The organism is Salinifilum aidingensis, from assembly GCF_054782015.1.
This window is the reverse complement of the sequence record NZ_BAAGTH010000001.1, coordinates 564,918-662,502: the sequence shown is the minus strand read 5'-3', so window position 1 is coordinate 662,502 and position 97,585 is coordinate 564,918. Positions and strand designations below refer to the sequence as shown.

Below are 97,585 nucleotides of genomic sequence, written 5' to 3'. Positions count from 1 at the left end.
ATGAAGTCCAAGGTCAACGAGGAGATGAAGAAGCACTTCCGGCCGGAGTTCCTCAACCGCATCGACGACGTGATCGTGTTCCACCAGCTCACGCGCGACGAGATCGTGCAGATGGTGGACCTGCTGACCAGCCGGGTGGAGAAGGCGCTCAAGTCGAAGGACATGTCGCTGGAGCTGACCGACAAGGCCAAGAGCCTGCTGGGCCGCCGCGGGTTCGATCCGGTGCTGGGTGCGCGGCCGCTGCGGCGCACGATCCAGCGGGAGATCGAGGACAAGCTCTCCGAGAAGATCCTCTTCGGCGAGATCGACCCCGGCCAGATCGTCGTCATCGACGTGGACGGCTGGGACGGGGAAGGCTCCGACGAGGACGCCACCTTCACCTTCCGCGGCGAGAGCAAGCCCGCGGCCGTCCCGGACGCTCCGCCGGTGGGCGTCCGCTCCTCCTCGGACGAGCAGTCCGAGGGCACCACCTCCGACGAGGAGAACGAGGAGTGAGCTGCGGAGCGCACCTCCGCCGCTGACGGGCGGACGCGCGAGGCACCCCTGCTGACGGCCCCCGCACCTGCGCGGTGCGGGGGCCGCAGCGCGTTCGACGGGGTTTTCGGCACCGCGGCAGGAGCGCTGGGGCCGTGCAGCAGCGGTGAGCCGTCGCGGCCTCCGCGCCGCGGAACCGGCTGGTCGTGCGACGCGGGCGGCAGGTGCTGTGCGGCAACCCCGGTGCTCGCGCTGAACATCCCCGCAACACTGGTATCGCGAGTGATACCGTTGTGGCATGTCCATGACGCTGCGACTGTCGGACGAGGAAGCGCGAGCACTGCGCCAGCGCGCCGATCTCGAATCCCGCTCGATGCAGGAAGTGGCTCGGCAAGCCGTGCGGGAGTACGTCGAGAACCACAGCCGCGTGGATTTGCTGGACCAGGTCCTCGATGAAGAGCTGCCGCGGTACGCCGAGGCGTTGGAACGTCTCGCGCAGTGATCTACCTCGGCCTCGAGGACCTGTTCCACGTCGCCGAACGCACGCTGGGGGGCCGCCCCGCGGTGCGCGACGTCGGTCTGCTGCAAGCGGCAGTGACTCGACCGCAGGCCACCGCCTTCGGTGGGGAAGCGTATCCACGCGTCGTCGACAAGGCCGCGGCCTTGCTGCACTCGCTCGCGCGCAACCATGCCCTGGTCGACGGCAACAAGCGCCTCTCCCTGGCCGCGACACTGGCTTTTCTCGGTATCAACGGGTGGCGATTGACGTTCGACAACGATCAGGCCTATGACCTGGTCATCGCGGTCGCCTCAGGTGAGCTCGACGACGTGGCCGCACTGGCGGAACGCCTCGCCGGGGCCGTGCAGCAGCGGTGAGCCGCCGCGACCTCCGCGCCGCGGAACCCCGGCTGCTCGGGCGGTGCGGCGAACGCGCCGCGGGGCTGCTCAGCGGGGCCGCTCGTCCCGCTCGCCGCCCGCTTCGCCCGCCTCGCCGAGCGCGGGCAGCTGAGCGCTCGCCCCCGGCTGCCGCCGCGCCTGCGCCCCCTCCTCCGCGTGAGTCCGGTCCTCCGCCTGCGCCCGGTTGCGGCGCAGCCGCAGCACGACGAACGCGACGAGCGCGGCCGCGGCGGCGAGCACGACCGCGCGGGAGAACGCGCCGGCGTAGCGCTCGACCAGGTGCCAGCTCGCCCCGAGCCGGTAGCCGAGCAGGATGAACGCCGCGTTCCACGCGGCGCTGCCGCCGGCGGTGAACAGGACGAACAGCGGCAGCGGCATCCGCTCCACACCCGCGGGCACGGACACGAGGCTGCGGAACATCGGCAGCATCCGGCCGAAGAACACGGCTTTGCCGCCGTGGCGGTGGAACCACGCCTCCGTGCGGTCCACGTCGGACTCCTTCAGCAGCGGCAGGCGCAGCACCAGCGCCCGCGTGCGCTCCCGCCCGAGCTTCGCGCCGAGCCAGTACAGCGCGAGGGCGCCGACGACCGAGCCGACCGTGGTCCACACGATCGCCGCGAGCAGCGACATCCCGCCCCGGCTGGCGGCGAACCCGGCGAACGGCAGGACGAACTCGCTCGGCAGCGGCGGGAAGACGTTCTCGAGCGCGATGGCGGCTCCCGCGCCGGGCGCCCCCAGCGCGCTCATCGCGCCGTTGATCCGGTCGGCGATCCCGCCGGCGGAGCCGGCGGCGAGCGGAACGGTCGAGTCCATGGGTGCTCCGTGATCGGGGAACGGCGCAGCGGCCCGGGCGCGTGGCATCCGGCAGCACCCATCGTTCCAGCGGAGCGCGCCGCGATCGTCCGGATTGGTGCCGACCTGGGGATACCTCCCCGCCCCGGACGGCGTGATGCGCACCACGGCGGGCGCGCGCGGTGGTGTCGCCCGCCCCGGCCCGCACGGCGCGCAGCGGTTCCCGAGACCAGGCGGATCGGTTAACGTTTGCGGCCACGACGGGCGTGGCGGAAGATCGTCCGGTATCGCACGGTGGGCCACTGCGAGGGAGCGTCGATGAACGGACCAGGCGGGACCGGCGCGCAGTTCAGCCCGGAGATCGGGGAGACCTTCGAGCCGGCGAGGGTGTCGCGGCGGGCCTGGATCGGGCGGTTCCTCGGCCCCGCGCTGGCGCTCGCCGCGTACTTCCTGCTCCCGACCGGGCCGGACGGGCTCAGCGGCGACGCCCGCGGAGTGGCCGCGCTGGCCGTGCTCATGGCCGTGTGGTGGATGACCGAGGCGATGCCGCTGGCGGCGACCGCGCTGCTGCCCATCGCGCTGCTGCCGCCGCTGGCGGGCATGGACGTCGAGGACGCGACCTCGCCGTACGCCAGCGACACGATCTTCCTGTTCATGGGCGGGTTCATGCTCGCCCTGGCGATGCAGCGCTGGGGCCTGCACCGGCGGATCGCGCTGCGCACCGTCCTGGCGGTGGGGACGAAGCCGAACCGGGTGATCGGCGGGTTCATGCTCGCCACCGCGTTCCTGTCCATGTGGATCAGCAACACGGCCACCGCCGTGATGATGCTGCCGATCGGCCTGTCGGTGCTCCGGCTCGTCTTCGAGCGGGTGGAGGGCCACTCCGCGCCCCGCTTCGACCCGTCCGACCCGGGGGCGGGCCGGTTCGCCACCGCGCTGATGCTGGCGATCGCCTACTCCACGAGCATGGGCTCGCTGGCCACGCTGATCGGCACGCCGCCGAACCTGTTCATGGCCGGTTTCCTGTCCGACAACTACGGCATCGACATCGGCTTCGGCCAGTGGATGCTGTTCGGGCTGCCGCTGTCGGTGGTGCTGCTCCTGCTCGGGTGGTTGCTGCTCACCCGGGTGCTGTACCGGACGACGCTGCGCGAGATCCCCGGCGGGCGGGAACTGTTCCGCGAGCAGCTGCACACCATGGGGCCGATGACCCGCGGTGAGCGGATCGTCCTCGTCGTCTTCGCCTGTACCGCGCTGCTGTGGATCACGCGGGAACCGCTGGACGCGCTGCTGCCGTGGTTGAACATCTCGGACGCGGGCATCGGCATCACCGCGGCCGTGGTGCTGTTCCTGCTGCCCGTCGACCCCCGCTCCGGCGTGTTCGCCCTGGACTGGTCCTCGACGGCGCACCTGCCGTGGGGGGTGCTGCTGCTGTTCGGCGGCGGGCTGTCGCTGTCCGGCGGGATCTCCGACAGCGGGCTGGACTCGTTCATCGGCGACACGGTCGGCGCGTTCGGCGGAGTGCCGCTCGTGGTGCTCGTCGTGATCGCCGCGCTGGCCGTGCTCGTGCTCACGGAGATGACCAGCAACACGGCCACCGCGGCCACGTTCCTGCCGATCCTGGCGGGAGTGGCGCTGGGGTTGTCGCTGGACCCGCTGCTGCTGGTCATCCCGGCCGCGCTCGCGGCGAGCTGCGCGTTCATGCTGCCGGTGGCCACCCCGCCGAACGCGATCGTCTTCGGCTCCGGCTACGTGACCATCCCGCAGATGGTCCGCACCGGCGTCTGGCTGAACCTGGCCGCGATCGTGCTGATCCCCGCCGTGGTGTACACGCTGGGGCTGCTCGTCCTCGGCATCACCCTGTAGCCGAACCTTGTCAGGTCGTTTGCGCACGGACTTCCCGTAACAGGACCTCGCGCGCTCCTCTCGGAGCGAGACGCCGTTGGAGGTCCACCGCGTCGGCCGATCCGCGGAGGTCGCTCATGCCCGCTTGCGGTAGGCGTACATGGCCAGGGGGAGGAACACGGCCACGATGCCGAGCATCCACACCGCGGTCGCGCCGAGCGGGCCGGCCACGGGGCCGCCGATCATGAGCCCGCGGGCCGTGTCGGCCAGCTGCGTGACCGGGTTGACGTCGACCCACGCCTGCAGCCACCCGGGCATGGTTTCGGCGGGTACGAACACGTTGCTGGCCATGGTCAGCGGGAACATGAACGACATGGCCACGCCGGGCAGCGCCTGCTGGCTGCGGATCAGCATCCCCAGGAACACGGTGATCCAGCACATGGCCAGGGCGAAGGCGATGACCACGACCACGGCGCCGAGCACGGCCAGCGGCCCCGTCTGCACCCGGAAGCCCATGAGGGTGGCCACGGCGAGCAGTACCGCGATGGACAGCAGGTAGCGGAAGATGTCGCCGAGGACGGCTCCGACCAGCGGGGAGCTGCGCGCGATCGGCAGGCTGCGGAAGCGGTCGAACACGCCCTTGCTGATGTCGGTGTTCAGCTGCATGCCCGTGCCGAGGCTGGCGAAGACCATGTTCATCGCCAGCACGCCGGGCAGGGTGCGCTGCAGGTAGGCGCCCGTGTCCCCGGTGATCGCCCCGCCGAACAGGTACACGAACATCACGAGGAACAGGATCGGCTGGATCGTGACGTCGATGAGCGCTTCCGGGGACTTGCGGATCTTCAGGATGCTGCGCCACGACAGCGTGAACCCGTGCCGCAGTCCGCGGAGGAAGCCGACCCGGCGCGTGGACGGCATGTTCCCGGCCGCCGCGCGGGAATCGACTTGTAACGTGCTGGTCATGCCGCCTCTCCCGAATCCTCAGCGGAGTGCTCGTCGGTGCTCGGCCGGCCGGTGATCGACAGGAACACGTCGTCCAGACTGGGCAGTCGCAGCGCCAGTTCGCTCGCGGTGATCCCCTGGTCGTCGAGCCTTCGCACCACAGTGGACAGAACGGAGGAGTCGTCGACGGGCACCGCCAGCAGGCCGGTTTCCTCGTGCGCGGTCGGTTCGGAGCGCACCTCTTCGGCGAGGATCCGCCGCACGCGCGGCATGTCGGCCGGATCGGCGGGGCGCACCTGCAGCGTCTGACCGCCGACGCGTTGCTTGAGCTCGGGAGCGCGCCCGTCGGCGACGACGGAACCGTGGTCGATCACGCTGATGCGGTCGGCCAGCTGATCCGCCTCCTCCAGGTACTGCGTCGTCAGCAGCACCGTGACCCCGTCGGCGGTCAGCCCGCGCACGAGGTCCCACACCTGGTTGCGGCTGCGCGGGTCCAGCCCCGTGGTCGGCTCGTCCAGGAACAGCACCTCCGGTCGCGCCACGAGGCTCGCAGCCAGGTCCAGGCGGCGCCGCATGCCGCCCGAGTACGTCTTCAGCGCGCGGTCGCCCGCCTCGGCCAGCCCGAACCGGTCGAGCAGCTCGCGGGCGCGGGCCCGCGCGTCCCGGCGCCGCATCTCCAGCAGGCGCCCCAGCAGCACCAAGTTCTCGCGGCCGGTGAGCTCCTCGTCGACCGAGGCGTACTGGCCGGTGAGCCCGATGCGCGCGCGGACGGCGAACGGCTGCCGCGCCACGTCGAAGCCGGCGACCGAAGCGGAACCGCCGTCGGCCCGCAGCAGGGTCACCAGGATGCGCACCGCGGTGGTCTTGCCCGCGCCGTTCGGGCCGAGGACCCCGTGGACCGTGCCCGCGGGCACCTCCAGGTCCACACCCGACAGCGCGGTGTGCGCGCCGAAGCGCTTGATCAGCCCTCGGGCGCGAATCGCGTGGTCCATGCCCCTCTCCTCGTCGTGCTCCGCGGGCGTCCGCCCAACCGCCGAGTATCCACGGCGCCGGCGGTGAACGCCCGTGATTTTTCGGATCCGGCGCCCGAAGCGCACCCCGCTGCGGCGGGGGCGAGCGCGCCGGCGGAGCCGCGCGGAACGGGTGGTAGGGAGGTGGCATGCGAGCAACAGCGGGCGGGCGGACCACCACCGCGGTGCTGTGGACCGGTGCCGCGGCCCTGCTGGTGTGGCTGGGCGCGCCCCGCCTCGGGTGGGACGCGGCGAGCCGCTGGCTGGTGGCCGCGACCGCGCTGACCCAGTACGCGGTGCTGCTCGGCGCGGTGCTGCTGATCGTTGCGCTGCTGCTGCGGCGGTGGCCGTGCGCCGCGGCGCTCGGCGTGGTCACCGCGCTGCTGCTGGCCGCGGTGCTCCCGCGCGCGGTGCCCGACACCGCCGCGGCCGGCGACTCCACGCCCGACGCCGCCGCTGGCGAGGCCGCCTCCGGTGAACTGCGGGTGCTGACCGTCAACGCCTTCTTCGGCCGCGCCGAAGCCGAGCGGATCGTGCGCGCGGTGCGGGCCGGGGACGTCGACGTGCTCGCGGTGCAGGAGCTGACCCCGCGGCTGGCCGGGCGGTTGGACCGCGCGGGGCTGCGTTCGGCGCTGCCGCACCGCGTGTGGCACCCGGCCGCGGGTGCCGGCGGATCCGGCATCGCCGCGCGGTTCCCGCTGCGGGAGCGGGACCTCGCCGGCGCGACGACGATGGCGCACCCGGCCGCGCGGATCCGGATGCCCGGTGGGAGGCAGGTGGACCTCGTGTCGGTGCACCCGCTCTACCCGATGGGGGCGGGCACGGTCGCGCGCTGGAACCGCGACCTCGGCGCGCTGCCGCCGCCCGCGCGCGGACGGGTGCCGCTGGTCCTCGCCGGGGACTTCAACGCGACGCTGGACCACTCGCCGCTGCGCGAGCTGCTCGGCCGCGGCTACCGGGACGCCGGTGCCGCCACCGGCAACGGCCTCGTCCCGACCTGGCCGGTGGGGCGGCTCGCCCCGCCGGTGACGATCGACCACGTGCTCACCAGCGGGCCGGTCAGCGCGTCCGGTTACCGCGCGCAGCGCATCGCCGGTACGGACCACCGCGCGCTGCTGGTCGAGCTGTCCCTGACCCGGGAGCGGTCGGGCAGCGCCCCCGGGGCGCGCTCGGGCAGCGGTGGCTGAGCGGTCTCAGCCCTCGGCGCTCGCCCCCGGGCCGGAGGTGAGCACGACCTCGAACTCCAGCAGCGAGGCACCGCTCGAGACGGGGGACCGGTGCTCGGTCGCGTGGGCCTCCTTGCCCGGCCCGTTGAACCACTGCTGGAAGTGCTCCTCCGACTCCCACTTGGTGTAGACGAAGTAGCGGTTGTCGCCCTTGGTGGGACGCAGGAGTTCGAAGCCGAGGAAGCCGGGGGTGTTGTCCACGGCGCCCTGGCGCTCGCTGAAGCGCCGCTCCAGCTCGGCCTCGGATCCCTCGGGCACCTCGATCGCGTTGATCTTCACGACTGCCATGTCCCCAGACTACGCACCCGCGGCGGCACCTGCGCCGCCTAGACGTGATGTCCGGGGACGTTGTTCAGCCGGGTGACTGTGAGCTTCCTCGTGCCGGCGCGCCAGCACCGGAGGGCCGCACGCAGCCGAACCCGCTGCGGGAGGTCCCGCTGCGTAAACCCCCGTGCAAAACGACCCGACGATGTCCTGCTAGACCTCGATCTGCGGGTGCAGCCGCCCCGGCGTCCACATCCGGCGCCGCAGCATGGTCAGCGTCGTCAGCCCGAGGAAGACCACGAGCACGCAGCCGAGCACGACGAGATCGCGCACCAGGTGCTCGGTCAACCCGCCGGAGATCGTGACCCGCAGGCCGTCCACGAGGTAGGTCATCGGCAGGTACGGGTGGATCGCCTGGAACGGGGCCGGGGTGGTCTCCATCGGGTACAGGCCCCCGGAGGCGGTCAGCTGCAGGATGAGCAGCACCAGCGACAGCAGCTTGCCGACCGCGCCGAAGGCGGTGCGCAGGAAGTGGTCGATGGCGACGAACGCCAGCGCGGCCAGGCTCACCAGGCCGATCGTCCACCCCGCGTGCACGGGGTTCAGCCCGAGCCCGAAGTCCACCGCGGTGTAGAGGACCATCCCGCCGAGCACGCCCAGCGCCCCCGCGGGCAGGAAACCGCCCAGCGCCAGCGAGAGGACCGAGGCCCGCCCGGCCAGCGCGCGCGCGTTGAACGGTTGCAGCACCAGGTAGGCGAACAGGCCGAACACCCACAGCGCGATGCCGAAGAAGAACGGCGCGAGCCCGCGCCCGTACACGTGCGCCGGGTTCAGGTTCCGCTCCTCGATGGTGGTCGGCGAGCCCAGCACGTCCGCGGCCCGCGCCACCTGCGACGGGTCCGTCGGCGGGATGCGGTCGAGGCTGTCGGTGACCAGCTCGTGCAGCCGCTGCGCGCTCTCGCTCATCTGCTGGGCCCCGGTGTGCAGCGTCCGCGCCTGCGACTGCAGCGTCTGCAGACCGCTGACGATGCCGGGCATGCCTCCGGCCAGCTGCGACGTCCCGGTCGTCATCGTGTCGACGGGGGCGCGCACGGAGCGGACCTTCGCCTGCAGCTGGTCCATCCCGTTCTGCATGGCGACGGCGCGCTCGTTGGCCCCCCGCGCGGCGCGCAGCCCCTGCGCGGCCCGCTCGTCGGCGCGCGCCGCGGCCGCGGCGGCCTCGCGCGCCCGGTCGAGCGCCGCGGTGTAGGCGGAGTCCTCGCGCAGCTCCGGGTGGCGCTGGCCGAGGCGCTCCAACGCGTCCGCGGACTGCTGCGCCCGCGGCCGAACCGTTCCCGTCGCCTGCTTGACCGCCGACATGCCGCTGGCCGCGGTGTCGGTGGTGCGCGCCATCGCGTCCACCGCGCGGGGCAGCTCCCCGGCGGCCGCGTCGGTCAGCTCGGTCATCTGCTGGTCGAGCTGCCTGCTCGCCCGGGCCAGGGTGCTGACCCCGTCGGAGAGCCGTCCGGTGCCGTCCACGATGTCGCCGAGGCCCTCGCTGAGGTTGCTCGTGCCCTGCTCAGCCAGGTTCGTGCCGTCGACGAGCCCGCGCGTGGCCTCGGAAGCGGTGTTGAGCCGGTCGCGGATGCGGTCGAGCTCGCCGTACAGCGCCCGCGCGTAGCTGGTGTGCGCGGCCGCGTTGACCTGGTTCTGCAGTTCCGAGCGGACCGTGTCGGCCATGATCCCGGCGATGTAGCCGTTCGCGTCGTTCTTGGTGATGTGCAGCTGCGCCCGCTGCGGATCGGGTTCGCCGGCGGTGGCGAGCTTCGCGCTGAAATCGCGCGGCACCGAGATCGTGAAGTAGTACGTGCCGTCCCGGAGGCCCCGCTGCGCCCGGTCGCCGTCCACGAAGTGCCAGTCGAACGTGTCGCTGATCTTGAGCTGCTCCACGAACTGGTTGCCGGCGTCGATGACCTGGCCGCGGTACTCGACCGGGCGGTCGTTGTTGACCACCGCGACCGGGATGCGGTCCAACCGCCCGTACGGGTCCCAGTTCGACCACAGGTACAGCGCGCCGTACAGCAGCGGCACGAGGACCAGCACCACCGGGACGAGCCGCCGCAGCGGTCCCCGGAACCTGAGCAGCTCCAGCCGGGCGAGGGTGAACGCTTTCATCGGGGGTCCTCGACGGTCGGCAGCACCTCGGTGTCCCCCCGCCGGCCCCGCGGCCGGGCGTCCGGGACCGGCGCCTCGGTGCGCTCGTCCGCGCCGCCGGGGCCGAACACGTCGGCGGGAGGGGGGAGGCGGACCACGTCCACCGGCGTGGCGGGCGGGTCGGTGGCCGAGGCCACGACGGTCATGCCCGTGCGGGTCAGCGTGTGCAGCGCGCCCCACACCCGCGCCCGCTGCCCGAGCGGCAGTCCCGCTTCGACGTCGTCGAGGACGAGACCGGCGGGCCGGCGGGACGCGCACAGCGCGAGCGCGAGCAGCGTGCGCTCCACCGCGGGCAGCTCGCGGATGAGCGCCCGCGGGGTGAGCTCGAGCCCCACCAGCTCGCAGGCCCGGTCGAGGTCCGCGTCCGCGATCCGGTTGACCGAGCGGTGCTCGGCCACCGCCTCGCGGACGCGGTGGTTCGGCTCCAGCTCGAACCCGGGCGAGGCGCGCGCCGGGAGCACCAGGCGGCGCACCGCGCGCGCCCCGGAGGGCAGGATCTTCCCGGCGACCTCCAGGTGGCCGGCGAGGAGGCGCATCCGCCCGCACAGCGCGAGCAGCAGCGTGGTGCGGCCGGTGCCGCCCGGGCCGGTGATCACGGTGAGATCACCGGGCCGGACCTGCAGGTCGACGTTGGCGAACACGATGCCCTCCGGCCCCTTCGCGGTGAGCCCGCGTCCGAGGGCGGCGATCCCGTCGATCTCCATCGCGTTCCTCTCCCCGGGTGGCACCTGCGCGCCCGCGCCCGCCACCGCTGCGGGCGCGGTGCTCGGGACGCCGTCCGGAGGGGCGGCAGTGCCGGGCGGAGTCGGCAGTGCCCGGGCGCGGGCGGCAGCAGGCGCTCCGGGCGGCAACATTCCACAGTGGAGTATCGACCGCGCCGTGCGCAGCGGGGTGCAACCGGGGCCGGCGTGCTGCTGAAGGAACCCGAAAGGATGAGACCGGACGATCGGACCGCTGTCCGGGGCGGGAGGTCGGGGCAGCTGGAGCAGGTGGCTGCCCGATGTCGGGGATCCCGCAGCGAGGCCCCGTTCCCCCGCCCGCCCCGCTGCACCAGCCGGCCCGCGGACTCCCTAACCCCGCAGCGACTCGTGCTCCCCGGAGCGCGTGTCCACCACGGCGACGTCCCGGATGCCCGCGCGCACCGGCTCCACCGGGTGCAGCGCGGTGACACCGGCGGCCAGCTGCGCGCTCGTCAGCCCGCGGGCGAGCGTGCAGTGCGGGATCCACGCGCCCGGCAGGTAGTGCGCCGAGGGGGCGCGCACCCTGCCGGCGAGCACGTCGTGCACCGCCGAGTGCAGCGCGAGCACCTCGGTGTCCACCACCGCCGCCAGCAGCAGCACGTTGTCCGGATCGGGGAACGTGCCCAGCGTGTACAGCCACAGCTGCGGCACCGCCAGCACGGAGAGCTCGGAGCGCAGCGCGCGCCGCGCGGCCGCGGGGATCGACCCGGCCACGGCGAGCGTCACGTGCGGGCGCCCGCCGCCCGCCGGCACCCCCGCGTCCACGAGGCGTCCCCGCAGCGAGCGGACCGCCTCCTCCGCGGTCTCGTCGAGCAGCAGCTCCAGCGCGTCGGCCATCCCCGTCCTCGGTGCTCGCCGCGTCCTCAGCGCTCGCCGGGCAGGGCGAAGCGGCCGTCCTCGGTCTGCTCCACCAGACCGTCCACGAGCAGCGAGTGCAGGCAGCGGTCCCGCTGGCCCGGCTCGGACCACGCGGCGTCCAGGGCGGAGCGCTCGACCGGTCCGGGGGCGCCGCGCAGCACGTCGAGCAGCCTGCCGCGCACCTGCCGGTCCGTGCCGGCGAACTTCTGCACCTTCTTCGGCGGGCCCGCGTACTCCGGCTTGCCCGCGTGCACCCAGGCGCAGCCGTGCGCGACCGGGCAGATCTCGCACGCCGGCGAACGGGCGGTGCACACCGTCTGCCCCAGCTCCATCAGCGCCGCCGACATCCGCGCCGCCGTGCGGTCGTCGCGCGGCAGCAGCGCGTCCACGTCGTCCAGATCGCGCTTGCTCGCCGACGGAGCCGCGTCTCCCTCGCCGTGCACGGCGCGCGCGACGACGCGCCGCACGTTCGTGTCCACCACCGGCGCGCGGCGGCCGTAGGCGAACGCGGCCACGGCCCGCGCCGTGTACGTGCCGATGCCGGGCAGTGCCAGCAGCGCGTCCACATCGGCGGGAACCACGTCGCCGTGCTCGGCGGCGATCCGGCCCGCCGCCTCGTGCAGGCGCTGCGCGCGGCGGGGGTAGCCGAGCTTGCCCCAGGCGCGCAGCACCTCGCCCGGGCTCTCCGCGGCCAGGTCGGAGGGCTTCGGCCAGCGCCGCATCCACTCCTCCCAGATCGGCCGCACCCGGTTGACCGGCGTCTGCTGCAGCATGGTCTCGCTGACCAGCACGCCCCAGCCGGTCACGCCGGGCGCGCGCCACGGCAGGTGGCGGGCGTTGCGCTCGAACCAGTCGACGAGCTCGGTCGGTTCGAACGTCGGGTCCGTTGCGGGCGTCGCGGTCAACCTTCGGCTCCAGCCGTGGAGATCTCGGTCAGGCGCAGGCTCTCGATGTCCAGCACGAACCCGCGCACCGCGATCTCGGGCAGCAGGAACGGGCTCGTCCGCAGCTCGTGCACGCACCGGCGGACGTCCTCGGCGGTGTCGGTGTAGGTGCGCGCGCTCCACTGTGGACGGACTCCGGCGTCGGCGGCGAGCTCCGCGGCGAAGTCCTCGTCGGTGAAGCCGAGCATCCCGCACCCGGTGTGGTGCACGACCATGACCTCCCGGGTGCCGAGCTTGCGCTGGCTCACCGCCAGCGAGCGCACGACGTCGTCGGTGACGACGCCGCCCGCGTTGCGCAGCACGTGCGCCTCGCCCGGGCGCAGCCCGAACGTGGCGTAGCCGTCGATGCGGCAGTCCATGCAGGTCAGGATCGCCACGCGCAGCGAGGGCGGGGCGGGCAGCGTCGGATCCCCCGCGGGGGCGGAGGCGTTGCGGTGCAGCAGCTCGTCAGTGGTGCTCATCGGTGTTGCCCTCCTACTGTGATCACGATGCCCGGTCGGGCTCGGCCGCCTCCGCGCGGCGCAGGCGGCGCAGCGCGCCCCGGATGTCGTCGACTTCGGTGACCCGCATGCCCTCCGGCGGTTTGCCCGCTCCCGAAGGCACGAGGGCGTGCGTGAAGCCCATGCGCGCGGCCTCGGAGAGCCGGCGGCGCAGGGCGGTGACCTTGCGGATCTCGCCGGCGAGGCCGACCTCGCCGAGCGCCACGAGGTTCGACGGCAGCGGCACCCCGCGGCGCGAGGAGGCGATCGCCAGCGCCACGGCCAGGTCCGCTGCGGGCTCGAAGAGCTTGGTGCCGCCGACGGTCGCCGCGAACACGTCGTGGTTGCCCGTGTGCACGTTGCCGTGCTTGGTGAGCACGGCGAGCATCATCGACACGCGCGCCGAGTCGAGCCCGCTGACGTTGCGCCGCGGCATGCTCAGCTGGCTCTCCGTGGTCAGCGCCTGGACCTCGGCCAGCAGCGGGCGCTTGCCCTCGACCATGACGGTGATCGCGGTGCCCTCGACCTGCAGCTCCTGCCGGTTGAGGAACAGGCCCGACGGGTCGCGCACCTCGACGATGCCCTCGTCCTGCTGCTCGAAGCAGCCGATCTCGTCGGCCGGGCCGAAGCGGTTCTTCACCCCCCGCAGCATGCGCAGCGTCGAGTGCTCCTCGCCCTCGAACTGCAGCACCACGTCCACCAGGTGCTCGAGCGCGCGCGGGCCGGCGACCGCGCCCTCCTTGGTGACGTGCCCGACGAGGACCACGGGCAGGCCGCGCTCCTTCGCCAGCGCCACCAGCGCGGTGGTCACCGCGCGCACCTGGGTGACTCCGCCCGGTGTCCCGTCCGTCTCGGAGGACTGCACCGTCTGCACCGAGTCGACGATGAGCAGCCCGGGGGCGACGCCGTCGACGTGCCCGAGCACCCCGGACAGGTCGCTCTCGGCGCCGAGGAAGAGCTCGGGGTGCACCGAGCTGGTGCGCTCGGCGCGCAGCCGCACCTGGCCGGCCGATTCCTCGCCGGTGACGTACAGCGCGGGTGAGCTGCCCTGGGCCGCCCAGCGGTGCGCGACCTCGAGCAGCAGGGTGGACTTGCCCACGCCCGGCTCGCCGGCGAGCAGCACGACCGAACCGGGCACGATCCCGCCGCCGAGCACGCGGTCGAGCTCGTCGATGCCGCTGGCGACCGCGCGGGCCGACTCCAGGTCGACCTCGGCGATTGGGCGCGCCGGGGTGCTCGGCGCGCCCGCCGCGACCTGCTTGGTCTCCGCGCGGGCCGGGCGGGACTCGTCGATCGTCCCCCACGCCTGGCAGGACGGGCAGACGCCGACCCACTTCGCGACCTCGTGGCCGCAGTCCGCGCACCGGTACACGGGGCGCGCGGTGCGAGCGCTCTTCGGTGGCACGGCCCGAGACTAGTAGGCGGCACCGACGGTCCGGTCGGCGCCGGAGGGGATCACTCGGGCTGCGGGCTGCCGTGCTCGGGCCGCGGGCGGTGGTCCTGCCCGATCGGCACCTGCACCGTGATCTCCCCGGCCTCGGCGAACCGGAAGGTCACCGGGATGGTCACGCCGGGGCCGATCTCCTCGGTGAAGCCGTTGACGGTGATCGCGACCTCGCGCTGGTCGGGGTTCGACGTCGGCTGGACGTAGCCGGAGTCCTCGGTGCCCGGGGCCTGCTCGCCGTAGGCGTGCAGGGCGGTGTCGCCGGGCAGCTCGGTGGTGCCGCTGATGTCGACCGAGGCCGCGTACGGGCTGGAGGCCCCGACGAGGCGGTCGCTGGTCTCACCCGAATTGGCGATCATGAGCTGGACCGGCGCGGACGATCCCTGGGGGTAGGCGGTGCCGTCCTGCGGGAAGGTGAACTGCGCGTCCCGGACCGCGATGTCGCCGTTCTCCTTCGAGGCGCCGTTGACGGCCGCGACCTGGGTCTCCGTCTCCGTGGTCTGACCGGCGCTGCATCCTCCGAGGACGACGGCGGCGCCGAGTCCGAGTGCGGCCGGGACCAGTCGCAGGCGTGCGCTCTTGTGGTGCTGTGGGCGGATCACGGTTGCAGCGTCCCTCCCTGATAGCCGGACAACCCGGACCGAGCCTAGACCCCCGGTGCGGGCGTGGTGGTGCCAGGTCCCGAGGGCGGCGCGCAGGCGCCGGTGAGCGGGGGTGCTGCCCCGCCCGGGACGGCCGGGGCGTTCGGCACCGCCGCGGTTCCTCCCCGCCGCGCCCCCGGCCCGGGGTTCGCCCGGGAGGTGGCGATTTCCCGCAATGCGGACGGAGCGGGGGGCGGCGACCGGTTGCCGGCGCGCGTCCGGGCGGGCCGCGGCGTCTCCCGGACGCGGCCGCGGGGCCGGCGGCGACCGGGGTGCCCCCGGGGCGCTACCGCGGGGTGCTTCCGCGCGCTGATCAGCGCGTTCGCCGCCCGGAGCCGGGCGCGCGCGGAGGATCCGATGTGGGCAATCGTCCGGTTCACTCAATGTCTACTGTGGATTAAAACTGCCGCCGGATTCTCGTTGCTTGCACGATCACGAAGGGTTTGTCAACCCCTGTTCGCCTTCTGACCTGCGACGACGAACGCCGAGCCGCCGGTGGTGGAGTTGCTCGGCCGTGCTAGGCTGGACGAAGCGAAAGGGGCAGAGGACACATGGGTTTCAAGGTCGGAGAGACCGTCGTCTACCCGCACCACGGTGCCGCAACGATCGAAGCGATCGAGAACCGGGTGATCAAGGGTGAGGAAAAACAGTACCTCGTCCTCCGGGTCGCACAAGGTGACCTCACTGTCCGCGTCCCCGCTGACAATGCCGAAATTGTCGGCGTGCGGGACGTCGTCGGCCAGGAGGGTCTCGATCACGTCTTCGACGTGCTGCGCGCACCGCACACCGAGGAGCCCACGAACTGGTCTCGGCGGTACAAGGCCAACGTGGAGAAGCTCGCCTCCGGCGACGTGAACAAGGTGGCCGAGGTGGTGCGTGATCTGTGGCGACGCGAACAGGACCGCGGCTTGTCCGCGGGCGAGAAGCGCATGTTGGCCAAGGCCAGGCAGGTGCTCGTGAGCGAGCTGGCCCTGGCCGAGGGCACGGACGAGGACAAGGCCGAGAGCCTGCTCGACGAAGTCCTCGCCACCGCCGTGTGAGCACCGGGACCGGACGAGCGTGAGTGTTGTCGCGCTGGTCCCCGCGGCAGGCCGCGGGGTGCGCTTGGGCGCGGGCAAGCCCAAGGCGCTGGTACCGGTGAAAGGTGAGTCCTTGCTGTCCCGCTCGGTCCGGGGGCTGCTGGCCTCGGGCCGAGTGGGGCAGGTCATCGTCGCCGCTCCCGCCGAGCAGCGGGACGCGGTGCTGGCGGAACTGCCCGGTGCCGCCGGGGTGCACGCCGTGGTCGGCGGGGCCGAGCGCACCGACTCCGTGCGCCGCGCCCTCGCCAGCGTCGACGAGCTGGCCCCCGGCGCGCGCACCGTGCTCGTGCACGACGCCGCGCGCGCCTTCACCCCGCCCGGAGTGGTCCGCGACGTCGTGGACGCGGTCGAGCGCGGAGCTCCCGCGGTGGTCCCCGTGCTGCCCGTCGCGGACACCGTCAAGGAGATCGGCACCGACGGGGCGGTGCTGCGCACGGTCGACCGCTCCCAGCTGCGCGCGGTGCAGACGCCGCAGGGGTTCGCCCTGGACGTGCTGCGCCGCGCCTACGATGTCGCCGAGGACGTCGCCACGGACGACGCGGGGCTGGTCGAGCGCCTCGGGGAGCCCGTGGTGACCGTGCGGGGGAATCCCCGTGCGCTGAAGATCACCACGGAATTCGACCTCGCGGTCGCGGAAGCGGTCCTGGCGACCACGGACCACGGTGGGTGAGCACGTCGTGACGGACTACGCGGAAAGCCCGGTGCAGGAGGGGCGCGCCGCCGGGGCGAGCGTCCTCGTGCCGCGCGTCGGCCAGGGCGTCGACGTGCACCGGATCGAGCCCGGCAGGGAGTGCTGGCTGGCCGGGCTGCACTGGCCCGGGGCCGACGGGTGCGTCGGGCACTCCGACGGCGACGTCGCCGCGCACGCGCTGTGCGACGCCGTGCTCGCGGCCGCCGGGATCGGCGATCTCGGCGCGGTGTTCGGCACGGACGACGAGCGCTGGGGCGAGGCCCACGGGGTGGACTTCCTCGCCGAGGTCGGGGCGCGGCTGGCCGCGACCGGCTCCCGCGTGGGCAACGCCACGGTGCAGGTGGTCGGCAACGCGCCGCGGATCGGTGCGCGGCGCGAGGAGGCCCAGCGGGTGCTGTCCGGGGCGCTCGGCGGCTCCGTGTCCGTGTCCGGGACGACCTCCGACGGCCTGGGGCTGACCGGGCGCGGCGAGGGCATCGCGGCGATCGCGACGGCGCTGGTGATCGCAGCGGAGTGAGCGGCCCCGGGCCGCGGGGTGCAAGCTGGCGCACATTGGCGTGTGTCCGGCCCCGCGGTGCCCGTATCGTGGATCTCGTGACGATGCGCGCGGTGTTGTTCGACTTCTCCGGAACGCTGTTCCGCCTGGAGGAGGACGAGTCCTGGTCGGCCGATTTCACCGATGACTCCGGCCGGCCGCTGGACACCTCCGAGCAGGCCGAGATCATGCGGCGGCTGACCGCCCCGGCGGGGCAGGTGGTGCAGCTCGGCCAGGAGTTCGAGGACGCGTGGGAGAACCGCGACCTGGACCCGGTGCTGCACCGCAAGGTCTACATGGCGGTGCTGCAGCACTCGGGCCTCGACGAGGAGCAGGCCGCCTCGCTGTACAGCAGGCTGATCGACCCCGACCAGTGGACTCCGTACCCGGACGCGGTCGAGGTGCTGCGCCGCTGCCGGGAGGCCGGGCTGCGCGTGGCCGTGGTCAGCAACATCGCGTTCGACTTCCGCGCCGCCTTCGAGCGGACCGGTGCGGCCGAGTACGTGGACGAGTTCCTGCTCTCCTACGAGGAGGGCCTGGTCAAGCCGGACGCGAAGCTGTTCCTGCGGGCCTGCGAGCGGTTGGGCGTCGACCCGGTCGAGGCGGTCATGGTCGGGGACAGCGCCGAGGCGGACGGCGGTGCGACCGCGCTCGGGTGCCGTTTCGAGCTCGTCGAGTCCGCCCCGACCTCCGAGCGCCCCGACGCCCTGCGCACCGCCCTCGCCGATGTCCTCGCCTGAGCTCCCCGGCGGCTCCCGCCCCTGACGAGCCCCGCCGAGCCCGCCCCGCGTCGGGTGCCGGCCCGGCCCGCCGAGCTGAGCCGGCTCGCTGAATCGGGTCGGCCCGCCGAGTCGGGTCGGCCCGCTGGACCTCGAGGATCCGGCGAATCCGGACAGAAATCCGACAAGTTGACCTCGATCGTGTTGATTGATCTCGATCGTGTGGGGATAACTCGTGCTCCACTCGTGTGGGGACAGCTCACAATTTTGATGAAAATTGTGCTCTCTGGAACGGTTCCAGTTTGGGGTGAGCAGGTTCCCGCCGACGAGCAGGGGACGTTGTCCCCGCTGCCCGCCCCGCTGCTGGCCGTTGCCGGTGGGGCCGCGGTTTCCCGGCGAGGCCGTGGCTCGGGGCGGGGTCGTGGTTCCGAGTGGGGTCGTGGTCTCCCGACGGGGCCCGTGGTCGCGGGTGGGGCGCTGCCGCTGCCGGGCGGGCGCCGTGCGGTGGTGGGCGCCGATGCCCGCGTCCGCGCCCCGTACCATCGGGGTTGTGAGCCTGCACCTGCATGACACCGCGACGCGGACCACGCGCGAGTTCCAACCGCGCCAGGACTCAGTGGCGTCGATCTACCTGTGCGGTGCCACTGTGCAGGACATTCCGCATGTCGGCCACGTCCGCAGCGGGCTGAACTTCGACGTGCTGCGCCGGTGGATGCAGCACACCGGCTACGACGTGCGGCTGGTCCGCAACGTCACCGACATCGACGACAAGATCCTCACCAAGGCCGCCGACGCGGGCCGGCCGTGGTGGGAGTGGGCCGCCACGCACGAGCGCGCGTTCGAACGCGCCTACGACCAGCTCGGCTGCCTGCCGCCCTCCGCGCTGCCGCGGGCGACCGGGCACATCACGCAGATGGTCGAGCTCGTCCAGCGGCTGATCGACGCCGGGTACGCCTACGCGGCCGACGGCGACGTGTACTTCGCGGTGGAGACCTTCGCCGACCGCTACGGCAGCCTGTCCGGCCAGCGGCTCGAGGAGATGCAGCAGGGGGAGTCCGGCGGCGCCAAGCGCGATCCGCGGGACTTCACGCTGTGGAAGTCCGCCAAGCCGGGCGAACCGAGCTGGCCGACCCCGTGGGGTGCGGGCCGGCCCGGGTGGCACCTGGAGTGCTCGGCGATGGCCACGTACTACCTGGGCTCGGAGTTCGACATCCACGGCGGCGGGCTGGACCTGGTCTTCCCGCACCACGAGAACGAGCTGGCCCAGTCCAACGCCGCGGGCGACGGGTTCGCGCGCTACTGGATGCACAACGCCTGGGTCACGATGAGCGGCGAGAAGATGTCCAAGTCGCTCGGCAACACGTTGACGATCCCGGCGGTGCTGCAGCGCGTGCGCGCGTCGGAGCTGCGCTACTACCTCGTGACGCCGCACTACCGGTCGACCGTGGAGTTCTCCGAGGCCGGACTGGCCGAGGCGGTGTCCACGTACCGGCGGATCGAGTCGTTCGTGCGGCGCGTGGTGCAGCGCACCGGCGCTGTGGACTTCGGCCCGGTTCCGGACGAGTTCCGCGCGGCGATGGACGACGACCTCGGCACGCCGCAGGCGATCGCGGTGGTGCACAACGCGCTGCGCGACGGCAACGCGGCGCTCGACAGCGGTGACGAGGGCGCCGCCCGCGGGGCGGCCGCCTCGGTGCGGACCATGACCGACGTCTTCGGCCTGGACCCCCTCTCGCCGCAGTGGGCCGAGGCGCGCGCGGACGACGCCGCGCGCCGAGCGCTGGGCGAGCTCGTGGACGACCTGCTCCAGCAGCGCCAGCAGGCCCGGCAGAACAAGGACTTCGCCACGGCCGACGCGGTGCGGGACCGGTTGCAGGCGTGCGGAATCGCCGTCGAGGACACTCCTGACGGTCCGATGTGGACATTGAAGGACGGGTAGGACTTGGCAGGTAACGACAGGCGCCGCGGTGCCACGAGCAAGAAGAAGAAGGGGATGGTCGTCGGCTCCGGCGGCCAGAAGCGCAAGCAGATCAGCAAGGGGCGCAAGCCGGTCCCGAAGGCCGAGGACCGCGCCAACCACCCCGCGCACAAGCGCAAGCAGGCCAAGGTCGCGGCCGAGCGCGACAAGGAGCAGCGGCGCGAGAAGAAGGAGAACGCCCCCGAGATCGTCGCCGGCCGCAACCCGGTCGTGGAGTGCCTGCGCGCGGGAGTGCCCGCCACGGGCGTGTTCGTGGCCTACGGCATCGACACCGACGACCGCGTGACCGAAGCCGTGGAAACCGCGCGCACGCACGGCATCGCCGTCGTCGACGCGCCGCGGACCGAGATCGACAAGCTCACCGGCGGGGCGAACCACCAGGGCTTGGCGCTGAAGGTGCCGCCGTACAAGTACGGCGACCCGGAGGACGTGCTCGAAGCAGCGCAGAACTCGGGCATGGCCCCGCTGATCGTCGCGCTGGACGGCGTCACCGATCCGCGCAACCTCGGCGCCGTGGTGCGTTCCGCGGCCGCCTTCGGTGCGCACGGCGTGATCCTGCCGCAGCGGCGCAGCGCGGGCATGACCGCCGTGGCGTGGCGCGCCAGCGCGGGAACTGCGGCGCAGCTGCCGGTGGCGCGGTGCGTCAACCTCACGCGCACGCTGAAGGACCTGAAGAAGGCCGGGCTGATGTGCGTGGGCCTGGACGCCGACGCGGACATCAGCTCCGACGATCTGGAGCTGGCGACGGAACCGCTGGTCGTCGTCGTCGGTTCCGAGGGTCGGGGGCTGTCCCGCCTGGTCCGCGAGACCTGCGACCAGACCGTGTCCATCCCGATGGCCGGCAGCGTCGAATCGCTCAACGCCTCCGTGGCCTCCGGCGTGGTGCTGGCGGAAGTGGCGCGCCGCCGCCGCACCCGCTGAGCGGTGCGGGGCCGGGTCGGTGCGGGGCGGCCCCGTGCCGGGCGGCCCCGCGCGGCGTGACCGGCCCGGCGAGCGGTCGCGGATTCGGGAAGCGGCGCGGGTGCTGCCGCGCTCCGCGGGACCCCGGCGCAGCACCCCACCGGGGCGCGACACCGCCCGAGGGCGCCCCGCTCGGGCGGTGCACCCGCGCGACGTGCCGACTACGTGCCGCGCATGTCCCCGCGGAGGTCCAGGTCGCGACCTTCGCGCGTGGCCAGCACGCAGGCCCCGGCGGCGAGGAACGACAGCGCCCACGCGGTTCCCAGCAACCACAGCTGCCCGTCGGCCAGCAGGACCAGTGCGGTCGCGATCATCGGTGTGAAGCCACCATCCACCGTGGACGCGGTCTGGTACGTCAGCGACGCGCCCGTGTAGCGGACGCGGGTGGGGAACAGCTCGGCGGCGAACGCGCCGAAGGGCCCGAAGATCACGCCCTGGATCACGCTGTTGGCCAGGAACAAGGCGAGGGCGAAGCCCCACAGCGCCTCGGTCTGCAGCAGCCACAGGATCGGGAAGGCCAGTACCGCCCCGGCGAGCATGCCGCTGAACATCACCGGTCTGCGCCCGCGCCGGTCGCTGGCGCGGGAGGCGAACCACACCAGCACGGCGGTCAACGTCGCACCGACGGCCTTCACGTTCAGCACGGCGGTGCGGTCCAACCCCGCGTCGATGACGTAGGACACCGCCCACACCGTCATCAACCCCTGCACGGTGTAGGAGCTCATCCCGGCGATCACGCCCAGGGCCCAGTTGCGCGGGTAGGTCGTGACCACTTCGGTCAGCGGGATGCGGCGCTGCTCCGCGGTCTTCTCCAGCTCCGCGAACAGCGGGCTCTCGACGACCTTCAGGCGCACCACGAGCCCCGCGATGATGAGCAGGGCGCTCAGCAGGAACGGCATCCGCCAGCCCCACGCGAGGAACTGCTCGTCGGGCAGCGTGGAGAACGCCGACACCGCGAGGGTCGCCAGCACCGCACCGGCGGGACCACCCATGTTCGCGAAGCTCGCCGCGAAGCCGCGGCGCGAGTCCGGTGCGTGCTCCAGGGCGATGAGCATCGCTCCGCCCCACTCGCCGCCCACCGCGACTCCCTGGAGCATCCGCAGCAGCACCAGCAGCACGGGAGCGGCCATGCCGATCTGCGCGGTCGTCGGCAGCAGTCCGATCGCCATCGTCGCGGCGCCCATCAGCACCATGGACACCACCAGGACCGTCTTGCGGCCGGCGCGGTCACCGAAGTGCCCGAGGACGACGCCGCCGAGCGGGCGCGCCACGTACCCCACGGCGAGCGTCCCGAAGGAGGCGAACAACCCCACTCCCGGCGTCAGAGCCGTGAAGAACACCTGGTTGAACACGATGCTCGCGGCCATCGCGTACAGGATGAAGTCGTAGTACTCGATGGAACTGCCGATGAAGCTCGATGCCAGGATCCGCCGCAGCTGTCCGGTGTTGACGCTGTCCGGGCGCGTTCCCCTCGTTTCAACGGGATTCTGCGTCATGGTGCGGCCTCACTTCGGTGCCGGGGTCGTCGAGCCGATCGGGAGGACGTCCAGATCGGACGGAACGTGGAACGCTCCGTCGAAGTGCCCGGCCGCTTTCCACCACACGGCGCGGGAGGCGTTGCCCGGGACGAGGTGGTGCAGCGCCAGCCCCCTCGCACCGGCGCGCTTCGCCAGTGCTGCCGCGTCTTCGGGGCTCGTGTGCGAGCGGTGGTGGTGGTCGATCGACGCTTGGCTGAACTCGTCCGCGTGCGCGGCGTACGTGCGCCGCACCCAGTCGAAGTCGATGGCCTCGTGCAGCAGCAGATCGGTGTCCTCCGCGATCCGCACGAGGTTCTCGCACGGGGCGGTGTCGCCGGAGATCGTCACCGATCCCGCGTCCGTGTCGAAACGGAACGCGTACGCGGGCGCGACCGGCGGGTGGTGCACCAGGATCGCGGTGACCCGAACCCGCTCGTCCTGGTAGACCTCGAACGGTTCCATCGGCGGATCCGGGCGGTCATCGGGGTCGAAGTCGCACCCCTCCGGCAGCGCGATGTCCGCGCAGTCGAAGCACTGCAGCGGCGAGGGGCGCAGCGCGCCGAGCACGCGGTAGTTCAGGTCGGTCGCGTGCGCGGCCATCAAGTGGTGGAACATCGAAACCGTGCCGCCCGTGGGGTTCTCCGGGAACAGCGGTTCCGGAGGTGTTGCCGCGCGGGCGGAGACCGGTGGCAGGGCGCCCCGTTCGCCCGGCCCCAGGACGTGCACCGGTGGCAGTCCCCGGTCGGCCCGGTAGAACAGGCCGAACACGGCCAGCTCGTCGAGGTCCACGGTGTGGTCCGAGTGCAGGTGGGTCAGGAACACGGCGCGCAGCGCGGAGATCGGCAGTCCCGCCCTGACGAGCTGGTGCCCCGCGTTGCGCCCGCAGTCGACCAGGTACACCGCGTCTCCGACGACGACCGCCGTGGCGATCCCCGCCGAGTGGTGCTCTGTCATGCCTTCCCACCACCGCGGCCCCCCGACGGTGCCGAGGGTGACCACGTGGGGTGCGCGGGTTTCGCCGGTGAGCGCGGATGCCATGAATCCTCCCGGAGCAGCGGGGTGGCGCGGACCGCCGGCGCTGAGCGCGCGGCGCACGCTCCGGTGTCCGCACCACCGGACAGCGACGTGACCCATTGCACAGCCGGCGCTGCGGTGGCACAAAGACCGGTTCGGCGCCCCTCCGGATAGCAGTTCGCTATGGCGGGCGGGCACCGCGCGGCGCCGGGACCGCTACTCGCCGCGCAGCAGCAGCTCCCGGAACTCCCGGGCGGCCGGGGACAGCCGTCCGGCGCGGCGCAGCAACCGCAGCTCGCGGTGCAGCGGGGGCGAGGTGCGGGCCGTCACGGCGCCCTTCAGCGCGGCGATGTCCGCCAGCGGTGCGGGCAGCAGCGCACATCCGGCGCCGGCGACCACCAGGTGCAGCGCCGATTCCCGGTGGGAGACTTCGACGACGAGCCGCAGCGACGCGCCGCGCCGCCGGGCCTGCTCCTCGAGGATGTCCCGCCCCACGGTTCCGGGGACTCCGGTGACGAAATCGCGCGCCAGCAGCTCGTCCCAGGGCATCTCCCCGGTGGGCGGCGGGGGCGAACCGGGCGGCAGGACCGCGACGAAGTCCTGGTCGCCGATCCGTTCGGTGGCCAGTTCGGGGTCGGGTTCCCCGGCGGCGTCGGCGACGCCGAGCTCCGCCTGCCCGGAGGCCACGCTGTCCCGGACGGCGGCGCGCTCCTCCGGTTGCACCAGGCGCAGCGTGATGCCCGGTCGTGCGGTGCGGAACCGGCCGATCACCGGTGCCAGCGGGTCCAGCGCGAGCGTGGGCAGGCTCGCGATGTCCAACCGCCCGGACCGCACCCCGGCGACTTCGTGGACCAGCGCGCGGCCGACTTCGAACTCGCGCAGCGCGTGGCGGGCGGAGTCCAGCAACGCTTCCCCGGCCGCGGAGAGGCGGATGCCGCGGGGGAGGCGGTGGAACAGCTCGGTTCCGAGCTCGCGCTCCAGGGTCTTGATCGCCCGGGACAGGGATGGTTGGGCCACGTGCAGCGCGTGCGCCGCAGCGGTGAAGCTGCCGTGGTCCGCGACAGCGGTGAAGTACTCGATCTGACGGCGTTCCACTCGCGCCCCCGACGAACTGCTCGGCCCCGACGGCGGTGTCGGCATCGCGCGAACGTACCCGATCGCGGAGCGCCCCCGCTGCGTTCGGTTCCCGCGCGGCAGCTCACCTCGGAGCCGGCGGCAGGCGGGTCTGCGGCCGCGCGTCGAGCACCGCAGTGCTGAGCGGTGCGCGAGTCGGGATCAGGCGGACCGGCCCGGCCGGTTCGGGGTGGTCAGCTCCGCGCGGTGCGCCCGGCCCTGCGGCCGCGGCGGAAGATCAGGCCCCGCTGCACCGCGAAGTTGCACGAGGTGGCGAGCGCCTGCGCGAGGAACCAGCACAGGGTGATCTTCCACGGCATCTCCGGCAGGGAGTACCGCAGCGCGGCGTAGGCGCTGACGTTGAGGCAGAAGGCCAGGCCGTAGGCGCCGGTCACGCTGACCACTTCGCGCGCGTCGCGCCGGGCCGCGAACGTCCAGTTGCTGTTGATCGCGTAGCCGACCGTGCTGCCCAGGACGAAGCTGATCGCCTTCGCCAGTTCGGAGAGCAACCCGGCGCGGGTGAGCAGCTGGAGGCTGCTGTAGTCGGTGATGCCGGCGACGGCGCCGGCGAGGCCGAAGCGGAGCAGTTGGCGGACCAGCCCGAGCCGCGCGGTCGGAGCGGCGGCGGTGCCCGACGCCCCGGCGCGCGCCGGGGCCCTGGTGTCCGTTGTCAACCTCTCCTCCAGCTCACCCGTGCCGCCGCGACGGGCCGCGGTGCCGCGGTCGGCGTACCGGAAGGACGCGCTCCGGGTCAGGGTAAGGATTCCCCCCGCCTCGTGTCCTCCTCGTCCGGATTCCTCCTGTGACCGCCCCGGTGCGCACCGTGCCCGGAAGGCCCGGTCGCGCGGTGTTCCGGAGGTGCCCGCGCGTGTCCGGCCGGGTGCTGGATCTCGCGGAGTGGCGGGGAATTCTCCCGGCGCCGGCCGCTCGTGTGCGCGCCGTCCGTCGACGACCGGCGGTGCGCAGCGCCTCCGCGCACCGAGCCGGCTGCTGCGCCGGGGTGTGATCAGCATCGCCGCTGTGTCGCATCCCACGATCGGGTGGCAGCGGTCGACCGGAGGGCGGGGACCGACCAGGCATCAGCGACCCCGCCGGGCCTCAGCGGCGCGGGATCATCACCCACAGGACCAGGTAGATCACGAACTGCGGGCCAGGCAGCAGGCAGGAGAGCACGAATGCCAGGCGCACCAGTCCGCGCGGCAGGCCGAACCGGTCGGCCAGGCCGGCGCACACGCCGGCGATCCACGCTCCCGAGCGCGGGCGGATGAGTTCGTTCGCACGTGCCGTCATGCCCCCATCCTCCCGCGGCTGAGGGGCTCGGGGATCCGGGACGAACCCTGAGAACACCCCGGCGCAGCCCGCAGCCCGCAGCGCGCCGCGGCACCGGTGCACCCGGGGCCCCGGCACGCGCCGCGGCGCCCTCACGCCGCGCGGGACAGGCGCCGCAGCCGGTGCGTCCCGAGCCCGCGGCAGACCAGGTAGATGATGAACGAGATGCTCGTGACGAACGCGCTCACCGGCGCCCCCGGGGCCAGGGAGAGCACGATCCCGCCGAGCGCGGCCGCTTCGGCGAACACGACCGACAGCACCGTCGCCACCACCGGGTTGGCGGTCACGCGCGCGGCCGCCGCCCCCGGTGTCACCATCAGCGCCATCACGAGCAGCGCGCCGACGGTGTACACGCCGAGGGCCGTGGCCACGCCGACGAGCACGGCGAACACGGGGGTGAGCACCCGCGCGGGAACACCGCGCGCACCGGCCACGTCCGGGTCGACGCTGGTGAACAGCAGCGGCCGGTAGAGGCAGGCGAACACGACGAGCACGACCGCGGCGCTGGTGCTCAGCAGGGCCACGTCGAACGAGTTCACGCCGACGATCTGCCCGATGAGGATGCTGAACTTGTTGGCCGTGCGTTCGGAGTTGAGCCACAGCAGCAACACGCCCACGCCCATGCCGAAGGACAGGATCGCGCCGATCACCGAGTCGCGCTCCGTGCCGCGCTGCCCCAGCAGTCCCAGCAGCAGCGAGGCGATCACGGCACCGACCAGCGATCCCACGCCGACGCTGATCCCGAGCAGCAGCGCGGCCGCGGCCCCGGTGAAGGCGAGTTCCGCGGTGCCGTGCACGGCGAACGACATCTTGCGGGCCACCACGAGCGGGGCCAGGCAACCGGAGACGAGCCCCAGCGCGGCCGCGGCGAGCAGCGCCTGCTGCACGAACGGGTAGGCGAGCAGTTCGCCGGTCACCGCGAAGTCGAACATGCCGCCGAGGTCCTCACCCAGCGAGTTCACGCGTCCTCCTGCTGCACGTGGTGCGCGGCGCCGTGCGGTTCGGCCGCCGCGGTGTCCTCCGCACCGGCGATCACCAGCCGGTTGCCGACGCGGGCCACTTCCACGTCGGTTCCGTACAGCTCGGACAGCGTCGCCGAGTTCATCACCTCGTCGGGCGTGCCGAGCCGGAACCGGCCGTCGGCGAGGTAGAGCACGCGGTCCACCACCGGCAGCACCGGGTTGATCTCGTGGGTGACGAACAGGACCGCGGCTCCGGTCCCGCGGGCCTGCCGCGCGATGAGTTCGCTGACCTTGCGCTGGTGCGCCAGGTCCAGCGACAGCAGCGGCTCGTCGCACAGCAGCACGTCGGGATCGCCGACGAGGGACTGCGCCACGCGCAGCCGCTGCTGCTCCCCGCCGGAGAGCAGACCCAGCGGCACGTGGCCGTAGGCGGTGGCCTCCACCGCGCGCAGGGCCGCGTCGACGCGCTGCTTGCGCCGGCGCCGGTTGCGCCAGCCGAGGCCCCAGCTGTGCCCGTCCAGCCCGAGGCCGACGAGGTCGCGGCCGCGGATGGTCACCGTGGTGTCCACGGCCCGCTGCTGCGGGATGTAGCCGATGCGGTCGCCGCCGCGGCGCACCGGCCCGCCCGCGATCTCGGCGGTGCCGCTGCTCAGCCCGGTCAGCCCGAGCAGGACGCGCAGCAGGCTCGTCTTGCCGGTGCCGTTCGGGCCGAGGACGGCCACGAACTCGCCGGGATGCACGTCCAGGTCCAGGTCGTCCCAGAGGGTGCGGGCGCCGTAGCGCAGGCCCGCACCGCGGAGCCGGACGGCGGGCGCGGTGGTGCTCTCCGCGGGCGCGGTGGTCGCCAGTGGTCGGGAGCGTGTCACTCGGGTCCCTTCGGTGTGCGCGGGGTGTGCCGGTGCGGGGGTCACGCGTTCAGCGCGCGGGCGAGCGCGTCGACCTGCCCCCGCATCCACGGCACGTACTCGGACCGGTCCTGCGGCAGCGTTTCGGACATCTGCACCACCGGGATGCCGTTGTCCGCGGCCTTCTGCCGGACGTCGCGGGTCACGGGGGACTCGGTCTGCGGGTTGTGGATGACGGCGGAGGCGCGGCCGGAGGACACGGCGTCGTCGATGGCGGCGACGGCGGCCGCGGACGGGTCGTTGCCGGCTTCGACCGCGTTGACGAACTCCTGCGGCGTGGTGTCGCGCAGGCCGGCTTCCTCGACCAGGTGGTCGGCGATCGGTGCGGTGACGATGACCTGATCGCCCCGGTGCGCCTCGCGGATCTCGGCGACCCGCTCGTTGAGGCCGTCGATCTGCTGGCGGAACTGCTCGGCGTTGCGCCGGAACTGCTCGGCCGACCGCGGGCGCAGCTCGCCGAGCTTCGCGGCGACCTCGTTGCTCACGTCCGCGACCGCGTGCGGGTCGTACCAGATGTGCTCGTTCCCGCCGGCGTGGTCGTGGCCACCGTGCTCTTGGCTGCCGTGCTCGTGGGAACCGTGGCCCTGCTGCTCGGCGTGGCCCTGCTGCTCGGCGTGGCCCTGCTGCTCGGCGTGGCCCTGCTGCTCGGCGGAGCGCTCCCCGTGGCCGTCCCCTCCGTCGGGCTGGCCGTGCTCGTCCTGCTGCTCGGCGCCGTGGTCGTGGCCTCCGTGGTCGTGGCCGCTCCCGCCGTCGAACGCCTGGATGGTGGGTGTGCGCTCACCGGTGGAGGAGACGATCTGCGGCATGAACTCGTCGTAGCCGCCGCCGTTGAACAGGACGAGGTCGGCATCGCTGACCGCGGCAGCGTCCCGCGGGGTGCTCTCGTAGGAGTGCGGGTCGGTTCCCGGGTCGTCGATGATCGACTCGACGTCGACCTGCTCGCCGCCGACCGCCCGCACCACGCTGCCCCACACGTCGGTGGAGGTCACCACCGACGGCTTGCCGTCGGAGCCGCCGCCCTGCTCGCCGCTGCCGCAGGCGGTCAGGACCAGTGCGGTGGTGGTGACGCCGGCCAGGGCCGTGGTGGTGAGTCGGTACCTGCGGCGCGCCATGTGCGCACGGACGGTCATCACTGGGCTCCTCGATCGAATGAGATCGCCACGAATGGCTGAGCAACATGCCACGACACGACAAACGGAAATCGTTGTCATGTGCAGTTTAGGGCTCTGCTGGCCGCTGGCGCCATCCGATCGAGGTATTTCGTGTCACAACTCGCGGGGAAATGCCCGGTCAGCGCATTTCGCATGCGCACTTCGGCATGCGTTCCGCTTTTCGAGCGGCGGGACTCCGCGGGTCCGGCGCGATTCCCGCATTCCGCATGCGCGCATTCGCATATTTTCACGATCCGCCGGTTGGTGAATTCGGGCGGGATCCGGGCGGACGCGCACCGGCACCGCACCGGAGCGCCCGGTGCGGTGCCGGTGGGGCCGCGAGTGCGCCGGCGCTACGCGGCGGCGATCCGGTTGCCCGTCTCCGGGTGGAACACGTGGATCTCGTCGGAGTCGCGGAACGTGACGTGCACGCGGTCGCCCAGCGCCGGGGGCGTCCGCCCGTCGGCCCGCACCACGAACCGCTGCGGCGTGCCGCCCACGTCGATGCTGCCGTGGATGAGCGCATCGGCGCCGAGCTCCTCCACGAGCTCCACGGTCAGCGTCAGGCTGTCCGGGTCCTCGGAGGACGTCAGGCGCAGCGACTCGGGGCGCACGCCGAAGGTCACCTCCTGCAGGCTCCCGGCGGCCGAGATCGCCGTGCGCGGCAGCGGGACGGTGTGCCCGTCGAGCACCGCTCCGTCCGAGCTCAGCGGCACCGTCTTGAGGTTCATGGCGGGCGAACCGATGAACCCGGCCACGAACGCGTTCGCCGGGTTCTCGTAGAGCTCGCGCGGGGTGGCGACCTGCTGCAGCAGGCCGTCCTGGAGCACCGCGACCCGGTGGCCCATCGTCATCGCCTCGACCTGGTCGTGGGTGACGTAGACCGTCGTCGTGCCCAGGCTGCGCTGCAGCGCGGCGATGTTCGCGCGCGTCTCCACGCGCAGCTTGGCGTCCAGGTTGGACAGCGGTTCGTCCATGAGGAACGCGCTCGGTTCGCGCACGATCGCCCGTCCCATCGCGACCCGCTGCCGCTGCCCGCCGGACAGCGCCTTCGGCTTGCGGTCCAGGTACGGCTCCAGGTCCAGCATCCGCGCCGCCTCGGTCACCTTCTCGCGGATGAACTCCTTCGGCTTCTTGCGCAGCTTCAGCGCGAAACCCATGTTCTCGGCGACGGTCATGTGCGGGTACAGCGCGTAGGACTGGAACACCATCGCGATGTCCCGCGACTTCGGCGGAACGTCGGTCACGTCCGTTCCACCGATCGTGATCGCGCCCTCGTCCACGTCCTCCAGTCCCGCGAGCATGCGCAGCGCGGTGGACTTGCCGGACCCGGAGGGTCCCACGAGAACGAGGAACTCGCCGTCGGCGATGTCGAGGGAGAGCTGGTCCACGGCCCGGACCGGAGGGGTGCCGTGGTAAACTCGCGAAGCGTTCCGGAAAGCGACCTCGGCCATGTGTGACTCACCTTTCACCTGAACCGGCTCACACAAGCTAACCGCCGAACGCGACGTGAGATAGACCTCACCGGAGTGCGATTCACTCCGTGTTCATCGCGGTCGCGTACCGTGACCGGTTCGGCGCGGACGTGTCGTGCGCCTCACGCCCGCTTCACCACGCCGATCTGAACCGTTACGGTTCCCGCATGGCTCGGCCAACGAATGCCCGACGCCCTGCGACTCTGGCGTCCCTCGCCGCGGAGCTGGGCGTGTCGCGGACGACGGTCTCGAACGCGTACAACCGGCCCGACCAGCTCTCCCCGGAGCTGCGCAAGAGGGTGCTGGACACCGCGCGCCGGCTCGGCTACCCCGGGCCCGACCCGGTGGCGCGTTCGCTGCGCACGCGCAAGAGCGGCGCCGTCGGTCTGCTGCTCACCGAGAACCTCTCCTACGCCTTCCGCGACCCGGGGGCGCTCGGCTTCCTCGAAGGCCTCGCGCTGGCGTGCGAGGACGCCGGGCAGGGCCTCACGCTCATCCCGGCCAACCCGGAGCGCGAGGACATCGCCGCGGTGCACCGGGCCGGGGTGGACGGGTTCGTCGTGTACTCGGTGCCGGAGGACGACCCGCACTTGGCGGCCGTGCTCGAGCGGCCCCTGCCGGTGGTGATCTCCGACCAGCCGCGGCTCGACAACCTCGACTGGGTCGGCCCCGACGACGCCGCGGCCATGCGGGGCATGGCCCGGCACCTCATCGAGCTGGGGCACCGGCGCATCGGCGTGTGCTGCATGCGGCTGGCCCGCGGCCGCAACGACGGGTTCGCCGCACCGCACCGGCAGGCGCACGCCAGCTTCCACGTGCAGAAGGCCCGGCTGACCGCGCTCGCCGAGGTCTTCAGCGAAGCCGGGGTGGACTGGGCCCGGGTGCCCGTCGTGGAGCGGTTCGACCACAGCGTCGAATCGGGCGCCGCGGCCGCCGCGCAGGTGCTCGACCACGACCCGGAGGTCACGGCACTGGTGTGCACCTCCGACATCCTCGCGCTCGGCGCGCTCGACGAGGTGCGCAACCGCGGGCGCCGGGTGCCGGAGGACGTCACCGTCACCGGCTTCGACGGCATCGCCGAGGCCGAGCGGGCCGGGGTGACCACGGTGCGGCAGCCCGTGCTGGAGAAGGGGCGCGCCGCGGGGCGGCTGCTGCTCGAACAGGCCGAACCCGGGCGCCCGGGGCAGGTCACCCTGGAGACCGAGCTCCTCGAGGGGCAGACCGCGGCTTCGCCCCGGTCCCTCGAGGAGCGCTGGTTCGGGCCGTGACAACAGGATTTTTCTGATCCGCGCGGAGGGTCCCGTGGCGGAACCTCCTGCACGGCTCTCGCTCCGGGTGCTCGACATCGAGCAGCGACCTGCACAACGTCGAGCCTTCCTCGCGACGAGCCGCACAGGAGAACCCCCGGTGGGTCCAGTTGCCCGGGCGGTCCCTCGACGCTGCCGCGTCGAGGTGGAGGACGCGCGACCACCGCTGGTTCGGGCCGTGATGGTCAGTAGTTCTTCCAGGCGCCTTGGGAGTACTGCAGGATCCGCGGGTGCATGAGCGTGGAGGGCTGCACGTCCTCGACGCGCGCCCGGTCCGGCGGGAACGTCGCCGCGGCCTGCAGCGTCGGCTCGTCGAGCGACCGCAGCCGCGGCACGTCGTCCGGCAGGCCCAGCTCCGGGGTGCGCTCCGCGCTGGCCAGGTGGAACCCCCACTCGCCGAAGCTCGGCACCTGCACCCGGTACGGCACCGTGCGGAAGCCCGCCTCCCGCATGCTCGCCTCGATGCCCCAGTAGGCCTTCGGGGCGAAGTACGGCGATCCGGCCTGGACCGCCACCCGGGCGTGCGGCGCGGTCGCGTGCCGCACCAGCGCGTAGAACTCGGCGGAGTACAGCTTCGCCGTGGACTCCGAGTCCGGGTCGGGCATGTCCACGAACACGGTGTCGAACCGCTGCCCGCGGTGCTCCCGCAGCCAGCTGAACGCGTCGTCGGCGATCGCGGTGACGCGCGGATCGTCGAACGCGTGCTCGTTCACCGTGGACACCCGCGGGTCGTCGCGCCCCAGGCGCAGCACCGCCGGGTCCAGGTCCACCAGGGTCACGTGGCGCACGTCCGGGTAGCGCAGGATCTCGCGCAGCGCCAGTCCGTCCCCGCCGCCGAGGACGAGGACGTTGCCCCGCGGGCCGTCCATCGCCGGGTGCACCAGCGCCTCGTGGTAGCGGTACTCGTCCACGGTGCTGAACTGCAGGTCCCCGTTGAGGAACAGCCGCGTGTCGTTCGGTCCGGTCGGCGAGCGGGACTCCGTCAGCACGACCTCCTGGTGGCGCGAGCGCTCCGCGTGCACGATCGGATCGGAGTACAGCGCCTGCCGCGCGGTGACCTCGAAGCGGTCGGCGAAGGCGTAGGCCCCGCCGAGGACGCCGCCGACGAGCACGCAGCCCAGCGACAGCAGCACGACCGCGCGCCGCGGCAGGTCGCGGCGGAAGACGCCGAGCACGAGCCCCAGGCCGGCGGCCGCGTTGACCATGCCGACGACCAGCGCGCCCTGCAGCTGGCCGAACAGCGGCAGCAGCAGGAACGGGAACGCGAGCCCGCCGACGAGCCCGCCCACGTAGTCGGCGGCGAACAGGTCGGCCACCGCGCTGCCCGCGTCCTGCCTGCGGATGCGCTGCAGCAGCACCATGAGCAGCGGGATCTCGGCCCCGACGAGCGCGCCCAGCACGAGCGCGGTGACGATCAGCGCGGGCATGTACAGGCTCAGCCACGCGAACGCGGCGTAGAGCCCGAGCACGCTCAACCCGCCGAGCAGGGCCAGCGCGATCTCGATGCTCGCGAAGGCCGCGGCGGGGAAGCGCTGCAGCGGTTTCGCCGCGAGCGCGCCGACGCCCATCGCGAACACCATCAGCGACAGCACGATCGACGCCTGGCCGATCGTGTCGCCGATGAGGTAGCTGCCCAGGGCGACCAGCGCGAGTTCGTACACCAGTCCGCAGGCGGCGCAGACGAACACGGCCACGAGCACGGCGGTGCGCGCCAGCTTCCCGCGGTGACGCGCAGCACCGCCCGCGTCGTCCGACGTGGGCGGTTCGGTGCTCGGTGCGGTTTCCTGCTGTGCGCGGTCCGCGTCAGCGGGTGCTTCGGCGGACTCCTGCGAGACGGACATGAATCACCAGATCGCGGCGGCCATGATGGTTGCGATGACCACGTGCGCCGCGGCCGACACCCACGTGGCGGGGTGCAGGCGCGGCTGGGACAGCTCCTCACCGAGCCTGCCCGGGGTCATCACGTCGATGATCAGGAACGACAGGCTCATCATGAGCAGCCCCAGCAGACCGTAGGTCACGGTGCCGACCAGCCCGGCGGCGAGGTCGTGCGCGCTCGCCGCGATCGCCGTCGTCAGGATGATCCCGACGCTGAGCAGCCCGGAGACCAGCAGCAGCGCCGCGTTCGGGTTGGCGTCGCGCCAGATCAGGTTCCGCAGGCGGCCCGGGGTGCCGAGGTCGACGAGCACGTAGCCCAGGGCCATCATGGCGAGCCCGACCGCTCCGTAGAGGACTGCGGACAGCAGGCCGAAAAGCAGATCGTTCACGAGCACGGGGTGCGTGTCCTTTTCGTCGTCGTGGTCGCGGGTTCACCGCGGCGGGTCCGCGGTGTCGGGCGGGGGCGTGGACGGTCCCGCCGGGGGCCGCGGGACGGCGCCGTCTTGACCGGCCCGCGGTGGTTGCTGACCCGGGGCCGCGGGTGGCGCCGCCGGGTGCTGCGGAGCGGCGGCCTGCCCCGGCCACGGTTGTTGCTGACCCGGCCACGGCTGCTGACCCGAGGCCCCGGGGTGCGGCTGGCCGTGCGTGCCCGGCGGGGCCGGCTGGCCCGGCGTGAACTGCCCGGACGCGGGCCGTCCCTGACCGGGCATGGGCTGGTTCGGCATCGACGGGTCCGGGACCCCCGGAGGCGGCCCCGCCGGTCCGCCCGGCCCACCGGACGGACCGGGGCCGCCCGGACCGCTGGGCCCACCGGGACCACCGGGTCCACCCGGCTCACCAGGACCACCGGGGCCGTCCCCGCGCGACTCCCGCTTCATCCTGGCGCGCGTCAGGAACCCGCCGAGCAGCGCGCCGATCGTGATGAGCACCAGGACGCCCAGCCAGGCCACCACCATCCACGCGCCGTTGCCGCCGCCGGTGGGCGGGGCCGCCTCGTCCGGCGGCTCGGCTGCTGAGTCCGCGGGGGAGGCGGGCTCCAGCTCGCCCTGCTCGGTCAGCAGCAGCGGCAGCAGGAGCGCGGCCTGCCCCGTCGCGCCGACCGGCTCCGCGACGAGCGTGTCGGCCGTGATGCCGCTGCTGACGAAGTCGTCCTCGGTGATCAGCGCGTGCAGGTCGGGCGAGGTGTTCACCGCGATCTCCGCGGCGTCCCAGTCGTTGCTGTCCCCGTACGCCACGGTGACCACCACCTCGGCCCACCGCGAGCACCGGTCCGCCGGCACGTTCGGGCCCTCGCTGGAGCCGACGCCGCGCGGTTCCGGATCAGGCGTCCCGGTGCCGTCGAGCAGGCGCCACCCGAGGCAGAGGTCGCCGTGGGGACGGGCCGCCTCGGCGAGGGCGCGGGAGAGCTTCTCCGCGTCCTGCTGCGTGAAACCGGGGATCGACGCGCCGGTGTAGAGGTCGCTGTCGTTGTAGCGCTCGGTGTCGTCCGAGGTGAACGTGTCCTGGTCGGAGCTCGGCAGCATGCCGCTGGTGATGACCCAGATCAGCAGGCCGCCGCCGAGCACGGCCAGCAGGCCGAACAGGGTCCGCTTGTCGTTGGTGCTCAGCGAGCTCCGGTTCTGGGCTGAGTGCCGGTTCATTTGCCCACCCCCGGGCCGCGTCCGCGGAAGCTCTCCCCGTAGGTGCTGTTCCACCCCCAGGCGCCGCCGATGATCCCGTAGTAGTGGTGGTACGCGCGGCGCGCGTCCATGACATCGATGCGGGAGCCGCGGCCGCGCGGTTTCACCACGATCGCGTCATCGGGGTAGCGCAGGTAGATCCCGGAGCCGTCGGCGTAGCGGTTCTGCGGCCGCCAGTGGTCGCTGATGTCCGCGGCGACCTGCGTGGGCGGCTGCGGACTCGTGTACGCGCGGCTGTTGCGCCCCGGCGGGTCCATCCGCTCCGCGCGCGCGTAGTTGTGCTGCACGTAGGAACGCGGGCTCAGCCCGGTGGAGAACGCGGTGGTCAGTCCGAGGATCAGCGCGAAGACCCCGGCTATCCCGGCGATGGTGAACCAGCAACCCGGCTTCATGCGTCAGCTCGCAGCCGGGTAGACGCGGACCTCGTACCGGGTGAGCTCCTCCCCGGTGCTGGCCTCCCACTCGGCTCCGCCGGACCCCTCGGCTTCGCCGTAGGACTCGTAGCCGAGCATCGTGCCGTCGGAGGCCTCGTAGTCGTAGTAGCGGACCGTGCCGGCCTCGTCCAGACCGGTGGTCGCCTCGCTGCGGAACTCCGCGGACCCCGACTCCTCGCGGCGGAAGGTGCGGCCGGCGTGCTCGAGCTGGCGCGCACCCGGTTCCGGGGCGTCGGGGGCCTCGGTCCACAGCGACAGCTCCAGGTCCGGGTCCTCCTCGACCTCCAACCACACCTGGGTTCCCCTGGCGTCGTCGAGCAGGTGCGAGTCCCAGGTCCAGCCGCCTTCGGAGAACCGCAGGCTGCCGCGGACCGTGTAGGTGTGCTCGCGGATCTCCACGATGTCCCCGGCGCGCAGCTTGCGCGGGTCCCCGCGCAGCGCGTCCTGGTCACCGGTCCCGAACGGGTCGGTCGGGGCCGCCTGCGCGGGCGGCTGGGCGGCGGCTCTGCGCGCCCGAACGCCGAGCACGACCGCGACGACCGCCACGATCACCAGCACGGCGATGATGATGTACAGGAAGGTCACCCTGCTGCGCCTTTCGGTTCGGAAGTCGGCTCGCACCTGCCCGATGAGGGTACGGGGTGCGATCGGTTCCGTTGTGCGGGTTCGGGAAATTCGCCCGGCGCGGTGCTCCGACCGGTCCTGAGGAGTCGCGCGGATCGGCGGCCACGTGCTCGACCGCACCGGTCCGTCAGGCGGGCGGCGCAGCCGCTTCATCGCCACGTGCGCGGAGCGCCCCGCCGCGGGAGGTCCCTCCCAGCTACCCCCGTCCACCCGCCCTCAACAGCCGATCCGCGGACTCCCTAAGCGGACAGCAGCTGGGCGCAGCGGACGAGCCCCAGGTGCGAGTACGCCTGCGGGTGGTTGCCGAGCGAGCGCTCCGCGATCGGGTCGTACTCCTCGGAGAGCAGCCCGGTCGGGCCAGCCGTGTCCACGATCTGCTGGAACAGCTCCTCGGCTTCGGTGCGCCGCCCGGTCAGCAGGTAGGCCTCGATCAGCCAGGCCGCGCACAGGTGGAAACCGCCCTCGTCGCCGGGCAGCCCGTCGTCGCGCCGGTAGCGGTACACGGTGGAACCGCTGCGCAGCTCGGCCTCGATCGCGGTGACCGTCGCGCGGAACCGGTCGTCGGACGGGCTGATGAGCCCGGACAGGCCGACGTGCAGCGACGCGGCGTCCAGGTCGGAGCCCTCGTAGGCCGTGGTGAACGCCTGCACGTCCGGGTGCCAGCCGTTCTTGAGCACGTCCTGGGCGATCTCGTCGCGCAGCGCCGTCCACGAGGGATCGATCCTGCGGTCGTGCGCCTCGGCGAGCTTGAGCGCGCGGTCCACGGTCACCCAGCACATGACCTTGGAGTACACGTGGTGGCGCGGGACGTCGCGCTCCTCCCAGATCCCGTGGTCCGGTTCCTGCCAGCGCTCCGCCACGGCGCGGACCATCGCCGTGGCCAGCTCCCAGTCGCGGTCGCGCAGCCGTCCGGTGGTCTCGGCCAGGTGCGCGATGAGCTCCACGACCGGTCCGAACACGTCCAGCTGGACCTGCTGGTCGGCGAGGTTGCCCACGCGCACCGGCCGGGAACCGGCGTAACCGGGCAGGCTGTCGATCACCGCCTCCGGGCCGAGGCTGGTGCCCTGCAGCGAGTACAGCGGGTGCAGCCGCTCCGGACCGGGCAGGCCTTCGAGCACGCGGTGCAGCCAGTCCAGGAACGCCTCGGCCTCGGTGGGGGAGCCGAGCGTGGCCAGGGCCTGCGCGGTCATCGCACCGTCGCGCAGCCAGCAGTAGCGGTAGTCCCAGTTGCGGACACCGCCGATCTCCTCCGGCAGCGAGGTGGTGGCCGCGGCCATGATCCCCCCGGTGTCGGAGTTGCACAGCCCGCGCAGCGTCAGCGCCGAGCGGGCCGCGAGGTCCCGCTGCACCTCCGGCAGCTCCAGCGAATCCAACCACTCGGACCAGTACCGCTCGGCTTCGGCGCGGCGGTGCGCTTCCGGCGCGCCCGGGGTGGCGAGTTCCGCGGTGCCGCAGCGCAGTTCCAGCACGACCGGTTCGTCCTCGTTCGGGTGCACCACGGCGTGCGCCTGCTCGTGCATGCCGTCGGAGGTGATCGCCCACTCCACCCCCGGCGAGTACAGCACCATCGGTTCGGCGGTGCCCTGCACGCGCAGCCCGCCGTCCTCGGGGGTCATCCGCACGGGCACCTGCCCGAACTCGGGACGCGGGGCGAACTCGACGACAGCGGGCACGCTGCCGCTGAGCACCCGCACCAGCTCGGTGCGGTGCCCCTCGGTGCCGTGCGCCAGGTAGTCGGTGACCAGCAGCCGCGACCACCGGGTTTCCACGGTCATCGTGTTGGGCACGTAGCGCTGCCCCAGCGGCAGCGGGCTGCGCTGGGCGCCGGAACCGTCGCTGTCCGGGTGGACGCTGAAGTGGCCGGCGCCGGCCCCGCCGAGCAGGTCGGCGAACACGGAGGCCGCGTCCGGCCCGGGGTGGCACATCCACGCCACCCGCGCCTCCGGGGTGAGCAGGGCGACGGTGCGCTCGTTGGCCAGCATGGTGAGCCGTTCGATCGGCGGCGCCTGCTCGCCGTACAGCCAGGTGCGGCGCTCCTCCATCAGCAGCGCGAGCACGGTGGCCACGTCGGCGGTCTCGCCGATGCGGTGGTGCGCCAGCGTGTCCCCCTCGCCGACCTTGATGCCCAGATCGGGCCCGTGCAGCTGGGCGAACGCCTTCTCGTCGGTGACGTCGTCGCCGAGGAACAGCGCCGCGGTCGACCCGACCTGGTGGCGCACGGCGTCGAGCGCGCTGCCCTTGTCGGTCTGCACGACCGACAGCTCGACGACCGACTTGCCCTCGGTGACGTGGATGCCCTCCCAGCAGGCCGGCCCGGTGCGCAGTTCCGCGCGCACGGCCTGGGCCGTCTCCGGGTCGGCGCGGCGCAGGTGCACCGCGACGCTGGCGGGCTTCGCCTCGAGGGTCACCCCGGTCCTGCTGGAGGTGATCCCCTGCAGGCTGCGTTGCAGGTCGGTGCGCAGCTGCGTGGTCTCGGTGTCGAGCTCGTGGACGAATCCCACGTCGAACTCGGAACCGTGGCTGCCCACCAGGTGCACCTCCGCGGGCAGGCGCGACAGGGTCGCCAGGTCGCGCAGGGCCCGCCCCGAGATCACCGCTGCGGTGGTGGCCGGCAGCGCGGCCAGCGAGCGCAGCGCGTGCACCGATTCGGGAAGCGGTTTGGCCTGTGTGGGATCGGCCACGATCGGCGCGAGGGTGCCGTCGTAGTCGCAGGCGACCAGGAGACGCGGTGCGCGCGCGAGCTGCACGATCGCCCGGCGGAGGTCAGCGGGCAGGGCTTCGGCGGTCAACGCCACACTCCTCTGGGGCCGTGATCGGTCGGTACGGACGGAAGGCTTCGGCCGAACGCGCGGTCGACCGAACGTGTTGTGGCGGGCGTCGATTCGCGCTCGCGGTGCGGCCGCGGCCGCGCACGAGCTCCGACTCGACCAGTATGGACGCACGGCGGTTCGCCGCTGACGCCGGTTGTCCGGGTGCCCGCTCACTCCGCGAGGGACGTGCCCAGTGCTTCGAGGAACGACCGCGCCCAGCGGTCGACATCGTGCGTGAGCACTTGCCTACGCAGTGCGCGCATCCTACGGCGTCCCTCGTCCGGCGCCACGTCCAGGGCAGCGAGCAGGGCGTCCTTCACCCCGTCCAGGTTATGCGGGTTCACCAGGAACGCGCTCGTGAGCTCCGCGGCCGCACCGGCGAACTCGCTGAGCAGCAATGCCCCGCCGAGGTCGTGCCTGCAGGCCACGTACTCCTTGCACACCAGGTTCATCCCGTCGCGCACGGGCGTGACGACCATGGCGTCGGCGGCGCAGTACAGCGCCACGAGCTCCTTGCGGTCCACCGAGGTGTGCAGGTAGTGCACCGCCGGGTGGCCGACGCGCCCGAACTCCCCGTTGAGGTGGCCGACCTTGCGCTCGATGTCCTCGCGCATCTGCTGGTAGTGCTCGACGCGCTCCCGGCTGGGAGTGGCCACCTGCACCATCGTCACCTCTTCGGGTGTGATGCGCTCTTCGGCGAGCAGTTCGTGCATCGCCGACAGGCGGACGTCGATGCCCTTGGTGTAGTCGAGGCGGTCCACCCCGAGCACGATGCGGCGCGGGTTGCCGAGCTCCTGCCGGAGGGCGCGGGCCCGCTGCTGCACCTCCCTGGTGCGGGAGAGGCGGTCCAGGTCGGCCGAGGCGATGGAGATCGGGAACGCGCCCACGCGCACCGGCCGGTCGCCGACGCGCACCACGCCCGGCCGGGAGCGGACCCCGACCTGCGCGCGGCTGTGCTCGAACCCGCCGAGCCGGCGGGCCAGCCACAGGAAGTTCTGCGCACCGCCCGGGCGGTGGAAGCCGACGAGGTCGGCGCCCAGCAACCCCTGCACGATCTCCGTGCGCCACGGCAGCTGCATGAACAGCTCCACCGGCGGGAAGGGGATGTGCAGGAAGAACCCGATGCGCAGGTCGGGCCGCAGTTCCCGCAGCATCGCCGGGACGAGCTGCAGCTGGTAGTCCTGCACCCACACCGTCGCGCCCTCGGCGCTGACCTCGGCGGCGGATTCGGCGAAGCGCCGGTTCACCTGCCGGTAGGTCTGCCACCACGAGCGGTCGAACACGGGCGGCACCACCACGTCGTGGTACAGCGGCCAGAGGGTCGCGTTGGAGAACCCCTCGTAGTACTCGCGGTGCTCGGTGGCGCTCAGCTGCACCGGGCACAGCTGGAGCTCCCCGTCGCTGAAGGGGTCGACGGCGACGTCGGCGACGCCGGGCCAGCCGACCCAGGCGCCGCGCCGCGCGCGCAGGAACGGCTCGAGGGCGCTGACGAGTCCTCCGGGGCTGTGCCGCCACTGCTGCGTGCCGTCCTCGGCGCGCACCAGGTCCACCGGCAGCCGGTTCGCGACCACGACAAAGTCCGCTCGGACGGGTTGGTTGCCGTTGTTCACCCGTTCTCCTTCGCACGTGGGCACTACGCCGCAGGCTATCCGGAGCGCGCGGGACGTGCGTGCCGCGTGTGGCGGAAATCGATCTTGGCGGCGTGGGCCGAGCGGGTGCGCGCTCAGTCCAGGCGGCGGTTCGCGGGGCGCAGCGGTCCGGACATCCGCGGCCCGGCGAGCTTGCGCTCCAGGCGCCCCAGGCGGGTGCGCACCGGCTGGGCGAGGAACTCGCCGAGCACGATGCCGGCGCCGAGGGCGAGCCCGGTGGCGACCGCGAGCATGATCGTGGTCAACCCGGCGGGGTTGCCGAGCACGGACAGCTCGAACAGCCCGCGGTAGGTGGCCAGGCCCGGCAGCAGCGGCACGACGGCCGACACGGCGACGACCAGCGGCGGCACGCGCAGCCGCCGGGCGACGATGCCGCCGATGAAACCGACGACGGTGGTGGCCGCGGCGCTGGCGAGCACCGAGTCGACGTTGACCATGATCAGCAGCGCGTGCACCATCGCCGTGATGGCGCCACCGATCCCGGCGGCGATCCACGGCCGCGGTTGCGCGTAGCTGGCCAGGGCGAAGCACGTCGCGGTGGAGGCGCCCGCGAGCAGCTGCACGGGCAGGTGCACCGCTGGGGAGAGCATGGTGGCGCGCCCGATGTCGCGGACGTCGAGCCCGCCGACGAACCCGTTCTCGCCGAAGATCTGCAGCCCCCCGTACAGCGCGAGCACGACGCCGGCGATCAGCCCGGCCGACATGAGCGCGATCTCGGCGATGCGTCCGGCCGCGGTGACGTTGTAACCGGTGATCGCGTCCTGCATCGCGCCGACGACGGTCATGCCGGACAGCAGCACGATGATGCTGGAGGCCACGGCCAGCGCGGGGTTGCCGAGGATCCCGAGGCCGTGACTGACCAGCGCCACGGTCGTGGCGATGCCCCCGCCGATGATCTGCTGGTAGAAGAACGGCAGCCCGCGCCGGTTCACGTAGCGGCCGATGCGGTCGATGAGCGCGGTGGCGACCGCGGCGACGATCGGCAGCGCGCGGTCCTCCGAGCTGGTGAGGCTGCCGCCGGCGAGCAGCACGGCCAGCGAGGCGGCCATGCCGGCCCAGGCGAGGGTGGCGACCCAGCGCGGGAAAGGGTGCGGTGCGGTGGTGATCCGGTCGAGTTCGGCGTAGGCGTCGGCCGAGGTGATCTCGCCCGCCGTGATGCGCCGGACGAGGCTTTCCACGTCGGCCAGCCGCGTGTAGTCGGTCGACCGGTTGCGGACGACGCGCGCCGAGGTGATGGGCGACTGCTCCGTCCCCCGGTAGCACGACACGGTGATCGACGTGTAGATCACGTCGACCTCGCAGTGCGGCAGCCCGTAGGCGTTGGTGACCGCGATGATCGTCGCCGTCACGTCGGAGGCGCCGGCCCCGCTGGCCATCTGCACCTCACCGATGCGCAGGCCGAGGTCGAGGACGAGGTGGACCGTGGACTCGTCCGGGAGGTGCGGGCCGTAGACGACGTTGCGGATGCCGGCCGGATGGGTCGCTTCCGGGCCGCGGCGCCACAGCGCTCCCCGGGCACGCTGCGTGATGCCCACCGCTGGATTCCTCCAATGCTTGGCCGCCTTGTGGGCGTGCCGTGCGTGATCTCCCTCTCGATCATCGGCTGTCATAGAGCGACCGTTGCACCTCTCGGCTATGTCGTCGGTCACGTGGGCTCGGCGCACCGAGGATCGCCCGGCCGCGCGGGGTCCCGGGAGACCCGATCCCGCCTCCGGCGCGTGCCAACTGTGGGAGGAGCGGACCGTCCCCGCGAGTCGGGTGGCCCGCTGCGGCATCGGTGGTTCGGGCGCTTACGATGTCCGGTGCGCACCCGTTGCGGTGCGCAGGCCGCCGTAGCTCAGTTGGCAGAGCGCCCGCCTTGTAAGCGGAAGGTCAGGGGTTCGAGTCCCCTCGGCGGCTCCGAGCCTACCGAAGCCGCGTCGCGCGGTCCGCCGTTCGGGAGCGGGCGCTCCCGCCGAGCAGTTCTCACCTGGCCTCGCCGGACCTGTGCGCCGCCGCCCTCCGCGGCGGCTGTTGCGGCCGCTGGTGCCGGGGCAGGACCGAATCTGGTGCCGGGGCAGGACCGAATCCTCTGGGAAGTCGCCCCGCGAGTGCGCACGGTGGAAGCGGGCGGCGGGCGCCGCCCGCCCTGCTGGCCTCCGGGTCGGGAGCTGGTCAGTTGGTCCGGAGGTCGGCGCGGCGCGTTGAGAGGAGTTGACGTGTCCAGGAAAGTCGCGGACTGCCGCAAATCCCCGAGCGAGATGAACTGCACGCTGACCATCAGCGGTGAGCAGGAAGAAGTCGTCCGCGCCGCGGCCGAGCACGCGGCCTCGGTGCACGGGCACGAGGACACGGACGCGTTCCGGGCGGAGATCCGCGCGGGCCTCGAGGACGAGGCAGCGCTGTCGCACCAGTCCACCTGAGCCCGCGCTCGCCGGCGAGTCCGGTGCAGCGGCTCGCATCTGCGGTCGCCGATCAGCCCAGGACCGGGCCGATCAGCCCAGGACCGGGGCGCAGCTTCCCGTCGCCCCGGTCGTCGTCCTCCGCGCTGGAGCGCTTCGGGGGCAGCCGCCCGGGGAGAGGTTGACATCCGGTTCGCCCGGGTGTGCGCTGTGCTCGCGAGCGGTGCACGACCGCTGCGCGTGAGCGCGGCTCCCCGCGGCGGCCGGGTGAGGAGGTCGCCATGCGGCAGGCCCGGCGCGGAAAACCGGTGGTGATCACGGACGCGGCCCCGTCGCTGGCCGCGGAGCAGCGCGTGCGCAAGCGCGTGTACGCGGTGCTGATGGCGGTGCACCTGGCCGGTTTCGTCGCCGCCGCCCTGCTCGCGCACATCTGGTGGTTGGCCGTCGTGCTGATCCTGATCACCGTCCCGCTGCCGTGGATCGCGGTCGTGATCGCGAACAACCGGCTGATCGGCGGTGAGCTCGCCCGCCGCTGGCAGCGGGAGACCCGGGGCGGCGGTGAGCGCGGCCTCGAGCAGCGCGGTGGGCAGCCCCCGCTGCTGTGACCGGGAGCGCTTGTGACGGGGGCGCTTGTGGCCGGGTGCCTGCGACGGGCGCCGGCGGGCAGCCCTGCGTGCGCGGGAGGGAAGCGGCTGCGCCGCCCGCCTGACGGGCCGGTGCGGCCCGAGCGCACGGCCGCCGATCCGCGCGGTCACTGATTCCGCTGGGTTCCTCCGGCCCGGGTCGTCCCGCTGTCGTTCACCGCGGGGCCACCCCGTGTTCGCGCATGTAGTTGTGTGCTACAACTAAAAATGCGAATGCTGATCATGTTCGAGTGCGTCGGCTCGCCGAACGGCACCCCGCCGCGGGGTCGCTGCGCTCACGTCCCGCGCTCCGGCGGCAGCGGCCGGCGGTGCCCCCGGAGCGGGTTGACCGCGCGAGCGGTTCCGCTCCGCGGGGAGCCCCGCGGCCCGGGGAACCCGGGGTGCTGCTGGAGGTGGTGCGCGCCTCGGCGCACCGGTGCGTGGCGCGGTCGGGGGTCTCGGCGGGACGGCGCAGCTGGCCGGGGGTCGACGCGGCACCTCCCGGGAGGAAAGGAGCGGTATGTGCTGTGGCGTGCGTGACGCCGTGCAGGACGAGAGGGGCGTGCAGGACGGACGGGCGGGCCTCATCAGAACTCCCGAGGAGATCACCGCCGAGTGGCTGGGCGCGGTGCTGCGGCGCCCGGACCTGTCGCTGGTCTCGGCGCGGCCGATCGGGACCGGCCAAATGGGGCGGTGCTACCGCGCAACGCTGCGCACGGGATCCGGCGGGGCGGAGAGCGTCGTCGTGAAGTTCGCCTCCGACGACGAGTCCAGCCGCTCCCTGGGCGTGGACCTGAGCATCTACCACCGCGAGATCGCCTTCTACCGCGATCTCGGCGGTGAGCTGGAGGGGATCGCGCCCCGGTGCCACTTCGCCGAGTACGACGAGGGCGACGGCGCGTTCACGCTCGTGCTGGAGGACGTCGCCGGTGCCGGCCAGGGCGACCACATCGCGGGTTGTTCGGTCGGCGCGGCGCGGATGGTCCTGCGCACGCTCGCGCACCTGCAGGTGCCCGCGCTGCGCGACCCGTCCCTGCCCGAACGCGACTACCTCCGGCCGACCTCCCGGCAGGTCGATCCGGACAGGATGGACGCGCTGTTCCAGCGGTTCCGCGAGCGCTACCACGAGCGGGTCGCGCCCGAGCACCTCGAGGTGTGCGAGTTCGTCATGCGCGCCGCGCACGCGTGGACGCCCGAGGCGGACACGCCCATGGGGCTCGTGCACGGTGACTACCGGTTGGACAACCTCCTGCTGCGCGAGCACGACTGCCGCGTCGTCGACTGGCAGACGGTCGGCTGGGGGCCGTTGTTGTCCGACGCCGCGTTCTTCCTCGGCGGCTGCCTCGACGTCGACGAGCGGCGCGCGCACGAGGAGGAGCTGGTGCGCGCCTACCACGACGAGCTGGTGCGCTGCGGAGTGCGCGATCTCGACTGGGAGCGGTGCTGGCAGGAGTACCGCCGGTGGTGCTTTCGCGGCCTGATCTTCACGATCGGCGGCCCGCTCGCGGTCGAGCGCACCGAGCGCGGGGACGAGCTGTTCCGGGTGTGGCTCGAGCGCAACGCCCAGCAGCTGATCGACCTCGACGTGCCGGCGCTGCTCTCCCGGTGATCCCGCGGGCGCCGGGTGTGCATTTCGCGCGAAATGCACACCCGGCGGCGCGGTGTCGCGGTGCGGGCGCGCACTCGTGGTAGGGGCGGTCCGCAGTCGTGGTGGGGCCGGTGCGCCGACGTGAAAAGGGTCCGCCCGAAGCGCGTCGGGCGGACCCCATCACCCCTGGGAGGGAGGGTGCGTGCGCCGCGGAGCGGCGTCGTCGCGGAGATGCCGGCGTCGTGTCAGCGCTGCCGGCCCAGCACCACGCCTGTCGTGCCGAGGAGGAGCAGGACGAGGGCGGTGAGCGCCCACGGCCACAGGGTGCTACCGGTCTGCGCCAGTTCCTCCGGCTGCTGCTCGTGCGGCGGAGGCCCGTCCGAGGTCGGCACCCCCGGTTCCGCGGAGCCGGACTCCGTGGGTCCGGGCCCCGCCGGCTCGGTCGTGGTGCTCGGCGGCCGAGGTGTCGTGGTCGGTGGTTCGTGCGTTGTGCTCGTCGGTGGCGGGTGCGGCGTCAGGGTCGGTGGCTGAGTCGTCGTCGGACCCGGCGGTGGTTGGGTCGTGGTGGTCGGCGGCTCCTGGTCCGAGCAGTCCACCCGGACGTCCCCCGCCGCGATCGAACCGAGGGGGCCCTCGTGGAGGACTCCGCCGTCGGGTCCGCGCAGCACCCCCGCGAGTTCCACCACGACCGCAGCGCGGGCGCTCGTCCCGTCGTTCTCCGCCACGTGCCGCACGGTGATCGTCAGGTCCGCCGTGGACACACCGGGAAGGCCGAGCTCCTCGCCGGTGGCGGTGACCTCGTTGGGCCCCTCGGCGAGCGGGCGGGTGGGGTCGTCGAAGAGGTACACCGCGTTGCTGTCCGTGGCCGCGGACGCCTCCGCCGTCGGGGCCAGCGGGGAGTGCGTGCAGCGGGCCCAGGTGCTCAGCGCGCCGAAGCTGATCACGTTGCGCTCGGAGTCCGCGGACAGGCGCACGCCGAAACCGCTCCAGTTCGCGGAGGCCTGCCTGCTGCCCGCGGGATCGGTCACCTGCACCGTGGTGGTCCCCGGCGGAGCGGGCCCGCCGTGCCAACCGCCCACGTGGGACAGCACCCCCTCCGGGTCCTGCTGGTCCCAGGTCGCCACGTGGGTGCCGGGCTCCTCTTCGAGGTGGCCGAGGGAGCCGCTGAACCCGGGCATCCCGATCCCGGGGATGTCCGGCAGGCTCACCTGCAGCAGCGTGCTCTCGGCGACGACGTCCTCCTGCTGGGCCGCGGCCTGCCAGGACGCGCCCAGCGCCGCGCCGAGCAGAACCGTGCTGCCGAGCGCCGCGCCGAACACCGCCAATCGCTTCATGGCTCGGAGGTTAGGGAGGCGCGGCGGGCTGTTCGGGCACCGCCGCTCGGGTCTCGGAAGATCGTGTGATCACGGACCTTCCCGGCGTGCGGAAGTCCGCTGGCGGGTGTAAGGGACCGCGCGGGGTCTGCCGTCCGGCGGTCGTGGAGCTCGGCGGGTCAGCTCAGCGACAGGTAGCGGCGCTCGTTGAAGCCTTCCCCGGTGCAGGACTTGCCGAGGTCGTGCCCGATGCGCTCGATGACGTCGGCGAGCTCCAGCCGCGCGAGCCACTGCCGGGGCAGCACGTCGGTGCCGTGGCGCGCTCCGAGCAGGAAGCCGGTGATCGCGGCGGTGGAGTCGCTGTGGCCGGAGTGGTTGGCGGCCAGCCGCAGCGCGTCGGTGAACTGCTCGGGCTTGGGCAGCGCCAGCGCGCAGTACGCGCCGATGGCCAGCGCCTCGGGGCCGATCCACCCCTGGCCGAGCCGTTCGATGTGCCCGGTGCTCGCGCCGAGCCGGGCCAGCGTGGCGGCTTCGGCGAGCGCGTGCGCGGTGGGCTGGTCCTCGCGCAGCACCCGCCCCGCGGCCTGGTCGGCGGCGGCGGACAGGGAGCGCCCCTGCACGGCGAGCAGGTGCACGGTGAGCGCGAGCGCGCCCGCGGGGGCCCAGCCGCCGACGCCGCCGTGGGTGAGCGCGGCGAAGTGGGTGGCGAGCTGGTAGCAGAGCTCGGCGCTGGGGGCGAACCCGGCGGGCGCCGCGCGGTCGACCCCGCCGCAGCCCTGCGAGGTGTTCCGCGGCTGGTCGGGCGTGCCGAGCGTCGGCTCCTGCAGCGCGCGCAGGCTGGTCAGGCCGGGGGCGCGGTTGGCGTAGAGGGCGGACTCGGCGAGCAGGCCGGTGACCCCGGGCTGCGGCCGCTCGTCCTGCTGGGTGGTGAGCCACCGCCGGTAGGCGGCCGCGACGTGGTCCACCGGTTGCCAGCCGCCGCCGTTGTGCCCCAGCGTCCACGCGTGGAGGTAGCCCTCGCCGGTGAACAGCGTCATCTGCGCCGCGTCGCCGAGCAGGGCCTGCGCGGGTGGTTCGGTGACGCCCTGCGGGCCGTGCTCGTGGCGGATGTCGGCGAGCTGGGCGAACTCGACCGGCGTGCCGAGGGCGTCGCCGAGGGCGCCGCCGAGCAGGCACCCGACGGCGCGGTCGACCACTGCGGACGTCGTGGACACGGGGTGCGGTTCTCCTTCCACACTGCTCGAGGCGGCGCCCGGGGCGATCGACGCTCTCCGACTCTACTCGGATTCTTATCACCCTTTCGGGGAATGAGGGCGCGCGCCAGGGGCTGTCGCGGATGCGATGTATGCCAGATCCGCTCCTGGATGTCCGCTCCCGTGAGATCTGTTCGGGTGACACGCGCCGGGAGATCACGGGGTTCCCCGCGCGCAGTGGTTAACGTGTGACGGCCCCGCCGCCGTGCGCGGAGGCGGGTCGTGGGGGCGGCGGAGCGGCGCTCCGGGCGGACGCGGAACAGGGATCGGTTTTCGGCATGACGGCGCCACTGGACACCAGCAACCCGAGCGCGCGCAGCGGATTCGCATTCCGCCTGCTCGGACCGGTCGAAGTGCTCGTCGACGGCGCGGCGCAGACCGTCGGCAGCGCCAACCAGCGGCTCGTGCTGGCGGCGCTGCTGCTCGAACCCAACCAGGTGGTGCCCGTCGAACGCCTCATCAGCATGCTCTGGGGCGAGGAACCGCCCGCCACCGCGCGCACGATCGTGCAGGGCTGCGTCTCCCGCCTGCGCAGGCTGTTCAGCACCCCCGCCGCGGACGCCGACCCGCCGCGCCTGGCCACCCGCGCCCCCGGCTACGCGCTGCACGTCGACCCCGGACGCATCGACCTGCACCGCGCCCGCGCGCTCATCGACCAGGCGCACGGCCTGCAGCTGGAGGAGCGCTCGCGCTCGCTGGCGGCGGCGCTGCGGCTGTGGCGCGGGCCCGTGCTCGCCGACCTCGCCGAGACCCCCCTCGGGCGCACCACCGCCCCGCAGGCCGAGGAACTGCGGCTGGCCGCGCTGGAGGAGCGCGCCGCCGCCGACCTCGAACTGGGGCGCCACGCCCAGCTGGTGCGCGAACTGCCCGCCCTCGTCGCGCGGCACCCGCTGCGCGAGCGGCTCGCCACCCAGCTCATGCTCGCCCACTACCGCTGCGGCCAGCGCGCCCAGGCGCAGAACTGCTTCCACGCGCTGCGGATCCGGCTGTCCCAGGAACTGGGCATCGACCCCGGTCCGGAGGTGCGCGACCTCTACGAGCGCATGTTGCGCGACGACGCGGCGCTGCTCGGTCCGCGGCAGCGCGCGCAGACCGCGCACCGCAGGCCCGTGCCGGCGGAGCTCCCGCCCGCCCCGGCCGGCTTCGTCGGCCGCGACGAGGAGATCGCCGAGCTGGACGGCATGCTCGACGCCTCCGGGACGCGCGCGGTCAGCCCGATCGCCGTGATCACCGGAACCGCGGGCGTGGGCAAGAGCGCGCTGGCCGTGCACTGGGGGCGGCGCGCGGCGCACGCCTTCCCGGACGGCCAGCTGCACGTGCCGCTGCGCGGGTTCGACCCGGAGCGCCCGCCGCTGGCCGCGGGCGAAGCGCTGACGAGCGTGCTCAAGGCCCTGGGCATGGCTCCGGACGCGATCCCGGTGGACCTGGACGACCGCACCGCGCTGTACCGGTCGATGCTGGCCGAGCGGCAGGTGCTGCTCGTGCTGGACAACGCGCGCGACTCGGAGCAGGTGCGGCCGCTGCTGCCCGGGAACTCGGCCTCGGCCGTGGTGGTGACCAGCCGCCGCAGGCTCGACGGGCTCGTGGTGCGCGGCGGGGCGCGGGTGTTCCCCCTGGAGACGCTGCCCGCTCCCGCCGCGGTGGAGGTGCTCGCGCACGCCGGGGACGTGGCGGCGGACGCCGCTGCGACCCGGCTGGCCGAGCTGTGCGGTGGCCTGCCGCTGGCGCTGCGGATCGCGGCCGCGCGGGTGCAGGCCGACCCGGGTGGCGGCGCGGCCGGGGTCGTCGAGGAGCTCGCCGACGAGCGCAACCGGCTGCGCGTGCTCGACACCGATGACGGGGAGACGAGCGTGCGCGGCGCGTTCGACGTGTCCTACCGCAGCCTGCCCGCGCCGCTGGCGCGGACGTTCCGGTTGCTCGGCCAGGTGCCGGGGCCCTCGGTGAGCGCGTTCGCCGCGGCCGCGCTGTGCGGCACCGACCTGGGCCAGGCGCGCTACGCGCTGCGCGCGCTGGGGCGGGCGCACCTGGTCGGCGAGAGCGAACCGGACCGGTTCGGCATGCACGACCTGCTGCGCGTCTACGCCCGGGAGGCCGAACCGCTGCCCGCGGAGGAGTGCGACGCCACCGCGGAGCGGGACGAGCGCGTCGAGGCGCTGCGCCGGCTGGTGCACTACTACCTGGCCGTGTCCGACCACGCGCGGCGCTACCTGCGGCCGGCGCGCGACGAGCTGCGGTTCGCCGAGCGGGCGGCGGTGGAGCAGCCGCAGCTGGTCGATCGCGCGGACGCGCTGGGGTGGTTCGACGCGGAGTGGTCGAACCTGGTCGCGCTCGTGCGGCGGGCCGCCGACGCGGGGTTCTGCGGGCTGGCGTGGCGGCTGGTGCGGATGCAGTTCAACTACCTGATGGTCCGCTGCCCCTGGGAGGACTGGATCGCCCTCTACCGGATCGGGCTGCGGGCCGCGCGCAGCGCGGGCGAGACGGAGGGCGAGGTGCTCATGTCCGCCGGCCTCGGGGTGGCCCACTCGCGCTCGGGCGACCCGGAGGCGGCGCTGGAGCACTACCGCGAGTCCTACCGGGTGGCCGAGGGGGCCGCGAACTCCTCGTGGTTGGCCATGGCGCGGGTGAACCTGGCGAGCGTGCTCATCCGCCTCGGCCGGCACGAGCAGGCGCGGGAGCACTGCCGCGCGGCGCTGGAGGGACGCTGCGAGCAGCTGGACCGGTACTTCGGGGCGGGCGCGCTGAACAACCTCGCGCAGGTGGAGCAGGCCGCGGGCCGGCCCGAGCTGGCGCTGCGGCACCTGCGCGAGGCCGAGGAGCTCTACCGGGAGATGGACGACCTGGAGACCCTGGCGATGGTGCTGAACAACTGCGGCGAGGTGCACATCGAGCTCTGCCGGCTCGAGGAGGGCGAGCGCTATCACAGCGAGGCCCTCGAAGTGGCGCTGCGCTGCGGTTCGGCGATGCGGCAGGCCGCGGCGCACGTGGGGCTCGGCGACGTGGCCTGGCACCGCGGGGACGCCTCCGTCGCCCGCACCCGGTGGAACACGGCGCTGATCGTCTTCGACACCGGCGGGTCCCCGATGGGGCGGGAGGTGCGCGCGCGGCTCGCGCGCTTCAGCGGGCCGGACGACACCGATCACCGGCGCGTTTAGTGAGCGATTAGTGCGTGGTGAGTACCCGTTGCGAACGTGATCACCACGCGGTTCGGCCAGGCCGAACCGCGCCCGGGTGGCTCTGGGGGATCCAGAGGGGGGAGTGTCGCCCGGCCGCGTCCGGGCCGCGCCCCGGGGGCGGTGTGATTCGGGTTCGCCCGGACGATGGGGGTGGGTGCGGCCCCGGCTCGCACACCCGGTCACGACCGGACGTGCCGCACGGGCTCGGCGTTGCGCCGAACCCGTGCGGCCGGGGCCGTGCTTCGTCCCGGGGCTCCGGCCCAGGCGCGTCGACCAGCGGGACCCCGCTGCGCCGCCGGCGTTCTCAGACCCGCAGGTACGGCTCGTAGCGCGGCCGCTTCGCGCGCCGCCCGTCCCCGCTGGAGCGGCCCCGCAGCCGGCGGCCGATCCACGGCACCAGGTGCTCCCACGCCCAGCGCAGGTCCTCGGCCCGCTGCGCGCTCCACGGCTGCTCCGGCATCGGCGGCCACTCCGCGCGCCAGTCCTCCGCGACCGGGACCCCCAGCGCTTCGCACGCCCGCAGCGCCACGCGCCGGTGGCCTTCGGCGGACAGGTGCAACCGGTCCTCGCTCCACGCCCGCGGGTCCCGCAGCACGTGCATCGACCACAGGTCGAGGACGTGGCAGCCGTGCGCGTCGGCGATCGCGCGCAGGTGCGAGTTGTACGTGCCGACCTTGCCGCGCACCGCGCTGAGCACCGGGGTTCCGCGGGTGTCGAAACCGGTTCCGATGAGCACGTCCGCGCCGGTGGAGCGCAGCTGCCGCACGGCCGCTTCGAACTGCGCGGCGGTCTCGTCCGGGTCGCAACCGGGGCGGATGATGTCGTTGCCGCCCGCGTTGAACGCGATGAGGTCGGCGCCCAGTTCGGTGGCCCGCGGGACCTGGTCGGCGACGATCTGGGAGATCAGCTTGCCGCGCACGGCGAGGTTCGCGTAGCGCAGGCCCGGGTTGCGCTCCGCGAGGTGCCCGGCGAGGCGGTCGGCCCAGCCGCGCACGTCGCCGGACTCGTCGACGTCCTGGAGTCCCTCCGTGAAGCTGTCGCCCACGGCGAGGAACGCGCTCCAGGGCGCCCTCCCGGAGGATCCGGCGTCCGCCGGGAGCTGCGGTCGCTCGGATTCGGTGGGCGCGCTGCTCGGCGAGTCGCCGCGCTCGGGGGCATCAGCCATCGCACTGCCTTTCCATCTCGTTCCTCGGTTCGCGCCGGCCCGGGGTCGCGCGTGGGAGCTGGCGGCGAGCGCCGGGTGGTCCGGCGGTTCGCGCGTGCCGCGCCGGAGTCGGCGGCTGGCTGATCCACGTTGCCGCTGCGGCGCGGACCTACGCCACCGTCGGTTCCGTTCACCGGACTAACTGCACCGCTGAGTTCAGCAATAGAGGCTTCGTGTCCAGGGAGTTCGTTTTGCGAGGTCTTTTCCAGTGGCGCTGTTCACGTGATCGCCCGGCGTGTCGTCGGCCTGCGCCCGTGATCGGGGGGCGTTGTGCGGAATCGCCCGTGTGGCGCCTGATCAACTGCTACCGTCCTGCGGCGGCGACAAATCCGAAATCGAAGGGGGTTGGCCGCGTGCTGGTAACACGACGTCCGTGCGCGTCGATGCCCCGCGCAACCTGTTTCACGCGTCCGCGGCGAGCTCGCGGACGTTCGGACTGCAGTGACCAGCTGGGGGAATCGTGACGTCGGCAGAGCATCCCGGAGCGTCCCCGGCTCCCGCGGACCGAGGGCCGCGCGAGCCGGTGCGGCTGGACCAGACCGCCGAATTCACCTCCCTCGCCGCCGAGCAGCACCCGTTCGCGCTGTGGGAGCGGATCGAGCGGTTACCGGAGCGGTTCGACCGGGAGCAGCGGGCCGCTGCCCCGGACCGCTCCGGGGACGCACCGGCCGAGGGGGTCACCGCGCTGGCCGGGGACCTGACCCCGCCCGCGGGCGTGCCCGGCGGGGGAGCGTCCGGTGGCGGTTCGCCCGAGGGCGGCGCATCCGGCGGCGGGGCGCGCCCGGCCGGTTTCGCGGGTGCCCTGCCGGAGGGATCCGACCGCCCGGCGGGGGAGGACCGGGACGCCCCGTTCGGCCGACCGGACGGGAGTCGCCCGGACGGGACGGGGCGCGACCCGGTCGGGCGTTCACCGGCTGCGGAACACCCCCCGGCTGCGGAACACCCCGAGGAGGGCGAGGCGCACACCCGGGTGGAGCCCGCCGTCCCCGCGGCGGGCCCGGAGCAGGCGGCTGAGCCGAACGGGGGCCGGGACGAGGAAGCCGCCCCGGAGCACGGTGCCGCCCCGGAGCACGGGGAAATCCCGGAGCGCGGTGCCGCCCCGGAGCACGGGGAAATCCCCGCCTCCGCGGGGGGAGCGGACCGCGGTGGCGCCCCGGGACCCGCCGGAGCGGGCGGGTCCGGAGGTGCTGCGCACCTGAACGGAGTGCTGCCGGCGGCGCCTCCGCCCGATCCCGCTGCGGAGGCTCCCCTGCCTCCCGCGGAACCGGCCTTCGAGCACCACCCCGGCGCCCAGCCCCCGGCCGGGCCGCCGCCGTCGGTTCCGCAGCCCGGGCAACCGGATCGGCCGCAGCCCGGCACCGCCCCCGCTCCCGGCACACCGCCCCCGGGGCAGCCCGCGGGCCCACCTCCTCCGGGTGGTCCCGCCGGGGCGCGCCCGGACGCACCGCCGAACGCACCGCCGAACGCACCGCAGCCAGGCTCACCCGGCCAGCCCGGCCCGGAGCACCGCGCGCCCGGTGGTCCGGGGACACCGCCGGGAACCCCCGCCCCGCCGCACGCTCCGCCGCACCCCGGATCCCCCGGGGCGGCGCCGCACGTCCCGTCGCAGGGGGAAGCGCCGGTACCCGGCCCCGCCCGGGGGCAGCCGCATGCGCAGGAGCAGGGGCCGGCTTCACCCCCGGGCGGCGCCGCGGCGGCACCACCCCGGCCCGCGGAGCGGCAGCGACCGGAGCCTGCGCAGCACGGCGGGCAGCCGTCCCCGGCCACGCCGCAGCACGGGGGAGCGCATCCGGCACCGCCCCGGCCCGCGACGGGGCCGCCGCCGGCCGGGCCCGGACCGGCAGGTCCCCCAGGGCAGGCGGCGCCCCCCGGTCAGCCCGGGAGCCCCGGGCAGCCCGCGCCTTCCGGGGGCACCGGGCGCGGGCGGCCCGCTCCCGGTGCCGACCAGCAGGTCGCCGGGGAGCGCTCCTCCCGGGGCGCCTCACCCGCCGGGGAGGACGGATCCGCCGGTGAGGCCGGCGAGCGGCGTTCGGCGCAGCAGAAACCACCGGCGCGTGCGCAGCGGTTCACCCCGCGCGGCGACGGCGGTTTCGGCCCGATGGGTTCCTCCGCGGTGCCCGCCGCGGCGGGGCCCTCGCCGCGCGATCCGGTGCTGTGGAGCGGCGAGGAACCCGCGGAGGAGCGCAGGGGATCCGTCGAGTTCCGCAGCGGTTCCGGGTACCGGCCGGAGGAGGCCGAGGGGGCCGTGCCGCAGTTCCTGGTGGAGGCCGATGAGCCCTTCGACGAGGACGGCGGGGAGAGCCGCCTGGCCGCTCCCCCCGTGCTGGGAGAAGCGCCCCCCGGCTACCGCGATTTCTAGACAGCCTCGAACCTTCGACGGAGCGGGACCTTCCATGGTCGACACCATCACCCTGTCCATCCCCGCCGTGGACGTGCTGGCCGAGCAGTTGGAGCTGGCTGTGCGGCAGTACCCCTTCGACGTGCCGCGCGGCGGGGAGGAGGAACGCGCGCGAGCGCGCCCGCGCGTGTGGGAGGAGTTGGAGCGCGGCGGCTTCGCCCGCCAGGGCCGGACCGAGCCGGAGGTGGAGGACGCGCTCTACCTCCTCTCCGGCGCGGAGATCACCGTCGCCGCCGCCGGGCTGCTCGACGCCTCCCGCGGGCAGCGGCTCGCCGCGCGCGTGGTCGCCACCGGTGAGGTGGGGTTGGTCGGGGTGCTCGGCCCGCGGGGGCTGCGGATGACCTTCATCGACCCGGAACGCGTGCCGTGGGCGTGCGTCGAGCTGCTGCCGGACGCGCCCGCGGGTCCGGGGGAGCGGGCGCGCGCGGTCGCCGACCGCTCCCGGGGCGTGCCCGCCGACGAGGACATCGAGGGGCTCGGGCCGCTGAGCGCGCTCACCGCGGCGCCGAAGACGCGGCTCGGGCACTTCCTGGTGACCAGCGGGGACGACCGGGGGCAGCGCCGCCGCGCGGGCAACGTGATCTGGTTCGACACGGCCCGGGGGCGCTACGCGCTGCGGGGGGAGCGCGGTCAGGCCGACGTCGTCGAGGCCGAACCCGCCGATCGCCACCGGCTCGCCGAGCACCTCGCCGGGCTGGTGCAGCACACCGATTCCGGGGTTGCGCTGGGATGACTCCGGAACCGCCGGGGGCGGGGCTCCGCGGCGCCGCCCGGACGCGGCGATGCGCAGGCCGCGTCCGGAGGGGTCGTGAGGTGTGACCGATCCTCATGTGCGTCACGCGTCCGCGGTAAGGCAGGCTGGGGGACGTGCAGCGGCAGCGGACCCATCCACCGGAGGAGACCCCCGATTCGCTGACGCGGCTGCTCGGCAACCGCACCAGCGCGCTCGACGCGAGCGTTCCCCCGCTGGTGTTCGGCCTCGGCTGGTTCCTCGGCGGTGAGTCGATCGCCGTCGGCAGCGGTCTGGCGATCCTCGCGGGTGCCGTGATCGGGGCGTGGCGGCTCAAGCGCGGGGCGCGCCCGCTGGCGGTGCTGGTGAGCATGCTCGCCGTGTGCTGCGGCGCGCTCATCGCGCTGCACACCGGGGAGGCCGTGGACTTCTTCCTGGTCCGCCTGGTCAGCAACGCGGCCAGCGCGCTGGTCTGGATGGCGAGCATCGCGCTCCGGTGGCCGCTGCTCGGGGTCGTGGTCGGCACGGTGCTGGGCCAGGGCAGGCGGTGGCGGCGCGATCCCGACCTGCGCCGCGCCTACGGCCTGGCCAGTTTCGTGTGGGTCGGCCAGTACGCCGTGCGCCTGCTCGTGTTCATCCCGCTGTGGATGATGAACCACGTCGTGGCGCTGACCGTCGCGCAGGCGGTGCTGACCTGGCCGCTGGTCGCGCTGTGCGTGGTCGCGAGCTGGTGGGTGCTGCGCAGGGCGCTGCCCGCGGAGCACCCGGGGGTGCGCCACCCGCGCGACCCCGCTGCCGCGTGAGAACTCCGCGCCGGAACCTCCTCCGCTGCGAGCGGGGCCCGCGAGGCGGCGGGGGCAGGCCGCGGAGCCGCTCCTCCCAGGCGCAGGCCGCCCCGTTCCCCGCGGGGTCACGACGTCAGCCGCTCCGCGGTCCCTCCCACCAGGCGGCGGTGCAGCGCGGGCAGGTCGGCCCGCTCGGCCGCGGACGTGCGGTGCGCGGCGAGCCAGGCCGCGCCTGCCGCGCCGGAACCGGCGGTGCGCAGCACGGGGCCGCCGGGTTCGGCGAGCTCCGCGCGCAGGGCCGCGCCCACCGGGTTGTCCGGGCCGGTGAGCCCGCCGGCGAGCACCAGGTCGGTCGCGGCCGGAGCGACCAGCCGGGCCGTGTCCGCGAGCGCGCGGGCGGCGCGGTCGACGAGGTCCCGCGCGGCCGCGTCCTCCGCGACGGCATCGGTGACCAGCGGGGCGAGCTCGGCCAGCCGGATCGGCGGTGCCGCGTGCACCGCGGCCACCGCGGCGGAAGCGGCCGCGCTCCCCGGTGCGGCCTCGGTGCCGGGAGCGGCGCCGAGCGCGCGCAGCACCGAACGCCCCAGCGCGCCGAGCGGGGATCCGGCGTCGAGCGCGTGCAGCGTCACCCGCACGGCCTCGCGGCCGATCCAGAACGCCGAGCCCTCGTCGCCCAGCAGCCAACCGTGCCCGCCGGCGGTGGCCGCGGCGCGGTGCTGCTCGACGCGTGCGGCCACCGCACCGGTTCCGGCGATGAGCACCGCACCGCGCGGCGCCGGGGTGCCCGCGGCGAAGGCGACCTCGTAGTCGGTGAGCACCGCGACGTCGCAGCGCAGCCCCAGCTCGGCGCACGTCCGGTGCAGTTGCTCGGCGGTGTCGCCGCTGGTGAGCACGGTCGATCCGGCGAGACCGAGCACGACCGCGCCCACGGCGGAGGTCTCGGCGGAGCCGAGCGCGGCGCGCGCGGCCGCGCCGATGTTGCCCAGGGCGGTGTCGAGCGGGTGGGAGTGCGGGTTGCCGCCCCCGGCGCTGCCGGTGCCGCGGACGCGGCCGTCCAGGTCGGCGAGCACCGCCCGGGTGGCGGTGCCCCCGATGTCCATGCCGAGCACCAGCGTCGTCGTGCTCATCGGTCCTCCCCGGGCGCGCCGCCCCATCGGTTGCGGGTGGCCCGGCTCGGCGTACGCTGGCCTTGCCCGCCTCGCCCCGCCCCCTCGGTGAGGCGGGCCTTCGCGTCCATTGTGCACGGTCCCGTGCCGGGCCCGGTGCCGCCGGGCGGCGCGTCAGCGGGTCCGGGTGACCTTCCGCAGGCCGCGCGGCTGGTCCGGGTCCTCGCCGCGGGCGACGGCCAGCTCCAGCGCGAAGCGCTGCACCGGCAGCGCCTCGAGCACGGGTGCGAGTTCCTCGGCCGTCTCCGGCAGCACGACCCGCGTCGTCGCGGGGACGGACTCGGCGGCGGACCCGAGCGCGCAGACGTCCGCGCCGCGCGCGTGCACCGCCTCGACGACGTCGCGCATCGCCTCGCCGCCGTTGCCGCGGCTGCACAGCGCCAGCACGGCCGTTTCCGGATCGATCGCGGCCACCGGGCCGTGCAGCAGGTCGGCGCCGCTGTAGGCGCGGGCGGGCAGGTAGCTCGTCTCGGCGAGCTTCAGCGCCGCTTCGGAGGCGGTCGCCGAGGAGTAGCCGCGTCCGGTGGTGACGAGGTGCTCGGCGAACCGGTAGCGCTGCACCATCGCGTCCACCGCACCGGTGGTCTCGTCGAGGGCTTGGCGGGCCAGCCTGGGGATCTCGGCCGCGGATTCGCCGCCGCCACCGCGGAGGGCGTCGATGAGCAGGTACAGCGCGAACAGCGTGGCCGTGTAGGTCTTGGTGGCGGCCACGGCGTTCTCGCTGCCCGCGCGGATGTGCACGCCGAACTCGGCCGCCTCGTCCAGCGCGGACTCGGACGTGTTGGTCACGGCCACGGTGGTGGCGCCCTGGCGCCGGCCGGATTCGGTGACCTCCACCAGGTCGGGCGAACTGCCGCTCTGGCTGACCGAGATCAGCAGCACGTCGGTGAGGTCGGGTTCGGCGCCGTAGAGCGTGGTCGTCGACGGCGACGCCAGCCCCACGGGGATCTGCAGCAGCACTTCGACCAGGTACTTCGCGTACTGCGCGGCGTGGTCGCTGGAACCCCGCGCCGCCAGCAGTGCGAAGCGGGGGCGGCGCTGCCGGATCTCCGCGGCCACCTCGGCGATGTCCGCCCGGTGCTCGAGCAGCGCGGTGAAGACGTCCGGCTGCTCGGAGATCTCGGTGCGCATGTGGTGGCCTGGCGCTGGGGCGGGCTCGCTCATCGCGTGGTCCTTCCGACGTCGGTCTAGACCAATCCTACCTGGTGCGCCCTGCGGGTACCCGCACTCCGGGCAGCGCTATGACACCGGGCCGCTGCGCTCTCGGGCCAGTCGCGGCCCCGGGCCGCTGCTCTGCCGGGCCGCTGCGCTGCTGGGCGGGCAGTGCGACCGTCGCGTGGCAGAATTCCCGGCCACGAGCAGCGCGGCCGGCGAGTTGGAGGGACCATGGTCGAAGCGGGCCCGGGCGGGGACGCCGACGTCCCCGGGCGGCAGCAGCGGGAACCGAAGTACTGGGGGCTGAAGCAGCACCTGCTCGACATGCTGCGGGCCATGCCCGCGGGCACGCCCATCCCCACCGAGCGCTCCCTCGCCTCGAGGTTCGACGTCTCGCGCACCACGGTCCGGCAGGCGCTGGCCGAGCTCACCGTCGAGGGGCGGCTGCTGCGGGTGCAGGGCAAGGGGACGTTCGTGGCCACGCCCAAGGTCGCCCAGCGCCTCCAGCTGTCGAGCTACACCGAGGACATGCGCGCCCAGGGGCGCCAGCCCGCCTCGAAGCTGCTGGAAGTGCTGGAACTCCCCGCGGAGGCGGAACTCGCGCGGCTGCTGGACACCGACCCGCGCTCGCAGGTGCTGCGGTTGCGGCGACTGCGGCTGGCCGACGGCGAACCGATGGCGATCGAGACGACGCACCTGCCGCTGCCCCGGTTCCCCGGCATCGCCGAGCCCCTCGAGCAGGGCGCCTCGCTGTACCAGGTGCTGCGGGAGCGGTACGCGGTCAGCTTCGGCCACGCCGAGGAGACCATCGAGACCGCGCTGTCCAGTCCGGAGGAGGCGGAGATGCTCGGCTCCGACGTCGGCCTGCCGATGCTGCTGCTGTCCCGGCACTCCTTCGACGCGGGAGGGCGACCGGTGGAATGGGTGCGGTCGATCTACCGCGGGGACCGGTACAAGTTCGTCACCCGCATCGACCCGCCCGAATGAGGCCGCACGCCTCGGACCCGCCCGGACGAGGCCTCGTTCCCCGATGCACCACGATCGCGTGGGGATCATTCGTCCCCCAGTGGCGTGGGGACAGGGCACAATTTTCATGAAAATTGTGCTCTCTGGAATAGTTCCAATCTGCGCCGAAGGGGGTTGCGCTGCGCAGCCACGAGCGTTGCGCGATCACGAGCGCTGCGTGCTGCGCACGGAGCGCGTTCGCCTTCCCTTCGTCTGTTCAGCCCAGCGTGTTAGCCGCCCGTGGGAGTACTCACGCATCGCCCATGATCGGGAGAAATCCCAGGTCGGCGCCCGTTGTGTGAGCGGAGAAGGAACCCGGGAGCGCGCGTGGGGGGAGCATGTGAGCGGCAGGGACGAACGCGCCGAGGGGCGGAGCAGCGCTGCGAGCAACGGGGACGACCAGGACGGCGGCAACCGCACGCTGCTGTCCGACGTCTCCCCGGCTCAGGTGACCGGAGGTGCGCTCGCCTCGGTCACGGCAGCGTTCCTCGGTTCTCGGCTGGGAGTCGCCGGCACGTTCGTCGGCGCCGGGCTGACCAGCGTGGTCATCACCGTGGGAGGAGCGCTGTACCAGCGTTCCCTGGAGAAGGGCCGGGAGAAGGCGAAGGTCGCGGCGAGCCGGGCGGCCGAGAAGCGCAACCGCGTCGCCCGCACCACCGTGGTCGACCCGTCAGCGCGCCGGAGCGCGACGCCGGCGGCCGGCGCGCCCGCGGCCAACGAGCCTGCGGCCGGCACGTCCGCGGCCAGTGAGCCCGGGACCAACGCGATCGGGGCCGGCACGCCGGCGGCCGGCACGCCGGCGGCCAGCGCGGCAGCGGCCGCAGCGCGGCAGCGGCCGCAGCGCGGCGGAGCTCCCCGGAGCTGCCGCAGGGGAGCCCGGCTCCGCGGCAGAACGGTGCACCGTCCGGGGCAGCGCACGAGGAGGCGACGCGGGGGAACGAGGCCGCCCGCGGTGCCGTCTGGCCCGGTGGCGAACGCGTCGTCGACACCGACCCGGAGCAGCGCACCTGCCGCTCGTCCGGTGGCCGGCAGGACCGGGCGGTCGACCGCACCGCGCGCGTCACCCGCGACGACGCGGTGCGCAGCCTGCGCTGGGACGGCACCCGGTTCGTCCCCCAGGAGGCGCGGCCCGCGGCTTCCTCCCCCCGAGCGGTCCCCGCCGAGGGAACCGCGCAGGAGGGAGCGATCCGGAGGGGGGCAGCCCAGCCCGCGCCGGAGGGACGGACAGCCCCGTTCCCTGGTGCGGCGCCGACGCACCGCACCGGGGACGGACCGGTGCGGCCTCCCGACGAACGGCGGGCGGAGCAGGCCGCAGGCCAGCGGTCCTCCCACCAGCGGGAAGCCCGCGGTGCCGCAGCTGACCCCGCCGCAGCCGGCGGGGCCGGGACCGGCACGGCCGAACCTCTCCGCGGGGAGGAGGGGCACCGCAGCGCCCGGCAGCCCGGCGGAGCGGTCGCCCCGGCGTCGGGGCGGCGCTTCCCGCTGCGGTGGATCACGTTCGGGATCACCAGCCTGGTGATCTTCGTGCTCGGCATGCTCGTCGTCACCGGGTACGAGGCGCTCACCGGTTCGCCGCTGTCCGGGGGCGACGGCGGCACGACGGTCGGGCGCGCGTTCCGGCCGCAGCCGGCCGACCCGAGCGGCCCCTCCGAGCAGCGGGCCCCGCAGCCGTCCACGTCGGAACCGGCGCCGACGGAGACCGGGGAGCCGACCGCACCGGAGACCACGGGAACATCCGAGCCCGCACCCACCGGCCAGCAGCCGGGGGAGTCCGCGGGCGGTGGGACCACCACGACCGCCCCGGCCCCGACCGAACAGCCCCAGCGGGGGCCGACCGGCGGGACGGAGACCGCACCGCTCGGCGGCGTCCTGGACGGGCCGAGCGGGGAGACCGCCCCGGACGGGGGTTGAGGCGCTACCCGCTCAGCCGGTAGCGCATCTCGCGGGCGGCGGCCGCCGGGTCCTCGGCTTCGGTGATCGCGCGCACGACGACGACGCGCTGCGCGCCCGCCGCGATCACCTCGTCGAGGTTGCCCTCGTCGATGCCGCCGATGGCGAACCAGGGACGGCCGTGCCCGTGGTGCTCGGAGGCGTGCTGCACGAGCTCCAGCCCCGCGGCCTGGCGACCCGGTTTGGTCGGCGTGGTCCACACCGGCCCGGTGCAGAAGTAGTCCACGCCGGGTTCGGTCGCCGCCGCGTCCGCCTGGGCGAGGTCGTGCGTGGACCGGCCGAGCGCCACGTGCTCGCCGAGGATGCGCCGGGCTTGCTGCACCGGCAGGTCGTCCTGCCCGAGGTGCAGCACGTCGGCCTCGGCCGCGAGCGCCAGGTCGGCCCGGTCGTTCACCGCCAGCAGGCGGTCGTGCCGCACGCACGCGTCCGCGAGGACCTCCAGGGCGTCGAGCTCGTGCCGCGCTTCCAGCGGTGCCCCGTTCTCGTCCTTGTCGCGCAGCTGGATGATGTCGACGCCGCCGGAGAGGGCGGCGTCGGCGAACTCGGCGAGGTCCCCGCGCTCCGAGCGCGCGTCGGTGCACAGGTACAGCCGGGCCTCGTCCAACCGGGCGCGAATACCGAATCCGTCGTATCCGGGCATGCCGCACAGCGTAACGACTGACGTCCGCGGTGCGCCCTGCCGCGGCCCGTCTCGATCGGAGTACGGTGGATACCGGTGAGCACGGGAGTCCGCCGAGCGACCGGAGAGCGGTGGACTGAGAGGGGGCGCAGCCCCGACCGTCGAACCTGATCCGGGTCATGCCGGCGCAGGGAGCGTGAGGTGAGCGAAGGAAGTGCGCGTGTCGCCGTCGTCGGCGGCGGTGTGATCGGTCTGTCCGCCGCCTGGCGAGCCGCGGCGGCGGGATTCCGCGTGGAGTTGATCGATCCGGCCCCGGCCGCGGGCGCCTCCTCGGTGGCGGGCGGGATGCTCGCGCCGATCGCCGAGGCCTGGCCGGGCGAGGAGGAGCTGCTGGAACTCGGTTCGGCCTCGCTGCGGCGCTGGCCGGCCTTCGCCGAGGAGCTGGCCGCGGCTGCCGGGCGCCCCGCCGGGCTGCGCACCGAGGGCACGCTCGTCGTCGGCGTGGACAGCGCGGATCGGGCCGATCTCGACCGGCTCTCCGAGTACCTCGACCGGATGGGGCGCAGCGTCACCCGCTACGACGGGCGCGAGCTGCGCCGGCTGGAACCGTCCCTGGGACCGGGCGTGCGGAGGGGGCTCGTCGTCCCCGGCGATCTCGCGGTGGACAACCGCGCCGCGCTGGCGGCGCTGCGCGCCGCGGCCGAGGCGGCCGGCGTGGTGTTCCGGGCCGAGCGGGCCACCGAGGTCCGCGCGGGCGAGGTCCGCACCGAGGGGTCCGCGGTGGACTGCTCGGTCGCGGTGATCGCCGCGGGGGCGCACTCGGCGCAGCTGCACCCCGCGCTGGCCGGGCGCATCCGCCCGGTCAAGGGGGAGGTGCTGCGGCTGCGCGCCCGCACCGGTGCGCTGCCGCCGCCGCAGCGCACCGTGCGGGGGCCGGTGCACGGCCGTCCCGTCTACCTCGTGCCCCGCGACGACGGGGGAGTGGTGCTCGGGGCCACGCAGTACGAGGCGGGGTTCGACACCGACGTGACCCTCGGCGGTGTGCGCGACCTCGTCGTCGACGCCGAGGAGCTGCTCCCCGGCCTGTCCGAGTACGCGCTGCTGGAGGCGGAGGCCGGGCTGCGCCCCACCACCGAGGACAACCTGCCGGTGCTCGGCAGGCTCGAACCCGGCGTGCTCGCCGCGACCGGGCACTACCGCGGCGGTTTCCTGCTCGCGCCGATCACCGCGGAGGCGGTGCTCGCGATGCTGCGGGAGGAGGAACCGCCGGTGGAGGCCCGCGTCGCCGACCCCGGACGATGGGAGGAACAACGGTGCGTGTCGTGATCAACGGGACCGGCAGGGACGTGGCCGAGGCGGCCAGCCTCGACGACGTGCTCGCCGACTACGGAGTGCCGGAGCGCGGTGTGGCCGTGGCCGTGGACGGTTCGGTCGTGCCGCGGGCCGACTGGGCGCGGACCCGGCTGGCCGACGGCGCGTCCGTCGAAGTGCTCACCGCCGTGCAAGGAGGATGACCATGGACGATCCCCTGGTGATCGCGGGCCGGGAGTTCGGCTCGCGGCTGATCATGGGAACCGGCGGGGCGAACAACCTGTCGGTGCTGGAGCAGGCGCTCATCGCGTCGGGTACCGAGCTGACGACGGTGGCGATGCGGCGCGCCGACGCGCAGGGCCAGACAGGCGTGCTCGAGCTGCTGCACCGGTTGGGCATCGACGCGCTGCCGAACACGGCGGGCTGCCGCACCGCGGCAGAAGCGGTGCTCACCGCCCAGCTGGCGCGGGAGGCGCTCGGCACGAACTGGGTGAAGCTCGAGGTCGTCGCCGACGAGGACACGCTGCTGCCCGACCCGGTCGAACTGGTCGACGCCGCCGAGCAGCTCGTGGACCAGGGTTTCGTGGTTCTCGCCTACACCAACGACGACCCGGCGCTGGCGCTGCGGCTGGAGCAGCTCGGCTGCGCCGCGGTCATGCCGCTCGGTTCGCCGATCGGCACGGGCCTGGGCATCCGCAACCCGCACAACATCGGGATGATCGTCTCCCGCGCGTCGGTGCCGATCGTGCTCGACGCGGGCGTGGGCACCGCCTCGGACGCCGCCCTGGCGATGGAGCTGGGCTGCGATGCGGTGCTGCTGGCCTCGGCGGTCACCCGGGCGGAGCAGCCGGAGCGCATGGCCGAGGCGATGCGCTCGGGCGTGACCGCGGGTCGGCTGGCCGTGCAGGCGGGGCGCATCCCCCAGCGGTTCTGGGCCAACGCCTCCAGCCCGGGCCGGCCGATGGGGTGAGCGCTCACTGCAGGCGCAGGTGCTCCTGCTGCCCGTTGTCCAGGAACGTGATCGTGTAGCTCTTCCACGGGGTGCCGTCGCCGAGCGCGCGGTCGACCGCGGTGCGCGCGTGCAGCGCGTTCTCCAGCAGCATCCCGGAGAGCGCGTCCACCACGACCGAATCCCCGCCGTGCACCTCGGGGATGCTCGTGCTCTGCCGCCCGCTGAGCAGTTCGTCCACAGTGGCCAGAACGGGCTCGGCGGCCGCGCGGCGCTCCGGGCCGTGCAGCGTGAGCATCGCGAGGTCCTGGCGCAGCGCCTCCAGGGCCGCGGCGGCCTCCGCGGCCGAGTCGTCCTCGGCGGCCCGCTCGCCGGTGCCGTCCAGCAGCGCGGGCATGCCCAGCAGGTCCTGCGTCCGCCGCTGGGTGAGCACGTGCAGGGCCCGCCACTCGTCCCGGGCGGAGTCCTCGGCGGCCGTCGCGCGCACCCCGCGCAGCAGGTCGGTCATGGCCCAGACCGTGGAGCGCACGGCCCCGCGCACGTCCGGGAGGGCGCTGCTGGGCAGCACGAGGTAGCCGACGAACCCGATGCACAGCGCGATCGCCGCGCCGACGGCCGTGTTCGCGGCGAAGGCGATGCCGACGTTGATCAGCGGGCGGTCCAGCAGCAGCGTCTGCTCCACCGCCAGCACCGCGATCAGGCACACCAGCAGCGCCTGGTAGTGCGCGCGCAGCTGGTCGACGTGCAGCAGCATCCCCGCGATCAGCAGCGGCCCGAGCAGCAGCGCACCGGGTACGAGGGTGATCACCAGCGCCAGGGCGGTCACGCCGAGCACCGCCGCGCCGGTGCGCTCCAGCGCTCCCGTCATGCTGTCCCGCGCCGCGGGCTGCAGCACCAGGTACAGCGCCAGCAGCAGCGTCGACGCGGACGGGTCGTCCAGCAGCGCGACCACGACCATGCCGATCGTCGCCGCGAGGGCGCAGCGCAGGGCGTGGCGGAACAGCGAGGAACGCGTGGACAGGTGGGCGCGCGCCGCGTCCCGGAGCCGCTCCCGCCACGGTCCGGCGGCGGTGACGGGCACCGGGTCCTCGGACCGGTTCACCACGGCGGCGCGGATCCGGTCGAAACCCGCGTTGAGGCCGTGCACCGCGTGCGGCAGCGAGCCGTGGTACCCGCCGTGCGCGATGACCGGGTCGCGCCGGGCCAGCGGTGGCAGGCCGGTGCACGCGCGGGCGCGCACCGCCCGCGCCAGTTCGGCGGCCACCCGGTCGGCTTCGTCGACGATCGCCCGCAACCGCGCTGCTTCGGCCCGGTCGGCGCGGTTCGCCCGGGTCAGCAGGGTTTCCCGGGCAGCGCGGAAGCGGGCGAGGCCGGCGAGGACCTCGCCCAGCCAGCGCGGGGCGCCGTCGGTGCGCCAGGCCGCCATCGCGCCCTCCAGCACGCCCGGACCCGGTTGCAGCAGCGTCCGGGCCACCGCCAGGCGGGTTGCGCGCGTCGGATCGCCGAGCCCGGTGACGACGCGGAGGACCAGCGCGAACACGACCCCGGCGGCGCTCGCGCACAGCAGCGTCCACCAGGGGTCGTCCCGGCCGATGCCGCTGGTCGCGGCGAGCGTCGCGGCCGCGACGGTCTGCGCGCCGGCGCGGTAGCGCTCGCTGAGCGCGGGCAGCATGCCGGTGCCGAAGATGACCACGGCGACCAGCGCGCCCGCGGCGAACGGGATGCCGCGCAGCAGCGGCCCGCAGGCCATCACCACGACCAGCGCCGGGGCGAACCGGCTGAGGCGGTGCAGGTCCGAGCGCAGCGACTGGCCGCCGGCGGCGATCAGCGTCAGCACGGCGGTCAGCGCCGCGATGAGCGCGGGCGTGGTCGCGTCCAGCCACCAGCCGAGCGCGCTGCCCAGCGCGACGGCGCACAGCACGAGGATCGCGTACTGGCGTTGTCGCGGGTCGGGCGCTCCGGCCTCGGTCGTCCCCGTGATCCGCGCCCACACTGCACGAGCCGTCGTCGATGCCTTCGCCACGCCGCCGCGTCCTCTGTCGTCCTCGCTTCGTCCCGGCAGTGCCGAACCGGGCCGCCGGCACCGGTCCGCGCCGTGCTTCCTGTTTACCCGACTCCGCCGCAGCTGCCCACGATGTTGGGACGTCATCGGCCGCATCGCCGGTGAATATCACTCGATGGCGCTCATCGCGGCCGCGGCGGGCTCACGCGGAACCGTCCGGGGTGCTCCGGTCCGCCGCGGCACCGCCCTCCGCGAAGGCGTCCTCCGCGGGCGAGCCCTCCTCCGCGGCGTCCTCCTCCACCGGGGTGGAGCGCACGCGCCAGAACGTCGACACCGGGCCGAATCCGGAACCGAGGGGGTAGGCGTCGTGCACGCTGCGCGTGACGAACGCCTTGCCGATGCGGACCGCGTCCGGCACGGTCGCGCCGCGCGCCAGCAGCGCGGTGATCGTGGAGGCGAACACGTCCCCGGCGCCGTGCGTGTGCGCGGTGGGGTAGCGCGGACCGGGCAGTTCGATGGCTTCGGAGCCGTTGAAGAGCAGGTCCACGCACTCGGGGTCGTCGGGCAGGTGCCCGCTCTTCACGAGGACCCAGCGGGGGCCGAAGTCGTGCACCGCCTTGGCGGCGTCGAGCAGGTCGGCGCGGCTGCGCGCGGTCACACCGGTGAGCAGGTGGACCTCGTCCAGGTTCGGCGTGACCAGGGTGGCGCGGGGGAAGACCCGGTTGCGCAGGGCGTCCAGCGCGTCGGGGTCGAGCAGGGGCTCGCCGGCGCGGGAGGCGGCGACCGGGTCGACGACGAACGGGGTGGCCCCGGAGCGGCCGATGCCGTTGCGGTCGCAGGCCGCCACCACCGCCTCGATCGTGTCGGCCGCGGCGAGCACGCCGGTCTTGGCGGCGTCCACGCCGATGTCGCCGGCCACGGCGTCGATCTGCGCGGCCACCTGCTCCGGCGGGATGCGCACCACGTCGCTGACGCCGCGGGAGTTCTGCACGGTCACCGCGGTCACGGCGGTCGTGCCGTGCACGTGGTTGGCGAAGAACGCGCGCAGGTCGGCGTGCATGCCGGCGCTGCCGCCGGAGTCCGAGCCGGCGATCGTCAGCGCCGTCGGGGGAGCGGTGCCCACCGCGGCGTCCGAGCCTTCCGCGCTCGTCGGGGAGGCAGCGCTCACCGGGGCGTCCGCTGAGGCTGCGGGGTTCACCGGGGCGGCAGGACTCGCCGCGGCTCCCGAGCTCGCCGGGGTGGTGGCGTCCACCGGGGCGGCGTCTGCCGCGGGCGCGGTGCTGCGCTCGGAGTCGTTCTCGCGTTCGCCGGAGGTCTCTCGCATCGCCCTCATGCTACGGCGCCCGGCGCCGCACCCGGTTCCGGCGGAGTCGCAGCTCACCGGGGCGGAGCGGGGCCGCGGTTCCCGGGGGCGGACACCAGGTCGCCTCAGACTGGAACCGTTCCAGAGAGCGCAATTTTCATGAAAATTGTAAGTTGTCCCCACGCGACTGGGGGGCAAACGATCACCACCCCATCGGGGTGCATCCCGTGGGATCCGTGGTGACCGGGGATGCCGGGCCGGTGACCTGGCCGTCCCCGGTCAGGGTCGGGCCGGTGATCCTGCTCGTGGCCCGGCGGTGGTCCCGGCCGCGCGGGAGGGCGGCAGCGCCCACCCGCGCGGCCGCGGGCGACCGGAAGCCGCCCCACCGGCGACGCGCCGCGCTGCGCACTCCCCGGGCACCGCGGCGAGCCGCCCCTGCGGAGCAGGCCGCGCGGGCGGCCGGCCGCCGCGCCCGCTCAGCTCGCCGAGGCGTCGGTGACCGGCAGGTACACCCGCCCGCCCTGGGAGTTGAACTCCGCGGCCTTCTCCTGCATCCCCGCCTCGATCGCCTCGACGGAGGTCAGGCCCTGCTCCTCGGCGTAGGCCCGGACGTCCTGGGTGATGCGCATGGAGCAGAACTTCGGCCCGCACATCGAGCAGAAGTGCGCCTTCTTCGCCGGCTCGGCCGGCAGCGTCTCGTCGTGGTACGCCTGCGCCGTCTCCGGGTCGAGCGAGAGCCGGAACTGGTCGTGCCAGCGGAACTCGAAGCGGGCCTTGCTCAGCGCGTCGTCCCACTCCTGGGCCCGGGGGTGCCCCTTGGCCAGGTCCGCGGCGTGCGCGGAGATCTTGTAGGTGATCACGCCGGTCTTCACGTCGTTCCGGTTCGGCAGTCCCAGGTGCTCCTTCGGCGTGACGTAGCAGAGCATCGCCGTGCCGGCCCAGCCGATGACGGCCGCGCCGATGCCCGAGGTGATGTGGTCGTAGCCGGGGGCGATGTCGGTGGTCAGCGGGCCGAGCGTGTAGAACGGGGCCTCACCGCACAGCTCCTCCTCGCGCGTGACGTTCTCGGTGATGCGGTGCATCGGCACGTGGCCCGGGCCCTCGATCATCACCTGCACGTCGTGCTCGCGGGCGATGTGCGTGAGCTCGCCGAGCGTTTCCAGCTCGGCGAACTGCGCCCGGTCGTTCGCGTCGGCGATGGAACCGGGGCGCAGCCCGTCGCCGAGGGAGAACGTCACGTCGTAGGCGCGCAGGATCTCGCACAGCTCGGAGAAGTGCGTGTACAGGAAGCTCTCCCTGTGGTGCGCCAGGCACCACGCGGCCATGATCGACCCGCCGCGGGAGACGATGCCGGTCACGCGCTGGGCCGTCATCGGCACGTAGCGCAGCAGCACGCCGGCGTGCACGGTCATGTAGTCCACGCCCTGCTCGCACTGCTCGATGACCGTGTCCCGGTAGATCTCCCAGGTCAGGTCCGCCGGGTCGTCGACCTTCTCCAGCGCCTGGTAGATCGGCACGGTCCCGATCGGCACCGGCGAGTTCCGCAGGATCCGCTCGCGGGTCTCGTGGATGGCGTCACCGGTGGACAGGTCCATGACGGTGTCGGCGCCCCAGCGCGTGGCCCACACCATCTTCTCCACCTCCTCCTCGACCGAGGAGGTCACGGCGGAGTTGCCGATGTTGGCGTTGACCTTCACCAGGAAGTTCTTGCCGATGGCCATCGGCTCGGTCTCGGGGTGGTAGTGGTTGGCGGGGATGACCACCCGGCCGCTGGCGACCTCGTCGCGCACGTACTCCGGCGAGAAGCCCTCGCGCGCGGCCACGAACTCCATCTCCCGCGTGATGGCGCCCTGCTTCGCCCAGCCGAGCTGGGTGTTGCGCGAACTGCCGTCCATCCAGCCGGCGCGGGTGCGGTGGAGTCCACTGTGGACGTCGATGGTGGCGGTCTCGTCGGTGTACGGACCGGACGTGTCGTACACGTCGAGGTGTTCGCCGTTGGTGAGCTCGACCCGCCGCTGCGGCACTTTCAGCCCGGCGGAGGTGTCCGCGTAGACCTTGCGCGAACCGGGGATCGGACCGGTCGTCACACCGGGCGAAGCGGACGGATCGGAGTCCGAAGAGGACTGATCGGTGGAGGTGGAGCTGTTGCTGGACGCGTTCTGATACAGATCGACCACTGCGGTCACGCTCCCTACGCCGGCATTATCCGTTCAGGTTCTGCGGTCGGCGGCGCCGGATCGCTGGTCCAGCCGCCCTCTCAGCTCGCTTCCGGTGCGAGCTCCCGCGGTTGAAGTTGTCGCGCCAGACACTAGCCCGCGCTCGCGCCGCTGGCAACCGCGCAGCGGAGTTCTGCCCCCAGCGGGTGCTCCCGGACCAGTCGGCGAACGACCCAACGGGGTCCTGTTGCGCCACCGCCACTCGGGCACGGGTGCACGAGAGCACGAACGAAAAATGACTTGCAGAGCGCCAACAGCGCTGTGTTGCGTCCCTGCCGGCCGTTGCCCGGAGACCGCGAGCCCTTCATCGTTTCGGCACGACAGCTTGCAGCTGTGGCTGCCTCGACGGCCGACTCCGATCGCAGCCGGAGCGACCGCGGAGGTTCCACCGCGGAAGTCCACGCGCAGAACGATTCAACAACGTCCTGCTGATATCAGTCGGCGAACGGGTCCTCCTCGACCGTCGGGTCCCAGGACAGCCCGGGCACGCCCCAGCCGTTGCGCTTGACGGCCTTCTTCGCCGCGCGCACGTGCCGCCCGGTCAGCCGGTCCAGGTAGAGGTGGCCGTCGAGGTGGTCGACCTCGTGCTGCAGGCACCGCGCGAAGAACCCGGTGCCCTCGTCCCGCACGTCGTGCCCCTGCGGGTCGCTGCCGGTGACCCTGGCCCAGTCCGCGCGCCCCGTCGGGAAGAACTCGCCCGGAACGGACAGGCAGCCCTCCCAGTCCTCGTCCGGGTCCGGCATGGTCTCCGGGACCTCGGAGGTCTCCAGCTGCGGGTTGACCACCACGCCGCTGTGCTGCACGCCGTCGTCGTCCGGGCAGTCGTAGACGAACACGCGCAGGTCCACGCCGATCTGGGGCGCCGCCAGGCCGACGCCGTTGGAGGCCTCGAGGGTCGCGAACATGTCGTCGACGAGGGTGCGCAGGTCGGCGTCGAACTGCTCGACGGACCGCGCCGACGTGCGCAGCACCGGGTCGCCCACGATGCGGATCGGGTGGATGGCCATGCACCGACTGTATCGGTCCCGCCCCGGAGCACCGCGAGCGCTGCGGCGAACGGCCTCCGCCGGCGGAGCTCCGGCGCGCGTCGTGATCATCGCAGCGCGTGGTCGCCGACGTGGTGTAATGGGGCCGCGGGGAACGGCACCGCGAGCGCCCGGTGCGCCGCCGCCTGCAACCACGACGAGGAGCGAGATGGAAGCCGCGCAGATGCTCACCGCGCAGCGGATCGCCCGCGAGTGCCGGCAGCTGGCCGGCGCCGCGGAAGCCGCGCAGCAGCAGGGTGGGCAGCAGCGGGACGAGCGCGGGCGGCGCCTGCGTCCGGTGGAAGCGCTCACCGAACCGCTGCCGCGCGTGGCCGAGCCGGTGCCGCAGGAGGAGCCGGAGGTGCAACCGCCCGCGCCGGAGGGGGAGCTGTCCGAACGGGACCGCAGCGTGCTGGCCTTCGAGCGGCAGTGGTGGAAACGCGGCGGTGCCAAGGAACGCGCGATCCGTGAGCTCTTCGACCTCACGCCGACGCAGTACTACCGGCTGCTCAACGCGTTGGTGGACCATCCCGCCGCGCGGCGGTACGACCCGATGTTGCTGAAGAGGTTGCGCAGGCTGCGCTCCGGTGACCAGCCTGCTCGTCGAACGGGAAGCGAGTGGCCGCGATGACGCCAGCCGAACCGCCGTCGAAACTGCGCGCGACCGGTTACGGACTCATCGGGGTCGGTGCGGTTGCGGCCGTCCTCGGGGTGACCACCCTCGGGTGGACCGGCTCCTCGGACGAAGCGGCACCCCCGCCACCGGAGACCGGTGCGGTCGTCACCCCCGATCCCGGCGAGGAGGACCCGCGACCGCCCGCGACGAGCGACGGCACCGCGGAGCCCGGTACCACCGCGCCGGGGACGTCCGAGCAGGAGCCGTCCCCGACGGGGCCGGCGGAACCCGGCGGGTCCGGCACACCGCCGCGGGAGACCCGCGCACCGGGGGACGAGCCGGGGTCCGGGACCGGTTCGGGCACGCGGGGCTCCGCGAACGGGATCTCCGTGCGGATCCTGAACAACAGCACGATCCGCGGACTGGCGCACGAGGCCGGCGGGGACTTCGAGGACGAGGGCTACGACGTGGCCGCGGTCGGCAACTACGCCCGCGGCGTGGTCGCGCACACCACGGCCTACTACCGCCCGGGCACGCCGGAGGAGCAGCAGGCCCGGCGCGTGGCGCGCGATTTCGACATCGCGGCCGAGCCGCGGATCGAGGGTCTCGCAGGTTCGGACCCGGGCGTGATCGTGATCGTCACCAAGGACTACCGCTCCTGAGCACCGGAACCGCGGCACGCGCGGGCGCGCCGGTCACCGCTGTTCGGCGAAGCGCCGCAGCTCCTCCAGCTGCGCCTGGTCGAGCGAGGGGCGCACCGCGCGCAGCGCCGCGTCCAGGTGCGCGGCGGTGACCTCCGGCGCGGACAGCGACTCGCGCATCGCCGAGAGCGCGGATTCGCGCACCAGCGCGCTGCAGTCGGCCGCCGAGTAGCCGTCCAGCTCGGCGGCCAGGTCCTCCAGGTCCACATCGGAGGCCAGCGGGGTGTTCTTCGCCGCTGAGCGCAGGATCTCGGCGCGCGCCGCGGCGTCCGGCGGTGGCACGTGCACGAGTCGTTCGAGGCGGCCCGGGCGCAGCAGCGCGGGGTCGACCAGCTCGGGGCGGTTGGTCGCGCCGAGCACGACGACGTCGCCCAGCGGTTCGGCACCGTCCAGTTCGGTCAGCAGCGACGCGACGACGCGGTCGGCGGCACCGGAGTCGGAGGACTGGCCGCGGCGCGGGGCGAGCGCGTCGATCTCGTCGAGGAAGACCAGGGCCGGGGCGGCGTTGGCGGCGCGCAGGAACAGCTCGCGGACGGCCCGCTCGGACTCGCCGACCCACTTGTCCATGAGCTCGGCGCCCTTGACCGAGAGCACGTTCAGCTGGCCGCTGCCGGCCAGCGCGCGCACGAGGAACGTCTTGCCGCACCCCGGCGGCCCGTACAGCAGGACACCGCGCGGCGGCACGACTCCCAACCGGGAGAACGAGTCCGGGTAGCGCAGCGGCCACAGCACCGTCTCCGTCAGCGACTGCTTGACCTCCGCCATGTCGCCGACGTCGTCCAGCGCGATCCCGCCGGTGTGGATCTCGTCCGAAGAGGACATCGACAGCGGGCGCACCGCGTCGACAGCGCCCGCCAGGTCGTCGTGGCACAGCACGGGTTCTCCGGTGGCGTCGCGCTGCCGCAGCGCCGCGTTGACCGCGGCTTCGCGGCACAGCGCCACGAGGTCCGCGGCGACGAACCCGGGGGTCTTCGATGCCACAGTGGACAGATCGACGTCGTCGTCGAGCGGGGCGGGGCGCAGCAGCACGCGCAGCAGCGCCGCCCGGTCGCGGGCGTTCGGCGCGGACAGCGTCAGCTCCCGGTCCACCGCGCCGGGTTCGCGCAGCCGCGGGTCGATCCCGGCGGGCGCGGAGCTGGTGACCACCACGGCCACCCCGGGCGTGCGGATCGCCGCGCGCAGCGTGTCCGCCGCGACCGTGGCCAGCGGCGGCGCGTCGGTGGCGGGCACGAGCTGGTCGACGTCGGTGAGCAGCAGCACGCGCGGGTGCTCCGGCGTGGCCTGCGCCGCGCGGTCCACGGCCGCGCGCAGGCGCTCCGCGGCGGTGCGCGCTTCGAGCGCCGCGATGCTCGGGGCGGCGAGCTCCACCAGGCCCGCCCCCACCTCGCGCGCCGCGGCGCGGGCCAGCGTCGCCTTGCCCACGCCGGACGGCCCGCTGATCAGCACACCCAGGTGGGCGTCGGCGCCGAGGCGGTGCAGCAGCTCGGGTTGCTCGAAGGACAGGCGCAACCACTCGGTCAGCCGGTCGGCCGCGGAGCGCGCGCCGACGAGGTCGTCGAGACCGACCTCCCGCGCGGCGGATTCCTCAGCGGCGTCCGCGCCGTCCTGGGCCGGGCCCGCCTCCGGCTGCTGCACCGCGGGGGAGGTCGGACCGGTCGAACCCGCCGGGGTCGCCGGAGCCCCCGGTCCAGCCGGAGCGGGCGGCGCCGGTGCGGGTGCGGTGCCCGCGGCGGCCGGTTCCGCTCCGTCGTGCCAGGTGACGACGGTGGAGGGCTGCATCGCGACGGGTCCGCTCGGCGCGGCGTCGACGATGGTGAGCAGCTCGCTGGTCCACGTGCGGCCCACGGTGTTGCTCAGCGTCCGGCGCACCTGCTCGGGGCTGCTGCCGGGAGCGGGTGCCACGTCCTGGGGCAGCAGGGAGACCGCGTCGGCCGGTTGGAACACCTTGCCGGTCAGGGCCTGCCGCGCGGTCTGCGCGGAGAGCGTCGCGCGCGCCATCCGCGAGGCGCTGAGGGTCACGTGCTTGGCCGGGCGCACCTCGGCGGGGCTCACCGCGACGCGGGAGCCGTCGGTGCAGCCGAGGTTGAGCAGGACGAGCTCGTCGAGCAGCACGACACCGGTCGGAGCGCTGCGCTCGGCGGGGGCGGCCAGCGCGACCGTGCTGCGCGCGCCGGAGAGCCGGATCGCGCTCCACGGGCGCAGCCCGAGCGCGTCGAGCACTTCCGGGTGCAGCCGGACGAGGCCCCGGCGGGTGTCGATGATCGAGCTCGACACCTGCGCGGTCAGGTTCAGCGAGGTCACGTCCCGAGCCTAGTAGCGCATTGTTCAGTCGTTGTGGCTACTCGAGGTCGAGCACCCGGAGCGAGAGCCGTACAGGAGGTTCCGCCACGGAAGTCCGTACGGCAAAGCATCTAACGAACTCCTTCTATCGGGGACCGTCGCGCCAGGGCGCTTCCTCGCGACCGGTGCGCAGCGACAGCCGGCGCCAGCTGCGCCGCGGCCCGCCGGGCCGCACCGGGCGGCGGGGCAGGCGCACGCGCCGGGCGGCACCTGCGACGCCGCGCCGCAGCGGCGGGCGCAGCCCCAGGTGGCGCTGGCTGCGGCGGCGGATCGCGCGGCGTTCCCGCGGGGGCGCCGACCAGGCCTCCGGGTGGTTGGCCAACCAGCGGTACCGGTAGACGGCGTAGGGGATGTGCACCAGGTACAGCAGCAGCAGCACGGCCAGCGAGGCCAGCGGGAACCGCACCACGGCCGCGGCCAGCAGGGCCACCAGCACCAGCAGCCAGGGGAGGATCTTCGGCGGCACGCGCATCGTCTTCAGCGACAGCGTGGGCACGCGGCTGACGGCGCACACGGCGATGAGCAGCATCCACGCCATGACGACCGGGGGCCAGGCCCACCAGCCGGCGTGCTCGAAGTGGGCGGTGAGGACCAGCGGGACGAGGGCGAGCAGCCCGGCCGCGGGCGCCGGCACGCCGACGAAGAACTCCTTGGTGAAGGCGGGTTTCTCGGTGTCGTCGAGCAGCGTGTTGAACCGCGCCAGGCGCAGCACCAGGGACACGGCGAAGATGAGCGCGATGATCCAGCCGGCGCGGTTCTCCTGCAGCTGCCAGGCGTAGAGCGTGAGCGCGGGGGCCACGCCGAACGACATCGCGTCGGACAGCGAGTCGAGTTCGGCGCCCATGCGGGTGGTGGCGTCCAGCATCCGCGCGATGCGCCCGTCCAGCGCGTCGAGGACCGCGGCGACGGCGACCGCCGCGACCGACGCGACGAGCTCCTCGGCGAGGGCGAACTGCACGGCGGACAGGCCCGCGCACATCGCGAGGACGGTGATGGCGTTGGGCAGGAAACGTACGCCGGGGGTCGTGCGCATGCTCATGACGTGGGTGCCTCGGTCGCGGGGGAGGCCCGGCCGGTGCGCGCGGGCAGGTCAGCGAGCACGGTTTCGCCGCCGATCGCGCGCTGCCCGGCGGCGACCCGGACGTGGCTGCCGGTGGGGACGTACAGGTCGACGCGGGAGCCGAAGCGGATGAGCCCGTAGCTGCGGCCCGCCGGCAGCCGGTCGCCCTCGGTGACGGAGCAGACGATGCGCCGGGCGACGAGTCCGGCGATCTGCACGACGGCGACTTCGGTGCCGTCGTCGGTGCGCATGAGCATCGCGTTGCGCTCGTTGTCCTCGCTGGCCTTGTCCAGGTCCGCGGAGACGAAGGTGCCGGGCCGGTAGGCGAGCGCGGCGATCGTGCCGCTCAGCGGGGCGCGTTGCACGTGCACGTCGAAGATGCTCAGGAAGGTGCTGATGCGGGTCATCGGCCGCTCGCCGAGGCCGAGCTCCGGCGGCGGGGTGGCCGCTTCGACGGCGGAGACCGTGCCGTCGGCCGGGGCGACGGCGATGCCCGTGCGCTCGGGGGTGGCGCGGCGCGGTTCCCGGAAGAACCAGGCGCACCACGCGGTGAGCAGGCCGCCGAGCACGCCCGCCGGGCGCCACAGGCGGCGCAGCAGCAGCGTGCCGGCGGCGGCGCCCAGGACGAACGGGCGGCCCGCGGGATGCATCGGCGGGATGGTCTCGCGGACGAGCGTCCGCAGGTGGGCCGCTCGCGTGCGGTGGGTGTCCGTGTCCTCGGTGCTCATCCAGGTGCCAGCCCCTGCGTCGAAGGTACCGCGGCGGGGGAGTCCGCGCGGTGTCGTCGGTACAGCATCGCGGATGGCGTCACCCTACCGGCCCCCAGGGGGAGGAGTTGATCATGGAAAGCGTCCGGTGGGGGCGGATTCGTCCCGGTTGTGCGCCTGCGCCGGTTCCGGTGGCCGGGGCGGGGCGTCCCGGCGGCGGGCGACGGCGCGCGGCGCGGCGCGCCCGGGCGCGAACGTGCATCGGGGCCGGTGAGCAGTGCCCCCGATGCACTGTTCACCGGCCCCGATGTCGGCCGCGGCACCTCCCCGACAGGCGCCCCGACCTCCCCGACGGGTCCGTGCATCCCCCGACGGCGCACGGGCCCAACGCCGGTAATGATCGACGATTCGTTACCTTGATTCCTAGTGTAAGGGATTTCACAGGAACACCGTAGCCTCGTTCGGCTGACGTTACTGCGATATTGCTCACGCAGAGTAGTCGGTTGGAGGGGTGCGAGCACGGACGTGTCACCCGTCGCAGTGCCACCGCACGGCACCTCAGGCCGCTCCCCGCTCCGCGAGCTCCGGCTCCGGTTCCTCCTCCGCGGCGGAGTGCGGCCGTCCGTCCACGGTCATGCGGGCGCCGAAGAGCTCGCCCAGGCCGCGGTACGGCTCGCCGTGCTCCATCACCTCCGCCCCGCAGCGCAGCTCCAGCACGCTGACGTCCTGCTCCGCGCCGCCCGCCACGAGGGTCTCGTCGAGTTCCGAGACGGCGTAGTCGTCGTAGTACAGGTCGATGGCCACCGACCACCCCGCGCGCCGCGAGGACAGCCGCGCGGCCGCGATGTCCCGGGTGTCCACCCACTGCGCTCCCGCGCGCTCCAGCAGCGACGCGGCCTCGCCGCGGCCCAGCTCGACCACCGCGGCGCGCTCCGCCCGGCGCAACCGGGCCGCGGCGCCGGCCGCCAGGCGCCGCAGGGTGCTCACCCTGGTGGGCAGCAGCACCAGGCCGCGGTCGGTGACGACCAGGTCGTGGACCTCCGCGCCGCAGTGCACCGGGCTGACCACCCCGCGCGTGACCGGGGCGGGCTGCGTCGCCGGGTCGCGCCCGTGCTGCAGCGGCACTCCGAGGCCGACGAGGGCGCGGTGCAGGCCGGGCACCAGCCGCGGATCGGCCACGGCGGGCCGGACGAGGCGGTCCGGGTCCAGCGGACGCCCCCCGCTCAGCTGCACCCGCGGCGGGCCGGACCAGTCCAGCTCGTGCTGGGCGAGGCCCGCGCTCACCAGCGCGTCCACCACGGTCGCGCCGAGCAGCTCGACCAGCGCGTCGGTCGCGGCCCGATCGACCCGGTCGGGATCGATCCCGGGGTTGAGCACCGGATTGATCAGGTCGCGTCCCTGCCCGTGGTAGACGGCGCCGAGCACCCCCGCGATCGTCGGCGCGATCGGCACGCCGCTGAGCTGCACCGCCAGCGCCAGCCGCGCCGCCTGCCCGGAGGCGCGCACCGCGCCCGCGCGGCGCACCAGCTCGGGCCAGTGCAGCCGTTCGCCGAGCCCCTCGGCCAGCAGCCGGTCCTCCAGCTGCGGCACGCTCTCCCGCGGTTGCTGCAGCGCGCTGAACGCGGGCCGATCGGAGGGGGAGCTCTCGTCGGTGCGGGGGGCGCGGCGCAGCGAGGCGAGCCGCTCCCGGGTGCTCGGACGGCCCCGCTCGGCGGTGAGCTCCTGCTCGGCGATGGTGCGCTTGGCCCGCTCGGCCAACCGCGGCTTGCGCGTCGCGTTCTCCATGAAAGCGCGGAACCCGAGCACGACGTCGGGCGTGCTGCCGACCTCGGTGGCCATGCTCAGGTACTCGTCGACGTACTCGCGCCAGCCGATCCGGACGGCTTCGTGCTTGCGCAGCGCGGTGGTCGCCACGCGGCGGCCGAGCAGGCGCACCGCGGCCGCGTCGGCGGCGAACCACAGCGGCCCCGCGTTCGGGGCCACGGCGCGGTAGGCGCGGACGTACCCGCCGAACAGCCACTTCACCGGGCCGCTGTGCATGCAGGACAGCTTCACCGCCAGGGCGTCGTCGACGCGGTGCGCCAGCGCCCGCGCGCGGCCGCGGCCCGGGAGCGTGCCGTCCTGCCTGCTGCCGGCGAGCCTGCCGAACTCCCCGATGAGCACCGCGCGCAGCTCGTCGTCGGTGAGCCCGGCCAGCAGCGGGAGTCCGATCTCGACGGTGCGCCGCCGCACGTGCCAGCCGAGCCAACCGCGGTCCTCGCGCACCGCCGCTTCCGGTTCGGAGGTGATGCGCAGCTCGTCCGGTTCGGGCGCGGAGCCGGCTCGCGCCGACGAGGTCGCCAGGCGCCACAGCTTCGGCTGCTCCTCGCGGCCGATCGGCACCCCGCGGACCGGGGGGCGGGCGCGCCGGAGGGCGCGGGCCGCCACCGCGCTCGCCGCTGCGACGAACAACGCCGCGCACGCGGCCTTCGCGCCGCTGCCCCGGTCGTGGAGCCCGACGTAGCCCGCGGTGGCGAACAACCCGAGCACGAGGCCGAGGGGCACGGCGAAGAAGCTGAAGTGCAGCACCAGCGCCAGGCTGGCGCGCCAGGAAGCACGCACGTGGGAGTACTCCGTTTGGGTGTTGCTGGCTGAGGCAGTTTCCGGTGCTGGGCCGGGCGCGTCAATGCGGCCGTCGCGGTCGTCACTCCAGCACGCGGATCACGACCTGCGCCCCGGCAGGCACCGACGTCACGTCCTCCGGGATCTCCACCAGGCAGTTCGCCCGCGCGAGCGCGGACAGCAGGTGCGAGCCCGGCCCGCCTTCCGGCGTCACCGAGCCGGTCGCGGGGTCGTGGGTGCCGCGGCGGAACTGGCGCTTGCCCTCCGTGGACGTCAGGTCCTCGGTGATCGCGGCCCGCCGCTGCGGCCGCTCGATCGCGGAGTGCCCGGCTGCGGCGCGCAGCGCGGGCCGGACGAACACCTCGAACGAGACCATCGCGCTGACCGGGTTGCCGGGCAGCGTGACCACCGCGGTGCGGTCCCGGTAGCGGCCGCAGCCCTGCGGCATGCCGGGCTGCATGGCGATCTTGTGGAACGTCACGCCGTGCTCGGCGAGCGCGTCCTTGACGACCTCGTAGGCGCCGGCGCTCACACCGCCCGAGGTGATGATGAGGTCCGTGCCGTCGAGCTCCTCGTCCAGCGCGCGGTGCAGTTCGTCCACGTTGTCCGGAACGAAGCGCAGCAGCCGCGCGGAACCGCCGGCCGCGCGCACCGCATCGGCGATCATGATGCCGTTGGACTCGTAGATCTGCCCGGGTTGCAGGGGTTTTCCCGGTTCGACGAGCTCGGAACCGGTGGACAGCACGAGCACGCGCGGCGGTTCGCGCACCGCGACCGGGTCGGCGCCCACGGCCGCGGCCACGCCCAGGCGCGCCGCGTGCAGCTCGGTCCCGGCCGGCAGCACCACCGAGCCGCGGGTGACGTCCTCGCCGGCCCGGCGGACGTGCGCGCCCGGCTGCGGCGCCTGCCCGATCCGCACCGTCGCGGTGCCGCCGTCGGTGCGCTCCACCGGGACGATCGCGTCCGCGCCCTCCGGCAGCAGCGCCCCGGTCATGATGCGGTGCGCCGTTCCCGGCTCCAGCGCGGGCACGTCGGTGCGCCCGGCGGGCACGTCGGCGCTCACGGGCAGGGCCACCGGCCGCTCCGGGCCCGCCTCCGCGAGGTCGGCGGCGCGCACCGCGTAGCCGTCCATCGCCGTGTTGTCGAACGGCGGCAGCGGCAGCGCCGCGACCAGGTCCTCGGCGAGGGCGAGGCCGGCGCAGTCGGCGAGCGGGCGCCGCCGCACCGGGGTGCTCGGCAGGAGGGCGGCGACGCGGTCCCGGTGCCGGGCGACCGAGTCGAGTTCGGAGAGCGGGGTTTCCTTCGACACGCCTCCGATCATCCGCCATGGAGCAACACGCTGTCGCCACCGGAGCGGTCGGGCGGCGCGTGTCGTGCGGCGAACGGAGCAGCGGTCGCGACCCCGGGTGAGCGCGCTGCGGTGCGGTGGCGCTCCCGGGCGCACCGCCGGTGCGCCCGGTCGCTGCCGCCCGCTGCGGGGGTGGTCACCCGGCCGGGGAGGACCGCCGGGATCGCGGGAACGGAGCAGCGCCGCGGACGCGACTTCGCGGGGGATGTCCGGTAGCGTGACCGGTGCTCCAACGGCGCTGCGCGCCGTGCACCACTTCTCTAGGAGGACGCCGTGGCGGTAGGCACGGTCAAATGGTTCAACTCGGAAAAGGGCTACGGCTTCATCGCCGTCGACGGTGAGTCGGACGTCTTCGTGCACTACACCGCGATCAACATGTCGGGGTTCCGCACCCTGGACGAGGGCGATCGGGTCGAGTTCGAGGTCAAGGCGGGGCGCGACGGAAGGACCCAGGCCGACGGCGTCCGCAAGGTCTGAATCCGAGCAGGCGCGTCATCGGCGGGCCCGGTCCGCTCGCGGGAGGCGGTTCCCGCGGGAGGGCCGGGCCCGCTCGCATGCCCGGGACCTCCCGCAGACCGGCCCTTCCCGCGGACCCGTCCCGCCGCCCCTCCGGTGCCGGAACAGCTGGGCGGCCGCGCGGATCGGTGGTCGCGTGCTTGGCCGCAGCGGTCCGTCGGGCAAGCGGCGCAGCCGCTTCTTCTCCGCGCGCAGACCGACCCGACGGGGTTCTCCCACCCGACCCGCTACGCCAGCCGATCCGCGGACTCCCTAGGCTGCGGTCGTGTCGGAAGACCTGACCGGTAGCCGCTTGGGCCACTACAAGATCGACGGCGTGCTCGGGCGCGGCGGGATGAGCGTCATGTACCGCGCGACCGACGTCCGGCTCGGCCGCAAGGTCGCGCTGAAGGTGATGGCCGAGAACATCACCGGCGACGCGGAGTTCCGCGAGCGCTTCGTCGACGAGGCGCGCAACACCTCCGCGATCGACCACCCGAACATCGTGCCGCTGTACGACTTCGGCGAGATCGACGGCGTGCTCTACCTCGCGATGCGGCTGGTCGACGGCTCCGACCTGGCCAGCCTCCTCGCCGACGGCCCGCTCCCGCCGCCGCGCGCGCTCGACCTGCTCGGGCAGGTGGCCGAGGCGCTCGACACGCTGCACGAGCAGGGCCTGGTGCACCTCGACCTGAAGCCCGCCAACGTCCTGGTCACCGGCCGCGAGTCGCACGAGCACGTCTACCTCGCCGACTTCGGGCTGACCCGCCGCGGCGCCACCGGCCACCGCACCGCCAGCGGCGACTTCCTCGGCTCGCCGACCTACGCCGCGCCCGAGCACCTGCGCGGCGACCCGCTGGACGGGCGCACCGACCTGTACTCCCTGGCCTGCGTGGCCTACACGTGCCTGACCGGGCGCGCTCCGTTCCAGGGCGAGGTCCAGCAGATCATCCAGGGGCACCTGAGCGCGCCGCCACCGGCGGTCAGCGCCGCCGTCCCGGTGTCGCCCGCGGTGGACGAGGCGGTGCGCACGGGCATGGCCAAGAACCCGCGCGAGCGCTTCGGCACCTGCCGCGCGCTCATCGGGGCGCTGCGGCGCGCGTTCGACACCCCGCAGCCCGCGCCGGGCGCTCCCGGCCAGGTGCCCGGCGCTCCTCCCGGTCCTGCTCCGGGGCCGGCGCCCGGGCACCCGGCCGCACCCGCGGCCGGTCCGGCGACGCCGCCGGGGCAGCCCGCTCCGCCGCCTGCCGGGACGGGTCCTGCGCCCGGTCCGGGACCGCGCACGCCCGGCCCGCCGCCGCAGCCGGGGAGCACGTCCGGCGGGCCCGCGGGAGGTCCTCCGCGGATGTCCGCCGGGTCGTCCCGGGGCGGCGCGGCGCGGTGGGTCGTGCCGCTGCTGGCCGGGGCGGCGGTGCTGGTCATCATCGCGCTGTTCGTCGTCATGGTCGTGGGCTGAGGGGCGCTGCCGAGGGGTGCTGCGGGTGCTGTCATCGCATCGGTCGAGTTCGCTGCCGGACGCGCCACCCTTGCTTGCACTCACTGTGCGGGAGTGCTAAACACGGTACTGGCACTCGCGAAAATCGAGTGCCAGGTCGGGACGGTGAGGCCGTCCGCGACGACACCACGGGGCGGTGTCGTCGGGCGGTCGTCCGTCGCGGGCACCGGGCCTGGCCGAGCACGAGTCCTGCCGGGAAGCGCACCGGCGCTTCCGCGGCTCCCAGACAGGTGGAGGACCACACCGCAATGGCCAAGATGATTGCGTTCGATGAGGACGCCCGCCGCGGTCTCGAGCGCGGCATGAACACCCTCGCCGACGCCGTCAAGGTGACGCTCGGCCCCAAGGGCCGCAACGTCGTGCTCGAGAAGAAGTGGGGCGCGCCGACCATCACCAACGACGGTGTGTCGATCGCCAAGGAGATCGAGCTCGAGGACGCCTGGGAGAAGATCGGCGCGGAGCTCGTCAAGGAGGTCGCGAAGAAGACCGACGACGTCGCCGGTGACGGCACCACGACCGCCACCGTGCTGGCGCAGTCGCTGGTCCGCGAGGGCCTGCGCAACGTCGCCGCCGGTGCCAGCCCGATCGCCCTGCGCCGGGGCATCGAGAAGGCCACCGAGGCGATCTCCGAGCAGCTGCTGAAGAACGCCAAGGAGATCGAGACCAAGGAGCAGATCTCCTCGGCCGCCGCGATCTCCGCCGGTGACGACCAGATCGGCGAGCTGATCGCCGAGTCGATGGACAAGGTCGGCAAGGAAGGCGTCATCACCGTCGAGGAGAGCAACACCTTCGGCCTGGAGCTGGAGCTCACCGAGGGCATGCGCTTCGACAAGGGCTACATCTCGCCCTACTTCGTCACGGACCAGGAGCGGATGGAGGCGTCGCTGGACGACCCGTACATCCTGCTGCTGAGCTCCAAGATCTCCAACATCAAGGACGTTCTCCCGCTGCTGGAGAAGGTCATGCAGGCCAACAAGCCGCTGCTGATCATCTGCGAGGACGTCGAGGGCGAGGCGCTGGCCACCCTGGTCGTCAACAAGATGCGCGGCACCTTCAAGTCCGTCGCCGTCAAGGCCCCGGGCTTCGGCGACCGCCGCAAGGCCATGCTGCAGGACATGGCCGTGCTGACCGGCGGCACCGTGATCAGCGAGGAAGTCGGCCTCAAGCTGGAGAACGCCGAGCTGAACCTGCTGGGTCAGGCGCGCAAGGTCGTCATCACCAAGGACGAGACCACCATCGTCGAGGGCTCCGGTGACGACGAGCAGATCGCCGGCCGCGTCAACGAGATCCGCGGCGAGATCGAGCGCTCCGACTCCGACTACGACCGCGAGAAGCTGCAGGAGCGCCTGGCGAAGCTCGCCGGCGGTGTCGCCGTCATCCGCGCCGGTGCGGCCACCGAGGTCGAGCTCAAGGAGCGCAAGCACCGCATCGAGGACGCGGTCCGCAACGCCAAGGCCGCCGTCGAGGAGGGCATCGTCGCCGGCGGTGGCGTGTCCCTGCTGCAGGCCGCGCAGAACGCCTTCGACGACCTCGACCTCACCGGTGACGAGGCCACCGGCGCCAACAGCGTGAAGCTGGCCGTCGAGGGCCCGCTCAAGCAGATCGCCATCAACGCCGGCCTGGAAGGCGGCGTCGTCGTGGAGAAGGTCCGCGGCCTGCCGGCCGGCCAGGGCCTCAACGCCGCGACCGGCCAGTACGAGGACCTGCTCACCGCCGGCGTCATCGACCCGGCGAAGGTCACCCGCTCCGCGCTGCAGAACGCGGGCTCGATCGCCGGCATGTTCCTGACCACCGAGGCCGTGGTCGCCGACAAGCCGGAGAAGAACGGCGGCGGCGGTGAAGCCGCCGGCGGCGGCGACCCCATGGGTGGCATGGGTGGAATGGGCGGCATGGGCGGCATGATGTAAGACCGCCCCGGCCGTCCCGCCCCGAGTGGGATTCCGCCTGGTTCTGTCTGCGAAGGGGTCACTCCCGCTCCGGCGGGGGTGGCCCCTTTCGCGTCCGGGGCGCGCCACCGCGGTCCCGGCGGGCGGGCGTGCGAGGATGATCCGGTCTCCGCGTCGAGGCACGACGGCACGACTCCGGTTGGGAGGCGGGATGTTCCACCGCGGGTTCCGGAGCCCCAGCTCCTGGCGCTGCGCAGTGGCGCTGCTGCTCAGCGCCACCGTGCTCGCCGGGTGCACCGGCGGCTCCCCGCAGGGCGGCGGTGGCACGGCGGATCCCCCGCAGCCACCGGACCCCGTGCCCGCCTCCGGCCCGCTGCCCCGCGTGACCCCGCAGCCCAGCGAGATCTCCCGCCTCGGCGACGACGTCCGCGTGACCGGCACGGTCGACCTCGTCGTCGACCCGCTGGCCGACCGCCCCACCCGGGAGCTGGCGAAGCGCGTGCTGCGGCAGGCCGGCGCCGAGCGGGTGCTCGAGCGCGAACCGGGCCAGCGCCCCGAGGGCGCCGCGCTGCGCGTGCGCATCGGCAACCGGGCGGGCGCCACGAACATGCGCGGCCTGCAGCGCGCGGGCATGGACGCGAGCGAGAGGCTCGGGGAGGAGGGCTACCAGCTCGCGGTGATCGCCGACGCGGAAACGCCCCAGGTGGTCATCGGCGCGCAGGCGACCCCGGGCGCCTACTACGGGGTGCAGACGCTGCGGCAGCTCACCTCGCCCGGGCGGATCGCCGGTGCCGAGGTCACCGACACCCCCGCGACGCCGATCCGCGGGGCCATCGAGGGTTTCTACGGCAGCCCGTGGACGCACGAGGAGCGGATGAACCAGCTCGCCTTCTACGGCGAGAACAAGCTCAACACCTACGTCTACGCGCCGAAGGACGACCCGTACCACCGCGAGCGCTGGTACGAGCCGTACCCGGAGGAGGAGCTCGGCGAACTGCGCGAGCTCATCGGGCAGGCGCAGCGGCACCACGTCAAGTTCACCTTCGCGCTGCACCCGGGGACGTCGCTGTGCTTCAGCGACCCGGAGGACGTGGCGCAGCTGCAGGGCAAGCTGCAGCAGCTCTACGACAACGGCGTGCGCGACTTCCAGGTGCTCTTCGACGACATCGACTACGCCTCGTGGAACTGCGCCGGCGACCGGGCCGCGTACGGGCCCGCGTCACCGGAGGCGGCCGGCCGCGCGCAGGCCGAGGTGCTCAACCGGGTGCAGCGGGAGTTCATCGCCACGCACCCGGGGGCGGAGCCGCTGCAGACCGTGCCGACCGAGTACTCCGAGATCGAGGACTCGCCCTACAAGACCGCGCTGCGCGGCGCGCTCGACCCGGACGTGCAGCTGATGTGGACCGGCGACGGCGTCATCCCGGACGGCATCACCACCGCCGACGCGCGGCAGGCCGAGGAGGTCTGGGGGCGCTCGCCGATGATCTGGGACAACTACCCGGTCAACGACTTCGACGCGGCCGAGGGGCGGCTGATGCTCGGCCCGTACGCCGAGCGCGAGAAGGGGCTGTCCGAGCACATCAGCGGCGTCGTGGTCAACCCGATGAACCAGGCCGCCGCCAGCAAGGTCGTGGAGGTCGGCGCCGCCGCCTTCGCCTGGAACGACGAGGACTTCGACCCGCGGCGCGCCTGGCGCGCCACAGCGGACCAGCTCGCCGGGGACAGCTTCCTCGGCGAGCCCGGGTTGCGCCCCGACCGGCGCACCGCCGAGGCGCTCGTGGTCTTCTCCGACCTGAACCACCGCGCACCGCTGGCCGACGGCGAGCCGTGGCTGCCGCCCGCGCCGCGCCTGGCCGAGCGGATCGGCTCCTTCCGCGCGGCCTGGGACCGGGGTGACCGGGCGGCGGCCGTGGCCGAGCTGCGCCGCTACGCCGAACGCGTCCAGGGCGCGCCCGAGCGGATCCGGCAGGGCGCCGATGCGAACTTCGTCGCCGACGCCGAACCGTGGTTGCGGGCCACCGACCTGTCCGGCGATGCGCTCGTGCACACCGTCAACGCCCTGCAGGCGCGGGTGGGCGGCGACCGGCAGCGGGCCGCGGCGGAGTTCGACCGGGCCGCGCGGGCGCAGCAGCAGGCCGAGCAGGTGCGCACGATCCCCGGCGAGACGCGGCCGCAGGGGCCGGTGCGCCTGGCCGACGGGGTGCTCGACGAGTTCCTGGCCGGCGCGCCGCAGCTGTGAAGAAGGGAGTCCGCGGGGTGGCTGGCGGGTCGGGTGGGGGAACCTCCGGCGGGGCCTCGCTGCCCCCGACCTCCCGCCCCGGACAGCGGACATCGGGTAGCGACCTACTCCCAGCTGCCCCCGGCCACCCTCCCCAGACGGGGGCAGCGCTGCCGGGGCTGTCCTCGCGAGGCCCAGCGCCGGAGAACCCCCGGTGGGTCGGGCTGCGTGCGTGAGGAGGAAGCGGCTTCGCCGCTTGCCTGGCGGGCCGGCGCGTCCAGGCGTGCGGCCGCCGATCCGCGCGGTCGACGAGGCCGTCACCGCTGCTCGGGGACGATGATCCAGCAGGCGAGGTAGAGCAGGATCCCGGCGCCGAACCCGAGCAGGGTGCCGACGACGAGCAGCACGCGGACGATCGTCGCGTCGATGCCGAGCAGGTTCGCCGCGCCCGAGCAGACGCCGGCGAGCATCGCGTCGCCGCGGTCGCGGCGGAACCGCCGCGGGGCGTCCCCGGCGGTGTGCGCGTCGGCGGTGCGCGGGGTCGCCGAGGCCTCGGCGTGCGCGTCGGTCGAGTGCGGGGATGCGGTGGGGGCGGTGTGCGCGTTCTCGGTCATACCGGCACCATGCCGCCGCGGCGCGGGCCGGCACGTCCGGTGGCGCCCCGGAGACGTCCCCGAGCGGACCCGCAGGCGCCCCTGATGCCGGGCGCCTCCTCGGTGCCGCCCGCGGCCGGGCGCCCACGAGCGTCCGGCCGTTGGCGGGCGATGCCGGGGGCGCACCGGGCCTCCTGCGCCGTGGAACTGCTCCGGCACGTTGAAGATGCCGCGCAGCGCGGATTCTGCGTCCTGGCACATGCCGACCGCTCTCTCGTGGACGGTGGACACCGTCGGCGAGCGGTCCTTGGCGACCTTCTCCAAGCGGCAGCGGAAGCGGTGAACCGGGGGTCGAGACCCGGACTCGCACTCCTGTGTGAACTTTGATCGCCGTGCTGGCGTTCACGCAGCTCCGCGCGGCTCTGCCGAGGGGTCGCGAGAACCCATTCCGCCCAGCGTGCGCTGCGGAAACGGGAGGGGCGCGCGCTCCGGGAAACGAGAAGGCCCCGGGTTTCCCCGGGGCCAACCGTGCTATTTTCCAAGTGCGACCAAAGAAAAAAGCTGGGGCTGAGCATACCGCCCGGAAGGTGCTCCCGCCACAGCGGACCCACGCACGCTGCGGGCACGGACGAACGTCGTGGCCACGGTTCACAGCCGTGCGGACCGCCGTCAGAGGGCGTGAACCGCGCGCGTCAGGCAACGCAGGATCTAGGCGGACCCGGCCCTGTCGGTCGTAGGCCCTGACGCACACGCTCGCGGCACCCCGGCCACCATCCCGGCTCTGCGCGTAACCCCCGGACCGGCGCAGGTGTAACACCCTGCGCGAGGTGGACCTCCGAAGGCACAACTCCGGTAGACCGGAGGCAGCTCACGTCGCACGGCTCCGGCACTCAGCTCCGCACGGCTCTCCCGCGGCCCGCTCCGCGGGGCTCCTCCCGTGCGGTGCTGGTGCTGAGCTGTCCGACGGCCTCCACCTCCCCTCGAACTCGGCTCCCGCGCGTCCAACGCCCCCGCGGACCCGAGTTCGGGGGGCTCCCAGCCTTACGTGTCCACGAGGTACCCGGAGGGGCCGCGCAACCCCGCGCACGCAACGACCGGGCAGCGCGCCGGCGTCCCGGCCTACGCCGCGGCGGGCCGGTGGACGTCGCGCAGGTCCACCTGCTGCTGCTCCCACCGGTCGTACAGCGCGTCCGCGCCCTCCCGCGCCGCGAGCTGCGCTTCGCCGCGGCTGACGGGGATGAGCGTGACCAGCTGCAGCGCGGGCTCGCCGTGCTCGTCGAGCAGCACGTCGAACTCCTCGTCCAGGTACGGGTGCGGCGCGGCCAGCGCGCCGGCGATCTCCGTGTCCGGCAGCAGCAGCCGGTCGTTGGTGATCAGCGCGCCGTACCCGACGCGACTGCCGGTGTCGGTGAGCAGCTCGGCGACCACGCCGGTCAGGTGGCGCGCGTAGTGCCGCTGCTCGGCCCGCACGGTGCACAGCACCTCCTGCGGCAGCGGGGCACCGCACAGCTCCTCGCGCAGCCCGCTGGACAGCACCGACACGTGCGCGCCGTCCGGTTGCCGGCAGTGCACCAGGTGGTAGTCGCGCAGGCGCTGGTCCGTCTGCCTGCTGTCCGCGCCGAGCACCGGGCCGAGGTGGGTCTCGACGTGCGCGGGCAGTGCTGCGAATCGGCTCATGGTCCCCGGGGATCCGGTCGCTGGGAGTTCGGTCGTCGGGAGGCGCCCGCTGGGGCCGCTCCGCGCCGATTCTCCCCGGACGCGGCCGCCGCGACGATCGCCCCGGGCGCGGTGCGTGGCATAGGCTCGGCGGCATGGCGGTGGAAGACGCGTTCGGGATGCAGAACCCGTCCGATGTGGCGAGGGCGTTGGACGACACCGGCTACCTGCCGGACGACGGGATCGCGACCTCGGCGTTCCTGTCGATGCGCATGCGCCGCCCCCTGCTGTGCGAGGGCGAGCCCGGCACGGGCAAGACCGCGCTGGCGCAGGCGCTGGCCGGCGCGCTGGGGCTGCGGCTGATCCGGCTGCAGTGCCACGAGGGCATCGACGCCGCGCAGGCGCTGTACGACTGGGACTTCCCGCGGCAGCTGCTGCACCTGCGGACCGTGGAGGCCGCTTCGCAGGAGCCGCTGGACGTGGACGACACCGAGTCCGCGCTGTACACCACGCGCTTCCTGCTGGACCGCCCGCTGCTGCGCGCCCTGCGGGAGGCCCCGTGCGTGCTGCTCGTCGACGAGATCGACCGCGCCGACGACGAGTTCGAGGCGTTCCTGCTCGAGGTGCTGTCCGAGTACGCGGTGAGCATCCCCGAGTTCGGCGAGGTGCGCGCGGAGGAGCCGCCGATCGTGCTGCTGACGTCGAACCGCACGCGCGAGGTGCACGACGCGCTGAAGCGCCGCTGCCTGTACCACTGGCTGGAGCACCCCTCGCTGGAGCGGGAGGCCGCGATCCTGCGCCGCCGGCTGCCCGGCATCGAGCAGCGGCTGGCCGAGCAGGTCGCCGGGGCCGTGCAGCGGATGCGCGGGTTGGAGCTGCTCAAACCACCGGGCGTGGCCGAGGCGCTGGACTGGGCGCAGGCGCTGGTGGCGCTGGACCGCACCGAGCTGGACGCGGAGACCGCGGCGCACACCCTCGGCGCGGTGCTGAAGTACCGCGAGGACGCCGAACGCGTGCGGGCCGCGGACGTGCTGGGGACGTGACCGGCGCATGCGAGCGGACGGGAACGCGCCCGCGGACGGTGCCCGGGAGCCCGGCGCCGCCAGTGACGCAGGCACCGCCGCCGGTGACGGCTCCCCGACGGGGCTGACCGGGCTGCTCGGGTTCGCCCGTGCGCTGCGGCACGCCGGCATGGCCTGCGGACCGACGCGGGTGCAGGCGTTCATCGAGGCGGCCGCCGCGGTCGGGCTCGGCGACCGCGGCGGCGTGTACTGGGCGGGGCGGGTGACGCTGTGCTCGGAGCCGGACGACCTGCCGACCTACGACGCGGCGTTCGCCAGCTGGTTCGGCAGCAGCTCCCCGCCGCGGCCGGTCGAGCAGCGGCCGCGGCCGCAGCCGGCGCGCATCGCCGCGCTCTCCGCGCCCGAGGACGCGGAGGAACGCGCGGCCGACGACCCGCTGGCCGCCGCGGCCAGCGACGCGGAGGTGCTGCGCAACCGCGACATCGCCGATCTCGGCGAGGCGGAGCGGGAGCACCTGCGGCGGTTGCTCTCGGTGCTGCGGCCGGATCCGCCGAGCCGCCCCGCGCTGCGGCTGCGTCGCTCCCGGCGGGGCGAGCTGTCCCCGCGGGCGGTGCTGCGGGAGATGGTGCGGTCCGGCGGGGAACCGGTGCGCATGCCGCGCCAGCGCCGCTCGCGGCGGCCGCGGCGCGTGGTGCTGCTCGTCGACGTGTCCGGGTCGATGGCCCCGTACGCGGACGCGCTGCTGCGGTTCGCGCACGTGGTCACGCGGCGCGCACCGCGCAGCACCGAAGTGTTCACCCTGGGCACGCGCTTGACGCGGGTGAGCCGTCAGCTGCGGCAGCGCGATCCGGAGGCGGCGCTGGCGGCGGCCTCCCGCGTCGTCCCGGACTTCTCCGGCGGGACGCGGCTGGGCGACACGCTGCGCGTGTTCCTCGACCGGTGGGGGCAGCGCGGGTTGGCCCGCGGCGCGGTCGTGGTGCTGTTCTCCGACGGTTGGGAACGCGGCGACGCCGGTGAGCTGGGGGCGCAGACGCGGCGGCTGCGGCGGTTGGCGCGCGCGGTGCTGTGGGCGAATCCGCACGCGGGCAACCCCGAGTACCGGCCGGTGCAGTCGGGAATCGCGGCGGCCCTGCCGTACGTTGACCGGATGATCGCCGGCCACAGCCTGGAGGCGCTGCGCGAGCTCTGGTCGTGGGTGCACCGGTTGGCGCACTCTGGTGGGGAACCGGTCGCTCCGGCGGCCGGGGTCCCGGACGACGGCGGCGGCACGGGTGCCAGCGGCGTCCCCGATCGCTAGGGTGTCGCGGCGTGCGCGACTCGGGAACTCCTCCGGGACGCGCGGACGGTTTCGACAACTGGAGGTGCGCGGTGCGTGACGTCCTCGACCGATTGGCGAAGCACTGGGAGGCCGGCGAGTCGGTGGGTCTGGGCACCGTGGTCGCCACGTTCCGGTCGGCGCCGCGTCCCGCCGGGGCCGCGATGCTGGTGACCGAGCAGGGCGAAGCGGTGGGCAGCGTCTCCGGCGGGTGCGTCGAGGGCGCGGTCTACGAACGCGCGGGGGCGGTGCTCGAGGGCGACGAGCCGGCGTTGCAGCGCTACGGCGTCAGCGACGACGACGCGTTCGCCGTGGGGCTGACCTGCGGCGGCATCCTCGACGTGTTCGTCGAGCGCATCGACGCGGAGACGTTCCCCGAGCTGGGCGGCGTGGTCGAGTCGGTCCAGCAGGAGGAACCGGTGGCCGTGGCCACGGTCGTGGAGCACCCCGAACCCGGCTGGGTGGGCCGCAGGCTCGTGGTCTGGGAGGACCGCTCGGCCGGCGGGATCGAGACCGGCCGCGTCGACGACGCCGTCGCCGACGACGCGCGCGGCATGCTCGCCAGCGGCCGCACCGGCACGCTCGAGTACGGCGCGCGGGGCGAGCGCCGCGGCGAGGGCATGCGGGTGTTCGTGAACTCCTTCGAGCCCGCTCCGCGGATGCTCGTGTTCGGCGCGATCGACTTCGCCGCGGCGATGGCGCGCATGGGCTCGTTCCTGGGCTACCGGGTGACGGTGTGCGACGCGCGGCCGGTGTTCGCCACGCGCAGCCGGTTCCCGGAGGTCGACGAGGTCGTCGTGGACTGGCCGCACCGCTACCTGGCCGCCGAGGCGGAGGCGGGCCGGTTGGACCGGCGCACCGCGGTCATGGTGCTCACGCACGATCCGAAGTTCGACGTGCCGGTGCTGGAGGTGGCGCTGCGCAACGAGGTCGGCTACGTCGGGGCGATGGGCTCGCGGCGCACGCACGACGACCGCGTGCAGCGGTTGCGCGACAACGGCATGACCGAGGGCGAGATCGCGCTGCTGGCCTCGCCGATCGGGTTGGACCTGGGTGCGCGCACCCCGGAGGAGACGGCGGTGTCGATCGCGGCTGAGCTCATCGCCACCCGGTGGGGCGGGGACGGCAGCAGGCTGTCGCAGACCACCGGCGCGATCCACCACGACTGATCCGCTCCCGCGCGACTGGTGACCGGGTGCTGCGGCTGGACCGCGGTGTCCGGGTGCGCGCGGTTCCGCTCGGGTCCGGTCGCTGCGCGAACCGCGGCGTCCAGGTGGGTGACGATCTGGCGTGTTCACTTGCTCCGAGCGGGTGGCCGTAGCACGCTCGGAGCCAGTGACATGAGTCACTCGGGCGGAGGAGTCCGGGGAGTCGGTGGCAGCGGTCCACCCACTGCGGTGGTGCCGGAGCGCGCACCGTCGGGAGTCGACGATCCGGGTCGGGCGCGCCGCGCGCCCGACCCGGATCCGGACTCGTCCGGCTCGTCCGCACCGCTCCCACCACGCAAACCGGGAACCGCTCGTTCGCGTCCGCGTCCCGGACGGAACCCAGGGAGGCCCCCATGCCGCGGATCACCGTCACAGTCGACGGAACGCGATACACCGACGAAGTCGAACCCCGCACGCTGCTCGTGCAGTACCTGCGGGAGCGGATCGGCAAAACAGGCACCGTCGTCGGCTGCGACACCAGCAACTGCGGAGCCTGCACCGTCCACATGGACGGGCGCAGCGTGAAGTCCTGCTCCGTGCTGGCGGTGCAGGCCGACGGCAGCGACATCACCACGGTCGAAGGACTGGCCAGCGACGGCCAGCTGCACCCGATGCAGCAGGCGTTCCACGACAACCACGCCCTGCAGTGCGGTTTCTGCACGCCGGGGATGATCATGCAGGCCCTCGACGTGCTCGCCGAGGACCCCGACCCGGACTCCGAGAGCATCCGCGAAGGGCTCGAGGGCAACCTGTGCCGCTGCACCGGCTACCAGAACATCGTGCGCGCGGTCTCGGACGCGGCCCAGCGCATGCGCGGCAGCGGTGCGGAGCCGGTGGAACCCGCCGCTGAAGGCACCACACCCTCGCCGCGCACGCCGGCGGCCGAGGAATCGCACGAGGTCACCGGAGGTCGGCAGGCATGACATCAGTCGCGGAACCGGAACTCGGGCGCGCCCGCCCGCGCAAGGAGGACGCCCGCCTCATCACCGGACGCACCCGGTGGACCGACAACATCACCCCCGCGGGCACGCTGCACCTGGCGCTCCTGCGCAGCCCGATCGCGCACGCCCGCATCACCAGCATCGACACCACCGAGGCCCGGCAGATGTCCGGTGTGCGCGCGGTGCTCACCGGCCGGGACCTCGCCGACAAGCAGGGCAGCCTGCCCTGCGCCTGGCCGATCACCGAGGACATGGCGCACCCGTCCGCACCGCCGATGGCCGTGGACACCGTCCGCTTCGCCGGTGAGGCCGTGGCCCTGGTCGCCGCCCGCAGCGCGGCCGAGGCGCACGACGCGATGGACGCGATCGACGTGGACTACGACGAGCTGCCGGTGGTGCTCGACATGGACTCGGCGCTGCGGGCGGACTCGCCGCTGGTGCACGAGGACCTCGGCACCAACCGCAACGCGACCTGGACGTTCGACTCCGCCCAGGCCGGCACCGGCGGGGACGTGGAACGCGCCCTGGCCGAGTCCGACATCCGCGTCGACCGCACGTTCCGGCAGCAGCGGCTCATCCCGTCGTTCATGGAACCCCGCTCGGTCGTCGTCGACCCCACCGGGGAGCAGTTCACCGTGTACTCGGCGACGCAGGTGCCGCACATCCTGCGCCTCATGCTGGCGATGACGCTGGGCGTGCCGGAGCAGAAGATCCGCGTGATCGCGCCCGACGTGGGCGGCGGCTTCGGCGGCAAGCTGCAGGTCACGCCGGAGGAGGTGCTCTCCTTCCTCGCCGCGCAGGAGTTCGGGGTTCCGGTGAAGTGGACCGAGACCCGCTCGGAGGCGATGGTGTCGGCCCACCACGGCCGGGACCAGCTGCAGCGGCTGTCGCTGGCGGCGCGGTCCGACGGCACGGTCACCGGGCTCAAGGTGGAGCTGCTCGCCGACATGGGGGCGTACCTGCGCCTGGTCACACCGGGCGTGCCGATCCTCGGCGCGCTCATGTTCAACGCGATCTACAAGTTCCCCTCGTACCACTTCAGCTGCACGAACGTGTTCACCAACAAGACCCCGACCGACGCCTACCGCGGCGCGGGGCGGCCGGAGGCCACGTTCGGCATCGAGCGGATGATGGACGAGCTGGCCGCGGAGGCCGGCATGGATCCGCTCGAGGTGCGGCGGAAGAACTGGATCGACGAGTTCCCCTACGACACGGTCGCCGGGCTGACCTACGACTCCGGGGACTACTCAGCGGCCACGAACCGCGCCGCCGAGCTGTTCGACTACGACGCGCTGCGGGCCGAGCAGGACGAGCGCAACCGCCGCGGCGACACGGTGCGCCTGGGCATCGGCGTGTCCACGTTCACCGAGATGTGCGGCCTGGCGCCGTCGCGCGTGCTCGGCTCGCTGTCCTACGGCGCCGGCGGCTGGGAGGAGGCCGCTATCCGCGTGCTGCCCACCGGCAAGGTCGAGGTCGTCACCGGCACCTCGCCGCACGGGCAGGGGCACGTGACCGCGTGGAGCCAGATCGCGGCCGAACGGCTCGGCGTCGACTTCGACGACGTCGAGGTGCTGCACGGCGACACGCAGAGCTCGCCGCGCGGGCTGGACACCTACGGTTCGCGCTCGCTGGCCGTGGGCGGCATGGCCGTGGTGCAGGCCGCCGACAGGGTGCTGGAGAAGGCCAAGCCGATCGCAGCGCACATGCTGGAGTGCTCCGAGGCCGACGTCGAGTTCTCCGGCGGGCGCTTCGGGGTGCGGGGCACGGACCGGTCGACGACGCTGGCCGACGTGGCGCTGGCCGCGTTCACCGCGCACGACCTGCCGGACGGCACCGAACCCCGGCTGGACGCCGAGGCCACCTACGACCCGGAGAACTTCTCCTTCCCGCACGGCACGCACCTGTGCGCCGCCGAGGTGGACACCGAGACCGGCGGGGTGCGGCTGCGCTCCTACGTCTGCGTCGACGACGTGGGCACCGTGGTCAACCCGATGATCGTGGAGGGCCAGGTGCACGGCGGGCTGGCGCAGGGCATCGCGCAGGCGCTCTACGAGGAGGCCGCCTACGACGAGTCGGGCACGCTGACCACGGCCACGTTCGCCGACTACCTCATCCCCTCGGCGATGGATCTGCCCGAGTTCACCACCGACCGCACCGAGACGCGCGCGGAGTCGAACGCGCTGGGCGTCAAGGGCGTGGGCGAGGCGGGCACGATCGCCTCCACCCCGGCGGTGGTCAACGCGGTCGTGGACGCGCTGCGTCCCGACGGAGTGCAGGACGTACCGATGCCGTGCACGCCGAACCGGGTGTGGCACGCGATCAACCAGGCCCGGCAGGGAGGTTCCCAGTGATTCCGGCGCAATTCGAGTACAAAGCACCGTCCACCGTGGACGAGGCGGTCGCCGCGCTGGCGTCCGCGGGCGAGGACGCCACGGTGCTGGCCGGTGGGCACAGCCTGCTGCCGGTGCTGCGCATGCGGATGGCCGACCCGGGGACGGTCATCGACCTCGGCCGCATCCCGGAGGTGCGCGGCGTCCGCGAGGAGGGCGACATGCTGGTCATCGGGGCGATGACCACGCACCACGACGTCATGCGCGACGAGCTCGTGCGCCAGCACGCGGCGCTGCTGCCGCTGGTCACGCGCACCGTGGCCGACCCGCAGGTGCGGCACCGCGGCACGTTCGGCGGCGCGCTGGCGCACGCCGACCCGGCGGGCGACCTGCCGGCCCCGGTGCTCGCGCTGGACGGGGAGATGGTGCTGGCCGGCCCGTCGGGCCGGCGCACCGTTGCCGCCGCGGAGTTCTTCCGCGACTACTTCACCACGGCGCGCGAGCCGGACGAGATCCTCGTCGAGGTGCGCATGCCGAAGTGGACGGGGTGGCAGGGCCACTACGAGAAGTTCAACCGGGTCGCGCAGGCCTGGTCCATCGTGGGCGTGGCCGCCGCGGTGCGGGTGGACCGGGGCACGATCGAGCAGGCGCGGATCGGCCTGACCAACATGGGCCCGACCCCGGTGCGCGCGACCGCGGTCGAGCAGGCCCTGCTGGGCCAGCCCGCCACCTCCGAGGCGGTGCGGGAGGCCGCGCGGCACGCCGCGGAGGGCACCGAACCGGCCGAGGACGCCAACGCGGATCCGGCCTACCGCCGCCAGCTCGCCGAGGTGCTCACGGGACGCGCCGTGCTCGCCGCGGCGGGCGGCTGACGCGGCAGCGGAACTCCGGTGGCCGGGGCTCGTGCGCGGGCCCCGGCCGCCGTGCACCCGGCGGCGGCTCGCCGGTGGGTGCGGAGACTGTTGTGCGCGGGCGCGAGCAAGCATGATGCTGGTTGCAGTGATGCAGCGGCAACGAGCGTTGCCGGCTGCGATCCGACGGATCCCACGCCGGCCCGGAGGGGCCGGCCGCCATCGGTAGGAGGACTCGCCAGTGCAGATGGAGCACCACTTCACCGTTCCGGTGCCGGTCGACGTGGCTTGGGAAGCGTTGCTCGACCCCGAACGGGTCGCCCCGTGCATGCCCGGGGCGACGCTCAGCAGCGTCGAGGGCAGCGACTTCTCCGGGTCGGTGAAGGTCAAGCTCGGCCCGGTCACGCTGCTGTACAAGGGCAACGGCACCTTCTCCGAGGTCGACGAGTCGGCGCGGCGGGTCGTCCTGGACGCCAGCGGCAAGGACTCGCGGGGCAACGGCACCGCTGCCGCCACGGTCACGGCCACCCTGTCCGAGGACGGCGGTACGACGGCCGTGCGGGTGGACACCGACCTGAAGATCACCGGCAAGCCGGCGCAGCTGGGCCGGGGCCTCATCTCCGAGGTCGGCGGCAAGCTCATCAACCAGTTCGCCGACTGCCTGTCCGAGCGGCTCGCCGGTGCGGACGCGGCCGAGGGGACCGCGCAGGGCGCGGCCGCCGAACCGGCCGCGCAGGGCTCCGCGGAGTCCGGGAGCGGCGGGCAGACCGCCGAGACCCGCTCCGCCTCGACCGAGACGGCGGGCAGCGCCGCTCCCGCCGCCGGTGCGGCGGCCACCGGTGCGACCGCGGCCGCGGCCGGGGCGAGCGCCAACGGCGACCGCCCGGCACCGGAGACCGCGACCTCCGAGCGGGGCGAGCGGTCGAACTGGCGGGTGACGGCGCCGGGCTCGGCGGGCTCGGCGACCGCGAACGGCACCCCGCGGCACGCCGCCCCGGAACCGGAGGCGATCGACCTGCTGGACACCGCGGGCACGCCGATGCTCAAGCGGATCGCGCCCGTCCTCGCCGGGGCGGCCGCGGTGTTCGTGCTGCTGCGCCTGCTGCGGCGCCGCCGCAACAAGTGAGGCCGTTGCCGGAGCCCGCGGCTGCGGTCGCCCTCCCGCGGTGAGCGGTACCGCGGGAGGGCGAGCGCTCACCGCGCCTCGGCGAGCGCGTTGACCCGCTGCAACCGGTCCAGCCACCGGCGCTGCACCTCGGCCGGCGGTGTCGCCGCGGCCACCTGCGCCGGGTCCGGTTCCGGCGCGCGCCGCGGCACCGGCAGGCCGCCGCCCTGCGGCAGCAGCGGTTCCGCCACGACGTCGCCGTCGAGCAGGGCCACGGTGCCGAGGCCGCAGGCGAACGGGAGTTCCGGCAGGGCCCCGGCCAGCGCGAGCTGCGCGGCCAGGCCGACGCTGCTCTCCACGGCCGAGGAGACCACGCAGGGCAGCCCGCTC

The 97,585-nt window shown here is 73.9% G+C and carries 82 protein-coding genes, 1 tRNA gene and 2 pseudogenes (1 of these 85 running past the window's edge); 38 read left to right on the top strand and 47 right to left on the bottom strand.

All coding sequences use genetic code 11. The annotated features are described in order from the left end of the window. The 3 genes and pseudogenes from ACYVJE_RS03055 to ACYVJE_RS03045 form a co-directional block, all read left to right on the top strand. Nucleotides 1-495 (top strand): annotated as a pseudogene (locus ACYVJE_RS03055) (NDP-hexose 4-ketoreductase); the annotation flags it as partial. Nucleotides 496-772: 277 nt separating this feature from the next. Then, on the top strand, nucleotides 773-976 hold the full coding sequence (locus ACYVJE_RS03050; protein WP_459158040.1) for a DUF6290 family protein: 204 nt from the start codon (nucleotides 773-775) through the stop codon (nucleotides 974-976). After that, complete coding sequence (locus ACYVJE_RS03045) at nucleotides 973-1,350, top strand: type II toxin-antitoxin system death-on-curing family toxin (protein WP_461143137.1); 378 nt, start codon at nucleotides 973-975, stop codon at nucleotides 1,348-1,350. Before ACYVJE_RS03050 ends, ACYVJE_RS03045 begins: the two co-directional genes overlap by 4 nt. Before the next feature lie 69 nt (nucleotides 1,351-1,419). On the opposite strand, the gene ACYVJE_RS03040 is transcribed toward ACYVJE_RS03045, so the two are convergent. After that, nucleotides 1,420-2,184 (bottom strand): DedA family protein, encoded by a 765-nt coding sequence (locus ACYVJE_RS03040; RefSeq protein ID WP_461143136.1) that lies wholly within the window; start codon nucleotides 2,182-2,184, stop codon nucleotides 1,420-1,422. 297 nt (nucleotides 2,185-2,481) lie between these two features. Between ACYVJE_RS03040 and ACYVJE_RS03035 the strand changes: the two genes are divergently transcribed. Beyond that, nucleotides 2,482-4,029: an SLC13 family permease gene (locus ACYVJE_RS03035; RefSeq protein WP_461143135.1), complete on the top strand. Its 1,548-nt coding sequence runs from the start codon at nucleotides 2,482-2,484 to the stop codon at nucleotides 4,027-4,029. Between the two features lie 114 nt (nucleotides 4,030-4,143). Here the strand turns inward: ACYVJE_RS03035 and ACYVJE_RS03030 are convergent, their stop codons facing one another. Together ACYVJE_RS03030 and ACYVJE_RS03025 are read right to left on the bottom strand one after the other, a co-directional pair. Further along, nucleotides 4,144-4,971 (bottom strand): ABC transporter permease, encoded by an 828-nt coding sequence (locus ACYVJE_RS03030; RefSeq protein ID WP_461143134.1) that lies wholly within the window; start codon nucleotides 4,969-4,971, stop codon nucleotides 4,144-4,146. Next, nucleotides 4,968-5,942: an ATP-binding cassette domain-containing protein gene (locus ACYVJE_RS03025; RefSeq protein ID WP_461143133.1), complete on the bottom strand. Its 975-nt coding sequence runs from the start codon at nucleotides 5,940-5,942 to the stop codon at nucleotides 4,968-4,970. The genes ACYVJE_RS03030 and ACYVJE_RS03025 overlap by 4 nt, the downstream gene beginning before the upstream one ends. A 167-nt stretch (nucleotides 5,943-6,109) precedes the next feature. Here ACYVJE_RS03025 and ACYVJE_RS03020 point away from each other — a divergent pair, with 167 nt between their 5' ends. Beyond that, entirely contained in the window at nucleotides 6,110-7,147 is a 1,038-nt protein-coding gene (locus tag ACYVJE_RS03020; RefSeq protein ID WP_461143132.1) for an endonuclease/exonuclease/phosphatase family protein, read from the top strand. Nucleotides 7,148-7,153: 6 nt separating this feature from the next. Here the strand turns inward: ACYVJE_RS03020 and ACYVJE_RS03015 are convergent, their stop codons facing one another. From ACYVJE_RS03015 to ACYVJE_RS02980, 8 genes are all read right to left on the bottom strand, one after another. Further along, a complete protein-coding gene (locus ACYVJE_RS03015) occupies nucleotides 7,154-7,474 on the bottom strand; it encodes an antibiotic biosynthesis monooxygenase family protein (RefSeq protein ID WP_461143131.1) in 321 nt (106 codons plus the stop codon). Nucleotides 7,475-7,663: 189 nt separating this feature from the next. Beyond that, the gene (locus ACYVJE_RS03010) at nucleotides 7,664-9,604 is read right to left on the bottom strand and encodes a YhgE/Pip family protein (protein ID WP_461143130.1); all 1,941 of its coding nucleotides are present in this window, start codon (nucleotides 9,602-9,604) and stop codon (nucleotides 7,664-7,666) included. Further along, a complete protein-coding gene (locus tag ACYVJE_RS03005; protein ID WP_461143129.1) occupies nucleotides 9,601-10,347 on the bottom strand; it encodes an ATP-binding cassette domain-containing protein in 747 nt (248 codons plus the stop codon). The genes ACYVJE_RS03010 and ACYVJE_RS03005 overlap by 4 nt, the downstream gene beginning before the upstream one ends. Before the next feature lie 366 nt (nucleotides 10,348-10,713). Beyond that, entirely contained in the window at nucleotides 10,714-11,220 is a 507-nt protein-coding gene (locus ACYVJE_RS03000; RefSeq protein WP_461143128.1) for a 2'-5' RNA ligase family protein, read from the bottom strand. A 26-nt stretch (nucleotides 11,221-11,246) separates the two neighbouring features. Then, the gene (locus tag ACYVJE_RS02995; RefSeq protein ID WP_461143162.1) at nucleotides 11,247-12,068 is read right to left on the bottom strand and encodes an HhH-GPD family protein; all 822 of its coding nucleotides are present in this window, start codon (nucleotides 12,066-12,068) and stop codon (nucleotides 11,247-11,249) included. Nucleotides 12,069-12,142: 74 nt separating this feature from the next. Then, nucleotides 12,143-12,646: a beta-class carbonic anhydrase gene (locus ACYVJE_RS02990; RefSeq protein ID WP_459158051.1), complete on the bottom strand. Its 504-nt coding sequence runs from the start codon at nucleotides 12,644-12,646 to the stop codon at nucleotides 12,143-12,145. 22 nt (nucleotides 12,647-12,668) lie between these two features. Beyond that, nucleotides 12,669-14,069 carry a DNA repair protein RadA gene (radA, locus tag ACYVJE_RS02985; RefSeq protein ID WP_461143127.1) on the bottom strand — a complete coding sequence of 467 codons (1,401 nt, stop codon included), beginning with the start codon at nucleotides 14,067-14,069 and terminating at the stop codon, nucleotides 12,669-12,671. A gap of 50 nt (nucleotides 14,070-14,119) precedes the next feature. Next, nucleotides 14,120-14,710, bottom strand: coding sequence for a copper chaperone PCu(A)C (locus ACYVJE_RS02980; RefSeq protein WP_461143126.1), 591 nt, complete (start codon nucleotides 14,708-14,710; stop codon nucleotides 14,120-14,122). 590 nt (nucleotides 14,711-15,300) lie between these two features. On the opposite strand from ACYVJE_RS02980, the gene ACYVJE_RS02975 reads away from it, so the two are divergent. From ACYVJE_RS02975 to rlmB, 6 genes are all read left to right on the top strand, one after another. Further along, entirely contained in the window at nucleotides 15,301-15,789 is a 489-nt protein-coding gene (locus tag ACYVJE_RS02975; protein WP_459158054.1) for a CarD family transcriptional regulator, read from the top strand. Between the two features lie 19 nt (nucleotides 15,790-15,808). Continuing rightward, nucleotides 15,809-16,498, top strand: coding sequence for a 2-C-methyl-D-erythritol 4-phosphate cytidylyltransferase (gene ispD / locus ACYVJE_RS02970; protein ID WP_459158055.1), 690 nt, complete (start codon nucleotides 15,809-15,811; stop codon nucleotides 16,496-16,498). A 67-nt stretch (nucleotides 16,499-16,565) separates the two neighbouring features. After that, nucleotides 16,566-17,036: a 2-C-methyl-D-erythritol 2,4-cyclodiphosphate synthase gene (ispF, locus tag ACYVJE_RS02965; RefSeq protein WP_459159886.1), complete on the top strand. Its 471-nt coding sequence runs from the start codon at nucleotides 16,566-16,568 to the stop codon at nucleotides 17,034-17,036. Nucleotides 17,037-17,113: 77 nt separating this feature from the next. Further along, nucleotides 17,114-17,794 carry an HAD family hydrolase gene (locus ACYVJE_RS02960; RefSeq protein WP_461143125.1) on the top strand — a complete coding sequence of 227 codons (681 nt, stop codon included), beginning with the start codon at nucleotides 17,114-17,116 and terminating at the stop codon, nucleotides 17,792-17,794. Between the two features lie 529 nt (nucleotides 17,795-18,323). Continuing rightward, nucleotides 18,324-19,712 (top strand): cysteine--tRNA ligase, encoded by a 1,389-nt coding sequence (gene cysS, locus ACYVJE_RS02955; protein WP_461143124.1) that lies wholly within the window; start codon nucleotides 18,324-18,326, stop codon nucleotides 19,710-19,712. 3 nt (nucleotides 19,713-19,715) lie between these two features. Continuing rightward, nucleotides 19,716-20,672 (top strand): 23S rRNA (guanosine(2251)-2'-O)-methyltransferase RlmB, encoded by a 957-nt coding sequence (gene rlmB / locus ACYVJE_RS02950; RefSeq protein WP_459158058.1) that lies wholly within the window; start codon nucleotides 19,716-19,718, stop codon nucleotides 20,670-20,672. A gap of 200 nt (nucleotides 20,673-20,872) precedes the next feature. Here rlmB and ACYVJE_RS02945 read toward each other — a convergent pair whose 3' ends face one another. The 9 genes from ACYVJE_RS02945 to ACYVJE_RS02905 all read right to left on the bottom strand — a co-directional run bounded on the left by ACYVJE_RS02945 (nucleotide 20,873) and on the right by ACYVJE_RS02905 (nucleotide 30,156). After that, nucleotides 20,873-22,207 (bottom strand): MFS transporter, encoded by a 1,335-nt coding sequence (locus ACYVJE_RS02945; protein ID WP_461143123.1) that lies wholly within the window; start codon nucleotides 22,205-22,207, stop codon nucleotides 20,873-20,875. Between the two features lie 9 nt (nucleotides 22,208-22,216). Further along, complete coding sequence (locus ACYVJE_RS02940) at nucleotides 22,217-23,266, bottom strand: MBL fold metallo-hydrolase (RefSeq protein WP_461143122.1); 1,050 nt, start codon at nucleotides 23,264-23,266, stop codon at nucleotides 22,217-22,219. A 192-nt stretch (nucleotides 23,267-23,458) separates the two neighbouring features. Beyond that, entirely contained in the window at nucleotides 23,459-24,382 is a 924-nt protein-coding gene (locus tag ACYVJE_RS02935; protein WP_459158061.1) for a LysR family transcriptional regulator, read from the bottom strand. 167 nt (nucleotides 24,383-24,549) lie between these two features. Beyond that, nucleotides 24,550-25,029 (bottom strand): GtrA family protein, encoded by a 480-nt coding sequence (locus tag ACYVJE_RS02930; RefSeq protein WP_459158062.1) that lies wholly within the window; start codon nucleotides 25,027-25,029, stop codon nucleotides 24,550-24,552. A 424-nt stretch (nucleotides 25,030-25,453) separates the two neighbouring features. Further along, a complete protein-coding gene (locus ACYVJE_RS02925) occupies nucleotides 25,454-25,645 on the bottom strand; it encodes a PspC domain-containing protein (protein ID WP_459158063.1) in 192 nt (63 codons plus the stop codon). A 131-nt stretch (nucleotides 25,646-25,776) separates the two neighbouring features. Further along, a complete protein-coding gene (locus tag ACYVJE_RS02920; protein WP_459159887.1) occupies nucleotides 25,777-26,616 on the bottom strand; it encodes a metal ABC transporter permease in 840 nt (279 codons plus the stop codon). A 26-nt stretch (nucleotides 26,617-26,642) separates the two neighbouring features. Continuing rightward, nucleotides 26,643-27,512: a metal ABC transporter ATP-binding protein gene (locus tag ACYVJE_RS02915; protein WP_461143121.1), complete on the bottom strand. Its 870-nt coding sequence runs from the start codon at nucleotides 27,510-27,512 to the stop codon at nucleotides 26,643-26,645. 41 nt (nucleotides 27,513-27,553) lie between these two features. Then, the gene (locus ACYVJE_RS02910; protein WP_461143120.1) at nucleotides 27,554-28,681 is read right to left on the bottom strand and encodes a metal ABC transporter solute-binding protein, Zn/Mn family; all 1,128 of its coding nucleotides are present in this window, start codon (nucleotides 28,679-28,681) and stop codon (nucleotides 27,554-27,556) included. A gap of 374 nt (nucleotides 28,682-29,055) precedes the next feature. Further along, nucleotides 29,056-30,156 carry an ABC transporter ATP-binding protein gene (locus ACYVJE_RS02905; protein ID WP_459158066.1) on the bottom strand — a complete coding sequence of 367 codons (1,101 nt, stop codon included), beginning with the start codon at nucleotides 30,154-30,156 and terminating at the stop codon, nucleotides 29,056-29,058. A 188-nt stretch (nucleotides 30,157-30,344) separates the two neighbouring features. On the opposite strand from ACYVJE_RS02905, the gene ACYVJE_RS02900 reads away from it, so the two are divergent. After that, nucleotides 30,345-31,445, top strand: coding sequence for a LacI family DNA-binding transcriptional regulator (locus ACYVJE_RS02900; protein WP_461143119.1), 1,101 nt, complete (start codon nucleotides 30,345-30,347; stop codon nucleotides 31,443-31,445). Nucleotides 31,446-31,669: 224 nt separating this feature from the next. On the opposite strand, the gene ACYVJE_RS02895 is transcribed toward ACYVJE_RS02900, so the two are convergent. The 8 genes from ACYVJE_RS02895 to ACYVJE_RS02860 form a co-directional block, all read right to left on the bottom strand. Next, on the bottom strand, nucleotides 31,670-33,325 hold the full coding sequence (locus tag ACYVJE_RS02895) for a polyamine aminopropyltransferase (protein WP_461143118.1): 1,656 nt from the start codon (nucleotides 33,323-33,325) through the stop codon (nucleotides 31,670-31,672). Between the two features lie 3 nt (nucleotides 33,326-33,328). Beyond that, nucleotides 33,329-33,751, bottom strand: coding sequence for a DUF350 domain-containing protein (locus ACYVJE_RS02890; protein ID WP_459158069.1), 423 nt, complete (start codon nucleotides 33,749-33,751; stop codon nucleotides 33,329-33,331). A gap of 42 nt (nucleotides 33,752-33,793) precedes the next feature. Then, nucleotides 33,794-35,002, bottom strand: coding sequence for a hypothetical protein (locus tag ACYVJE_RS02885; protein ID WP_461143117.1), 1,209 nt, complete (start codon nucleotides 35,000-35,002; stop codon nucleotides 33,794-33,796). Next, entirely contained in the window at nucleotides 34,999-35,433 is a 435-nt protein-coding gene (locus ACYVJE_RS02880) for a DUF4247 domain-containing protein (RefSeq protein WP_461143116.1), read from the bottom strand. The genes ACYVJE_RS02885 and ACYVJE_RS02880 overlap by 4 nt, the downstream gene beginning before the upstream one ends. Nucleotides 35,434-35,436: 3 nt before the next feature. Beyond that, nucleotides 35,437-36,060, bottom strand: coding sequence for a DUF4178 domain-containing protein (locus ACYVJE_RS02875; protein WP_461143115.1), 624 nt, complete (start codon nucleotides 36,058-36,060; stop codon nucleotides 35,437-35,439). 278 nt (nucleotides 36,061-36,338) lie between these two features. After that, complete coding sequence (gene otsB, locus ACYVJE_RS02870) at nucleotides 36,339-38,888, bottom strand: trehalose-phosphatase (RefSeq protein WP_461143114.1); 2,550 nt, start codon at nucleotides 38,886-38,888, stop codon at nucleotides 36,339-36,341. Between the two features lie 191 nt (nucleotides 38,889-39,079). Then, nucleotides 39,080-40,519 (bottom strand): alpha,alpha-trehalose-phosphate synthase (UDP-forming), encoded by a 1,440-nt coding sequence (locus ACYVJE_RS02865; RefSeq protein WP_461143113.1) that lies wholly within the window; start codon nucleotides 40,517-40,519, stop codon nucleotides 39,080-39,082. A gap of 113 nt (nucleotides 40,520-40,632) precedes the next feature. Continuing rightward, the gene (locus ACYVJE_RS02860) at nucleotides 40,633-42,093 is read right to left on the bottom strand and encodes a threonine/serine exporter family protein (RefSeq protein WP_461143112.1); all 1,461 of its coding nucleotides are present in this window, start codon (nucleotides 42,091-42,093) and stop codon (nucleotides 40,633-40,635) included. A gap of 291 nt (nucleotides 42,094-42,384) precedes the next feature. Here ACYVJE_RS02860 and ACYVJE_RS02855 point away from each other — a divergent pair. The 4 genes from ACYVJE_RS02855 (at nucleotide 42,385) to ACYVJE_RS02840 (ending at nucleotide 45,171) form a co-directional block, all read left to right on the top strand. Next, a tRNA-Thr gene (locus ACYVJE_RS02855) sits at nucleotides 42,385-42,457 on the top strand. 299 nt (nucleotides 42,458-42,756) lie between these two features. Beyond that, entirely contained in the window at nucleotides 42,757-42,960 is a 204-nt protein-coding gene (locus ACYVJE_RS02850; protein WP_461143111.1) for a DUF1059 domain-containing protein, read from the top strand. 260 nt (nucleotides 42,961-43,220) lie between these two features. After that, on the top strand, nucleotides 43,221-43,544 hold the full coding sequence (locus ACYVJE_RS02845) for a DUF3099 domain-containing protein (protein ID WP_461143110.1): 324 nt from the start codon (nucleotides 43,221-43,223) through the stop codon (nucleotides 43,542-43,544). A 550-nt stretch (nucleotides 43,545-44,094) separates the two neighbouring features. After that, a complete protein-coding gene (locus ACYVJE_RS02840) occupies nucleotides 44,095-45,171 on the top strand; it encodes a phosphotransferase (protein ID WP_461143109.1) in 1,077 nt (358 codons plus the stop codon). A 224-nt stretch (nucleotides 45,172-45,395) separates the two neighbouring features. Here the strand turns inward: ACYVJE_RS02840 and ACYVJE_RS02835 are convergent, their stop codons facing one another. Then, nucleotides 45,396-46,484 (bottom strand): hypothetical protein, encoded by a 1,089-nt coding sequence (locus tag ACYVJE_RS02835; RefSeq protein WP_461143108.1) that lies wholly within the window; start codon nucleotides 46,482-46,484, stop codon nucleotides 45,396-45,398. A gap of 158 nt (nucleotides 46,485-46,642) precedes the next feature. Next, nucleotides 46,643-47,677, bottom strand: a complete 1,035-nt coding sequence (locus ACYVJE_RS02830; RefSeq protein WP_461143107.1) for an ADP-ribosylglycohydrolase family protein — start codon at nucleotides 47,675-47,677, stop codon at nucleotides 46,643-46,645. 317 nt (nucleotides 47,678-47,994) lie between these two features. Between ACYVJE_RS02830 and ACYVJE_RS02825 the strand changes: the two genes are divergently transcribed. Further along, entirely contained in the window at nucleotides 47,995-50,868 is a 2,874-nt protein-coding gene (locus ACYVJE_RS02825) for an AfsR/SARP family transcriptional regulator (RefSeq protein ID WP_461143106.1), read from the top strand. A gap of 325 nt (nucleotides 50,869-51,193) precedes the next feature. Here ACYVJE_RS02825 and ACYVJE_RS02820 read toward each other — a convergent pair whose 3' ends face one another. Continuing rightward, nucleotides 51,194-52,054, bottom strand: a complete 861-nt coding sequence (locus ACYVJE_RS02820) for an SGNH/GDSL hydrolase family protein (RefSeq protein ID WP_461143105.1) — start codon at nucleotides 52,052-52,054, stop codon at nucleotides 51,194-51,196. Between the two features lie 2,137 nt (nucleotides 52,055-54,191). Between ACYVJE_RS02820 and ACYVJE_RS02815 the strand changes: the two genes are divergently transcribed. The 3 genes from ACYVJE_RS02815 to ACYVJE_RS02805 all read left to right on the top strand — a co-directional run bounded on the left by ACYVJE_RS02815 (nucleotide 54,192) and on the right by ACYVJE_RS02805 (nucleotide 56,024). Further along, nucleotides 54,192-54,452, top strand: a complete 261-nt coding sequence (locus ACYVJE_RS02815; protein WP_459158083.1) for a hypothetical protein — start codon at nucleotides 54,192-54,194, stop codon at nucleotides 54,450-54,452. Between the two features lie 34 nt (nucleotides 54,453-54,486). Further along, nucleotides 54,487-55,224 carry an ESX secretion-associated protein EspG gene (locus tag ACYVJE_RS02810; protein ID WP_459158084.1) on the top strand — a complete coding sequence of 246 codons (738 nt, stop codon included), beginning with the start codon at nucleotides 54,487-54,489 and terminating at the stop codon, nucleotides 55,222-55,224. 134 nt (nucleotides 55,225-55,358) lie between these two features. After that, complete coding sequence (locus ACYVJE_RS02805) at nucleotides 55,359-56,024, top strand: DUF3159 domain-containing protein (RefSeq protein WP_461143104.1); 666 nt, start codon at nucleotides 55,359-55,361, stop codon at nucleotides 56,022-56,024. 107 nt (nucleotides 56,025-56,131) lie between these two features. Here the strand turns inward: ACYVJE_RS02805 and ACYVJE_RS02800 are convergent, their stop codons facing one another. Continuing rightward, on the bottom strand, nucleotides 56,132-57,133 hold the full coding sequence (locus ACYVJE_RS02800) for an N-acetylglucosamine kinase (protein ID WP_459158086.1): 1,002 nt from the start codon (nucleotides 57,131-57,133) through the stop codon (nucleotides 56,132-56,134). A gap of 153 nt (nucleotides 57,134-57,286) precedes the next feature. Then, nucleotides 57,287-58,336, bottom strand: a complete 1,050-nt coding sequence (locus ACYVJE_RS02795; RefSeq protein ID WP_461143103.1) for an SIS domain-containing protein — start codon at nucleotides 58,334-58,336, stop codon at nucleotides 57,287-57,289. Between the two features lie 222 nt (nucleotides 58,337-58,558). Between ACYVJE_RS02795 and ACYVJE_RS02790 the strand changes: the two genes are divergently transcribed. Next, nucleotides 58,559-59,314, top strand: coding sequence for a GntR family transcriptional regulator (locus ACYVJE_RS02790; RefSeq protein ID WP_461143102.1), 756 nt, complete (start codon nucleotides 58,559-58,561; stop codon nucleotides 59,312-59,314). A gap of 462 nt (nucleotides 59,315-59,776) precedes the next feature. On the opposite strand, the gene ACYVJE_RS02785 is transcribed toward ACYVJE_RS02790, so the two are convergent. Continuing rightward, a complete protein-coding gene (locus tag ACYVJE_RS02785) occupies nucleotides 59,777-60,094 on the bottom strand; it encodes a hypothetical protein (RefSeq protein ID WP_461143101.1) in 318 nt (105 codons plus the stop codon). Between the two features lie 513 nt (nucleotides 60,095-60,607). Here ACYVJE_RS02785 and ACYVJE_RS02780 point away from each other — a divergent pair. After that, complete coding sequence (locus ACYVJE_RS02780; protein ID WP_461143100.1) at nucleotides 60,608-61,243, top strand: hypothetical protein; 636 nt, start codon at nucleotides 60,608-60,610, stop codon at nucleotides 61,241-61,243. A gap of 4 nt (nucleotides 61,244-61,247) precedes the next feature. Here ACYVJE_RS02780 and thiE read toward each other — a convergent pair whose 3' ends face one another. Then, the gene (gene thiE / locus ACYVJE_RS02775) at nucleotides 61,248-61,922 is read right to left on the bottom strand and encodes a thiamine phosphate synthase (protein ID WP_459158090.1); all 675 of its coding nucleotides are present in this window, start codon (nucleotides 61,920-61,922) and stop codon (nucleotides 61,248-61,250) included. Nucleotides 61,923-62,102: 180 nt separating this feature from the next. Here thiE and thiO point away from each other — a divergent pair, with 180 nt between their 5' ends. Genes thiO through thiG form a run of 3 tightly spaced genes read left to right on the top strand, consistent with a single transcriptional unit; the run spans nucleotide 62,103 to nucleotide 64,182 of the window. Continuing rightward, nucleotides 62,103-63,227: a glycine oxidase ThiO gene (gene thiO, locus ACYVJE_RS02770; protein ID WP_461143099.1), complete on the top strand. Its 1,125-nt coding sequence runs from the start codon at nucleotides 62,103-62,105 to the stop codon at nucleotides 63,225-63,227. After that, nucleotides 63,215-63,415 carry a sulfur carrier protein ThiS gene (thiS, locus tag ACYVJE_RS02765; RefSeq protein ID WP_459158092.1) on the top strand — a complete coding sequence of 67 codons (201 nt, stop codon included), beginning with the start codon at nucleotides 63,215-63,217 and terminating at the stop codon, nucleotides 63,413-63,415. Before thiO ends, thiS begins: the two co-directional genes overlap by 13 nt. A 2-nt stretch (nucleotides 63,416-63,417) precedes the next feature. After that, the gene (thiG, locus tag ACYVJE_RS02760; RefSeq protein WP_459158093.1) at nucleotides 63,418-64,182 is read left to right on the top strand and encodes a thiazole synthase; all 765 of its coding nucleotides are present in this window, start codon (nucleotides 63,418-63,420) and stop codon (nucleotides 64,180-64,182) included. 4 nt (nucleotides 64,183-64,186) lie between these two features. Here the strand turns inward: thiG and ACYVJE_RS02755 are convergent, their stop codons facing one another. From ACYVJE_RS02755 to ACYVJE_RS02740, 4 genes and pseudogenes are all read right to left on the bottom strand, one after another. Continuing rightward, nucleotides 64,187-66,184, bottom strand: a complete 1,998-nt coding sequence (locus ACYVJE_RS02755) for an FUSC family protein (RefSeq protein ID WP_461143098.1) — start codon at nucleotides 66,182-66,184, stop codon at nucleotides 64,187-64,189. A 292-nt stretch (nucleotides 66,185-66,476) separates the two neighbouring features. Beyond that, nucleotides 66,477-67,286: pseudogene (gene thiD, locus ACYVJE_RS02750) on the bottom strand (bifunctional hydroxymethylpyrimidine kinase/phosphomethylpyrimidine kinase); the annotation flags it as partial. 656 nt (nucleotides 67,287-67,942) lie between these two features. Beyond that, entirely contained in the window at nucleotides 67,943-69,553 is a 1,611-nt protein-coding gene (gene thiC / locus ACYVJE_RS02745; protein ID WP_461143161.1) for a phosphomethylpyrimidine synthase ThiC, read from the bottom strand. A 563-nt stretch (nucleotides 69,554-70,116) separates the two neighbouring features. Next, entirely contained in the window at nucleotides 70,117-70,689 is a 573-nt protein-coding gene (locus tag ACYVJE_RS02740; protein ID WP_461143097.1) for a peptide deformylase, read from the bottom strand. A gap of 187 nt (nucleotides 70,690-70,876) precedes the next feature. Here ACYVJE_RS02740 and ACYVJE_RS02735 point away from each other — a divergent pair, with 187 nt between their 5' ends. Further along, complete coding sequence (locus ACYVJE_RS02735) at nucleotides 70,877-71,338, top strand: DUF3263 domain-containing protein (protein ID WP_461143096.1); 462 nt, start codon at nucleotides 70,877-70,879, stop codon at nucleotides 71,336-71,338. Next, on the top strand, nucleotides 71,335-71,985 hold the full coding sequence (locus tag ACYVJE_RS02730) for a LytR C-terminal domain-containing protein (protein WP_461143095.1): 651 nt from the start codon (nucleotides 71,335-71,337) through the stop codon (nucleotides 71,983-71,985). The genes ACYVJE_RS02735 and ACYVJE_RS02730 overlap by 4 nt, the downstream gene beginning before the upstream one ends. Before the next feature lie 33 nt (nucleotides 71,986-72,018). On the opposite strand, the gene ACYVJE_RS02725 is transcribed toward ACYVJE_RS02730, so the two are convergent. The 5 genes from ACYVJE_RS02725 to moeA form a co-directional block, all read right to left on the bottom strand. Then, nucleotides 72,019-74,325, bottom strand: coding sequence for an AAA family ATPase (locus tag ACYVJE_RS02725; RefSeq protein ID WP_461143094.1), 2,307 nt, complete (start codon nucleotides 74,323-74,325; stop codon nucleotides 72,019-72,021). A 124-nt stretch (nucleotides 74,326-74,449) separates the two neighbouring features. Beyond that, a complete protein-coding gene (locus ACYVJE_RS02720) occupies nucleotides 74,450-75,403 on the bottom strand; it encodes a CDP-alcohol phosphatidyltransferase family protein (protein WP_461143093.1) in 954 nt (317 codons plus the stop codon). Further along, complete coding sequence (locus tag ACYVJE_RS02715; RefSeq protein ID WP_461143092.1) at nucleotides 75,400-76,152, bottom strand: phosphatidylserine decarboxylase; 753 nt, start codon at nucleotides 76,150-76,152, stop codon at nucleotides 75,400-75,402. The genes ACYVJE_RS02720 and ACYVJE_RS02715 overlap by 4 nt, the downstream gene beginning before the upstream one ends. Nucleotides 76,153-76,689: 537 nt before the next feature. After that, the gene (locus ACYVJE_RS02710; RefSeq protein WP_461143091.1) at nucleotides 76,690-78,732 is read right to left on the bottom strand and encodes a hypothetical protein; all 2,043 of its coding nucleotides are present in this window, start codon (nucleotides 78,730-78,732) and stop codon (nucleotides 76,690-76,692) included. A gap of 82 nt (nucleotides 78,733-78,814) precedes the next feature. After that, nucleotides 78,815-80,053 (bottom strand): molybdopterin molybdotransferase MoeA, encoded by a 1,239-nt coding sequence (moeA, locus tag ACYVJE_RS02705; RefSeq protein WP_461143090.1) that lies wholly within the window; start codon nucleotides 80,051-80,053, stop codon nucleotides 78,815-78,817. Nucleotides 80,054-80,353: 300 nt separating this feature from the next. On the opposite strand from moeA, the gene ACYVJE_RS02700 reads away from it, so the two are divergent. From ACYVJE_RS02700 to ACYVJE_RS02685, 4 genes are all read left to right on the top strand, one after another. Then, nucleotides 80,354-80,557: a cold-shock protein gene (locus ACYVJE_RS02700; protein ID WP_459158104.1), complete on the top strand. Its 204-nt coding sequence runs from the start codon at nucleotides 80,354-80,356 to the stop codon at nucleotides 80,555-80,557. A 304-nt stretch (nucleotides 80,558-80,861) separates the two neighbouring features. Continuing rightward, nucleotides 80,862-82,031, top strand: a complete 1,170-nt coding sequence (locus tag ACYVJE_RS02695; protein WP_461143089.1) for a serine/threonine-protein kinase — start codon at nucleotides 80,862-80,864, stop codon at nucleotides 82,029-82,031. A gap of 287 nt (nucleotides 82,032-82,318) precedes the next feature. Then, on the top strand, nucleotides 82,319-83,977 hold the full coding sequence (gene groL, locus ACYVJE_RS02690; RefSeq protein ID WP_461143088.1) for a chaperonin GroEL: 1,659 nt from the start codon (nucleotides 82,319-82,321) through the stop codon (nucleotides 83,975-83,977). A 190-nt stretch (nucleotides 83,978-84,167) separates the two neighbouring features. Then, nucleotides 84,168-86,195 (top strand): beta-N-acetylhexosaminidase family protein, encoded by a 2,028-nt coding sequence (locus tag ACYVJE_RS02685; protein ID WP_461143087.1) that lies wholly within the window; start codon nucleotides 84,168-84,170, stop codon nucleotides 86,193-86,195. A gap of 296 nt (nucleotides 86,196-86,491) precedes the next feature. Here the strand turns inward: ACYVJE_RS02685 and ACYVJE_RS02680 are convergent, their stop codons facing one another. Together ACYVJE_RS02680 and ACYVJE_RS02675 are read right to left on the bottom strand one after the other, a co-directional pair. Beyond that, nucleotides 86,492-86,788: a PspC domain-containing protein gene (locus tag ACYVJE_RS02680; RefSeq protein WP_461143086.1), complete on the bottom strand. Its 297-nt coding sequence runs from the start codon at nucleotides 86,786-86,788 to the stop codon at nucleotides 86,492-86,494. A 1,098-nt stretch (nucleotides 86,789-87,886) separates the two neighbouring features. Continuing rightward, on the bottom strand, nucleotides 87,887-88,444 hold the full coding sequence (locus ACYVJE_RS02675; protein WP_461143085.1) for a suppressor of fused domain protein: 558 nt from the start codon (nucleotides 88,442-88,444) through the stop codon (nucleotides 87,887-87,889). Between the two features lie 134 nt (nucleotides 88,445-88,578). Between ACYVJE_RS02675 and ACYVJE_RS02670 the strand changes: the two genes are divergently transcribed. From ACYVJE_RS02670 to ACYVJE_RS02640, 7 genes are all read left to right on the top strand, one after another. Further along, on the top strand, nucleotides 88,579-89,466 hold the full coding sequence (locus ACYVJE_RS02670) for an AAA family ATPase (RefSeq protein WP_461143084.1): 888 nt from the start codon (nucleotides 88,579-88,581) through the stop codon (nucleotides 89,464-89,466). Between the two features lie 7 nt (nucleotides 89,467-89,473). After that, complete coding sequence (locus tag ACYVJE_RS02665) at nucleotides 89,474-90,742, top strand: vWA domain-containing protein (RefSeq protein WP_461143083.1); 1,269 nt, start codon at nucleotides 89,474-89,476, stop codon at nucleotides 90,740-90,742. 71 nt (nucleotides 90,743-90,813) lie between these two features. After that, nucleotides 90,814-91,929 carry an XdhC family protein gene (locus ACYVJE_RS02660; RefSeq protein WP_461143082.1) on the top strand — a complete coding sequence of 372 codons (1,116 nt, stop codon included), beginning with the start codon at nucleotides 90,814-90,816 and terminating at the stop codon, nucleotides 91,927-91,929. A gap of 392 nt (nucleotides 91,930-92,321) precedes the next feature. Further along, nucleotides 92,322-92,891, top strand: a complete 570-nt coding sequence (locus ACYVJE_RS02655) for a (2Fe-2S)-binding protein (protein WP_461143081.1) — start codon at nucleotides 92,322-92,324, stop codon at nucleotides 92,889-92,891. Further along, a complete protein-coding gene (locus tag ACYVJE_RS02650) occupies nucleotides 92,888-95,260 on the top strand; it encodes a xanthine dehydrogenase family protein molybdopterin-binding subunit (protein WP_461143080.1) in 2,373 nt (790 codons plus the stop codon). The genes ACYVJE_RS02655 and ACYVJE_RS02650 overlap by 4 nt, the downstream gene beginning before the upstream one ends. Continuing rightward, nucleotides 95,257-96,111, top strand: coding sequence for an FAD binding domain-containing protein (locus tag ACYVJE_RS02645; RefSeq protein WP_459158124.1), 855 nt, complete (start codon nucleotides 95,257-95,259; stop codon nucleotides 96,109-96,111). Before ACYVJE_RS02650 ends, ACYVJE_RS02645 begins: the two co-directional genes overlap by 4 nt. A gap of 220 nt (nucleotides 96,112-96,331) precedes the next feature. After that, a complete protein-coding gene (locus tag ACYVJE_RS02640) occupies nucleotides 96,332-97,216 on the top strand; it encodes an SRPBCC family protein (protein WP_461143079.1) in 885 nt (294 codons plus the stop codon). Nucleotides 97,217-97,284: 68 nt separating this feature from the next. On the opposite strand, the gene ACYVJE_RS02635 is transcribed toward ACYVJE_RS02640, so the two are convergent. After that, nucleotides 97,285-97,585: the 3' portion of an o-succinylbenzoate synthase gene (locus ACYVJE_RS02635; protein WP_459158126.1), read on the bottom strand. 695 nt of this gene lie beyond the right edge of the window; 301 of the gene's 996 nt are visible here — the last part of the coding sequence; the start codon falls outside the window, past its right edge — the gene reads right to left on this strand; it ends in the stop codon at nucleotides 97,285-97,287.

What these genes read in the sequence shown, in the direction of transcription:
- ACYVJE_RS03050 (WP_459158040.1), top strand. Translation starts at nt 773, where the DNA reads ATGTCCATGACGCTGCGACTGTCGGACGAGGAAGCGCGAGCACTGCGC.
- ACYVJE_RS03040 (WP_461143136.1), bottom strand. Translation starts at nt 2,184, where the DNA reads ATGGACTCGACCGTTCCGCTCGCCGCCGGCTCCGCCGGCGGGATCGCC.
- ACYVJE_RS03035 (WP_461143135.1), top strand. Translation starts at nt 2,482, where the DNA reads ATGAACGGACCAGGCGGGACCGGCGCGCAGTTCAGCCCGGAGATCGGG.
- ACYVJE_RS03030 (WP_461143134.1), bottom strand. Translation starts at nt 4,971, where the DNA reads ATGACCAGCACGTTACAAGTCGATTCCCGCGCGGCGGCCGGGAACATG.
- ACYVJE_RS03025 (WP_461143133.1), bottom strand. Translation starts at nt 5,942, where the DNA reads ATGGACCACGCGATTCGCGCCCGAGGGCTGATCAAGCGCTTCGGCGCG.
- ACYVJE_RS03020 (WP_461143132.1), top strand. Translation starts at nt 6,110, where the DNA reads ATGCGAGCAACAGCGGGCGGGCGGACCACCACCGCGGTGCTGTGGACC.
- ACYVJE_RS03015 (WP_461143131.1), bottom strand. Translation starts at nt 7,474, where the DNA reads ATGGCAGTCGTGAAGATCAACGCGATCGAGGTGCCCGAGGGATCCGAG.
- ACYVJE_RS03010 (WP_461143130.1), bottom strand. Translation starts at nt 9,604, where the DNA reads ATGAAAGCGTTCACCCTCGCCCGGCTGGAGCTGCTCAGGTTCCGGGGA.
- ACYVJE_RS03005 (WP_461143129.1), bottom strand. Translation starts at nt 10,347, where the DNA reads ATGGAGATCGACGGGATCGCCGCCCTCGGACGCGGGCTCACCGCGAAG.
- ACYVJE_RS03000 (WP_461143128.1), bottom strand. Translation starts at nt 11,220, where the DNA reads ATGGCCGACGCGCTGGAGCTGCTGCTCGACGAGACCGCGGAGGAGGCG.
- ACYVJE_RS02990 (WP_459158051.1), bottom strand. Translation starts at nt 12,646, where the DNA reads ATGAGCACCACTGACGAGCTGCTGCACCGCAACGCCTCCGCCCCCGCG.
- ACYVJE_RS02975 (WP_459158054.1), top strand. Translation starts at nt 15,301, where the DNA reads ATGGGTTTCAAGGTCGGAGAGACCGTCGTCTACCCGCACCACGGTGCC.
- ACYVJE_RS02945 (WP_461143123.1), bottom strand. Translation starts at nt 22,207, where the DNA reads ATGACGCAGAATCCCGTTGAAACGAGGGGAACGCGCCCGGACAGCGTC.
- ACYVJE_RS02940 (WP_461143122.1), bottom strand. Translation starts at nt 23,266, where the DNA reads ATGGCATCCGCGCTCACCGGCGAAACCCGCGCACCCCACGTGGTCACC.
- ACYVJE_RS02935 (WP_459158061.1), bottom strand. Translation starts at nt 24,382, where the DNA reads ATGCCGACACCGCCGTCGGGGCCGAGCAGTTCGTCGGGGGCGCGAGTG.
- ACYVJE_RS02925 (WP_459158063.1), bottom strand. Translation starts at nt 25,645, where the DNA reads ATGACGGCACGTGCGAACGAACTCATCCGCCCGCGCTCGGGAGCGTGG.
- ACYVJE_RS02920 (WP_459159887.1), bottom strand. Translation starts at nt 26,616, where the DNA reads ATGTTCGACTTCGCGGTGACCGGCGAACTGCTCGCCTACCCGTTCGTG.
- ACYVJE_RS02910 (WP_461143120.1), bottom strand. Translation starts at nt 28,681, where the DNA reads ATGACCGTCCGTGCGCACATGGCGCGCCGCAGGTACCGACTCACCACC.
- ACYVJE_RS02905 (WP_459158066.1), bottom strand. Translation starts at nt 30,156, where the DNA reads ATGGCCGAGGTCGCTTTCCGGAACGCTTCGCGAGTTTACCACGGCACC.
- ACYVJE_RS02900 (WP_461143119.1), top strand. Translation starts at nt 30,345, where the DNA reads ATGGCTCGGCCAACGAATGCCCGACGCCCTGCGACTCTGGCGTCCCTC.
- ACYVJE_RS02895 (WP_461143118.1), bottom strand. Translation starts at nt 33,325, where the DNA reads ATGTCCGTCTCGCAGGAGTCCGCCGAAGCACCCGCTGACGCGGACCGC.
- ACYVJE_RS02885 (WP_461143117.1), bottom strand. Translation starts at nt 35,002, where the DNA reads ATGAACCGGCACTCAGCCCAGAACCGGAGCTCGCTGAGCACCAACGAC.
- ACYVJE_RS02880 (WP_461143116.1), bottom strand. Translation starts at nt 35,433, where the DNA reads ATGAAGCCGGGTTGCTGGTTCACCATCGCCGGGATAGCCGGGGTCTTC.
- ACYVJE_RS02845 (WP_461143110.1), top strand. Translation starts at nt 43,221, where the DNA reads ATGCGGCAGGCCCGGCGCGGAAAACCGGTGGTGATCACGGACGCGGCC.
- ACYVJE_RS02835 (WP_461143108.1), bottom strand. Translation starts at nt 46,484, where the DNA reads ATGAAGCGATTGGCGGTGTTCGGCGCGGCGCTCGGCAGCACGGTTCTG.
- ACYVJE_RS02825 (WP_461143106.1), top strand. Translation starts at nt 47,995, where the DNA reads ATGACGGCGCCACTGGACACCAGCAACCCGAGCGCGCGCAGCGGATTC.
- ACYVJE_RS02820 (WP_461143105.1), bottom strand. Translation starts at nt 52,054, where the DNA reads ATGGCTGATGCCCCCGAGCGCGGCGACTCGCCGAGCAGCGCGCCCACC.
- ACYVJE_RS02815 (WP_459158083.1), top strand. Translation starts at nt 54,192, where the DNA reads ATGGGTTCCTCCGCGGTGCCCGCCGCGGCGGGGCCCTCGCCGCGCGAT.
- ACYVJE_RS02810 (WP_459158084.1), top strand. Translation starts at nt 54,487, where the DNA reads ATGGTCGACACCATCACCCTGTCCATCCCCGCCGTGGACGTGCTGGCC.
- ACYVJE_RS02800 (WP_459158086.1), bottom strand. Translation starts at nt 57,133, where the DNA reads ATGAGCACGACGACGCTGGTGCTCGGCATGGACATCGGGGGCACCGCC.
- ACYVJE_RS02795 (WP_461143103.1), bottom strand. Translation starts at nt 58,336, where the DNA reads ATGAGCGAGCCCGCCCCAGCGCCAGGCCACCACATGCGCACCGAGATC.
- ACYVJE_RS02790 (WP_461143102.1), top strand. Translation starts at nt 58,559, where the DNA reads ATGGTCGAAGCGGGCCCGGGCGGGGACGCCGACGTCCCCGGGCGGCAG.
- thiE (WP_459158090.1), bottom strand. Translation starts at nt 61,922, where the DNA reads ATGCCCGGATACGACGGATTCGGTATTCGCGCCCGGTTGGACGAGGCC.
- thiG (WP_459158093.1), top strand. Translation starts at nt 63,418, where the DNA reads ATGGACGATCCCCTGGTGATCGCGGGCCGGGAGTTCGGCTCGCGGCTG.
- ACYVJE_RS02740 (WP_461143097.1), bottom strand. Translation starts at nt 70,689, where the DNA reads ATGGCCATCCACCCGATCCGCATCGTGGGCGACCCGGTGCTGCGCACG.
- ACYVJE_RS02735 (WP_461143096.1), top strand. Translation starts at nt 70,877, where the DNA reads ATGGAAGCCGCGCAGATGCTCACCGCGCAGCGGATCGCCCGCGAGTGC.
- ACYVJE_RS02730 (WP_461143095.1), top strand. Translation starts at nt 71,335, where the DNA reads ATGACGCCAGCCGAACCGCCGTCGAAACTGCGCGCGACCGGTTACGGA.
- ACYVJE_RS02720 (WP_461143093.1), bottom strand. Translation starts at nt 75,403, where the DNA reads ATGAGCATGCGCACGACCCCCGGCGTACGTTTCCTGCCCAACGCCATC.
- ACYVJE_RS02715 (WP_461143092.1), bottom strand. Translation starts at nt 76,152, where the DNA reads ATGAGCACCGAGGACACGGACACCCACCGCACGCGAGCGGCCCACCTG.
- moeA (WP_461143090.1), bottom strand. Translation starts at nt 80,053, where the DNA reads ATGATCGGAGGCGTGTCGAAGGAAACCCCGCTCTCCGAACTCGACTCG.
- groL (WP_461143088.1), top strand. Translation starts at nt 82,319, where the DNA reads ATGGCCAAGATGATTGCGTTCGATGAGGACGCCCGCCGCGGTCTCGAG.
- ACYVJE_RS02685 (WP_461143087.1), top strand. Translation starts at nt 84,168, where the DNA reads ATGTTCCACCGCGGGTTCCGGAGCCCCAGCTCCTGGCGCTGCGCAGTG.
- ACYVJE_RS02680 (WP_461143086.1), bottom strand. Translation starts at nt 86,788, where the DNA reads ATGACCGAGAACGCGCACACCGCCCCCACCGCATCCCCGCACTCGACC.
- ACYVJE_RS02675 (WP_461143085.1), bottom strand. Translation starts at nt 88,444, where the DNA reads ATGAGCCGATTCGCAGCACTGCCCGCGCACGTCGAGACCCACCTCGGC.
- ACYVJE_RS02670 (WP_461143084.1), top strand. Translation starts at nt 88,579, where the DNA reads ATGGCGGTGGAAGACGCGTTCGGGATGCAGAACCCGTCCGATGTGGCG.
- ACYVJE_RS02665 (WP_461143083.1), top strand. Translation starts at nt 89,474, where the DNA reads ATGCGAGCGGACGGGAACGCGCCCGCGGACGGTGCCCGGGAGCCCGGC.
- ACYVJE_RS02655 (WP_461143081.1), top strand. Translation starts at nt 92,322, where the DNA reads ATGCCGCGGATCACCGTCACAGTCGACGGAACGCGATACACCGACGAA.
- ACYVJE_RS02650 (WP_461143080.1), top strand. Translation starts at nt 92,888, where the DNA reads ATGACATCAGTCGCGGAACCGGAACTCGGGCGCGCCCGCCCGCGCAAG.